General features: G+C 63.9%; 79 protein-coding genes, 1 tRNA gene and 1 pseudogene (2 of these 81 running past the window's edge). 38 read left to right on the top strand and 43 right to left on the bottom strand.

Features of this window, described 5'->3' with window-relative positions; genetic code table 11:
• From ACYOEI_RS21015 to ACYOEI_RS20985, 7 genes are all read left to right on the top strand, one after another.
• On the top strand, positions 1-761 hold the 3' portion of the coding sequence (locus ACYOEI_RS21015) for a DUF4340 domain-containing protein (RefSeq protein ID WP_462851526.1). The gene continues 1585 nt to the left of window position 1, outside the view; the window shows 761 of its 2346 coding nt (coding positions 1586-2346); its start codon lies beyond the left edge, outside the window; it ends in the stop codon at positions 759-761.
• A 181-nt stretch (positions 762-942) separates the two neighbouring features.
• A complete protein-coding gene (gene def, locus ACYOEI_RS21010; protein WP_462851525.1) occupies positions 943-1512 on the top strand; it encodes a peptide deformylase in 570 nt (189 codons plus the stop codon).
• A gap of 15 nt (positions 1513-1527) precedes the next feature.
• Positions 1528-2490: a methionyl-tRNA formyltransferase gene (gene fmt, locus ACYOEI_RS21005; RefSeq protein ID WP_462851524.1), complete on the top strand. Its 963-nt coding sequence runs from the start codon at positions 1528-1530 to the stop codon at positions 2488-2490.
• Positions 2491-2787: 297 nt separating this feature from the next.
• Positions 2788-4218, top strand: a complete 1431-nt coding sequence (gene miaB / locus ACYOEI_RS21000) for a tRNA (N6-isopentenyl adenosine(37)-C2)-methylthiotransferase MiaB (protein ID WP_462851523.1) — start codon at positions 2788-2790, stop codon at positions 4216-4218.
• A 12-nt stretch (positions 4219-4230) separates the two neighbouring features.
• Positions 4231-4962: an SMI1/KNR4 family protein gene (locus ACYOEI_RS20995; RefSeq protein ID WP_462851522.1), complete on the top strand. Its 732-nt coding sequence runs from the start codon at positions 4231-4233 to the stop codon at positions 4960-4962.
• Positions 4963-4988: 26 nt separating this feature from the next.
• Complete coding sequence (gene glnE, locus ACYOEI_RS20990) at positions 4989-8177, top strand: bifunctional [glutamate--ammonia ligase]-adenylyl-L-tyrosine phosphorylase/[glutamate--ammonia-ligase] adenylyltransferase (RefSeq protein WP_462851521.1); 3189 nt, start codon at positions 4989-4991, stop codon at positions 8175-8177.
• Between the two features lie 464 nt (positions 8178-8641).
• Positions 8642-9430, top strand: a complete 789-nt coding sequence (locus ACYOEI_RS20985; RefSeq protein WP_462851520.1) for a hypothetical protein — start codon at positions 8642-8644, stop codon at positions 9428-9430.
• Positions 9431-9679: 249 nt separating this feature from the next.
• Here ACYOEI_RS20985 and ACYOEI_RS20980 read toward each other — a convergent pair whose 3' ends face one another.
• Positions 9680-10468 (bottom strand): helix-turn-helix transcriptional regulator, encoded by a 789-nt coding sequence (locus ACYOEI_RS20980; RefSeq protein WP_462851519.1) that lies wholly within the window; start codon positions 10466-10468, stop codon positions 9680-9682.
• A 333-nt stretch (positions 10469-10801) separates the two neighbouring features.
• Here ACYOEI_RS20980 and ACYOEI_RS20975 point away from each other — a divergent pair, with 333 nt between their 5' ends.
• Together ACYOEI_RS20975 and ACYOEI_RS20970 are read left to right on the top strand one after the other, a co-directional pair.
• Positions 10802-15295 carry a WD40 repeat domain-containing serine/threonine protein kinase gene (locus tag ACYOEI_RS20975; RefSeq protein ID WP_462851518.1) on the top strand — a complete coding sequence of 1498 codons (4494 nt, stop codon included), beginning with the start codon at positions 10802-10804 and terminating at the stop codon, positions 15293-15295.
• Between the two features lie 166 nt (positions 15296-15461).
• On the top strand, positions 15462-18626 hold the full coding sequence (locus tag ACYOEI_RS20970; protein ID WP_462851517.1) for a hypothetical protein: 3165 nt from the start codon (positions 15462-15464) through the stop codon (positions 18624-18626).
• A 228-nt stretch (positions 18627-18854) separates the two neighbouring features.
• Here ACYOEI_RS20970 and ACYOEI_RS20965 read toward each other — a convergent pair whose 3' ends face one another.
• The 16 genes from ACYOEI_RS20965 to ACYOEI_RS20890 all read right to left on the bottom strand — a co-directional run bounded on the left by ACYOEI_RS20965 (position 18855) and on the right by ACYOEI_RS20890 (position 37834).
• Entirely contained in the window at positions 18855-19967 is a 1113-nt protein-coding gene (locus ACYOEI_RS20965) for a DUF1559 family PulG-like putative transporter (RefSeq protein ID WP_462851516.1), read from the bottom strand.
• Positions 19968-20034: 67 nt separating this feature from the next.
• Positions 20035-20493: a hypothetical protein gene (locus ACYOEI_RS20960; protein WP_462851515.1), complete on the bottom strand. Its 459-nt coding sequence runs from the start codon at positions 20491-20493 to the stop codon at positions 20035-20037.
• Positions 20494-21055: 562 nt separating this feature from the next.
• Complete coding sequence (locus ACYOEI_RS20955) at positions 21056-21397, bottom strand: YciI family protein (RefSeq protein ID WP_462851514.1); 342 nt, start codon at positions 21395-21397, stop codon at positions 21056-21058.
• 137 nt (positions 21398-21534) lie between these two features.
• A complete protein-coding gene (locus ACYOEI_RS20950; protein WP_462851513.1) occupies positions 21535-22080 on the bottom strand; it encodes a hypothetical protein in 546 nt (181 codons plus the stop codon).
• Between the two features lie 383 nt (positions 22081-22463).
• Entirely contained in the window at positions 22464-23306 is an 843-nt protein-coding gene (locus ACYOEI_RS20945; RefSeq protein ID WP_462851512.1) for a class I SAM-dependent methyltransferase, read from the bottom strand.
• A gap of 204 nt (positions 23307-23510) precedes the next feature.
• A complete protein-coding gene (locus tag ACYOEI_RS20940; RefSeq protein ID WP_462851511.1) occupies positions 23511-24029 on the bottom strand; it encodes a hypothetical protein in 519 nt (172 codons plus the stop codon).
• Positions 24030-25228: 1199 nt separating this feature from the next.
• Positions 25229-26641, bottom strand: coding sequence for a sialidase family protein (locus ACYOEI_RS20935; protein ID WP_462851510.1), 1413 nt, complete (start codon positions 26639-26641; stop codon positions 25229-25231).
• Between the two features lie 148 nt (positions 26642-26789).
• On the bottom strand, positions 26790-28619 hold the full coding sequence (gene ggt / locus ACYOEI_RS20930) for a gamma-glutamyltransferase (protein ID WP_462851509.1): 1830 nt from the start codon (positions 28617-28619) through the stop codon (positions 26790-26792).
• Between the two features lie 215 nt (positions 28620-28834).
• Positions 28835-29680, bottom strand: coding sequence for an amidohydrolase family protein (locus ACYOEI_RS20925; protein ID WP_462851508.1), 846 nt, complete (start codon positions 29678-29680; stop codon positions 28835-28837).
• 6 nt (positions 29681-29686) lie between these two features.
• Positions 29687-30133, bottom strand: coding sequence for an RbsD/FucU family protein (locus tag ACYOEI_RS20920; protein WP_462851506.1), 447 nt, complete (start codon positions 30131-30133; stop codon positions 29687-29689).
• A gap of 32 nt (positions 30134-30165) precedes the next feature.
• Positions 30166-30999, bottom strand: coding sequence for a TIM barrel protein (locus tag ACYOEI_RS20915; RefSeq protein WP_462851505.1), 834 nt, complete (start codon positions 30997-30999; stop codon positions 30166-30168).
• Positions 31000-31030: 31 nt separating this feature from the next.
• Positions 31031-31813 (bottom strand): SDR family NAD(P)-dependent oxidoreductase, encoded by a 783-nt coding sequence (locus ACYOEI_RS20910; RefSeq protein ID WP_462851504.1) that lies wholly within the window; start codon positions 31811-31813, stop codon positions 31031-31033.
• 50 nt (positions 31814-31863) lie between these two features.
• Positions 31864-33162 (bottom strand): tagaturonate epimerase family protein, encoded by a 1299-nt coding sequence (locus ACYOEI_RS20905; RefSeq protein ID WP_462851503.1) that lies wholly within the window; start codon positions 33160-33162, stop codon positions 31864-31866.
• 194 nt (positions 33163-33356) lie between these two features.
• Complete coding sequence (locus ACYOEI_RS20900; RefSeq protein ID WP_462851501.1) at positions 33357-34379, bottom strand: zinc-binding alcohol dehydrogenase family protein; 1023 nt, start codon at positions 34377-34379, stop codon at positions 33357-33359.
• A gap of 51 nt (positions 34380-34430) precedes the next feature.
• Positions 34431-35387: an aldo/keto reductase gene (locus ACYOEI_RS20895; protein ID WP_462851500.1), complete on the bottom strand. Its 957-nt coding sequence runs from the start codon at positions 35385-35387 to the stop codon at positions 34431-34433.
• A gap of 386 nt (positions 35388-35773) precedes the next feature.
• Positions 35774-37834, bottom strand: a complete 2061-nt coding sequence (locus ACYOEI_RS20890) for a response regulator (protein ID WP_462851499.1) — start codon at positions 37832-37834, stop codon at positions 35774-35776.
• Positions 37835-38526: 692 nt separating this feature from the next.
• Between ACYOEI_RS20890 and ACYOEI_RS20885 the strand changes: the two genes are divergently transcribed.
• The 3 genes from ACYOEI_RS20885 (at position 38527) to ACYOEI_RS20875 (ending at position 41315) form a co-directional block, all read left to right on the top strand.
• Positions 38527-39900 (top strand): ammonium transporter, encoded by a 1374-nt coding sequence (locus ACYOEI_RS20885; RefSeq protein WP_462851498.1) that lies wholly within the window; start codon positions 38527-38529, stop codon positions 39898-39900.
• A 677-nt stretch (positions 39901-40577) separates the two neighbouring features.
• Complete coding sequence (locus ACYOEI_RS20880; protein WP_462851497.1) at positions 40578-41009, top strand: response regulator; 432 nt, start codon at positions 40578-40580, stop codon at positions 41007-41009.
• Positions 41010-41117: 108 nt separating this feature from the next.
• Entirely contained in the window at positions 41118-41315 is a 198-nt protein-coding gene (locus ACYOEI_RS20875) for a hypothetical protein (protein ID WP_462851496.1), read from the top strand.
• Positions 41316-41737: 422 nt separating this feature from the next.
• On the opposite strand, the gene ACYOEI_RS20870 is transcribed toward ACYOEI_RS20875, so the two are convergent.
• From ACYOEI_RS20870 to cimA, 4 genes are all read right to left on the bottom strand, one after another.
• Positions 41738-41824: transfer RNA gene (locus tag ACYOEI_RS20870), tRNA-Ser, on the bottom strand.
• Between the two features lie 34 nt (positions 41825-41858).
• On the bottom strand, positions 41859-42242 hold the full coding sequence (locus ACYOEI_RS20865; protein WP_462851571.1) for a bifunctional nuclease family protein: 384 nt from the start codon (positions 42240-42242) through the stop codon (positions 41859-41861).
• A gap of 159 nt (positions 42243-42401) precedes the next feature.
• The gene (locus ACYOEI_RS20860) at positions 42402-45197 is read right to left on the bottom strand and encodes a valine--tRNA ligase (protein WP_462851495.1); all 2796 of its coding nucleotides are present in this window, start codon (positions 45195-45197) and stop codon (positions 42402-42404) included.
• A 56-nt stretch (positions 45198-45253) separates the two neighbouring features.
• Positions 45254-46849 carry a citramalate synthase gene (cimA, locus tag ACYOEI_RS20855; protein WP_462851494.1) on the bottom strand — a complete coding sequence of 532 codons (1596 nt, stop codon included), beginning with the start codon at positions 46847-46849 and terminating at the stop codon, positions 45254-45256.
• A 232-nt stretch (positions 46850-47081) separates the two neighbouring features.
• Here cimA and ACYOEI_RS20850 point away from each other — a divergent pair, with 232 nt between their 5' ends.
• The 7 genes from ACYOEI_RS20850 to ACYOEI_RS20820 all read left to right on the top strand — a co-directional run bounded on the left by ACYOEI_RS20850 (position 47082) and on the right by ACYOEI_RS20820 (position 52140).
• The gene (locus ACYOEI_RS20850; protein WP_462851492.1) at positions 47082-47768 is read left to right on the top strand and encodes a uracil-DNA glycosylase family protein; all 687 of its coding nucleotides are present in this window, start codon (positions 47082-47084) and stop codon (positions 47766-47768) included.
• A 190-nt stretch (positions 47769-47958) separates the two neighbouring features.
• A complete protein-coding gene (locus tag ACYOEI_RS20845) occupies positions 47959-48390 on the top strand; it encodes a BlaI/MecI/CopY family transcriptional regulator (RefSeq protein WP_462851491.1) in 432 nt (143 codons plus the stop codon).
• 195 nt (positions 48391-48585) lie between these two features.
• Positions 48586-50082, top strand: coding sequence for a M56 family metallopeptidase (locus ACYOEI_RS20840; protein WP_462851490.1), 1497 nt, complete (start codon positions 48586-48588; stop codon positions 50080-50082).
• 265 nt (positions 50083-50347) lie between these two features.
• Positions 50348-50788, top strand: a complete 441-nt coding sequence (locus ACYOEI_RS20835) for an Hsp20/alpha crystallin family protein (protein WP_462851489.1) — start codon at positions 50348-50350, stop codon at positions 50786-50788.
• Positions 50789-50831: 43 nt separating this feature from the next.
• The gene (locus ACYOEI_RS20830; protein WP_462851488.1) at positions 50832-51263 is read left to right on the top strand and encodes an Hsp20/alpha crystallin family protein; all 432 of its coding nucleotides are present in this window, start codon (positions 50832-50834) and stop codon (positions 51261-51263) included.
• 131 nt (positions 51264-51394) lie between these two features.
• On the top strand, positions 51395-51874 hold the full coding sequence (locus ACYOEI_RS20825) for an Hsp20/alpha crystallin family protein (protein WP_462851487.1): 480 nt from the start codon (positions 51395-51397) through the stop codon (positions 51872-51874).
• 80 nt (positions 51875-51954) lie between these two features.
• The gene (locus tag ACYOEI_RS20820) at positions 51955-52140 is read left to right on the top strand and encodes a hypothetical protein (protein ID WP_462851486.1); all 186 of its coding nucleotides are present in this window, start codon (positions 51955-51957) and stop codon (positions 52138-52140) included.
• 130 nt (positions 52141-52270) lie between these two features.
• Here ACYOEI_RS20820 and cobA read toward each other — a convergent pair whose 3' ends face one another.
• Both cobA and tatC read right to left on the bottom strand, forming a co-directional pair.
• The gene (gene cobA / locus ACYOEI_RS20815; protein ID WP_462851485.1) at positions 52271-53815 is read right to left on the bottom strand and encodes a uroporphyrinogen-III C-methyltransferase; all 1545 of its coding nucleotides are present in this window, start codon (positions 53813-53815) and stop codon (positions 52271-52273) included.
• A gap of 47 nt (positions 53816-53862) precedes the next feature.
• A complete protein-coding gene (tatC, locus tag ACYOEI_RS20810) occupies positions 53863-54882 on the bottom strand; it encodes a twin-arginine translocase subunit TatC (protein WP_462851484.1) in 1020 nt (339 codons plus the stop codon).
• Between the two features lie 327 nt (positions 54883-55209).
• Here tatC and ACYOEI_RS20805 point away from each other — a divergent pair, with 327 nt between their 5' ends.
• On the top strand, positions 55210-56196 hold the full coding sequence (locus ACYOEI_RS20805; RefSeq protein ID WP_462851483.1) for a type I phosphomannose isomerase catalytic subunit: 987 nt from the start codon (positions 55210-55212) through the stop codon (positions 56194-56196).
• Positions 56197-56223: 27 nt separating this feature from the next.
• Positions 56224-57405 carry a hypothetical protein gene (locus tag ACYOEI_RS20800; RefSeq protein ID WP_462851482.1) on the top strand — a complete coding sequence of 394 codons (1182 nt, stop codon included), beginning with the start codon at positions 56224-56226 and terminating at the stop codon, positions 57403-57405.
• 164 nt (positions 57406-57569) lie between these two features.
• Here ACYOEI_RS20800 and ACYOEI_RS20795 read toward each other — a convergent pair whose 3' ends face one another.
• The 9 genes from ACYOEI_RS20795 to ACYOEI_RS20755 all read right to left on the bottom strand — a co-directional run bounded on the left by ACYOEI_RS20795 (position 57570) and on the right by ACYOEI_RS20755 (position 70405).
• Entirely contained in the window at positions 57570-60122 is a 2553-nt protein-coding gene (locus ACYOEI_RS20795; RefSeq protein WP_462851481.1) for a bifunctional YncE family protein/alkaline phosphatase family protein, read from the bottom strand.
• A gap of 173 nt (positions 60123-60295) precedes the next feature.
• The gene (locus ACYOEI_RS20790; protein WP_462851480.1) at positions 60296-61558 is read right to left on the bottom strand and encodes an amidohydrolase family protein; all 1263 of its coding nucleotides are present in this window, start codon (positions 61556-61558) and stop codon (positions 60296-60298) included.
• Between the two features lie 44 nt (positions 61559-61602).
• Positions 61603-63789 (bottom strand): ABC transporter permease subunit/CPBP intramembrane protease, encoded by a 2187-nt coding sequence (locus tag ACYOEI_RS20785; RefSeq protein ID WP_462851479.1) that lies wholly within the window; start codon positions 63787-63789, stop codon positions 61603-61605.
• A 231-nt stretch (positions 63790-64020) separates the two neighbouring features.
• On the bottom strand, positions 64021-64806 hold the full coding sequence (locus tag ACYOEI_RS20780; RefSeq protein ID WP_462851478.1) for an ATP-binding cassette domain-containing protein: 786 nt from the start codon (positions 64804-64806) through the stop codon (positions 64021-64023).
• A gap of 149 nt (positions 64807-64955) precedes the next feature.
• Positions 64956-66065, bottom strand: a complete 1110-nt coding sequence (gene mqnC, locus ACYOEI_RS20775) for a cyclic dehypoxanthinyl futalosine synthase (RefSeq protein ID WP_462851476.1) — start codon at positions 66063-66065, stop codon at positions 64956-64958.
• Entirely contained in the window at positions 66025-66852 is an 828-nt protein-coding gene (locus ACYOEI_RS20770; protein WP_462851475.1) for a menaquinone biosynthetic enzyme MqnA/MqnD family protein, read from the bottom strand. Before ACYOEI_RS20770 ends, mqnC begins: the two co-directional genes overlap by 41 nt.
• 195 nt (positions 66853-67047) lie before the next feature.
• A complete protein-coding gene (locus tag ACYOEI_RS20765) occupies positions 67048-68781 on the bottom strand; it encodes a putative ABC transporter permease subunit (protein WP_462851474.1) in 1734 nt (577 codons plus the stop codon).
• Entirely contained in the window at positions 68778-69545 is a 768-nt protein-coding gene (locus tag ACYOEI_RS20760) for an ABC transporter ATP-binding protein (RefSeq protein WP_462851473.1), read from the bottom strand. The genes ACYOEI_RS20765 and ACYOEI_RS20760 overlap by 4 nt, the downstream gene beginning before the upstream one ends.
• Entirely contained in the window at positions 69542-70405 is an 864-nt protein-coding gene (locus ACYOEI_RS20755; protein WP_462851472.1) for a hypothetical protein, read from the bottom strand. The genes ACYOEI_RS20760 and ACYOEI_RS20755 overlap by 4 nt, the downstream gene beginning before the upstream one ends.
• 312 nt (positions 70406-70717) lie before the next feature.
• On the opposite strand from ACYOEI_RS20755, the gene ACYOEI_RS20750 reads away from it, so the two are divergent.
• Positions 70718-71524, top strand: coding sequence for a hypothetical protein (locus tag ACYOEI_RS20750; RefSeq protein WP_462851471.1), 807 nt, complete (start codon positions 70718-70720; stop codon positions 71522-71524).
• On the opposite strand, the gene ACYOEI_RS20745 is transcribed toward ACYOEI_RS20750, so the two are convergent.
• A complete protein-coding gene (locus ACYOEI_RS20745) occupies positions 71425-71745 on the bottom strand; it encodes a DNA polymerase ligase N-terminal domain-containing protein (protein ID WP_462851570.1) in 321 nt (106 codons plus the stop codon). The genes ACYOEI_RS20750 and ACYOEI_RS20745 overlap by 100 nt on opposite strands.
• 518 nt (positions 71746-72263) lie before the next feature.
• The gene (locus tag ACYOEI_RS20740) at positions 72264-72449 is read right to left on the bottom strand and encodes a hypothetical protein (protein ID WP_462851470.1); all 186 of its coding nucleotides are present in this window, start codon (positions 72447-72449) and stop codon (positions 72264-72266) included.
• Between the two features lie 614 nt (positions 72450-73063).
• Between ACYOEI_RS20740 and glnA the strand changes: the two genes are divergently transcribed.
• Complete coding sequence (gene glnA / locus ACYOEI_RS20735) at positions 73064-74476, top strand: type I glutamate--ammonia ligase (RefSeq protein ID WP_462851469.1); 1413 nt, start codon at positions 73064-73066, stop codon at positions 74474-74476.
• A gap of 87 nt (positions 74477-74563) precedes the next feature.
• On the opposite strand, the gene lspA is transcribed toward glnA, so the two are convergent.
• Together lspA and ACYOEI_RS20725 are read right to left on the bottom strand one after the other, a co-directional pair.
• A complete protein-coding gene (gene lspA / locus ACYOEI_RS20730) occupies positions 74564-75124 on the bottom strand; it encodes a signal peptidase II (RefSeq protein WP_462851468.1) in 561 nt (186 codons plus the stop codon).
• Positions 75121-75507, bottom strand: coding sequence for a TraR/DksA family transcriptional regulator (locus tag ACYOEI_RS20725; protein ID WP_462851467.1), 387 nt, complete (start codon positions 75505-75507; stop codon positions 75121-75123). Before ACYOEI_RS20725 ends, lspA begins: the two co-directional genes overlap by 4 nt.
• A gap of 333 nt (positions 75508-75840) precedes the next feature.
• Between ACYOEI_RS20725 and ACYOEI_RS20720 the strand changes: the two genes are divergently transcribed.
• The 3 genes from ACYOEI_RS20720 (at position 75841) to ACYOEI_RS20710 (ending at position 78711) form a co-directional block, all read left to right on the top strand.
• A complete protein-coding gene (locus ACYOEI_RS20720; protein ID WP_462851466.1) occupies positions 75841-76833 on the top strand; it encodes an NAD-dependent epimerase/dehydratase family protein in 993 nt (330 codons plus the stop codon).
• Between the two features lie 111 nt (positions 76834-76944).
• Positions 76945-77466 (top strand): type 1 glutamine amidotransferase domain-containing protein, encoded by a 522-nt coding sequence (locus tag ACYOEI_RS20715; protein WP_462851465.1) that lies wholly within the window; start codon positions 76945-76947, stop codon positions 77464-77466.
• Between the two features lie 390 nt (positions 77467-77856).
• A complete protein-coding gene (locus ACYOEI_RS20710) occupies positions 77857-78711 on the top strand; it encodes a hypothetical protein (RefSeq protein ID WP_462851464.1) in 855 nt (284 codons plus the stop codon).
• A gap of 513 nt (positions 78712-79224) precedes the next feature.
• Here the strand turns inward: ACYOEI_RS20710 and ACYOEI_RS20705 are convergent.
• On the bottom strand, positions 79225-79614 hold the full coding sequence (locus ACYOEI_RS20705; protein WP_462851463.1) for a hypothetical protein: 390 nt from the start codon (positions 79612-79614) through the stop codon (positions 79225-79227).
• Between the two features lie 751 nt (positions 79615-80365).
• Between ACYOEI_RS20705 and ACYOEI_RS20700 the strand changes: the two genes are divergently transcribed.
• The 4 genes from ACYOEI_RS20700 to ACYOEI_RS20685 all read left to right on the top strand — a co-directional run bounded on the left by ACYOEI_RS20700 (position 80366) and on the right by ACYOEI_RS20685 (position 87419).
• Positions 80366-81454 carry a DUF1559 domain-containing protein gene (locus tag ACYOEI_RS20700; RefSeq protein WP_462851462.1) on the top strand — a complete coding sequence of 363 codons (1089 nt, stop codon included), beginning with the start codon at positions 80366-80368 and terminating at the stop codon, positions 81452-81454.
• A 98-nt stretch (positions 81455-81552) separates the two neighbouring features.
• Positions 81553-81903 carry a hypothetical protein gene (locus ACYOEI_RS20695; protein ID WP_462851461.1) on the top strand — a complete coding sequence of 117 codons (351 nt, stop codon included), beginning with the start codon at positions 81553-81555 and terminating at the stop codon, positions 81901-81903.
• Positions 81904-81943: 40 nt separating this feature from the next.
• Complete coding sequence (locus tag ACYOEI_RS20690; RefSeq protein WP_462851460.1) at positions 81944-83464, top strand: heavy metal-binding domain-containing protein; 1521 nt, start codon at positions 81944-81946, stop codon at positions 83462-83464.
• Positions 83465-83519: 55 nt separating this feature from the next.
• Positions 83520-87419, top strand: a complete 3900-nt coding sequence (locus tag ACYOEI_RS20685) for an efflux RND transporter permease subunit (protein WP_462851459.1) — start codon at positions 83520-83522, stop codon at positions 87417-87419.
• A 192-nt stretch (positions 87420-87611) separates the two neighbouring features.
• Here the strand turns inward: ACYOEI_RS20685 and ACYOEI_RS20680 are convergent, their stop codons facing one another.
• The 3 genes and pseudogenes from ACYOEI_RS20680 to ACYOEI_RS20670 form a co-directional block, all read right to left on the bottom strand.
• Complete coding sequence (locus ACYOEI_RS20680) at positions 87612-89654, bottom strand: hypothetical protein (RefSeq protein WP_462851572.1); 2043 nt, start codon at positions 89652-89654, stop codon at positions 87612-87614.
• 141 nt (positions 89655-89795) lie between these two features.
• A pseudogene (locus tag ACYOEI_RS20675) lies at positions 89796-90575 on the bottom strand (M56 family metallopeptidase); the annotation flags it as partial.
• A gap of 68 nt (positions 90576-90643) precedes the next feature.
• A complete protein-coding gene (locus tag ACYOEI_RS20670) occupies positions 90644-91060 on the bottom strand; it encodes a BlaI/MecI/CopY family transcriptional regulator (protein WP_462851458.1) in 417 nt (138 codons plus the stop codon).
• A gap of 225 nt (positions 91061-91285) precedes the next feature.
• Between ACYOEI_RS20670 and ACYOEI_RS20665 the strand changes: the two genes are divergently transcribed.
• The 4 genes from ACYOEI_RS20665 (at position 91286) to ACYOEI_RS20650 (ending at position 97651) form a co-directional block, all read left to right on the top strand.
• Complete coding sequence (locus tag ACYOEI_RS20665) at positions 91286-92368, top strand: Gfo/Idh/MocA family protein (protein WP_462851456.1); 1083 nt, start codon at positions 91286-91288, stop codon at positions 92366-92368.
• Between the two features lie 665 nt (positions 92369-93033).
• Positions 93034-94701 carry a LamG-like jellyroll fold domain-containing protein gene (locus ACYOEI_RS20660; RefSeq protein ID WP_462851455.1) on the top strand — a complete coding sequence of 556 codons (1668 nt, stop codon included), beginning with the start codon at positions 93034-93036 and terminating at the stop codon, positions 94699-94701.
• Between the two features lie 51 nt (positions 94702-94752).
• Complete coding sequence (locus ACYOEI_RS20655; protein WP_462851454.1) at positions 94753-95202, top strand: nucleoside deaminase; 450 nt, start codon at positions 94753-94755, stop codon at positions 95200-95202.
• Between the two features lie 175 nt (positions 95203-95377).
• Entirely contained in the window at positions 95378-97651 is a 2274-nt protein-coding gene (locus tag ACYOEI_RS20650) for an alpha/beta hydrolase family protein (protein ID WP_462851453.1), read from the top strand.
• Positions 97652-98144: 493 nt separating this feature from the next.
• On the opposite strand, the gene ACYOEI_RS20645 is transcribed toward ACYOEI_RS20650, so the two are convergent.
• A complete protein-coding gene (locus ACYOEI_RS20645) occupies positions 98145-98528 on the bottom strand; it encodes a hypothetical protein (protein WP_462851452.1) in 384 nt (127 codons plus the stop codon).
• A 126-nt stretch (positions 98529-98654) separates the two neighbouring features.
• On the opposite strand from ACYOEI_RS20645, the gene ACYOEI_RS20640 reads away from it, so the two are divergent.
• The 4 genes from ACYOEI_RS20640 to ACYOEI_RS20625 all read left to right on the top strand — a co-directional run bounded on the left by ACYOEI_RS20640 (position 98655) and on the right by ACYOEI_RS20625 (position 112717).
• Positions 98655-102392: a HEAT repeat domain-containing protein gene (locus ACYOEI_RS20640; protein WP_462851451.1), complete on the top strand. Its 3738-nt coding sequence runs from the start codon at positions 98655-98657 to the stop codon at positions 102390-102392.
• A gap of 203 nt (positions 102393-102595) precedes the next feature.
• Entirely contained in the window at positions 102596-107473 is a 4878-nt protein-coding gene (locus ACYOEI_RS20635) for a PVC-type heme-binding CxxCH protein (RefSeq protein WP_462851450.1), read from the top strand.
• Between the two features lie 502 nt (positions 107474-107975).
• The gene (locus ACYOEI_RS20630) at positions 107976-111755 is read left to right on the top strand and encodes a PAS domain S-box protein (protein ID WP_462851449.1); all 3780 of its coding nucleotides are present in this window, start codon (positions 107976-107978) and stop codon (positions 111753-111755) included.
• Positions 111752-112717 carry a GGDEF domain-containing response regulator gene (locus tag ACYOEI_RS20625; protein ID WP_462851448.1) on the top strand — a complete coding sequence of 322 codons (966 nt, stop codon included), beginning with the start codon at positions 111752-111754 and terminating at the stop codon, positions 112715-112717. The genes ACYOEI_RS20630 and ACYOEI_RS20625 overlap by 4 nt, the downstream gene beginning before the upstream one ends.
• A gap of 90 nt (positions 112718-112807) precedes the next feature.
• On the opposite strand, the gene ACYOEI_RS20620 is transcribed toward ACYOEI_RS20625, so the two are convergent.
• Both ACYOEI_RS20620 and ACYOEI_RS20615 read right to left on the bottom strand, forming a co-directional pair.
• Positions 112808-114544 (bottom strand): tetratricopeptide repeat protein, encoded by a 1737-nt coding sequence (locus tag ACYOEI_RS20620; RefSeq protein ID WP_462851447.1) that lies wholly within the window; start codon positions 114542-114544, stop codon positions 112808-112810.
• A gap of 43 nt (positions 114545-114587) precedes the next feature.
• Positions 114588-115343 carry the 3' portion of an SgcJ/EcaC family oxidoreductase gene (locus tag ACYOEI_RS20615; protein WP_462851446.1) on the bottom strand. The gene runs 180 nt beyond the window's last position, so 756 of the gene's 936 nt are visible here — the last part of the coding sequence; the start codon falls outside the window, past its right edge; it ends in the stop codon at positions 114588-114590.

Raw genomic sequence — 115343 nt, 5'->3', positions numbered from 1 at the left:
AGGCCGTGACCAAGGCCCTCCTCATCCTGTCCCACCTGACGGCCGAACGGCTCGTCGCCGACAGCAAGACCGACGGAAAGCCTTATGGGTTCGATTCTCCCAACATGACGGTCTCGTGGGTGGTCCCCGACGACAAGGGTCAGTTCGTGACGAAGACGCTCGTCGTGGGGGCGAAGTTCCCCGGCAAAGAGTTCTGGTTCGCGAAGGCGACCGACGTCCCCTACATCTTTACCGTCCCTGATGGTGCCATCCTCCCCTTCCATGAAGAGTTCCGAAGTCGCCGGGTCCTCAGCTTCGCCCCGAAGCAGGTGAAGGGCCTGACCTTGCGTTGGGCCGACCGTACCCTGGCGTTTGCCCACAGCCCCACGCCTCGGGGAGGGCCGGGCGACTGGAGTCCGTTGTCCGGGACCGACGTTTCGGGGTTCGACGTCTCGCGCATCGATACACTCGCCTCCGACCTCTCGCGGTTCCAGACCCGAAAGTTCCTCCAGTACAAGGGGGCGATCCCCGAGTCTTCGGGCCTGAAGGCTCCTCGGTTGACCGTCGAGATCCAACCCGCGGCCCCCTCGGCGCCGATCGTCCTACGGATTGGGAACGCCTTCGGCGAGGGCGAGTTCCAGGCGACGACGGATACCGGGGCCGACGGCGCCGTCTTCCTGATCTCGGGGACTGGTTGGGCCGACCTGCTCAAGCCCGAAGCCTCTGCCTCGAAGTCGGAACTCCCCGACGACGTCTTCGCCCCCGCTCCCAAGGCACCCTAATCCCAACTGGCGGGGAGATCCGGGGACTTGGCTTGTAGCCGAGCCCCGGCGAGGGTTCGTCTAGTCGAGATCACGGTCGACCGTGGCGATGCTGGGCGGCCCTGAGTCGTCTTGGCGGGCTCGTGCCCTGCTCTTTACAATGAGGACGTGTCGTCAGTCCTCCTCGTCTCGGAGATGGCTCGTGCTTCGGATCGTCCCCTATCCCCATCCTGCGCTTCGGTATGAGTCTCGTCCGGTGACCCAGATCGACGACGACCTCCGATCCAAGATTCGCGAGATGTTCGAGTTGATGTACGAGGCACGGGGGATCGGGCTGGCCGCGAACCAGGTCGCCCTCCCCCTCCGTTTCTTCATCCTGAACTTGACCGCCGACCCCGATCAGCCCGATCAGGAACAGGTCTTCATCAACCCGGAGATCGTTAAGCGGCATTCCTCGAACGAGGATGAGGAGGGGTGCTTGAGCTTCCCGAACCTCTATGCCAAGGTCCCGAGGGCCAAGAAGATCAAGGTCCGGGCTTTCGATCTCGACGGGAACCTCGTCGAGCTCGAAGCCGAAGGTCTCCCGGCTCGGGCGATTCAGCATGAGACGGACCATGTGGCCGGGCGGTTGTTCATCGACCTGATGAACACTCCCCTCCGGACCTCGATCGCGGGTAAACTCCGCGAGTTCGAGACGAAGTTCCGGCAGGCCCAGGCGAATGGCGAATATCCCAGCGATGAAGAAATTCGCAAGCAGCTCGACGCCCTTTGAGGATGACTTGAAACTATGTCGTCGACGACCAGGATCGTCATGTTCGGGACGGGCGACTTTGCGCTGCCGACATTCTTAAGACTCTGCGAAACCGGCCATCGGGTCGTGGCGTTGGTCACGCAACCCGACCGTCCTCAGGGTCGAAAGCAGGAGATCATCCCCAGCGCGATCAAGGTCGCGGCCCTCGAACGCGCGATCCCCGTGGAGCAACCCGAGGACGTCAACGCTCCTGTGTCGCTCGACCAGATCCGCTCGTACTCACCCGATCTCTTCGTGACGGCGGCATACGGACAGATCCTCTCGGCGGCCTTGCTCGAGATCCCTCGACTCGGCGGGATCAATCTCCACGGGTCGATCCTGCCGAAATACCGAGGTGCCTCGCCGGTCGCTCGCGCGATCCAGAAGGGGGACGCCGAGACCGGCGTGACGGTGATCCGGATGACACCCAGGATCGACGCGGGGGGCATGATCGCGTTCGCCAGGACGGCGATCGAGCCCGACGAGACTGCGGGAGAACTCGAGGCGCGTTTGTCCGCCCTCGGAGCCCCACTGATCGTCAACTCGATTGCCTCGCTCGAGGCCGGTACCGCGGGGATTCTCCCCCAAACCTCGTCGAAGGTGACCCGGGCACCGAAGCTGACGAAGGACGACGGCCGGATCGACTGGACGAAGTCGGCGCAGACGGTTCATAACCTCGTCCGAGCGATGCAGCCCTGGCCGATCGCATCCACCACGTGGGGACGCCAGGGCGAAGTGGGCCGGGATCCGATCCGCGTCATCGTCCACCGCACCGAGCTTTGCGACGGCGAGGGCGCACCCGGGACGGTGATCGAGGCGGAAGGGGGCCGCCTCGTGGTCGCCTGCGGCCAGGGGGCGATCCGGCTGACAGTTGTCCAACTACCGGGGAAGAAAGCGGGCCCCGCCGCCGAATTCCTTCGTGGACACCGGGTCAACGCCGGTGATCGGATGGGGTCCTGATCGGGATGGTTTAAGCATGATCGAACTTCTTGTCCAGGAATGGGTTCAGGCGAACACCGGGCATCCCCGAACTGCGTTGAGTTTCGAGCCGATTTCTATCGGTCAAGTCGCTTGAAAGGCCCGATTCGAACGCGACCTGGGCGAGCGAACCGATTGACGGTCCCAAATGCCGAGTCCGCTGATCCCTCGGTAGCGCGATTCACATAACGACGTTCGGTCTGTTACAATCGCCCGTCGCTTCCCGATACCGTTCGCCGCGAACCTCGGCCGCCGAGGCGCGATCCCGAGGGCCCCGTGATGGCCGTGACCGAAGGCCCCCCGAAAAAGCTTTACATCGAGACGGTGGGTTGCCAGATGAACCTGCTCGACAGCGAGCTGGTCGTCGGGACGCTGCGCAGCGAGGGATATGTCCTCACGAACGACATCAGCCAGGCCGACACGATCCTCTACAACACGTGCTCCGTCCGACAGCACGCCGAGGACAAGATCTACAGCGCCCTCGGCCGGATCAAGCAGATCAAGGAGCAGAAGCCCGGGGTCTCGATCGGCGTCCTGGGGTGCATGGCCCAGAAGGACCAGGCGAAAATCCTCAAGAGAGCCCCCCACGTCGACGTGATCGTCGGGCCTGGGCAGCTCGGGAAGGTTTCGGAGCTCCTCCTCCTCGCCAAGGAAACGGCGACTCCCCAGATGGCCGTGAGCCTCCCCCGGACCGCGGGGTCGAAGGATACCGTCACGGCCAGCTTCGCCGAGTATGACCCGCTCCGCGAACCCTCGATGCGGCCAAGCCCGTTCCAGGCGTTCGTCCGGATCATGATGGGGTGCGACAAGTTCTGCACCTACTGCATCGTCCCCTCGGTGCGAGGCCCCGAGCAGAGCCGGCCCCCCGACGTGATCGTCAAGGAGGCGAGGCAGCTCGCCGGCGAAGGGGTCAAGGAGATCACGCTCCTCGGCCAAACGGTCAACAGCTACAAGTACACGACCCCCGACGGACGCACGTCGCGGCTCTCCGACCTCCTGGCAAGGCTCCACGACATCGAGGGCGTCGAGCGGATCAAGTTCATCACGAACTATCCCAACGACATGACGGATGACCTCCTCCAGGCCATCCGCGACCTGCCCAGGGTCTCGCGATACCTCCACATCCCGGCGCAGAGCGGTTGCGACGAGATGTTGAAGAAGATGAAGCGGAACTACACCGTCGCCTTCTACGATGAGATGCTCGCGAAAACCCGCGAGACGATCCCCGGCGTCGCGGTCTCGAGCGACTTCATCGTCGGCTTTTGCGGCGAGACCGAGGCCTCGTTCTTACGCACCATGCGGCTCGTCGAACGCTCGCGATTCAAGAATAGCTTCATCTTCAAATATAGCGCCCGGCAGGGGACGAAGGCCGACGTCCTCTTCAACGACGACATCTCGGAAGAGGTCAAGAAGCGGCGGAACAACGACCTCCTCGCTGTCCAGAACGCCATCTGCTTCGAGGACAATCGCCCCTTCGTGGATACGGTCGTCGAAGTCTTGGTCGAGGGTCCGAGCAAATCGGCCGCCAAGCGGGATGTGCCGGGAGAGCTCGGCCAGCTCACCGGGCGGACGACGTGCGACCGGATCGTCGTCTTCGACGGGCATGAGCGACTGGTCGGACGGATCGTGCCGGTACGGATCGAGGACGCGACTGCCGTCACGCTCTTCGGTCAAGTCGTCACCACGGAAATGGTCACGCCTCGGGCGTAAAGGGGGATGGGGATGGGAAGCCCGCTCAACGACCGAGTCGGTCGTTGGGTCGCGATGGTCGGTATCGACCCCGCGCTCGCCCCGACTCCCGAGGCCTTCGAGGCCCAGTTCCTCGACATGCCGGACCCGTGCCGGCCCGGGGCCGATCGGCGAGCCATCGACGATTGGGAGCACCGCTACGGCTTCGAGCTCCCCGCCAGCCTTCGCGCCTGGCTCGAGCTCTCCGACGGCTTCTACCTGAACGGTCCCATGATCCATCCGCTCTCGGGGATCGGGCCGATGGTCCCGTTCGCCCAGGTCCCGGACCTCCTCGTCCAGCCCGAGAGCTGGTTCGAGCTGGGCAATCCCAACGTCGAGACGGTCTGCATCGACCTCGGCTATCGCTGGCCTGGGGACGACTGCCCGATTTTCACCTCAGGCGACGACCTCGCCCAGAGCCGTCCTCGGGTCATCTCCTCGGGCTTCACGACCTGGTTCCTCGAACTGCTGCACCGGGGAGGGCGTGAATATTGGTTCGACCCCGGCTTCGAGGACCTGGGCGACCCCTGGGCGGAACACCGACGATTCACCCCGGCGCCCCCCCTGCCCGATCGCCTTCGACCCCTCGCGGCCCACGTCTTGCCTCTCATGCGCCCCGGTGCGGACGACCGCTCCATTGCGACCTCGCTCGGCATTAGCCGAGGCGACGTCGAGACGATCTTTCGACACCTCCAGCACGGCTCGCCCGATTTCGCCGGATCTTGACCGGTCGTTCCCGAGGGCGCATTGGCATGATCGAGGAACGCACGTCCTCCCCCCAACAACTGTTCCACGATCTCGACGACCTCGAGTGGTGCAAGCTCTGGCTCGCGGGGCTCGGCGTCCGCGACTCGGAACGCGGTTCACGAGACCTGCGTGACCTGGCCCGCCGCTGTCACGGGGTCGGTCTGATGGCGCAGCTTGCCGGACACCTGGACGCCCTGCTCCCGAAATGCCCTGATCCCGGGATGGCCCTCACGAACCTCGAGCTCTACGTCGCAGCGAGCCTGGACCCCGACGCCACCCTCCAGTTCCTGGCCGCGAACCCCCGGACGATGGAAATCCTCGTCCAGCTCTTCAGCACGAGTCAGCATTTTAGCGAGATGATGATTCGAGAGCCCGACCTCCTCGACTGGCTTCGAGGTGGCGCGGACCGTCGCGACCGGGACGCCTTGATCGCGGATCTTTGGGACGAACTTCGCGCGGCGACCGACGAAGCGTCCGAGCGGCTCGTGATTCGACGGTTCCGAAGGCGGGAGATGCTCCGCATCGGTTACAACGACATCGTGCGGGGGATCCCGCTCGAAGTCGTGACCGTCGACCTCTCCCACCTCGCCGACGCGTGCGTCGAGTCCGCCTGCCGGCTCGCTCGCCGACGCGCCGAGGAGAAGCACGGGGCCCCTTCCGGACGTGGTCGAGAGCCCGCGAGGTTCGTCGTTCTCGCGATGGGCAAGCTTGGGGGCGAGGAGCTTAACTACAGCTCCGACATCGATCTCATCTTCCTCTACGACGTCGAGGGGCAGACCGCCGGCCCTCGGGTCGTCTCGAACGCCGAATTCTTCGCCAAGATGGGGAGCGACGTCGTCCGGCTCCTCTCCGACCACACGTCGCTCGGGATGGCCTATCGAGTCGACATGCGACTCAGGCCCGAAGGGGACCAGGGCGCCCTCGCCCGTTCGCTTGAGGCGACCCTTGGCTACTACGAGACCAGCGGCCGGACCTGGGAACGTCAGGCCTTGATCAAATGCCGGCCGATTGCCGGCGAGCTCACCCTCGGACGGACCTTCCTCGACGCGATCATGCCGTTCGTCTACCGCCGCTATCTGAGTGGCGCGGAGATCAACGAGATCAAGACGATGAAGCGCCGGATCGAGCAGCGGACGCTCTCGGCCGGGACCTCCGAGGTTGAGGTCAAGACCGGGCACGGGGGGATCCGCGACGTCGAGTTCGTCGTCCAGTTCCTCCAACTCCTCCACGGCGGGACCTACCCCGAGGTCCGACTCCCGAACACGCTCCAGGCGATGTCGCAGCTCGAGCTCGTCGGTTGCCTGACCGGCGAGGAACGCGGGATTATGGAAAATACGTATCGATTTCTCCGACGTGTCGAGCACCGGCTCCAGACCATGTTCGACCGCCAGACCCACGAGATGCCGCGTAACCTCGATGAGCAGCGGATCCTCGCCATTCGAATGGGCTACCCTCTGGCAAGCATCTGGGAAGACCGAACCGGGCCGGCCCAGAGGTTCCTGGCCGATTATCGGTCGAAGACGGAGCTCAACCGCCGGATCCTCAACCACCTCCTCCACGACGCCTTCCGCGACGACGCCGGGGCGACCGCCGACCCGATCGTCGACCTCGTCCTCGACCCGGCCCCGAGTCAGGAGTTGATCGAGGAAGTCCTCGGCAAATATCCGTTCCACGATCGCCTCACCGCATACCAGAACCTCCTGGCCCTGGCCCGTGAGGATTTCCCCTTCCTATCCCAGGCCCGCTGCCGCCACTTCTTCGCCGCGATCGCCCCGCGATTGCTCCAGGCGGTCGGCGAGACGCCCGACCCCGACATGGCGCTCACCAACCTCGAGAAGGTCTCCGCATCGCTCGGGGCCAAGGCGATCCTCTGGGAACTCTTCAATTTCAACCCTCCCACGTTGCGCATGTATGTGCAATTGTGTGCGACGAGCCAGTTCCTCTCCGAGATCCTCATCAACAACCCGGGCATGATCGACGAGTTGATGGACTCGCTCGTTGCCGACCGCCCGCTCTCCGCCCAGGCGATCAAGGCCGAGCTTTCGGAGCTCTGCAAGGGGGCCGAAGACCTCGCCCCGATCCTGGTGAGCTTCCGCAACAAGGAGTGGGTCCGGATCGGGATCCGCGACATCCTCGGGCGTGAACCGATCCGCGACGTGACCCGCGAGCTCTCCGACGTCGCCGAGGCGATCGTCGGCCAGGTCGCCCGGGACCAGTGGGAACGCCGGGCCCTCCGCTACGGCACGCCCCGCTCCGGCGCCGACGGAAAGCGATCGCGCTGGGCGATCCTGGGCCTCGGCAAGCTCGGCGGGCGGGAGCTGAATTATCACAGCGACCTCGACCTGATCTTCCTCCGAGAGTCCGAGGGCGAGACGAGCGGTGGCCCCGAATCGATCAGCAACGACGAATTCGTGACCGAGGTCGTGAGGCGGACCCTCCGCTTCCTTGGCGGGGGTTCGAGTACGTCACCACTGTATTCGATCGACGCGAGGCTCCGGCCGTATGGGGCCTCGGGACCGCTCGTCGTCACCCTCGACGAATTCCGACGCTATTTCGAGTCTCAGGCCCAATCGTGGGAACGGCTCGCCTTGACCCGGTCCCGGGTCATCTTCGCCAACGGGATTTTCGGCCGCTCGGTCAGCGAGGCCATCCTCGACATCCTCGCCGTCTCCGTCGAGCCCGAGTCCCTGGCCCGCGAAGTCGTGGCGATGCGCCGAAGGCTCGAGGACACCGGGGCCCGGAACGACCTGAAGCGAGGCTGGGGAGGGATTGCGGATATCGAATTCGTCGTGCAATACCTCCAGCTCGTGCACGCCCTGAACCATCCCGAGGTGATCCGGTCGAACCTCTGGGAGACGCTCGACGCGCTTCGCCGGGCCGGCCTCCTCGCGCCTGAGGCCTGCACCGACCTCCGCGAAGCCTACGAATTCCTCCGGACCGTGGAGAGTCGTCTCCGACTCGTCCAGAACCGGAGCGTCTCCGACCTGCCCGAAAACCCGGCCGAGCTCACGCGCCTCGCCCGGCGTCTCAACTACGACCCGAGCCACCTCGACGCGTCGGCCCTGGCATTCTCCGCCGACGCCGATCGCCACGCCGTCCGCACACGAGCGATCTTCCAACAAGTGATCGGGGACGTCGCCGGGATCAACCTCAACGACGCACCGACGAACGGCGGGGAAAGCGGAAAGTCTTGAGCCTTCGATTCGCCTGCCTCTCGGGAACCAACAACGCCGAGGGATCGCCGGAAGGGCGCGAGGATCGTGGCCATTGGGCGGTCGAGTCGGCGCATCGCGTTACCCGGACGATTCGACGTCTCGAGGTCCGCGGGATCGCTGCACTCCGACCCCACCCCCTTTCTTGCTCCGTTTCCGCTCAACAGAACGCACGAACCGTGGAGCTCTGACAAAGCTGGAGAACGATGAATTGGCACAAACAGTTCTTATGCGTCGAGTCCCTTAGGATCATGATTCGGGGGTCGTTCGCCCAATAAATCTCCGGGAACGACGGTTGAAACGAGTTATCCTGGCCGTTCTGGGCCTGCCCTCGGGGGCGGCCCCATTGACGAACGATTGTGTGGTCGAGAGAAATTTATCGTCACACAAACAACGTCAAACCGTTCTGTTTGGTGCCGTTTTGTTTCACCAGATGGGAGACTCGCATGCCAGACATCGACCCCACGGAAATCACCGAACAGATGCGTACGTTCCATGCGGAGGACGTGGCCGAGCAGGATGCATGGAAGCTTCATAGCCAGATGTGGCGAACGATCGCGGCCCGCTTCTACAACCTGCACAGCATCGACCTGCGAAAGCATGTCAAGTCGATCGTGAAAGTGAACCCGACGATCAACGCCGGCTTCGACTTCGTGCCGGTCGACGCCGCGAAATGGTCCGATGCGCTCCTTCGCGGGGGATTTCAGCCGGATTCCCGCGAGCGGATCCTGGGCATTTTGCCTTCGGTTGGCAGTATCGCCGCGATGGCGACGCATGGTCAGGGCTATCGGGAGAACTCCGAGCCTAGCCTGCATTGCGCGGTCGCCTCGGACATCTGCAACGTCCACCTCGACAATATCGGGATCCGCCTGGGCAGCTACAATGCCAATGCGCCCGAGCACGTCGTGGACGAGCTCATCTGGCAGGACAAGATCTTACCGGGACTTCTGAAGATCGGCATTTCCACCCACCTCGTCGACCTCCTTCGTCGCGTCCACCCGGTCATACCCAACCTCCGACAGGTGACCGCGGTGACGAAGGAATGGCAACCACGCGTCGCGGTCGAGCTCGACATCGCCCGAGTGCGCAGCAAGGACGCATCGAAACAATTGCGGGTCTACATTGATTTTACGCATGCGTGCAGCGACTCGACGTGTAAGCTGCTCAACAACATGCAGGGGAAGACCTACAATGATGATCGAGTCATGTTCATGATCGATGTAAAAGGGCTATGAACGTTGCATTGTCGATGTAATATCGATCAAAATTATAAAGTGAGAGATTAGAGACTAGGTCGCGGTCGGGTCCGATCCGATCATACGTGGTCGTTCTCGGTGTGGCTGACCCGATTCGCCACACGTCAGAATTCGGCCAAGAGGAAAGATCGGGTCCGCCGATCCAATTCATCGTGTCCCCTTTTCTTGTCCTGCGATCTTCCGTACTCGGCATCGCAAGGAGGAGCCTCGGCCGAACCCGGAGGGGAATCAGGGGTTGCGCTCGGTCGGTCGTCGGCGGATGAACAGACTCAGGAGTTCGGCGCGGGTCGCGACGCCTAGGCGCCGATAGAGCTCGGTCACGTACTCATGGATCGTGGGTCGGCTCAGTCTGAGCCGGGATGCGATCTGCTTCTCGGTATCGCCCTCGAGCAGGAGCTCCAGAGTCTGGCGGAGGCGCGGTGAGAGCGTGGCGAGGGCGTTCCCCTCGGCCCGCGCCAGGGCTGTGCCGAGCAAGGGGCCCGACTCGGACTGGAACAAATTGACGAGGCGGCGGTCCCTCTCGCCGAAATCGGGTCGGCGATAGTTGCGATGGAGGATGATCGCCTCGAGCATCCCACGCCTTGCGTCCTCGGCGAATGAGAAGAGGTCGTGGCCCTGGTCCGCGTCGTGACAGAGCCCGTAGAAATCGGACTTTCGCCAGATTTTCTCGTCGATCAGGCTGACCCGGGGTTGAGTGGCAACCTCACCCTTCATCTTACGCATTGCCCCGATGATCAGGGGCTGGTTCGGCCCGAAGTGGCGCATAAACTCCTCGTAGAGCGCCAGTTGGGCGGTTGTGTAGCCGAAGTCGACGGGCAGGATCAGCCGGAATGATCCCTCGCGGCGAGGCCATTTCGCCTCGCCGCCATTGGCCGAATCGGCACCGATGAGTCGGCATAGGCCCTCCAGGGCGTGGATCCGCCATGCCAGTGGGTCGAGGCCGAGCTCGCGACATTCACCGACCAACCGGAACGCGGCGCGGATCTCGGGCAATCTCAGCCGCTGGGACTTCGCCATCGTGGCCGGACCCCTCTCTTTAGAGGGATGGAAATCGAAACGTACGCCGGCCATGATAAAAAACATCTTTGGATTGTCCACACAGGACCCTAATCCATGTCCGTTAGGCCCCGGTAATGATGGATTTCGGCACGATAAGACCCGTCAGCGGAGGAAAAGGAGCTGAGTGGGACGTGCTAAGCCAGGGCGGGCTCCCCGCTCGACGACGCTCGGCCTCACCCCACCCCAATCGCCGGATGCACCCGATGATCTCGGGGCGGGCTCGTCGAGCCCGAGTCGGCGTCTTCCCGTGACCGGGACATTCTCGACGGAACAGGACCCCCGCCTTTTCCCATGAGCCATGCACAGCCGAACAATCGAGCGGCCCTCGCCGCCGAGATCAACCGCTTCAAGGAGGCCTGGCGCCTGGGAAGGCGGCCGCGGATCGAAGACTTCGTGGCCTCCGCCCCCGAGCCTGTTCGCGTCGAACTGTCGCGATTTCTCCCGAAGGTCGAAGCCGAGCTCCGCGAGGAATACCGAGGACACAAGGGGACCCGCGAGTCGGGTAGGAGCCCTGTGAGCGGCGGTCGGGCCGCCGAAGAGTCACCGATCGACCCGGACTTGGTGTTGGGCCTGCCCGAGGCCCACCGCACGCCGGCCAGGGACGCCACGATGACGAAGGGACCGGCCGAGGCCGAGGCCGCGACCCATACTCCAACGCCCGAGAGCACCGTCTCGCGGGCGTCGGTCGGGGATGCCGCCGCGACGCCCTCTCCGGACCCGGGGATCACGGCGTTGCTAGCCCGATCACCGGAAGCCGACGGTTCCCACGTGCGAGATCCGGGGGCGACAGCCACGTCCCTGCCCCGCCAGTCGACGACGAAGAGCCAGGTCCCGGGAGCCAAGGCTTCGACCGGCAGTCCGCCCGGCGCGGCGACGTCGCGAGAGAAGGCCAAGGCCGAGACCATCGGGCGTTACGTGGTCGTCCGCACGATCGGCCGGGGAGCGTTCGGCGAGGTGCACCTCGCGTTCGACCCGCAATTGGAACGGTATGTCGCCATCAAGGTGCCGCGGCGGGATCGGGTCGTGTCCGAAGAGCGGATCCGAGAGTACCTGGACGAGGCCCGATCCCTGGCGAGGCTCGACCACCCGGGGATCGTCCGGGTCTACGACGCCGGGAGGACGGCCGATGGGGGATGCTATTGCGTCTCGCAGTACGTCGAGGGACCGGACCTCGAGGCCGTGGTGAAGCGGAGCCGACCCTCGGCGGCCGAGGCCGCGGCAATCATTGCACTCGCGGCCGAGGCGCTCCACCATGCCCATGAGCGCGGGCTCGTCCACCGCGACATCAAGCCGGCGAATATCCTGATCGAGGCCGACGGCAAGCCGCATGTGGCCGACTTCGGGCTGGCCCTCCGCGACGAGGACTTCGGCAAGGGGTCGGGCTTCGCCGGGACCCCGGCCTACATGAGCCCCGAGCAGGCGAGGGGTGAGGGACACCGAGTCGACCGCCGCTCCGACGTTTACAGCCTGGGCGCAGTGCTCTACGAGCTGCTTACCGGCGAAAGGCCCTTCCGCGGTAAGGACCTCAGAGTCCTGCTCGCAAGGATCGGAAGCGACGAGCCGACCCCGCCCGCGCAGGTCGAGCCGACCACCCCGGCCGAGCTTGAACGGATCTGCCTGAAGTCTATGGCTAAGCGTGCCTCCGACCGCTACGTGACGGCGAAGCAGCTCGCCGAGGACCTGCTCAACTGGGAGCGTTCGCGCACGGGAGCCGGGGCCGGGAGGGCCGGCTACGACTCGAGCGAGGGGGGCGAAACCCGCATCGTCCCGCCGGGCCTGCGGTCGTTCGGGGCCGACGACGCCGAGAGTTACCCGGAGTTGCTCCCGGGGCCTCGAGGCCGCGATGGCCTGCCAGACTCGCTCCGATTCTGGAAGGACCGTACCGAGGAGATCGACGCCGCGGAGACATTCCGCGTCGGCCTCCTGCTCGGGCCCTCGGGATGCGGCAAGTCCTCGCTCGTACGTGCGGGGCTGCTACCTCGCCTGGCGGCCCACGTCATCCCCATCTATGTCGAGGCCACTTTCGACGAGTCCGAGGCGGCGCTGGCAAAGGCGATCGCCAGGCGGTGTCCGAATTTGCCCGAGGCGGGCGACCCGGCCGGGATGATCGCCGACCTGAGGCGCGGACATGGCCCGCCCGCGGGCCGCAAGTTCCTGATCGTGATCGACCAGTTCGAGCAATGGCTCTTCGCCCACGGGCCCGAGCGCGACGCGCCGCTCGTGCGTGCGATTCGCCAGTGCGACGGGGGACGTGTCCAGTGCCTGCTCCTGGCGAGGGATGACTACGCCCTGGCCGCGACGGGCTTCATGGCGGACATCGAGGTCCCCCTCGTCCAAGGCCAGAACTTCGCCGCCCTGGGGCTGTTCGACCAGGCGCACGCGCTTGCGGTCCTCGCGCGGTTCGGGCGGGCTCTCGGCCGGCTCCCCGCGGACCCGAGCCGGGCGACCGACGCCCATCGCGAGTTCCTCGAGCAGGCCGTGGCGGCCCTCGCCCAGGGGGAGAAGGTCGTGCCCGTCCGGATCGCCCTGTTCGCCGAGATGGCCAAGGAGCGGGCCTGGGTGCCCGCGACGCTGAAAGCCATCGGCGGGGCGGAGGGGATCGGCGTGGCCTTCCTCGACGAGCAGCTCGGCACGAGCGCCGCGAACCCGGGCCACCGCACGCTCTCCGGCCCGGCCAGGCTCCTGCTGCAGTCACTGCTGCCCCGGTCCGCCTCGGACCTCCGCGGACATCGCCGGAGCCATCGCGAGCTGGCCGAGGCGGCCGGGCTCGTGGGGAAGCCCTCCGCCCTGGCGGACCTGATCAAGATCCTCGACGGCGAGCTCCGGTTGATCACCGCATCCCGCGCGGCCGAGTCGGAGGACGCGCCCTCGCCCGGTTCGGTCTATGACTTCGCGGCGGACGACCCCGGCACAGGTCGGGCGCGGGGGCGGCCCGACGACCTCTATCAACTCGCCCACGACCACTGGGTACCGATCATCCGCCAATGGCTCGGGAAGCTGAAGCGGGAAACCCCCGCCGGGCGTGCCGAGATCGTCCTCGCCGAGCGGTCGGCGCTCTGGTGGGACCGGCCCCAGGTCAGGCTCCTCCCTTCTTGGAGAGAGTGGGTCGAGATCCGTCGGCGGACCCGCAAGGCCGACTGGACCGACCACCAGCGTCGCATGATGCGGTCGGCCGACCGCTGGCATCTCGCCGGGTCGGCCTTCGGGCTGTTTCTTCTCGGCCTCACCGTCTCTGGTCTCTGGGGGTTCGTCCGCCTCAAGGCCGAGCGTCGGGAGGTGGAGCGGATTCGTAACAGCGCCGAGCTGCGGTCGAGGACCCTGGCCGCACGCGAATACGCTGCGAGGTTGGGAGATGCCCAGGAGGCCCAACGCGGCGGAGCGATCGACCTGGCCGCCATCCTGCTCGCCCGGTGCGATCCAAGTCTGCGAGGCTGGGAGTGGCGACACCTCGACGGACTCGTCCGCGCCGGCCTGGCCCGGAACGCCTCCAACTCCGGAGGCTACTACGACGTTTCGGCCCTCCTCGAAGCCCCAACCACGCTCGCCCACACCGCGGCCCCCGACGGTTCCATCGTCATCGCCTCGAAGGAGAATGACTCCGTCATTGTCCGAGCCGTCCGTGCGGGCCGACGGATCGAGACCCGAATCGACTCGTACGCGAGCCGGCCGGCTGTCGCAGCGATCTTCGCCCCCGAAGGTTCGCAGCTCGTCCTTGTCCGAGGCACTCCCGGGAACCCGAACCCGACCGGTCCCTACGAGCTCACGGTCTGGGACGTCGATTCCGGCCGGCAGCTCTGGACCGCACCCGCGAGCTACGACGACTCCAATCGCTGGTTCCGCTTCAGCCCCGATGGCCGCCTGGCCGTCGTGGGTCCGGAGCGATCGGTGCGCGACGTCTCGAACGGTCGTGTTGTCCGCCCCACGGCCGTCGACTCGGACCCGGATTTCAACCCGATGAGGGCACGCAAATTCCGGTTCGAGTCGGGGGGCCGAAACTACGCATACGGCCGTGAATCGTCCCTCGTCGTTGTCGATGACTTCTCGGGTCAGGCCCTCCGGACCATCCCTGGTTTCGCGGAGAACTCCCTGCCGCGAATGTTCCCCGCCCCCGCCCCCGGCTCGACGCGACTCCTGACTCGCGGCCGGCAGGGGGATGCCGTGGCGGGCGTCAACAGCCTGATCCCGACCGTGCGGTTCGTCCCGCGATCGATGGACGACGTCGGGGACGGCCTCGTCCCCATTGCGGTCTGGGACACCGACCGCGGGACCGTCCTGTGGTCCGACCGGAGGAGATATTCGCCGGACTTCTCGGTCGCGTTCAGCCCCTCCGCGAAGCTGTTCGCACTCTGGGGCGGCAATCCTCCACTCCTCATCCTCGAAACCGACACCGGGCGGCCCGTCGCCGAGCTTGGCACCCAGCCGCCCCACGAGGCGGCCATCGCCTTCAGCGGCGATGACCGCCTGGTGGCCATGGCAGAGTCAAAGGGGCTTGTCCGGATCTGGGAACTGCCAAAGGGTCGGCTGGTCCACGAGCTGGACGGACCCAGCGAAGCGATCACGTTCGATCCCGACGGCTCGAGGCTGGCCACGACCGGCAAGGGGCGATTCGCCACCTTCTGGGACATCGACACCGGCATCCGAGTCTTAACCCTCCCCGGCGACGGGGGCGATTCGATCCGCTTCGACCACGAGGGCCGTCGGCTGACCGCCGGCAAGGCCAGCCGGTTCGCGCCGAGACCGCGCCACAATGGCGGGCCCGCACCCCCCAGAGCCGGTACGCCTTGAGACCGGCCGAAGATCGTGGGAACTCGCGTAGAGACGGGACTGCCCGGATCGCCTTGGGGCACTCACGATCAATTTTATCAGTATGGATTCCTGGAACGAGCCGGGAATGGCCATGAGCCCTCGGACCGTCCCGATAGCCCGTAAGGTCGTACCGCCCGGAGAGAGTATGCCCCCCCTCGAACCTACCCAATCCGCCGGTGAGAGCTTGGCCACGCAATTCTCGCGTCTCTGGGATCGCGAGGGTACGCCGCCCGAGCCGCGCAGATTCCTGCGAGCCCATCCCGAAGCCAGCCTGCGCGATCGCGCGGAAGTGGTCCGGGTCGATCAGCGTCGCCGATGGGATCGGGGGACGCCCCGTCCCCTGTCGGAATATTTCCGCGACCATCCCGAGCTCGCCGCCCAGGCCGCGGTGAGGTTGGCCTTGGTTGTCGCCGAATACCGGACGGCCTGCCGGCACGGCCGAGCCCCGGATCGCGAGGCGTTTTTGGCGGAGTATCCGGACCTGCCGACGCTCCGCGACAAAGTGCCCGAGACCGCCAGACCCGCCGCCCCGAAGCCCGAAGCCCCTCCGGCGCTCAACGATCGTGGGGAGGCCGTGATCGCGCTTCCTACCGACACCGAGGTCTACTCTTTCGCCGCCTTCGAGGCCGACGACCTCCGCGTCGACCGGGCTGACGGCGACGGCCTGGCGGGCCACCTGCCTGACGCCGCCGACATCGACGCCGCGATTTCACCCGTGGCGAGGCCCGTCCACCCGCTCGCCGACCCGACCATCGACCCGCTCCCGAAGCCTCGGCAGCCGCCAAAGAACTGGGCGGGCCGTAAGCTTGCCGAGCGTGCCAAACGTTGGAACGAGTCTCCGAGTCTCGGATCCGCTCCGTGGTTCTGGGAGTCGGCGGCGATCCTCGCGACCACGCGCCGGGCCGACTGGACGAAGCGTCAGCGCAGCCTCATGACGGCCGCGGTGTGGATCCACGCGGCGGGCCTGGTCGCAGTCGTCGCCGCCTCGTTCGTCGTGATCAAGGCATGGGGCTTCGTTTCGTTCTATCGATCCCTCGGCGAATTCGGCCCGGAGATCGCCGTGAGCGATCCGGAGGCCGTTCGGCGCTACTCCGAAGAGTTGATGGCCGCCTCTTTGGTCGGCGGCGAAGCCCGGAGGACTCGCCTCGAGTCGACGGATCCCAAGCTCCGCGGCTGGGAGTGGAATCACCTGCGCGTCCCGCCGCCGCCGTCCCCGGTCGGGTTCGCGGACGCCGCCGAGATCACCGCGGTTGCCTTCGATCGGGGCGCCGAGAACGTCGCGATCGCCGCCAAGTTCTCCGTGCCACCGAAGGACCGCAACGAACCGACCGGGACACGCGGGGCGGTCCGGAGTTTGAGGCTTGTCGATGGCACCTTGAAGGAGGTCTTCTCGGCCGACGCGCCGGCGGGGCGACTGGCGTTCAGCCCCGACGGGAGCCGGATCGCGCTCGCCGGTCAGGACGGATCGGCGGCGGTCTGCGACCTCGCGAGGGGAGTCTCGTCCGTCCTGCCGGCCTCCCGCGACGGCAACTCCCAGGCCTTCCACGCGACCGACCTGGCTTTCGCCCCGCGTACCCGAGAGATCCTGCTCCTCACACGCGAGGGCCCGCTCCGCTCCTGGGATCCGACGAAGGGGGCGGACACCCGCATCCTGGCCCAGGCTTTTGAAGGGGCCGAACGACTCGCGACGAACCTCGACGGCTCGCGAGTCGCCGTGGCGGGGAAGGGCCAATTCGTCCTGCTGGACCCTGCGAAGGGGACCCCCGTGGCAACTTCGGGGCACAAGGATGACGCAATGCCCACCAACCTCGCCCTTTCGCCCGACGGATCCCTCGTCGCCGTATCTACCACCGAGGGGCTCGAGATCCGGAAGACGTCCGACGGGAGCGTCCTCCGTCGCCTGATCGTGACCGCGTCCGCCGGCGACCGATTAGCCTTCGACCCGGCGTCCGAGCATATTGCGATCGAGACCGCCGACGGGGTCCGCCTCTATGATGCGAAGAACGACAAGGAACCGAGGCTCCTCAAGGGAGGATCCTCCATCAACCAACCGTTCGCGAGGGTCAGCTTCCGGGCCGACGGGCTCCAGTTGGCGGCTCGCGGGATGGTCTGGGACCTGTCCGATGGGAAGTCGGCTCGCGACGATCGAGACAACTCGTCGGGCCTCTTCGCGCCTCGGGGGACCCGATTCATATCCCCGAGGGGAGGGACTATCCAGGTGACCGACCCGTTGCAAGCGGTCCGGGTCCGCACCCTGAACGTCGGGGGCGCGATGGCGCCGGACGGGCGACGGATCCTCACCGTGCTGCCCGGGAATCACGTCCTCGACGTCGATTCGGGCAAGTCCCTCTTCCACCTCGGCGATGTCGGATCGCGATATTTCGACGTGGCCGCCTACCGGCCGGACGGGAAGCAGTTCGCCTGCGCCGACCGCGAGGACGAGGTCCATCTCTGGGACGCGCGGAGCGTCACGTCGGGCCGGACGATCAAGCTCCGATCGGTCGTGGCGCTGTCCTATACCCTCGACTCGAAATACCTGATCGCGGTCGTCGGTCCCCGTCGCGGATTCCCCGAGAACGCGAGCCTCACGGTGCCGCGTTCGGTCGTCTATCTCGACTCGGGAACGGGCGAGATTGCCCGAGCCCTCACGGGGGGGTATTACCAGATCGGGGTGCGGGTGGCGCCGAGCCCCGACGGCCGGCTGCTCGCGGCCGGCAGCGTGCACAACACCGTGCGGGTGTTCGACACGCTGAACGGCTGGATGCGCCGGACGTTCGAGGGCCATACCGGGATGCCCGTGGACGTCGCGTTCAGCCCCAACGGGCGGTTGCTCGCCTCCTGCTGCGTCAGCGACCGCGACCACCCCCCGGCGTCCCCGAATGCACCCGACGGTGAGGTGAAGCTCTGGGACGTCGCCGCCGGTCGCGAGGCCCGTACGCTGCCCGGCGCGGCCTTCGGCGTCGCGTTCAGCCCGGACGGCCGCCGACTCGCCGCCGCCGGGCGGCAGGAAGTCGTCATCTGGGACGTCTCCACCGGAATCCGGCTCCTCTCCCTCCCGCTCGACGCGGCGAACCGGCCCACCAAGAGCCTTATGGAGTTTCAATCCCTCGAGAGGATGACAAGTTCCACGGGTGTCTGGGCCGTCCCCGTCTCCTTCACCAGGGACGGGGCGCGGCTCGTGCTTACGGGCAGGAAGTTCCACGAACGGGAATGGCAGCAAGGAGACGATCTGCCCGAACGTACAGTGATCTGGGACTCCGTCTCGACCCCCGATGCAGGGGCGGCCCCGGCTCTTGAGCCTGGCCGTTAGCCTTACAGGTCCGCACATCAACCGAGGACACAAAGGAACCGGCCACCTGCAAATTCTCGCAGGTGGCCGGCTCTTGCAGTGGTCGTGGAGTCGCGGAGACTTTCCTTCCTCAAGGTGTGGTTTTTCGAAGACGGCCAGTGTGCTCCATGACCCCGAGGAGATCGAATCGTGAGGGACCGATCCACCTCGAGGAGCGAGTGAGAGTTTGCGCCGTCTGAGAGAGCAAGGTCAGAAGGCGTCGGCGGAAATGACTTCGCCTCCCTTGGGGGTGACGAGGCCTCTGAGGACGACGAGGTTGGTCGAATCCTTGAGGAACTTGACGCTACCGTCGCCGAAGAGGATGTTCGCGCCGCCGGGGTGGAAGCTGAAGATCTCGTCGTTATTGGCGGCGTTGTTGTTGACCTTGTTGAGGCCGTCGGTGGGGTCGACGCCGGCCGCGGGGTACGAGGTTGAGTATCGGGCGAGGCTGATCCGGGACTTGTTGTTGTTGATCTGTCCGGAGACGCCGAAGGCACCATCGGCCTCGGCCCAGCGCCAGAATCGTCGGGGGAGTCCGGCGTCGAAATACTGGTCGCGGGCGGGGATCTTGATGGCGAACGAGCTGTTCCCGTTGGCGAACTGCGTATTAGCGATGTACCGCGAGTCGCGACCGGCGTCCTCGGCGACCGCGAACGTATTGCTCAGGCCGTCCGTGCACTCCGAGACGCGGGTCTGGCTGACCTTGAGCAGGCCGTCGGCGCGGTCCGGATTATTGCGGTAGGGGGTGATTGCCGTCGCGCCGACGCCGCCGGTGGTGCCGTTGGCGCTGATGTCGGTGTAACAAGGCGCACCGTAATCCTGCACGCCATAGCCAATCCGGAGGCTCGCCGGCAACGACGCCTCGGCCGGGTCGAGGCTGTCGATGCCACCGCTCGACTCGCGGGCCGAGGAGGGGCAGAGATAGACGTTGAGCGCGGTCCCGCAGGCCGTCTTGTTCGAACCCGACGTATGGGTATACGGCAGGCTGAAGTTGTAGGCGTTCGCGATGTTGCTTCCCTCCAGGTAAGGGAGCAAGCGGACGAACAGGCCAGGCTCGTCGAAGATCGTGGTCGGCGGGCTGTTGGCGAAGTTCGAGCCTTGGCCGGACGGCGGCAGGCTGCTGTTCGTGTTCTCGTAGTTGTGGATCGCCAGCCCGATTTGTTTCAGGTTGTTGGTGCACTGGGTGCGCCTGGCGGCCTCGCGAGCGGCCTGCACGGCGGGGAGGAGCAGTGCGATCAAGACGGCGATGATCGCGATCACGACGAGGAGTTCGATCAGCGTGAAGCCCGATCTTCGGGCGCGCAGGGGGGATGGCGAACTCATGGGGGGGAAGTTCTCCAAGGAAAACCAGGGGATTTCAGGCTCGAGTCAACGAGTCAAAACGCATGACTCACTTGAGCGTGAAGGTGAATTCGTTGGAACTTTTGGGCTCCACCGTTGCGGTCAACAGGGAGGTCGACTCCTTCAGGTACTTGGCCGGAAATGGCCGGCCTCGCTTCGACTGGAGGGCTCGTGCATCCCCCTCGGGGTCGAGCTCGATCCGGACCTTGAACGTACCGGCCGGCGCACCGGGAGAAATTCCATCGGTGTTGAGGCTAAACGTTCCATCTCCGGCAATCGGCCCGCTCGCCCGCGGTGCCTTCGGATCGCCCGAGACGAAGGTGACGATGCCACCAGGGAGCGGTGACCCATCACCACGAACAACCTTGCCCGCCACCGGATAGGTCTCCACACCGACCGAAGGAAGGACGGACTCTCCGCAACCACTCAGACAACTCAGCACGACCATCGCGCCCTTCAGCAACCCCGCGCGGGGGTGGCTTGCACGACGCGAACGAGCATGTTTCATGTTGCGAAACTCCTGGTAAGATCGGCCTCGTTCGATCATCCAAACCTGTCTGGCCGCATGATCGCTCGCCTTGTCACGAGGCTGCGGACGTAGCAAGGCCCGGCTGGCCGCCGAGCGTCCGGGTTCGATCGACGGTGGATGTCCCGTAGAAGGATTCGGTCCAACCGGAGAACCATGGGGCGGGTGGGAATGTTGCGGGAATCAATCTGTCCCTCTTGGAATACCAAGTGCCGTCTTTAGAACGAGTGGTCGTGCGTTGGAACTTGCCAAAGTCAGCTCCATAATCTCGAAGGGCCACACGTCTGGGTAACGTCGAATGCCTTGTTACCTTGTGTTCTTCTGCGCAAAGAACCCCGGGCCTTCGAGGACACTCACGGTAAATCGGGTTTGAGATCGTTGTAGGAAGGAATTGCTAATGTTTTATGAGCATCTCGATCCCTGGATCGAATTTTTCCGCGTGAGATCGAACGTTCGGTGAGAAGGGCGAGGCGGGGCTGGCAAGACTGGCGAACTTTTTCAGCAGTCCTTGACTCTACAATACGAGCGGACCAACATTCCGTCCTCACGACTCCGGATCAAACCCGAAGACTCGAAGCTCCTGGTCACAGCGACACGCATTCGCGATTCGTGCGGCCCATGCGATCGCCTCCTTCCTGGAAGGCAGCTCGAGTACGGTGAAGCCACCATTGAGCGGAGGCGCCCACGAGTAGCCTCCTTCAGCGACCGAGCCTTCGGCCGAAATGAGAACGGGCGGTACTGATTCATCAATACCACCGGCGAAAACGTAGACGCCCGCTTCCTTCGCCTCGCGTATCACAGCATGAACGTCTCGACCCACCGCTTCCAACTCGCTGTCGGGTACATTCATGGCAACACTGGGGAAGGAGATGAGATACTTTGCCATGATCTTCTTTCCTCGACTGGCATTACTGTCGATCCAATCGTCACGACGATCCGGCGACCTCGAAAACCAAACTTCGCGGGTCGACTTAATGCTGGCGTTCGGAGACGGAGACTAGGTCAACAAATGTGGCTCGCCAGTTACAACGGGGATCTTTCCGACTCGGCGAAGCTGACGTCGTCGAAGGGCTCGACGAAAGCATACTTGGGGAGCCAATCCGCGGTGACGCCGGAGACTATTAGGAATGCATCGCGATATTCAAGGACCTGCGTGAAGGCAATCCATGATCGCCTTGGCTGGATGAGGTGGTTCGTCGTTTCGATGTCGTTCGGTCCAAAGAGAACCGTGGTTTTCAAGTTAGGTAGTTGCGAGGCTTGGAAGGCTCGATTCGCGACATGGCGCCGGCCATACCATTTGTGGAAAAGGACAATTTTCGCAAACGTTGAGACGACAAGACTGGTCACGATGGCGATAGTTGGGATCGGTCCGTTCTTACCCTCCACCCCGGAGATCGCCATCGCGGTCACCAAGATTCCCGATGCCGGGAAGAGATGGCCGAAGATCAAGAGTCCCGCCCGATTGATCAAAGAGTCATAACTTAAAATCCGAAACATGCCCACACCCCGAGTGGAGGCTTGATAATCTTCCGACGACCAAGTGAAGGTCGCCGAGATTTGGCGATTCATAGGATTGTCGACTCCGAGAACTTCTTTCCTGAAACAGTGCCATCATACGTTCCGCGATCTCCTGTTGAAAGTTCTGAATTTAGGCTGCTTCGACAGACTAGCGATTGCACTCCGACGACGATCTCGAGACTTGCAGGATCGTCTCGTGGAGCCTCGGTATGTCGGGCGTGAGCCTTCTGACGTCTGATTGACGTGTCTTGCTATCTATTGAATTTGTTAAACGTGGGCAGTCATCGGCTTCTAAGGCAAGTGACGTGTGCTCCGCCAATAGGTTGCATTGTGCTACGCTCGTCTTCTCAGCAAAGACGCATCTCGCTCCGTCCTTTAAAGCCAGGAATTCAACGGATGATGTGGATGATCAAACGAGAAATCGGATCGGTCGCTTAGCCCGTGGAATAGATCACATGCGCTACCTTGGCCTTCGGGCCTAGCCGTTGCCTCTCCGCCCCTTGTTCGGCCTGGAGCCGGTTCCGGTAATCTTCGCTGATCTCCCGTAGTCGAGCCATGTCGCGGTCCCGTTTCTGGTCGTCCTCCGCATACTCACCGACCCGGGGGATGATTGGCTGGCCTAACACAAAGATGTGCGGGATCTGTGTTTTATGGAGCTCCAACCGATACCACCGATTCAGTGCCATCAGGGGCACGGCGAATCCGCCCCCCTCCAACGCCTGTTCCAACTGGTCTCGCCGCTCGCCCTGGATGTTCATGGTGTCGAAGTAGGCATACCTGCCTCCGCGGAGTGCCTCCGCATGAAAGCGAGCGATTCGCGCCATGTCTTCTACCGGGAACGCTTGGAACGATTTGACGTTGAGAATGAGGTCGAACGCCTCTCGTCGGAAAGCGTCGCGAAAGTCGTGCCGTTCCGCGGCGAACGATCCGGCGGGGTCTGGTGGGCCGATGTGCTCGATGAGGTGGGCGAATTCGCCTTGATGGCTCTGCTGAAACCGGACTGCGACCGACGACACATCGGTCGCGACGACCTGCAACCCGAGATGGGCGAGGAGACGGGCAAGCGGAGACAGCCCACAACCTGGCACCCAAACCGCCATCCATCCGCGCGACCTGAACCCTTCGGCGAACGAGGGCAACTCCTCAGCCCCGATTGAGCCGATTTCCTCGTCCCAAGGCGCGCGCTCAGCGAGTGCGAACCTCGACTCGTAGTGAGCATTCCAGCCCGCGTGGTCGTTCCAGGCTTCGGGCATCGGGACTTCGCGTTTCTTGCTCAAACAAAGTCTCCCGAGGCCGAAATAATGCACTCGATTCGATCGTCAAGATCATTGTACACGAGCGATCACGTGCATGATCGAGGCTGTGGCGACAAGCGAGGTTGAAATGCAGAGCAGTACGGCAGGAAACGGGGACTTGAGGAAGCGATTATGAAGGTCAATGCCTCTTTCGTCGCGACCAGTACAACGTTCGGCCGATCCATTTTAGTCGAACTTGAGGCTGTCGAGGCAGGCGCGAAACTCGGCCTCGCCCTGGGCAAATGCGTCGGGCGTCGTCGTGCAAGTGACGAGGACGACCCGTTCCTTCTCGATCACGGAGAGGGAGAGGAACCGAAGTTCTCGTCCGCCGTTGATCGAGCCCTGATAATCCAGGATGACGGCCTCATGCCCTGCAACTTTCAGCAATGTCTGACTATGAAGCTTCATCCCAAGTTGTTTGAACTGCCCGATGGATAAATCGACGAAATCCTTGACCTTGGTCGACGTGGCCTGGATGACGACGTTGACATTCGGGGCAAACTTATCCTGAACCGGACCGGCGGCCGTGAAGACCATCCCCGGAGTTTTCGGGCCTGCACCCGGAAAATTCGGCAGGTCGATCATGAATCCGTGAACGGTGTCCTTGTAGCTCGACCGTGTTTCGGCGCCTTTCTGAAAACCCCACGCCGAACCAGCGAAGAGGGCGGCGACGACCACCGAAACCTGCAAGAATGACCGATACATCGTGTTCTAGCCTCGTCACGAAGTCATGTGCAGGGAAAGGACCACGATTCGGTGAGTGTACGGCCGCAATCGTGGCCGAACAAGTACAAAGAGATCTGAAAACGTTATATGCCGTCATACCTTGGAACGATTCTCGTTACTAGTCCTGGATGATTCATTGATGTTACGTCATGTCCTAATCCTACCTTTCGGGTCGTACTAAAATTGTTCGGATGCTCAGGTTATTCGATTTTGGTGACATAGGCCCATGAATCCGGATCTTCATTCTCCAGCGGCATCAAGGTCATCTCTCCGCTGAAACTCCCCTCATCTGTCATCTGTCATCTGCCAGCTAGTCGAATGAAGTCCCCACCTCCCGTCGAAGTCTTTCATCAAGGCCTTCCCGAGACTTACATAGGGAGAACCATCCTCAATAATTCAATGACACTTATTCATGATCGGAGGATGTGCCCCGCCGGTTTGGATCGACTGGACGAACGACCCATCCTCGTTGAAGACGATGGTGATTTGAGCCTTATTGTTCTCGGCCCGGTGACTCCATCCTCCGAGGACATCGGAGGCCACATTCTTCCTGGATGCCGTCGGCGAATAGTGTGGACATCCTGTCGAGATCATCGCGCTGACGACGAACAGGGCAGACATCCGGTGTCTTCGCATACACCCGTCCTTCCGATGTTCAATGATCACACGCGCCGCGGAGCTCCGCATCCCGAGAAGCAGGATCCGAAGTCCTATCAAAAACTCATCGCCCATATTAACTTCGACGTGATGCCATGGAGTCCTCCGATGTCCGCTGACGAGACGAATTCCTGGGACGTTCGGCAAGAACTAAAAATCAAAGTTTCATAGACATGAAGATTATGAGGTTTCTCGATTAGGTCGGCCGGGAGGCTGTCCGATTGACTCGCTGAGTCGTCCATTTACGTTCGAGATCAAGTTCCACCGTAAGTTGCGGGTGGCTCCGTCTCGCTCGACGTTACTGCCGTCCACACAAGCTACGCCCTCCAGACGGGCTGCGAATCTCTCCTCCGATGCGTCACTGACGTCACCCTCAGGGAGATCGAGAAAATCGCCCATTATGCGACACTTGCGGGCGAACCCAGGGATTTGCTCGCCGCATCCCTCTTTCTGGCTTTCAACTCACCTTCCTTCAGGCTCTCGAAATCGAATTGCAGCGACTGGAGGGTGACAGACTTTGATCAGCGCGCGGGGCCGAACCATTCCTTGCCGATGGTCCGGCCCAGGAGGAAGAACTTGCGGTCGGGATACCAGAGCACGGCCTTGCCGTGGCGCACGGTCGAGCTGGCGTACAGAGCCAGATCGAGCCGGCCGGCCGTACCTGGCTTGCCGAGCGGGACGCCGTCGTGGTCCATGAAGAACCGAGGCTCGTCGAACCAGACAGGCTGGTCTCCGCCGGGATGGAACCGGCCGGGGGCGAGATAGATCGGCCGGCGATGAAAGCTGGTGTCGGTCGGACCGTAGTTCTTGTAATGCCCGTCGTGGTTGTGGAGAAACAGCGCGTACTTGCCGCTCCCGGCAGCCTCACCCTCGACGTCGTAAATCGGGCAAGGGGAAAGAGGGTGCAGCAGGGCGGCGCCACCGTCCTTCCGCAGCAGGATCCTGGGAGGGTCCCACCTCTCGCCGCCATCGCGGCTCTGGGACCAGTAGGGGCTTCCGGTCGCGGTCCGCATGACGACGAAGAGGCGGCCATCCGGAAGTTTGACGATCGAGGGTTCCTGGCATGCGCTTAACTCTGGATGGCCGGGGAACGGGACGGCCAGCGCCTTTTCATCGGAGGCGAACCACGAGATCTTGAGGTCGCGCGGCTCGGGCGAGTCGTCGACATTTTCGAACCGCATGAACTCCACCCGCGCGTCGGCCGCGCGCCAGTCGCTGATCTTGTGCGGGATGACCGCGTGGCTGGTCCAGCGGGTGAAGCCGGCGAGGTACTTTCCGCCCTCGCCCAGCCGCAGGGGTTTCTGCCAGCAAAGCATGTTGGGGGGCATCGTCGGGTCGGGATTGTCGTGGAGGCTCCTCGCGACGGGGACCACCTGCGGGGCCGACCACGTCTTGCCGACGTCGTCCGAGGCGATCCCTTGCAGCCATCCCGTGTGATGGAAGAACGTGTCGTACTTGCCGACGTGCTGACTGTATAACACGTAGAGTCGCCCCTTCTTCGAGACCAGGGGGTAGCCCCAACTCGACATCAGGCCGTCGCCCGGCCTTTTCGGCCCTGCGATGATCCGAGGCCGGGTCCAGGTCGTGCCCTCGTCGACGCTGCGGGCGATCGCGATGTGCTGGTCGGGCGGTAGCGCGGCGGAGGAATTCTCGACCGAGCTTTGGGTCCAGACGGCCATCAGCGAACCGTCGGGGCCGTCGAAGACGAGGAAGTGCTCGTTGCCCGTGTCGGCGACCTTGTCGCGCTCCACTGTGGGGACGAAGACGACGAAGTCGGGCTTCGTTGACCGGAGCGCCTTCGCGATCCGGCCCTGCAGGTCATCGACGTCCTTGATGAACCCCGGCGGCTTCGCGATCTCCTCCCAACCGAAAACCGAGGCCCCCCACGCCCCGACGATCAGGGCGACGACCGTTGCGTGACTTAATCCGCGCATGGTGAACCCCTATGGCTGCCCCGGCGTCCAAGCCTCCGCTCAATCCCGCCACGATAAGGCGAGGCGATGCAGGTATCGTGGCCTGCACGATGGATGTTATGTCCCTTACCCGTGGTCTTTTCTGCTTTCGTCCTCTTCGTCTTGGGAACTATTCCGCCCATGCGTATGCTTCGACGCGAGGGTCTGCGCCCGCGCTAAGGACGCCTGTACTTGGATCGATGGCGATGGCCGCGTTCGAACCCAACGACCATGGGTCCGCGGAATGCAGTTCGTGCCCCTTGGCCTGGAGCGCTTTCTGAACGGCATTTGGAATACGGGACTCGACCGTCAAGTCCCCGGGGTGACTCATGTTGTGCGGGAACACCGAGGACGCGAATCCGCGCGTCGACCACCGCGGAGCTTCGATCGCCTGCTGAACGTTCATGCCGAAGTCGATCATGTTCATGAGCGTCTGGACGGTTCGATGAATCTGATCGTCACCGCCGGGGCTGCCGGTGATCAACCAGGGTTGGCCGTCCTTGAGCACCAGCGTGCTCTGCAGAGTGCTCCGCGGGCGCTTGCCTGGTTCGAGTGAACGCGGTTCGCCCGGCGTGAGGGAATAGTAGTCGCCTCGGCAGTTGAAGATGAATCCCAGGTCGGCCATCACGACGCCCGTGCCGAACCCGCTGTGCAGGCTGGGTTCGAAACTCACCATGTTGTGATCCCTGTCGACCGCGGCGATATAGCTCGTGTCGCCTTCCGAATAATCGGCGTCGCCCAGGTGCGTGTGTCCGATGCGGGCAGGGGTCTCCGCCACTTTCATGAACTGCTCGGGATGGCCGGGCCGGATTTCGAGCGAAGCACGATTGGGATCGATGAGCTTGCGGCGCTCGGCCGCGTAGGCCTTGGAGAGCAGGCCCTCGTAAGGGATGCTCACGAAGTCGGTGTCGCCCAGCTTCTCGCGATCGGCAAAGGCGAGTTTCAACGCTTCCGCACTCGTGTGGACATACTCCGAGCTGTTGTGCCCCATGCTCTTGACGTCGTAGCCTTCCAGGATGTTGAGCAGGAAAAGCTCGGCGGGCCCTTGGGACGAGGACGGGTTCTTGTAGACGTCGTGGCCGCGATATTTCACCGACACCGGTGTTTCAACCTTGGCGGTATAGGCCGCGAAATCCTCGTACCGATATAGGCCACCGTTCTGTTCGGAGAACTCCCCCATGGTCCTGGCGATGTCTCCTTTATAGAAGCGGTCGCGCGCGGCGAGCAGCGCTTCGTGCCGACCTCGTCCCGCCGCGGCTTGCTCGGCTTCGACCAGCTTCCGGAGCATTCGGGCGGAATCGACGTTGCGGAAGATGTCCCCGGGGCGTGGGGCCTTGCCATTCGGGAAGTAAACCTTCATAGAAGTTGGATATTTCTGGATCTTTTTCGAGCCGGCGATCGAGTGTGCCAAACCATCGCCCATGGGGAAGCCGTTTTCGGCGATGTCGATGGCTTGCTCCAGCACTTGGGCAAACGACATGGTCCCCCAGCGATCGAGCAGGATATACCACGCATCGATCACGCCGGGCAGTGACGCGGACAGCAGTCCGTCACTGTCGGGAATCTTGCCGCCATTGTTCTTGTTGTACCAATCGATCGTCGCCAGCTTTGGTGCGGTCCCCTCGGCGTTGATCGAGTAGACCCGCTTTTCGCCTGCGTGGTAGACAAGGACGACCGCGTCGGCGCCCAGACCATTGGACTCGGGATTCACCAGCGCCAGCACGGCCTGCCCGGCCACAATGGCGTCGAACGCGTTGCCACCTGATTCCAGGATCCGCGCGGCGGCTCGGGTTGCCTCCTGTTTCATCGACGAGACAGCATACCGCGTGCCCCGCACCACCGGTCGAAACGTTCGGCTGTTCGACGTAAAGCCGTCGGTTTGTTCCTGAGCGTACAAGGATTCTGCGACCGACAGGATAAGCAGCAACGCCCCGAGCAGACAATTCGTCAACCGTCGCATGGCATGACTCCAGGTCGGTCAAGAAACGCCAGGTCCTATTGCAATCGCGGTCCATTCATCAAGCCATCCGGAGGGCTTCCCCGGCACGCGTCGGTCGCATCGTTCGAAGTGGCCACAGAAACCTGACCCGCTCGGGCCGGACGGATCAAACGCGGCCGAGGTTTGCTGCCTCGTGAGGTCACGCGTCCCGCGCAGACGTCACCGAAGACCGCCATTCACATCGAGAGGCGATAGAATCTCTCGGCCGTTCCGCCGTAGATTTGCGCCCGCTCCGTTGAGCTGACGGGGCCGAGGGCTTCGACGAAGGCCTCGTGCACGTCCTCGTAGGTCCCCGCTAATTCGCAGACCGGCCAGTCGGACCCGTACATGAGCCGCTCGGGGCCGAAGCTATCGAGTGCCGCGTGGACATAGGGCTTCAGGTCGTCGGCCTTCCATCCCTGCCAGTCGGCTTCCGTGATCATGCCGGAGAGTTTGCAGTACACGTTGGGGAAGGCCGAGGCCGCGCGGAGTTGCGGGAGCCAGTCGTCGGTGCGATGCTCCTTGATTCGGGGCTTCGCGAGGTGATCGATCACCATCGGTAGGCCGGGGAGCTGTCGCGCCAGGGTCGGAACGTGTTTCAAGTGTTTGAGATAAAAGAGCAGGTCGAACGGGACTTCATGCGTTTCGAGGACGTGGAGGCCGCGCATGACGTCGTCGCGGACGATGAAGTCGTCGTCGGGCTCGTCCTGGGTGATGTGTCGGACGCCGACGAATTTGGGGTGGTCGTTGAATTCGAGGAGTTGCGACTCGCAGTCCCGGCTGGCGAGGTCGATCCAGCCCACGACGCCGGCGAGGAACGGGTGCGCCTCGGCCAGGCCGAGGGCCCAGCGGTTCTCGGCGAGGTTGTGCTGGGTCTGGACGAAGATCGAGCGGTCGATCCCCGCCGCGCGGAGCTTCGGTTCGAGATCCTCGGGCAGGAAGTCGCGACGGATCGGCGCGTGCTGCGGGAGGTCGAGCCAGCGGTAGTCGAACGGGAGGTCGAGCTTCCAGAAATGCTGGTGCGCGTCGACTCTGGGGCGCATGGTCGGTCACTCCATTCGGACGCCGATCGAGAGAAGGATGTTCGCGAACCGCTGTTGGTCGCCGGTTTGGATTGTCAGGACATGGTCGGGGGTTGCGACCGCGTCGTAGAAGCTCCACTTCTCGATCGGTTGAAGGTCGAGGGCGAGCCCTGACGTCCGGATCACGTCTCGGTACTGGTCCCAGACCGGGGGATCTTCGGTCAATGCGTACGGACCGGTGGTCTCGTACATCATCGTGTTGATCTCTTCGATGGGGACCGCGGAGAGGACCGCCTCGAGCACCTGGGTGCAGGAAACCAGGCCGGGCATGAGGTTGAGCGAGACGACCTCGGAATTCGGCCCCTTCTTGGACCAGGCCGGATAGTTGCCGTCCGCGATCAGGATCCGCGAATGGTGGCCGGCGCGGCCGATGACTTCGTTGATTTTCGGGTGAATCAACCGATGCTTGAGCATCCCAGGCACTCTCCCCCTGTGATGGATTCGACTCAGGCCGAGCCTGAGCGGAAGTATTTGCGGAACGACGCGATCGTGCTCGAGGCGGCGGCGTCCTGATCGGGATAGGGGAACGCCTCGGCGGACGCATAGCCCTGGTAACCGATCTCTTCGAGCGCCCGGACGATCGGCGGATAGTCGAGGTGTCCATCGCCGGCCGGCCGACGATTCGAGTCCACGAAATGGACGTGTCCGATGTGGCCGGCGGCGCCCCGGATGGCCTCCGGGAGGTTGGCTTCCTCGATGTTCATGTGAAAGAGGTCGGCGAGGAGCACGACGTTCTGGGTCGAGAGCGAGCGGACCAGCTCGACCCCGCGATCCAGCGTGTTCGCCATATTCGTTTCGTATCGATTCAACGGCTCGTAAATCAGCGGAACGCCGTAGGGCTTGGCGTGTTCGCCGAGCTCCTCGAGGGCGTCGGCCAGATAACTCGTCGCGGTCGGGTGGTCCACTCCGTCGACCCCGCTGCGGCCTTGCATCGAGCCGATGATCGCCGGCGCCCCGAGGCGTCCGGCGAAGTCGATAATCGCGCGGATGAAGGCCCGGGCCTTGGCCCGGGCCAAGGCATCGGGGAGGACAAGGTGCAGCCGACTCTTGACCCACCCGGCGCCCGTGCCGACGGCCGCGAGGCCCAGGCCGTGGTCGTCGAGGAGCTGTCTCAGGGTCGTCGGGTCGACGGCGTCGGGGGACGGTGGGAAGATTTCGATCGCGTCGAAGCCGAGCTCCCTGGCCCGCAGGCAGGCGTGCGCGAGGTCGTCCCAGAAGATGAAGGGACCGCCTCGCGCTTCGGGGACGAGGCTGACGGTGACGCTCGATCGGATGGGCATGGACTCGCCTCGTCTCAACTCGTCGATGGGATCAGAATCTCATCCCGGTGAAGCCGCCGTCGACATAGTAGGTCGCGCCCGTGATGAAACTCCCCGCCTGGCGCGAGAGCATCAGGATCGTGGCGCCGACGAGCTCGTGGGGCTCGCCGAAACGGGCCATCGGCGTTCCTCGCATGATGTTCTCGGTGCGTGTGGCGTCGAGGATCTTGCGGTTCTGCTCGGCCGGGAAGAAACCCGGGCAGAGGGCGTTGACCCTCACGCCGACGGGGGCGAACTCGCGGGCCACGTTCTGCGTAAGGTTGACGACGGCCGCCTTCGCGGCCGAATATGCGAAGACCCGTGACAACGGCAGGTGCGCGGTGACGCTGGCGATGTTCAGGATCGAACCGCCGCCGTTCCCCCCCATGTGCCGGCCGAAGAGCTGGCAGCCCCAGTGGACCGCCTTGAGATTGCTGTCGAAGACGCGGTCCCAGTCCTCGTCCTTCACGTCGAGGTAGGGGCTGGCGCTGTTCACGCCCGCGCCGTTGATGAGCATATCAACCCGGCCCTGGGTCTCGAGCACCTGGCCGAGTAGCGCGTCGATCGACTCGCGCTTCGTCACGTCGACGGGCAGGAATGCCGCGCGGCCGCCGAGGGCCTCGATCTCGCGGACTCGTACGGCACCCTTCTCCGGGTCTCGACCGGCGACGACGACCGACGCCCCGGCTTGCGCCAAGCCTTCGGCCAGGGCGCCTCCCAGGACTCCCGTCCCGCCGACGACCACGGCCACCTGGCCGGATAGCCCGAAGAGTCGATCCAAGTAGCTCTCAGCCATCGCCGCAATTCCCTCGTGGAGAAACGGATCGAATCGTCGTTACCCTTGAATTACATCCCGGACCGCAACGCCTCGAGGTGCCGGGCGAAATGGTCCGCCAGCACTTCGGTGTAGGTGCCGGCGTGTTGTTCGAGGACCCCATTGACCGCGGGCCCGAGCTCTGGGTTCGTCAGGACCGACCCGAACGTGCAATGGAGGATCTGACGGCCGGGCTTCGTGAATCCTCGGCCTTCGGGGACGTCGGCCCAGTGTTCCAGGTACAGGCTCTCGAGCTCCGCGATGTCGGACACGTCCGACGCGGGTGGTGCGGACGCCAGGGTCGCCGAGACGTGATAGGTGGCCTTGTCGGTGTCGTAACGCCCTCGAGCAAAGTCGACGATCCGGCGGAACAGCGCCTCGTCGTGCCGGGCCACGACCCGCAGGGCCTCCAGGTAGCTCGTGCCAGCCGTTTTTACGTGGAAGCGGCCGTTCGTGGCCCGGGCGAGAGCCCCGTAGATCGAGAGCTTGTCGGAGCCCGAGTGCAGACTCAACTTGTAAGGGCCGAGGGACGATGCGATCGCCGCGTGGTCACGGAGCGAGGCCTCGAGCGCGGCGAGGTCCCCCTTGTAGTCGACCCCCTTCTCGAACTCGCCGATGTAACGCGGGGCCAGGCTCACGAGCTTCATCCCACGCCCGAGGCACTGGTCGGCGATGATGAAGTGCTCCGCCAGGGTGGTCGGCTGGTCGGTCTCGTCGACGCTCAGCTCGATCTCGTAGTCGCGCCCGGCCTTTTCGTTCACCTTCGCGATGTGGTCGGCGAGGGCGAGGGTGTGATTCAAGGCTTTGCCGTACTTCACGGCGGCCCGGAGGCATGAGAGCTCGTCCAGTTCCAGCACGGTCCCCGACGAGAGGCCGACCGTCTTGCCGCAATAGGTCCCGAGCCAGCTCACCTCCTCGGCGATGGCGGAGAACCGCTGGCGGAGCGTCGCCTCGTCGTAATCGTCGGCGCGGGCGTCGACGTAGGCGGACGGGTCGATGGTGAAGAACGTGAAGCCGACGGCGGCCGTCGCGTCGACATCCTCGGGCGTCTTCAAATGGTCCGCGTCCGCGCCGGTACGCCCGGGCCATCCGGCCTGTCGCATCCCGTTGATGGCGTCGTCCATCACCTCGCGGGGCGAACGACTCGTCCTCGCCATCTCCCGGATCGACTGCTGCGGGAAGATCGGCTCGATACCCTCCCCGGCCCGCCGCATGGCCTCGACATGCCCGGGCGTGGCGAGGCCGATCCGGTCGCCGAACCCGAAGCTGGGGCTCATTCCCAAGGTCACGCAGGACGTTCCACCATCGGGTTCGGTCGCGCGCCGCGTCATCGGTCGAAGGCTCCAGGGGCGAATAAGCAGTACCAGTCCAAACTCAGCCGGCTGTCGGGATCTATCCCGAAACCTGTTTTTTTCTTAAAAAACGGGTTTCTGTCCCCTCGACGCTGACAACCGCTTCTGGAAAGTCGTCGTTGATTCTCACAGAAACCTGTTTTTAAGAAAAAAGCAGGTTTCGGGACAGGCTCTCAGTCGAGTTCGACGACGGCCTTGATCACGCCGGTCTCGGGCTTCGTGTAGGACGGGAAGACCGACGGCAGGTCGTTGAAGGTCGTCCGGTGCGTGATCCACGGGGTCGTGTCGATGCGCCCGTCCTCGATCAACCCAATGATCCTCGTGAAGTCCTCGGGGAGGGCGTTACGCGAACAAAGGAGCGTCCCTTCGGGTTTGTGGAACGTCGGGTGTCGGAAACGGACCTCATCCGTCGTGATGCCGACGTAGACGAGGCGGCCTCCGCCGGGCGCGACCATCCCGAAGGCGTTCGACATCGAGAGGCTGCTGCCACTGGCGTCGATCACCACGTCGGGGAGGTGCCCGTCGGTCAGGTTGCGAAGGTCTTTGTCGACATCCTCGGAGAGCTTGACGGTGTGCTCGACACCCATGACCCGGCGACAGAACTCCAGCCGTTGTTCGTTGACGTCGAGAACGATCGTCTTGGCCCCGCTCAACTTGACGAACTCGAGGGTCGCCAGGCCGATCGGCCCGGCCCCGATGATGAGGCAGGACTCGTCGGGCCGGGGCGCTCCGCGATTCACCGCGTGGCAGCCGATCGCGAGCGTCTCGACCAGGGCCAGTTGGTCGAACGCAAGCTTGGTGGACGTGTGGAGCTTACGGGCCGGGAGGACGAACTCGGGCCGCATGCCGCCGTCGCGGTGGACGCCGAGGACCTCGAGCTTCTCGCAGCAGTTGGGATGCCCTCGGCGGCTCGCGTAGCTATTGGGGTCGTTGATGTAAGGCTCGACCGAACAGCGGTCGCCTGCCTTCACGTTGGTCACCCCCGCGCCGACCTGCAGGACCTCGACGCCGAGCTCGTGTCCCGGGATTCGCGGATAGCTGAAGAACGGCATCTTGCCGAGGTAGCCGCTGATGTCGGTCCCGCAGATCCCGATCCGATGGACGCGAACGAGGGCCTCGCCGGGGCCCGGGGGAGCGGGCGCGTCGATCTCGACCATCGAGAAGCTTTTGGGCGATTCGAGGAGCAAGGCTTTCACGAGAGGCGTCTCCTTCGGTGGTTGTCGGACCGCTCGACCGCGAGGGACGGTTCAGGACGCGAAACTCGCGGGCAACGGGTCGTTATTCTCCGGCCGCCCCTCGATGTAGAACCAGTCGTGGACCGGTCGTAGGATCGCCAGCACTTCCTCCAACAGCGTCTGGTCGATCGGTGCGTCTGCCCACTCCGCCCACTTGCGGACGTTATCCGGGTTCGCGGAACCGACGACGCAGGTCGCCATGTCTTCATGTGCGAGCGAGTACTGCAAGGCGAGCTGCGCGATGTCGACGCCCTTTGAGGCGCAGTGCTCGGCGGCTTTCCGGCAGGTCTCCCGGACCTCGGGGGTTGCCTTGTGCCAAGGTGGGAGCGGCGAGTTCGTCAGGAGCCGGGCCGAGAAGGGGGCCGCGTTCATGATGCCCACGCCCTTACCCTTGAGATAAGGGACCAGGTCGGCGAGCATCGTGTTCTGGAGCGTGTAGTGGTTGTAGGACAGGATGACGTCGAGATCGGTGCGGTCGAGTACGTATCGGAAGATGTTCATTGGATAGCCGCTGATCCCGACGAAGCGGACCTTGCCCTGCGCCTGGAGCCTCCGGAGCGCGGGGAGCGTTTCGTCGACGATCTGCGACATCTCCACGAACTCGACGTCGTGGCAGAGGATGATGTCGAGGTGGTCGACCCCCATCCGGTGGAGGCTGACGTCGACGCTCTCGACCACGCGTTTCGCGGCGAAATCGAAATGGTCGCGGTCGTAGCGGCCGAGCTTCGTCCCGAGGATGTAGCTGTCCCTGGGGATCCCTCGGAGGGCGACGCCCAGGAGGCACTCGCTCATCCCCTTGCCGTAAAACGGCGAGGTATCGATGAAGTTCATCCCCAGTTCGAGCGCGACTTGGACCGAGCGGATCGCCTCGTTGAGATCGACCTGGCGGAACTCCTGCCCGAGCGAGGATGCCCCGAAACTGAGCCAAGGTAGCTGCAAGCCCGTTTGTCCCAGAGTTCGGAATTTCATAACCGCGTCCCAGTGGGCTCCAAGCCAAAAAGTACCGGCGAATGCGAGGTCGTGCGCGTTTGCCCGAGACCGAGTTCGACGAATCGGCCACGAGGCGACTCGCTCAAACGTCTCGCGACGATTCGGTCGGATCGACCACGACGCCCGAGCCACGCCACTCCGAATTTCATCGGACCCTTGGCGATGGTCGCACTCCGCCTCGGCGAGTGCCGAGAACAATGGGATCGTATCGACCTCGCTTCCGTCGCGATAGCCCCTGCCGCTACACTTGTTGCGTCCCCCCGATGCCGAGCCGCACGCGCCCTCGTGATCGTTGAACTTGTCGTCTCGTGGCGTGATTGTTCGGATGGAGAAATCGTTCGTGAGGCCCCTCGCGGAAGGTGGGATCAGGGTCGGAGAGGGTCGGGCGGGGTCTGCTGCGTCACGCGACTCAAGGCTCGCTCGAGCTCCTCGGCGGTGACGGGTTTCCGCACGTAGTCTTGCATCCCCGCGGCGAGGAAGCGTTCGCGGTCCCCCTTCATCGCGTGCGCGGTGAGTGCGATGATGGGGATGGGGACGTCGACGTTGGGGAGGCGGTCACGCTCGCGGGCGCGGATCGCGGCGGTGGCCTCCAGGCCGTCCATGTCGGGCATCTGGACGTCCATGAGGATGATGTCGAAGGGTTCTGCTTCTGTGAGGTCAAGGACCTCGCGCCCGGAGAGGACGGTTCGGACCGAGTGTCCGAGCCGTTCGAGCATGAAGGTCAGGACCCGGGCGTTCATCGGGTGATCCTCGGCCAGCACAATCCGGAGAGGTCGCACCGAGACCGAAGTCGTTACCTTCTCAACTCGAGACGGCGGGGCGGGAATCGTCGAGAGCGACGGGATCGCCTGTCTTATGACTCGTCTGAGCTCTAAGGAGACGATCGGCTTCAGGAGGCACGCTTCGAAGCCGAACTTGCGCGCATCCTCGAGATCTTCGGGCCGATTGGTCGAGGAGAGGAGGATGCAGCGCGGGTGGGGGACGCTGGCGTCTTCCCGGATCTGCCGGGCGAGCCCGAAGCCGTCGGTCCCCGGCATCTGGAGGTCGATCAGGGCGATGGGGAACGACTCGCCGGCCTTCGCTCGTTCTCGGATCAAAGCCAGGGCCTCCGAGGCGCCAGGCGCGACCGCAGGGCGCATGCCCCAACGTAGCAACGACTCTTGAAGGATCCGCAGATTCGTGGCGTTGTCGTCGACCACGAGCACGGAGATCCCCACCAAAGAGGCCCCCTCCGCTTCGTCCGGGAGGGACTGGGCACGACCGAGGCCGACTCTCGCCGTGAAGGAGAAGACGCTCCCTTGACCGGGGACGCTGTCGACACCGATCGTCCCGTCCATCAGGTGGACGAGGCGATCGCAGATGGCGAGCCCGAGCCCCGTGCCCCCGTAGCGTCGCGCCCTCGTGGCGTCGACCTGCACGAAGGGCTCGAAGACGGAGGCCTGATACTCGGCCGGGATGCCGGGGCCGGTGTCGCGGACCTCGAATCGCAGCTCGACCGTGGCCTCTTCCGAGGGTTCGGCGGAGACCCGGATGTGGACTTCGCCCGACTCGGTGAACTTGATCGCGTTCGAGACCAGGTTCTCCAGGACCTGGCGGATCCGCTGCCAATCTCCGACGACATGGTGCGGGACTTCGGGGGCGACCTCGTAGGCAAGCTCCAAACCCCGGGAATGGGCACGGACGGCGAGGGCTCGGAGCGCCTGACCGAGCCGCTCCCGGATCCCGAATTCTTCGTAGGCCAACGAGTACTTACCGGCCTCGACCTTCGAGAAGTCGAGGATGTCTTCCAGGACCGCGAGGAGGTCCTCCCCCGAACTGCGGATGATCTGGACGAACTGGCGCTGAGAGTCGGAAAGGTCGGTCCCGAGAAGGATCTCGGCCATTCCCAGCACGCCGTTCATCGGTGTGCGGAGTTCGTGGCTCATGTTGGCGAGGAACGCGCTCTTGGTCCGGTTCGCGGCTTCGGCGGCGTCGCGGGCCTGACGCAGATCTTCCTCGATCCGCCGACCCTCGGTCGTCTCCTCGACGACCAGGTGTACCTCCTTGACGACGTCGCCGTCGATGGCGATCGGGTGGAGTCCAACCCTCCAGTTTCGCTGCGAGCCGTGTACGGAGCCTTCGCGAGTTACCTCCATCCCGAGGATCGGCTCCCCCTCGTCGAAGACCTGGCGGAACAGCGGTAAGAGTGCCTCCGCGAGTAGGGGGACGACTTCGCCAACCGGACGACCAATCAAACCGGAGCCTGACCGCCCCTGCTCTTCTCCCCTGGGAATCTCAACGACGCGGACGCAGTTCAGGTCGCGGTCGAAGCCGAAGAGCCGCAAGACCCCGGCCTGACGATGGATCTCGGGGGTGCGTGAGGGGCCATCGGCCCCGTTTGTCGCGGGCCCGGAGGTCAAGTCATCGTGACTGTGTTCACCCGACATACGAATCCTCGGTCGTTCTCGAAGCCTTCACGCCCACGACGGAGCCGTCTCGCATCCGGCGTGCTCGAGGACGTCCCACGACTGATTCTTATTAAACCGGACTTCTCCGGCCGGAACAGCGTTATTCCGCCACCGTCCCGGTTTATTGCAACCACCTCAAACGACGGCTGCCGGTATCCTCATGGCAAACCCTCGCCTATCCACACGCCCGCAGAACTCCCAGACCCGAGTCAACACATGGTGTCTCGGTTTACGAATGGTCGCCGGATCTAATCATTGCTTGGATGCATTATCTCTGCCTCGCGACCAACCTCAAGCCCCTACTTCTGAATCGCACGTTTGTTCATTTCGCCAGGTTCGCCCATCTCGGCAATGCGGTCAGGTCTTGGCAGCACGCGCTCGATCGATGCAAGACAACACTGTTGGCAAGACCGCCCACGCGTTCGTCTGACCTGCCAACTTCCGAGGCCGAGGATGGGAAATTCAGCGTTGAGGCACAATTCGTGCAATTGGGGGTAAGTCGCGGCTCGCTCACCATGACGGTGGGCCCGAGATTCCCCCCACACTGACACTCAAAGCCAGGTGAAATCACAGTTTAGAGTGTAAGGCGTCTCGCCTTCAACACCCCGTTTATCGACTCGCATGGGCGAGCCAGTTAGCCGTGGATGTCTTTTCTTTTTGCAGGAGTGCTCATGAAGCGTGCAACGCCTCTCCCGTTCATTTTGCTCCTCGTCTTCGCCGTTGCTGCCTTGCTTGTCCCCGCCTCGAAGTCGGAAGTCCCCGTGGGTGACGCGACGGTCAACTCCGGCGACGTGGCATGGATGCTGACCGCCGCTGCGTTGGTGCTCCTCATGACCCCGGGCCTTTCGTTCTTCTATGGCGGGATGGTCGGGTTCAAGAACGTCGTCTCGACGATGCTGCAGAGCGTGGTCGCCCTGGGCGTCATCAGCCTGGTTTGGGTGCTCGTCGGCTTCAGCCTTGCGTTCGGCGACAGCATCGGCAGCGTCATCGGCAACCCGTTGACCTTCCTGATGCTCGACAACGTGGGCGAGGCCACGTGGAAGATCTCGCCGACAATCCCGGTGATGGTCTTCGCGATGTTCCAGTTGAAGTTCGCCATCATCACGCCGGCGTTGATCACTGGGTCGTTCGCCGAGCGCGTTCGGTTCTCGTCGTACCTCCTGTTCATGGTCCTGTTCTGCCTGGTCATCTATTGCCCGCTCGCCCACTGGACCTGGCACCCGGGCGGCTTCCTGAACAAGTGGGGCGTCAAGGACTTCGCGGGCGGCACCGTAGTCCACATGTCCGCGGGCTTCGCGGCACTGGCCGGGGCGATGGTCCTGGGTCGCCGGAAGATCCACCTGGCCAACGAGTCGCACGTCCCCGCGAACGTCCCGTTCGTGATCCTCGGCACGGGCATGCTGTGGTTCGGGTGGTTCGGCTTCAACGCCGGCTCGGCCCTGGCCGCCAACGGCACCGCGGCCCTCGCGTTCGCCACGACCAACACGGCGTCGGCGTCGGCGATGCTCGGCTGGATGTTCTTCGACTGGATGCGTGGCAACAAGCCCTCGGCGCTCGGCGGTTGCATCGGGGCCGTCGTCGGCCTGGTCGCCATCACCCCGGCCGCGGGCTTCGTCACCGTCCGCGAGAGCGTGATCATCGGCCTCGTGGCCAGCGTGATCAGCAACCTGGCCGTCCACATGAAGACCAAGTCCACCCTGGACGACACGCTCGACGTCTTCCCCTGCCACGGCGTCGGCGGGATGGTCGGCATGATCGCGACCGGCATCTTCGCGAAAGACGTGGGCCTGACCTCGGGCAAGACCGAGACCTTCATGTACCACCTCATCGCGCTGGTGATCGTCGCCGCATACAGCTTCTTCGGCTCGCTGATCCTCTACAAGATCACCGACCTGATCATCCCCCTCCGCGTCACCCCCGAACAGGAAGAGTCCGGCCTCGACCTCAGCCAGCACGGAGAAACGGCCCTCGGTGCCGACCTCCTCGGTGGCAGCTACGCCAACGGCTCGCTCAAGCACGAAGTGGCCGTTCCCAGCGAAGTCTGACGTTCGGAGCGGTTCCCTACTTCACATTTCGGGTCGACTTCCATCACGGAGGCCAGCCGTCGCAGCGACGGCTGGCTTCCTTTTGCAGCGGTGGTCGCTATCCTTGCGTGGCGAACTCCGATCTGCCATCTCCCTTCCTTTGATCTCGATCCTTCTCGTTCCCACCGTCCTCCCTCGAATACCCCTCCGGTTCGACCGGGTTCTTACTGGTTCTTCCCCGTAGCCAGCGTCCATTCGGAGCCCCCCCTGGCCCGGATCAAACGCGCCGATTCTTGATTTCTTGGCGATCGGTCGGATCGACGTCAACTCGTTGCGTCCCATCGGAAGCCACGATTGAGACCAGATTGCGCTGATAATTAATAAAAATTTTATATATTTTGCATAAATGATAATTCTGATTATTTGTGGAGGAAGTTGGGTGCTGACGTGGTTTGACAGTAATGCAATAGTCCGGTAGACTTATCGAACGCGAGTTTCATCGATGCCGATGAAGCCGTGAATAGCACCCAACTGTTGTGGACGACTTTGAAGTCGATCGCAACCAAGGACGGGATTCGTCTCGTCCTCACCGCCCCAAGAATTCGGCTCCACGTTCGGCGATGAATGCCGTCCGGTCGCCGTTCCCTCCCCGTTTGAGTCGATTTCTGGCTGGGAATCGCACTCGATGGATCAATCTCATGGGTTCGCACGATCTGAATCCTGGCGAGAGAGTGCCCGGTGGTCGCGATGCCGGGCGATCGTCACCCGGCATCGCTTTGATCGTGGAGGATGACGAGGCGACTCGCGAACTCCTCAGGGCGAAGCTCAGCCGTGCCGGATGGGGAGGGATCGCTGTAGGGACCTGCTCGGAAGCCATCGAGGCCCTCGATCTGGCGCCGGATTGGCTGATCCTCGACCTCGTCCTCCCCGATGGCGATGGTGAGCAGATCCTCAACGAGGTCCGCATTCGGGGGCTCGCGACGAAGGTCGCCGTCGTTTCCGGGGCTATCGAACCGGCTCGGATCGATGCGGTTGTCCGCCTCGCCCCCGATCTCTTTTTCCGCAAACCCGTCGACTACGAAATCTTCCTCCTGGCGATCGGAGGAAAGGTGATCGATTTCGGTCGCTGAGTGGACCTCGAATGCGAGGAATCCCCCGCACTTAGATTCTCGGATCTTCCGAGGGCCCGCATCCTCTTATCAAAGTTTGAAATTTCGAAGGTGAACGGGAGGATTCCGATGGTGGACTACAAGAAGGGGGCGCGCGAGGCCGAGATCCTGCTTGCCCGCGCACCCGGGAAGGTGGAAGCCTCCCTCTCCCGTGCCAGAGAATCGCGGGCTCGGTGGAGTATCCGTCTTTTCAAGAAGGCCAAGAGACGGTTCCTCGACGGCTTTATTGCACGCCTCGAGGAGCATCAGCGAAAGGCCATATTCTGAGGAGGCGGTCTCGTCAGCGATCCCTCTTCCGCATCGATTTCGTCATCGGGCGGCCTCGCAGGTTCGCGGAGAGTCCCACTTCCTCTCTCGAGCGTCCCCGATGCCCTGGGCTTCGAACACGCCTTGAATCCCGGCCAGGGACTCGCAAGGCCTGAGGTATGCCCACCCGTCAGGGCTTCCCGCTGAATTGTGCGGACATGTTTATTTGCGACGGTCTTCGTCGTTGCTCGTCATCGGGCCGACGCGTATGATGCGGTCGCGGTACGTGGTTCGATACCTTCTGCCCTGGGCCTCGTCAATTCGTCGACACGAATCTGGGAAGGACGGCCGAGGGCCGGGTGTACTCGGGAGGCATGATTGCCCCTCAAGTTCGTTCGGTGGGTTCGATCGAAGCGATCTGGTGGAATTCGTCGGAGTTGAAGCGGAGGGGGTGGGATTCGAACCCACGGATGGCTTGCACCATCTACGGTTTTCAAGACCGTCCCAATCGGCCACTCTGGCACCCCTCCCGAAGACTTTTTGCGAAATCCGGCAGTCCGGCGGCTACTGACCGACCTCGTCGATGATATCCTCGGCGACGAAGATCGGGACGTCGACCGTCACGGCGACGGCGATCGCGTCGCTCGGCCTCGAGTCGACCTCGGTGAGCTCGCCGCTGTGTCGGATCCGGAGTTTCGCATAATAGGTGTGATCACGAAGCTCGCTGATGAAGATGTCTTGCAACTCACCGCCGAGGAGCTCGATGGTGTTGGCGAGCAGGTCGTGAGTCAGGGGCCGGGGCGCCGGGAGTCCCCTGACTCGTCGGTCGATGCTCGTCGCCTCGAAGATCCCGATCACGATCGGGAACATCCTCTCGCCATCGACTTCCTTGAGAAAGATGATCTGCTGTTCGTTGTTCTCGTTGATGATGATCCGCGTAAGTTCCATCTGCACGGGCACGTCGTTAATCTCCCCCTGGCGCCGAGAGGCTCGGTCTTTCGTGAATGACGTCGCACGGCGGCGGGCATGCGGATCAATCGCCGATAGCAATTTCCCTGGAAATCGATGATAAGGCCCGTGCCGCGACCCGTCAACGCGGCGCCCGGATCAGGTCGCCTTCCGGAGCGACTCCAGCAGGGCCGTGACCTCCGCGCGGCGAGCGTCGAGCTCGGCCTCTTTCGCCCGTTGCTGATCGACCACCGCCGCCGGCGCGCGACTCACGAATGACTCATTCCGGAGTTTGCTGCGCGTGGCGTCGAGCTGTTTATCGATGTCGGCGAGGTCTTTTCGCAGGCGAGCGGTCTCCGCCTCTCGGTCGATCACATCCTCGAGCGGGACGATCACGCGTCCTTCGGGGCGGACTGCCACCGCACTCCCGGGCGGCGGTTCGGCGGACTCGACCACCGAGACACTCGCCGCGTTCGTCAGGCTCCTCACGAAGGTTTCGCCACGTCGGATCGCCTCGGCGACATCGCCGGTCGCTTCGATGATCGGCGTGATCTTCGCGTCTCGGGGCACGTTGTGCTCGGCCTTGAGGTTGCGGATCGCCTTGATCACGTCCTGCCAGGACGACACGACTCGTGAGGCCTCGGCGTCGGCCCAGGCCTCCGGGAAGGTCGGCCAAGGGGCGATGCAGACGCTCTCCGCCGCGTCCGAGGGCTCGGGCAATCCCCGACGGGGTGCGACCTGGCCAAGGGCCTGCCACACCTGTTCGGTCACGAACGGCATGATCGGGTGCAGGAGGCGGCAAAGGCCGTCGAGCAGCGTCGCCAGGACCCGCTGGGCGACCGGCCTTGCGTCGGGATCTCGAAGCCGCGCCTTGACGAACTCGAGATACCAGTCGCAGAACTCGTCCCACGTGAAGTCGCGAAGTCCTCGGGTTGCCTCGGAGAAATGGAAACGCTCGAGATGCTCGGTCGTGGCCCGGGCCGTCTCCGCGAGCGAGCCCAGGATCCAACGATCTTCGACGGGAAGCCCTGCGAAGTCGACGGGCGCCGGCTCGTACCCTTCGAGGTTCATCAGGACCAGCCGCGCGGCATTCCAGAGCTTGTTCGGGAACGTCCGGCCCTGTTCGAAGCGTTCGGAGGTGTTGACCTCGCGGCCGTCGGGCAGGGTCGCCTTCTCGACGGGCATCCGAAGATCCTGGGTCTCGGTCGCCGAGGACGCCAGGGTGTATCGCAAGGCGTCTGCGCCATAGAGGTCGATGATGTCGACCGGGTCGATCCCATTGCCCAGGCTCTTCGACATCCGCCTCCCCTGTCCGTCCTGGATCACGGGATGGATGAAGACGTCGCGGAACGGGACCTCGTCGCGATTGAAGAGGCCGAAGATCACCATCCGGGCGACCCAGAGGGTGATGATGTCTCGGGCGGTCGAGAGGACGCTCGTCGGGTAGTACTTGGCGAGCTCGGCGGTCTCCTCGGGCCAGCCGAGGGTCGAGTGCGGCCAGAGCGCCGAGCTGAACCACGTATCGAGGACGTCGGGATCTTGAGTGAGCTCGACTCCGGGGCCGAGGGCGTCGGGGGAGAGGTCGGTCTCGGAGCAGATCAGCCAGCCCCCGGACTCGGCCGCGCGCCAACTCACGTCGGCACGGTCGCCGAAGGCGTTGCGGAGGTCCTCCTCGGTCGGCCCTTCGCAGTACCAGATCGGGATCCGGTGTCCCCACCAGAGCTGTCGGCTGATGCACCAATCGCGCTTCTCGCCCAGCCAGTCGAGATAACTCTTCGCATAGCGCTCGGGATGGATCTTCACCCGACCGGAGGTCACCGCGTCCATCGCCGACTGGGCGAGGTCGTCCATGCGGACGAACCACTGGTCCGAGAGGTAGGGCTCGATCGGAGTCTTGCTCCGGTCCGAGATCCCGACTCGGTTCGCGTAAGGTTCCACCTTCACGAGCGCCCCCTGGGCTTCCAGGTCGGCGACCACGCGTTTGCGCACCGCCTTTCCCGGGAGACCCGCGTAGGGGCCGGCGTTCTCGTTGTAGGTGCCGTCCGGATTCAGGAGGTTGATCATCGGCAAGCGATGGCGCTGGCCGGTCAGGTAGTCGTTCGGGTCGTGCGCCGGCGTTACCTTCACGCAGCCGGTGCCGAACTTCGGGTCGACCAGGATCGGGTCGGCGATGATCGGGATCTCTCGGCCGACGAGGGGCAAGGTCAAGGTCTTGCCGATCAGGTGTTGATAACGAGGGTCCTCGGGATGGACGGCGACGGCCGTGTCGCCGAGCATCGTCTCGGGCCGCGTCGTCGCCACGACGAGGGCCTCGCCGGAGCCGTCGGAGACGGGGTAGCGGATCGTCCAGAGATGCCCCTGGACGTCTTCGTACTCGATCTCATCGTCGGCGACGGCGGTTCGCAGGAACGTATCCCAGTTCACCAGTCGCTTGCCGCGATAAATCTTGTCGGCCTGGAAGAGTCGGAAGAACGTGGCGCGAACGGCCCTGGCACAGATCGGGTCGAGCGTGAATCGGGTGCGCTCCCAGTCGCAAGAGCACCCCATCAGCCGCAATTGGCCGAGAATTCGTTTCTCGTATTCGTCCTTCCACTCCCAGATCCGGTCCACGAGCGCCTCGCGACCGAGATCGTGCCGGGTCTTCTTCTCGGACTCGAGGAGGCGACGCTCCACAACGGCCTGGGTCGCGATCCCGGCGTGGTCGGTGCCGGGCATCCAGAGGGCATCGAACCCCTGCATCCTCTTCCAACGCGTGAGGATGTCCTGGATGGTGTTATTGAGCGCGTGGCCGAGGTGGAGGGCCCCCGTAACATTCGGGGGCGGGATGACGATCGTATAGGGCGGTTTCGGGCTCGCCGGGTCGGCGTGGAAATAGCCCTTTTCGAGCCAGAATTCGTACCAGCGGCGCTGGGCGTCGTGCGGGTCGTACTGCTTGGGGAGGTCAGCGATGCTCATACCGGATCCGTTGGGGAAGTCGAGTTCGTTTGTGCGGGCCGTTCGCGTCCGATCGATCAGGTATGGGCCAAGCTTGCCTCGGCCCGTGTTCGCCCGGCGTCTTTCGCCAGCTTGTGCTCGAACGAGTCGATGAGTGCGAGCCAACTCGCCTCGATCACGTTCTCGGAGACGCCGACGGTGCCCCAGAGCGAGTCTTCGTCCTGGCTCTCGATGACGACGCGGACTCGGGCGGCGGTACCTTCCCGACCGTTGATGACGCGGACCTTATAGTCGACCAGGCGCATTTGCTTGAGGCCCGGGTAGTGGGCTTCGAGGGCCTTGCGAAGGGCTCCGTCGAGCGCGTTCACGGGGCCGTCCCCTTCGCTCACGGTATGCTCGAGGTCGTCGCCGACTCGGAGTTTGACCGTGGCCTCGGTCACGGGGGTCCCGTCGATTCGTCCCGCGACTCCGACGTGGTAGCCGACCCGCTCGAACCACGACCCTTTGCGGCCGGCGAGCCGCTCGACCAGGAGGACGAACGACGCCTCGGCCGCCTCGAACTGGTAACCTTCGTTCTCGAGATCCTGGACTCGGTCGAGCACCTTCGTCAGGAGCGCCGAGTTCTGCTCGAGCCCATACTCGGCGAGCTTCTCGGCGATGTTCGACTTACCTGACAACTCGCTCACGAGGACCCGACGCTCGTTGCCGACGAGGGCCGGGTCGATGTGTTCATAGCTCGAGGCGTTCTTTCGGATCCCGTGGACGTGCATCCCCCCCTTGTGGGCGAAGGCGCTGGCCCCGACGAAGGGCTGCCCCGGGCGGAAGTTCATGTTGGCCGTTTCGTACACGTAGCGCGAGATCTCGGTCAGGTGCGCGAGCTTCTCGGTCGTCAGTACCTCATAACCCGGCCGCTTCAGGGCCAGGTTGGCGATCACGCTGCAGAGGTCGACATTCCCGCACCGTTCCCCGATCCCGTTGATCGTACCCTGGACCTGCGTTGCCCCTCGGGCGACCGCGGCCAGCGTGTTCGCCACTGCGAGTTCGCAGTCATTGTGCGTGTGGATTCCGATCGGCACCCGGATGTTCCTGGTGACCTCGGCGACCGCCTCCGCGACTTCGTCCGGCAAAGTCCCGCCGTTCGTGTCGCAGAGCACGACCCACGCCGCGCCCGCCGTCGCGGCGGCCTGGATCGCCTCCAGGGCATACTCCGGGTTGCGCTTGAAGCCGTCGAAGAAGTGCTCGGCGTCGTAGACCACCTCGGCTACATTCGCCGCGCAGAATGCGACCGAATCGGCGATCATTTTCAGGTTTTCTTCGAGCGAGACGCCCAGGATTTCGGTGACCTGGAAGTCCCAGCTCTTGCCCACGATCGTGACCGCCGGGGTCTCGGCGGCCACCAGGGCCTTCATGCCGATGTCGTCTTCGGCGGAGATGCCCTTGCGTCGGGTCATGCCGAAAGCGGAGACGCGCGTGTGCGACAGGTCGAGGTCGCGGATGGCTCGGAAGTAGGCAGCGTCTTTGGGGTTGGAGAGGGGATAGCCGCCTTCGACGTAGTCGATGCCGAGGGCATCGAGTCGCGCCGTGATCAGCAGCTTGTCCTGGAGGGAGAAGTTGATCCCTTCTCCCTGGCTCCCGTCGCGCAACGTCGTGTCGTAGATCGCTATCCGCGTCATGTCCCACCCACTTCGCCGCCGGGAGTCTCCCGGGGACCAATCGTGACCCAACACGGGTATGATTCTAGCAGAACCGATCGCCCCGGCGACACCCTGACACGTCGCCGACGGCCCGCGTTCGTGCCGGCACGGATGATTACGAGACCTGGGGTGATGTCAGGGCCGCGGCCTTCTGTCGAAGGCCTGGCCTGTTCGGACTGTCCCGTTGGCCGCTCTCCCGAGAATCTGCACCATGCGTACGATCGAACTACTGATCGACGACGTCCACCGCGAGGCGAATCGCGAGGAATTCCCGGTCGACACTCCCGTCTATGAGAAGACGGGCAAGGACCCGAGTCTCCCTGTCCTTTTCGCCGGTTCGCTCGACGCCGACGTTTGCATCTTCGGCAGGGATCTCGGCAAAGACGAAGTGGCCGAAGGCCAGCCACTCATCGGCGCCGGTGGGCGACTCGTCAGGGCTGGGGTCTTCGAAGCCTGGACAGGAAATCCCCCCCCCAAGACCGATCGGCGGCTCGAGTCGGTCCTCGAACATGTCCTGTTGACGAACACCGTCCCGTACAAGCCGCCGGGCAACAAGGCCTACAGTGTCGCCGTGAAGGAACGTTTCCGTCCGTACGTCCTCGAACTCCTCGGGATCCACTGGAAAGGGAACCGGCTCGTGACCTTGGGAACGGAAGCCTTTAAATGGTTTGAGTCTTATGCGGAGGTCGACGCATTCGATGCGTTCTGGGAGCGCGAGGATCGTTATGAGGCCGAGTTCCCGGTGATCCTCTCGGGGAGCGTCCACGGGCTGAATATTCATAAACCCTTAACACTCATGCCCCTACCCCACCCCTCACCTCTCAATGCTCGATGGTACAAGGCCTTCCCCGATCTCCTCGCGAAACGCCTGGCGGCCGTCCGACACGGGTCGGCCTGATCAAAAGCGAGATCCATTTCTGCCTAAGTAAAAAAGTAGCCCATGCGGCAACCCCTCCATCGATGCGTGGGATGCTGTCGAGGAAACCTGACTCGAAGTCTGAATTCCGAGTAGCTTAGGGTTGCTTAGGACCAATCCACGGGTTACGTTACGTAAATGATCATGCTCGTCTTATTAGGGGGATACCGCCGTGCGCAAGGTCCAGATGGTCACTGATCGCGAGTTGGAGATCCTGAAGATCCTGTGGGTCCATGGCAAGGCCAGCGTCCGGGAGGTTCAGGACGACCTGAACAAGACGGCCGGGCCGGTTGCCTATAGCACCGTGCAGACCCTCTTGAACATCATGGAAGACAAGAAGGGGCTGGTCCGTCACGTGGTGGAAGGACGCACCTTCATCTACATCCCGAAGAAGTCTTCGGACCGGACGATCCGGGAGCTGACCAAGCGGTTCGTCGATCGCGTCTTCGACGGGGCGCTCGACCGGGTGATGGTCGCGTTGCTCGACTCGAAGTCGCCGACCTCGGAAGAATTCGACCGGCTCCGCGCGATGATCGACGAAGCCGAGCGACAATCCGCAACTCGGGAAGACTCGACTGAGCCTGTCGCGTATGATGAGATGTAACGGCCGGGAGGGACGAGCGTCCCCCACGAGGACGTCGAGGGTGCGGCCCAGCCCCGCGCTCGTCCCAAGCTTGTTGCGAAGGCTGCGGACCGCGGACCGCCGACGATCCGCTCGCAGAATGCCGTTCGCCTCGCGCCCGGCCGCCCTGGGCAACGTTTGCCACTCTTGTTCTTCTGCTGCTCGAAAGGCCCCGCCATGGGCGTTTGGGTCGATCATCTCGGCGGGGTCTTTCTCGAAGTCACTCTGTCTGCAACCCTTCTGCTGAGCCTCGTTTCGCTCGCGATGCTTGGATGCCGCCAACCCGCTCGGCGGATCGTGCTCGCACGCGCCTCGATCCTCTGCGTCCTCCTCGTCTTGCCGATGGCGGCATTGATTCCTCGCCCTCGGATCCGGTTGGTAAGCATCCTCGAGCGGACGAGTCTGGCGTCACATCCGCTCTGGCATAATCCCTCAGTCACTGGCCACGACGCTGGTCGTTCGAGTGACTCGCTTCTCCCAACCTTCGCATCCCCGTCAACGGACATGGATCGGGTTTTCGGGAGATATGCCTCGCATGCGCGTGTGGCCATTGCCGGGTATTTGGTAACGGTTTCGCTCGCGCTGGCCTGGCTCCTCTTTGGTTATTGGGGGGTCGGTTGGCTGAGGCGCAAGTCGTGGGAGGCCTCGCCAGGGTCTCTCGACATCTATCGGACCCTCCCCTCCTTTGGTCATCGCGCCAGGCCGAGCCTCCGCGTCGCCAACCGGCTCCGCCGGCCCGTGCTCCTCGGTTTGTTTCGACAGACGATCCTGATCCCGGTCTCGCTCGATGCTCCCGGAGCCGAGCAGTCGCTCCGGCTCACTCTGCTTCATGAACTAGCCCACTCAGACCGTCGGGACCCGTGGTTCAGCCTGGCGAGCGGTCTCGCCCACTGCTTTTGGTTCATCCTGCCGCCGATGTGGTGGATCCGGGCGCAGATGCGGCTCGATCAGGAATTCCTGGCGGATCACGAAGCGTCCTCGGGATTCGGCCAGCCTCGCGCCTATGCGGCGTCACTGCTGAACATGGCCGCACCTTCGGTCCGACCTCGCGTCTCCAACGAAGCCGTGAGCGTTTCGACCGCCGGCGGACCCGTGCCCAGCTCCGCGCTGTTTCAGCGCGTCCTCATGTTGGTCCGTTGCCCGTTCCCCATCGAGACCCATCCTCCGCGATGGTGGGGACTCACGCTCATCACCTTGATCCTGTTCGGGTCCTTGGGATTGTCGTCGATCACCGTGCTCGGGTCTCGGGAAGAGCCCGTCCCGCGAAACGTTGGCCCGATGCCCCCGACTTCGGGCAAGACGTTCTATCTCTCGAAGCTCACGGTGAGCCCAACCAAGGCGCAGCCGGGCCACAAGGGCGAATTGTTCGAGTTCCCGTTTCAGTTACCGCCGCAGTTCCTGCTGGATCTCGACGTATGGGGTCATAGCGAGTCGCTCCGTCAGACTCGACTCGTGGGCATCAAACTTTCGCTCCCATCCCACCACCCCGCCTCCGGCCACCCGTTCGCCGCCTGGCATCATATTCGAATCCGAAAGGTCGACGCCAAGCTCACCCTGTGGATCGACGGACATCCTGTACCCGCCGATCCGAAGGACCGCACGACGTTTTGGTTGTCCGTCGAGTCTCCCCTCAATTGGACTGCCAGCTTCGAGAATCTAATCCTTCACTGGTAACCCACCTCTTCGGTCTGCCATTCCGGCAGACTGCCTCCCAAGTATCAGACCGTTTGTCTGGACCGCCAATTTGGCAGGAAAAGATCAAGCACATCCCCGTGTTTGAATTCTTTCGCCAAATCTTGGTTGTCTTAAATCCCTTAAATAGACTTATGTTGCGTCACGTCGGCCGAAATGGCACCGTTGAAATTTGATCGGCGGCACGATTCGTGCGTGTTTACATCGTCTGTTTTAGCCATATCAACCCTTCGGAGGAGAGGGGCCGATGAGCGGAATGAACTGGCAGCGTCGTTGGGACCCCTTCCGCGAGCTCCAGCGGGAGGTGGGCCGACTTTTTGAAACCCTCGAGCCGTTTCAGCCATGGCGGGTCGCCCGGCAGTTCCCCGCCATCAACGTCTATGACGGCGGTGATCGTTACGTCCTTTCGGCCCAACTACCGGGGATGGACCCGGAAAACCTCGACCTGTCGATCACGGGTGAAACGCTGACCATGAAGGGGGAGCGGAAGCGGCCCGAGGGAGTGACCGACGAGAGCTATCGCCGTCAAGAATGCCACTTCGGCCGATGGACGCGGACGATCTCTCTCCCCGACCGGGTCGACGGCTCGGCGGTCACGGCGTCGTTCGCCCAGGGGATTTTGACGGTCAGCCTGCCCAAGGCTGAAGGGGCCAAGCCTCGACATATCTCGGTGTCCGCGGCGGGTTGATCGTCGAACGAGCGACCCGGGCGAGTTGGAAGGAGCGTTGACGATGAGCCTCGAGAACCGTTTGATCCAGGTGGCGGTGGACCGGCCCTCGTCGGAAGGTGGAGATCCGTCGACCGCGTCGGGAGGCCGGCCCCAAGGTCAACCCACCGTCTTCATGACCCCCCTCATCGACATCCACGAAGGGCCCGAGGGCTTGATCCTCGAAGCCGACCTGCCGGGAGCGACCGAGGAGGGGCTCAAGGTCCAGTTGGAAGATAACGTCCTGAGCCTCCACGCCCGCGTGATTTCGCCGGTTCCCGAAGGAACCCGGACGCTGCACGAAGAGTTTCAGATCGGCGACTTTTCCCGGTCTTTCATCCTCAGCGACGAGGTTGAGCGGAGCCGGATCACGGCCGAGCTCAAGAACGGCGTCCTCAGGCTGACGCTTCCGAAGGCCGAGCGGGCCAAGACCCGTCGCATCGAAATCAAGTCGTGAGATCCCCGAAGTACTCTCGGACGATCCACGCGCAATCCGTCCGCCCGAGTCACCTCGAACCGGAGACGGAGCGGGCCCAACGCCCAGGATTGCTCGACGCCCCTCTAGCCCTGGCATTATGGAGAGTTTCCATGCCCCGACCGACCCCCTGGCGACGCGAGATCTCCGCACCCTTGCACGTCATCCAGAACGAGTTGAATCGGATCTTCGAGGAATACTGGAACCCCTCGAGGATCGGGGCGGGCCCGACATCTCCCGTCGACATCGAGCCGAGCGCGTGGAGCCCCGCGATCGACCTGTTCGACACGCCCGAGCAGATCGTCATGCTTGCGGAGCTTCCCGGTGTCGAGCCCTCTTCGATCGACCTCTCCTTGACGGGAAAAATCCTCACGCTCCGCGGCGTCAAGGCTTCCGATGATCCGACCGGCGGCGATGGGCCGATCCGCGAACGGAGGTTCGGTGCCTTCCACCGGCAGATCCACCTCTCAGACGACGTCGACTTCGACGCGGCCCAGGCCGAGTCCAAGAATGGGGTGCTCACCGTCCGCCTGCCGAAGCTCGAGGCCGCGAAGCCTCGGACGATCCCGGTTCAGAATCCGTCGGCAGGCTGAACGAAAGGGGCGCCGACTCCGGGGGGGAGTTTGTGGTAGATTGGAGCATCGAGGACGATTTCCCCGACTCCCGGAGCGCGATGATGGAGACTCAGAAGGTCCTGTGTTACACGGCCATGGCGATCGCGGGGATTGTCTGCCTGATCTTCCTCCTCGACGCGACCGTGAAGGTCCTCGGCGGTAACCTGGTCCTCGACATCCTGTTCATCCTCGGGGGCGCCTTCGTCCTCTGGCAGGGCTTCGAGACGTCCCGGGAACTCCGCTGAAGCGCACGCGTCCGTCTGTCGTCGAAAACAGGCATCTGGTGCCCATCGATCGAATCGGGCCGTCACACCGGCGCGTATGAATCGCGACCGGGGCGACGGCCTTCGTCTTTCTGCGTTTCGACGCCCTGACTTACATTGCTTCTCGGCGTTCCTCGGCCGCACGATCAACGATGGCCTGGACGAGTGCGTCCCAGGTCGAGGATTGGGCCTCCGCCGCGACGGGCCATCCCAGTCGGGCGGCTGTCTCCGACGTAACCGGGCTGAGGCTCGCTAGCCGGATCTCGTGACCGATGCGTTGGCGGGCAAGCTCGGGCAAGAGCCCGTGGAGTCGCTCCGTGATTGCCGAACTGGTGAGCGTGATCCAATCCACGCTCCCCCCCTCGATCCGTTCGAGGATCTCCTCAGGAATTGCCTCGACATCGGCGTTTCGGTAGACGGCCACCTGCTCGACGTGGGCAACCTTCGAGAGCTCGTCGAGCAGGATGGTGCGTCCGCGGTCCGCTCGCGCGAGCAGGATGCGTCGTCCAGTCACGCGCTCGAGGAGCGACTCGACGAGCCCCTCAGACCGGAAACTGGCGGGGACGACGTCGGGCTTGAGGTGGAGGCGCTCCAGCGCACTCGCCGTGACTGGACCGATCGCGGCAAGCTTCAAGTGCCCTAATGCCCGGAGGTCCAGTCCCAGGAACTCGAGGCGATCGACGAAATGCCGAACACCGTTTCCCGAGGTGAAGACGAGCCAGTCGAACTCTGACAGCCGGGCGATCGTGCGGTCGAGCTCGTGGAAGTCGTCGAGTGGCTTGATGACGACCGTGGGGGCAATCAACGTCTCGGCCCCCAGCGTTTCGAGCTCTGCGGCAGCACGGTCGGCCTCGTCGATCGGGCGAGTGACGACGATCCGCTGGCCGAAGAGCGGTCGATCCTCGAACCATCGCAAGGTCGTTCGGCGAGTGACGACATCCCCCACGACCAGCAAGGCCGGTGGCCCCAGGCCTGACTCCGCAACTTTGGTGGCGAGATCGTCGAGGGTGGCGGTCACCGTCCGTTGCCGGGCCGTCGTGCCCGACTGGATGAGCGCCGCGGGTGTTGTCGCGGGCCTGCCCAATCGAATGAGGGTCTGACAGAGGACTTCGAGCCTGGTCACGCCCATATAAATCACGAGCGTCCCTGGGAACCGGGCGAGTGCCTCCCAGTCGAGCCGTCCTCGTTCGCTCGACGACCCCGGCGCGTTGTGCCCGGTGACGAACGCGACGGCGGACGCGGAATCGCGATGCGTGATCGGGATACCCGCATAGGCGGTCACCCCCACGGCGGCCGTGACTCCGGGCACGATCCGGAAGGGGATCCCGGCATCTCGGAGGAACTCCGCCTCCTCCGCACCTCGACCGAAGACGAACGGGTCTCCCCCCTTGAGCCGGACGACCACCCGGCCTTCCCTGGCGTGTGCGACAAGGACCTCATTGATCTCCGACTGCGAGAGCGTGCAATGACCGATCGACTTCCCCGCGCAGATGCGGAGGGCCTGGCGAGGGGCCAAGTCGAGCAATCGGGGGCTTGCGAGGTGGTCGTAAACGACCACCTCGGCTTGCGCCAGGTGCTCGGCACCTCGTCGAGTGAGAAGTCCAGGATCCCCGGGGCCGGCCCCGACGAGGTAAACAATGCCGATATTCTCACCCATACTTGCCCCTAGCCGGGGACTCCACGCTCGTCGATGGTTCGCCGACCTCAGTCCGCGTAGCTCGCACGCTTGATCGCGGGGCTCCTGCTGACGAGGAGGATGCCCAGCTCGTAGAGGATGATCATCGGGACGGCCAGCAGACATTGGCTGAAAGGATCCTGCCCGGGCGTCAGTACCGCACCGGCGACCACGATGATCAGGATGGCCATCTTGCGCTTCGAGCGGAAATCTTCGACCGTGAAGATACCGATCAAGGCGAGGAACATCATGACGAGCGGCGTCTGGAAACAGACCCCGAAGACCAGCGGCAGGACCGTCGCGAAACTCATCCAGTCGGAGAGTCGCAAGGTGGGCTCGATCCCGAGCCAGACGTTGAATTCGAGGAGGAAGCTCAAGGTGATCGGCAGCACGCCGAAGAAGCAGAGGAACACGCCGGAGAGGAACAACCCGAGCGAGAACGGCAGGAACTTGGTGACGTAATGCCGTTCGTGTCGATACAGCCCGGCGGCGATGAAGGCCCAGAGGTGGTAGAAGACCCAGGGGCTCGCGATGACGAGGCCGGCGACGAGACAGACCATGAAATAGATGGTCATGGTCTCGAGCGGGGCGAGCGAGACCAGCGCCCGGACCGGACGGCTCCCGCTATCGACGAGACGGATGATCGAGGACTGGGCGTATTTGATCGGGAAGTTGATCGTCCGCCCTTTCAAGTCTGCCGTTTTCGGCAGGGCCAGACCAGGGGCCAGCTTCCTGAGCTCGGCGATGAAATCCTCGGCCGGCACCATGGCCTGGAATGTCGTGGAGACGGCTCTCTCCTTGTCGGCCTCGGCCGAGCGTTCTTTCGCTTGCTCCGTATAGAACGCGGTGAGGGCGGCGGTCGCCGGCTCCTCCATCTTGGTCATGATTCGCTTGCCGAGGTCCAATGGCGGGACGAACGTCACGATGACCCCGACGACGAGGCCGGTCAGCGCCAGGATGAGCCGAGAGCGGAGCTCTTCGATATGCTCTCCGAAGCTCATTGAAACCATCGACTGCTCTTCATCGAAGAGATTCTTTTCGGTAGGCATGGAACTAGACCACCCTGAATAGCCCAAAGGGGTGCGCCGAGCGAGCGGGCAGGAGGGGAGGAGACGCGGGTCGCGACGGCCGATCCCGAGGCCGGGACCCTTTTTGATGCGGCGCCGCCTTGGGCCTCTCGGGGACGGCCATTCGGGCGGGAGCGTTCCTGTTCTTCACGATAGCATACTCCCCGACCGTCGTTCTAGGGCGAACCGGTCCCGCCGAGGGCCTCGAGTTCGCCGACTCGGGTGGACATCGTCGCATCGCTCCCGTTACAACTAGGGGGCCGCGTTGAACTTTGGCTGACCGCGTTCGAAACCCTGGGAATCCCTTCGATGGTGGCGGAACCCCTCTATCCCCTCCGCTTCGAGCCGATCATCAAAGAGCTGATCTGGGGAGGGCGACGACTGGCGACCGTCCTTAACAAGACGATTGGCGCCGGCGATCGTTATGCGGAGAGCTGGGAAATCTCGGACCATCGGGATGACGTGAGCCGCGTCATCGAAGGCCCGCTCTCGGGCTCAACGCTCCGCGACCTGATCCGGACCCGAGGCAAGGAACTGCTCGGCGAGGGCCTCGGGCCTCGGCAGCAGTTCCCGCTCCTGGTCAAGTACATCGACGCCCATCAGGACCTCTCGGTCCAGGTCCATCCCGACGACGATCTCGGCCGTCGGCTCGCCGACGACAACGGCAAGACCGAGACTTGGGTGATCCTGCATACCGAGCCCGGCAGCCTGATTTACGCCGGACTTCGCGCGGGGGTTACGCGCGAGTCCTTCGCCGAGGCCCTCGAGAAGGGCGAGGTCGAACCCCTGCTCCATCGCTTCGAAGCGAAGCCGGGGGACTGCATCCTGATCCCGGCCGGGACGGTGCACGCGATCGGCGCGGGGGTGGTGCTCGCCGAGATCCAGCAGATGTCCGACGCGACGTTCCGCGTCCACGACTGGGGACGGGTCGGGCCCGACGGCAAGCCTCGGCAACTCCATCTCTCCGAGGCGCTCGAATCGATCGACTTCAGCGCCGGTCCCGTCGAGCCGCTGAAGGTCACACCGACCCCCTGCGAAGGGGGTACGCGCGAGACGCTCGCACGCTCCACCTATTTCGCTCTGGAACGGCTCCGGCTCAACGGCACCGCTCGCGTCGGAGATCCCCAACGATTCACGATCGTGCTCGGGTTGGAAGGGATCTCGAATGTGGTTTACCAGGGGACCTCGACGACTCTCCGCTACGGCGAATCTCTCCTCTTGCCCGCATCGATCGGGCCTTGCGAGATCAAGCCGGAGGGTGTGTCCTCGGAAATTCTGACCTGTCTGGTCCCCTGACCGTCTCATGGAGGAGGAATCGACAACATGGTTTCCGGACCGTCGGACGCACGGGAAGTTTCCCTGGGCCGACTCTTCCCCTGGACCCGATTGTTCCGGGCCGTCGGGATCGCGACCGATCCGAAGAAGCTCATCCTCGCCGTGCTCGGCCTGGTCGTGCTCAACCTGGGTTGGGATGCGCTGAACCGGGTCTTCCCCGGATCGAACACGATCACGCCGTCGGTTTGGCGACCGGCCCGGCCCGTTGACCCGATCCTACCGAAACAACCCGTCCCCGACCTCGCCTCGGCCCCCTGGCTGCTGACCGAGCCCGTTCGATTCGTGGTCGGACCGTTCATCGAAGTCTTCTCCACCGAGAACGACGGGTGGTCCTTCCTCCATGCGATCCTCGCGGCGTGCTGGGCGGCGGCAGTCTGGGGGATCATCGGCGGGGCTATCTGCCGGATCGCGATGCTCCAGGTCGGGCCGGGGACGCGGACGAGCCTCGGCGATGCGCTCCGGTTTTCGTCGAGGAAGCTGATCCCCTTGGTCGTCGCCCCTTTGAGCCCGCTCCTGGGCGTGGCGATCTTCGCCGCCTTCGCCGCGGTCTTCAGCCTCTTATATCTCATCCCCACCCGGCTCGGACCCGTCCTGGCGGGGCTCTTCCTGTTCCTCCCCCTGTTCGCCGGCCTGATGATGACCCTGATCCTGGTCGGCCTGGCCGCCGGATGGCCGCTGATGCACGCGAGCGTCGCGGCCGAGGCCGAAGACGGCTTCGACGCCTTGAGCCGGTCTTATGCTTATGTCCATCAGCGTCCGGGGCGATACCTCGCGTATCTCTCGATCTGCTGGTTGATGGGAATCCTCGGGCTCGTCTTCGTCAAAGTCTTCGCGATGCTCGTCGTCCACTTGACCGAGTGGAGCCTGACCTTCTCCTCCGCGTCTCGACCGCTAGTCGGGACGCTCTTCGGCACCGTCTCCGGCCCCGTCGACCCGACCGCCGCATCATTCCATGCCTGGTGGCTCTTCCTCGTCCAATTGCTCATCCAGGGCTGGGCCTTCAGCTATTTCTGGTCGTCGTCCTCCCTCATCTACCTCCTCTTGCGCAAGGACGTTGATGGGACGGCCTGTCATGAGGTCGCACTGAACGCCGACGGGGCGCCGACGCCGGTCGCCGCCAAAACTCCGATCACGGGGCCATCGGACGACGCGATCGCGACTTCGGAATAGTCCGGCGCCTTCGCGATACCAAACTTAATATGGGATCCCCTGCCCTCGACGACGAAGCCCGGCGTCTGGACGCCGGGCTTCGTCGTCGAGGCGTTATGGTTTGCCGGGCATCGACGGCGAGGTCGAGTCACGGGCACGTCGCCTTACACGTCGCTTGTTCTCCATCAGTTCTGGGGGCTGATCCGATAGGCGATGGCCCGACGAACGGCCGGAGGCATCGGGGCGTCCTTGCCTTTCACGGCGTGCCAGAGGATCTCGTTGAGCTCGAAGTCATCGATCTTGTCATATTCACTGAAGTCCATCCTGCTCGAACGGTCGGCCCCGTAGGCGAGGGTGGTGTTCTTGGCGTTGAGGTCGATCCGAGCGGGCTCGGGGCTATAGGGCGTGGTATCGGCCTTGTCGGTGAAGCTGCGGAACATGGGCGTGGCCGCGGCGTCGTACTGGCTGAGCGGCGAGAGGCCGAGGATCAGCTCCATTGTCCGGATCATGCTCACCGTGCCGTACTGGGTGCTGTCGAGCGTGCCTCGCTTGGTGTAAGGGCTGACGACCAGGCCGACGGTGCGGTGGGCGTCGACGTGGTCGGGCCCGTTCTGGGCATCGTCCTCGATCACGAAGATGGCCGTCTCGGGCCAGAGTTTGCTCCGGCTGACCCCCTCGACGATCCGACCGAGCGCCAGGTCGTTGCTCGCGACGCACGCCTGAGGGGTGAAGGCGCCCGGGGTCGTGCCGCTCGTGTGATCTTCGCCGAGGCTCATCACGATGAATCGGGGCATGGTCCCCGCCTTCTCGAACTCGCGATACTCCTTCAGAAACACCTCGGCATCCCCCGTGTCGCGGGGTTCGAGACCGTAGTCGGGACTGAAGTGCCCGACGAGGCCGGGGACGCGCCCTTCCATCTTCGTGATCCCCTCGCCCGTGCTCACGCGTTTGCCGTACTCGCCGTAGCTGCGGTACGAGAGCCCGGCGCGGGCGCAGGCATCCCAGAGGTAGCCCGAGGGGGCCTTGGCGAGGTCGTCATCGTCGTCGTCGTCGACCCCGGCCCGCCTCGAGTAGGTCAACGCCCAGTTCCTGGCGACGTAGTCGGTGTTGTAGGCCATCGTCGACCAGGGGTGGCCGTCGGCCGAGACGTGGCCGTTGCAGTAGAGGTTGTCGAGGAGCACGAATTCACGCGCCAGCTTGTGATGGTTTGGCGTGACCTGTTCACCGAATAGGGTCAGGGCGGGGTCGCCGTTGCCCCTGGGCATGTCACCAAAGACCTGATCATACGTCCGATTCTCCTTGATGATGTAAATGACGTACTTGATCGGCGAGGGGTCGCCCACCTTCGTCGGGATCGCCGTCTTCAACTCGCTCGGCGCATGGGAGAGGAGCTTGTCGGAGTACGGGCAGTTCTTGTAGACGGCCGCCGTGTAGTCGGAGAGCCGGTCGTCGTCGGGGATCGGCACGATCGAGAGCGAGCCGGTGAGGGTGGTCCCGATGTAGGGGAACTTCATCAGCTCCTTCTTGACGTCCGCGGGCAGCTCGATTTTCTCCTTGAGCAAGGTCGACTCCACCCGCTTCCGGTAGGCCTCGCTCGGCGGATTCGGCTGGCTCTGGTTCCCCTTGCCGACCCCGACAAGCAGGTTCTTGCCGTCGGGTGTGACCGCCACCGACGTGGGGTACCAGCCGGTCGGGATGAATCCCTTGACCTGGCTCTTGGCGGGGACGCCGACGTCGACGACGGCCACGCAATTGTTGTCGGCGTTCGCGACATACAGCGTCGAGCCGTCGGGGGCCAATGCCAATGCGTCGGGGGTGCTCCCCTCCGGGGCCTGAGGGAAGAGGGCCGTCATGATCGTCTCGATGACGATCCCGCGCCTCGAGTCGATGACCGAGACGCTGTTGCTTGAGGCGTTCGCGACAAAGATCCGGTCGTCCTTGGGGTGGATTGCAATCTGGTTGGGGTGTTCGCCCACGGGGATCTTCGCCACGACCCGGAGCTCGTCCGCGTTGAGGACCAGGACGAGGCGGCTCGCCCAGTCCGAGACGAAGAGCTGACGGCCGTCTCGACTCACGGCGACGTCGTAAGGTCGGACTCCGGCCTGTGCGGTCTTTGGGGCGGGCTGCGCCTGACCCTCGGCCGACTGCGCGGTAATCGTCCCTGCGTTGATATCGAGGGTGTAGAGGGTTTTCTTGGACCGGTCGAGGGCGAGGCCGCTGCGGAAATGCTTCGGTTCGGCACGATCCGCCTTGGGTCGTGCCTTCCCCTTGACGGGCTCGGCCTCGGGTACGCTCGTCTTCGAAAGGGTCGTCCCTCTGAGGTCGAAGGTGTGGATCTGATCCGCACCACCGCCCGACCACCAGACCTTGCTCGAGGATTCGTCGAGCGCGAGTCCGAACCAACTCTGACGGGCACCCTCTTCGCCGACGATGGATTTGGATTTCAGGTCGACGAGCGAGAGTTTATGGGGATTGAACCCGCTCGTGGCGACCAACGCATGCTGGCTGTCGGCGAGCGGGACGATGTTCAGGGGCAGGTCCGTCAAGGCGACCTGGTCGCCGGCCGGCGTGAGGGTCCAGCCATTCGGCAGTAGGAAACCCTTGTCGGATGGGCCCGCATAACGAGCACGCTCGGCGGCGTTTTCCTTACCCTCGTCCTCGGCTCGGCTGTCGAGCAGGAAGGGCAATGTCAGGAGCGACAGCAGTGCGGCGGTCGCTGCCAGGAGACGTCGAAACATGATGGCGGCCTCTCGTGTCGACGGATTCGGGGCGTCCAAGGTTGAAGGCCCTATCGTGCCACCGGCCCGGGGGACTCGCTACCATGTTTCTATGAGGTTTTTTTGAAGAATCCGGGGAGGCCGGCTCGCTCGGGCAGGTGCTCGTGTTTGCGGCGCCGAGGTGGTCGAGCGACTCAAACCTTCCAGGGGCCGTGGACGAAGTCCCCTTCGAATAGGGTCGCCACAACGGGGAGGTTGGATTCGAGGATCAGGCGGTGGGGATCGCGGTCGTCTCGGTCCGGGAGCCCGATGATGGCGAAGTCAGCCGATTTGCCGACCTTGAGGCTGCCGGTCGTGTTCTCGGCGCGGAGGGCCCAGGCGCCGAAGAGCGTGGCCATCGTCAGGAGGAGGGCTCCGGCGAGCGAATCATCCCGGTGGTGGAGGAAGCGGATCTCGTCGAGCACACTGAGCGTGGGGGTGGAGGCCAGGCTGTCGGTCCCGAGGCAGACCACGACGCCCCGCTCGAGCATGGCCCGATAAGGGTGGGGGGTGTGCCCGAATCGCGCGTGGGTCCTCGGACAATACGCGACCGCGACCCTGTGGCCGTTCGGGGCGGCTTCGGGCCTCAGTTGCCAGAACTCCGATGGTTCGAAGTAGGTCCCGTGGGCGATCAGCCAGTCGGCGTTGCGAAGCTCACCCCGGCGCACGTAGTCTGCGGGTCTTGGGCCGATCGGCTCCCACTCGTCATCCCACGCGCCCAAGTCTTCGAGGAACCGACGGAGCGGCCCGCTCCGGTTCTCGAGCAGCTCGAGCTCTTCGGGCATTTCGGCGAGGTGGGTCGACAGCGGCAATTGGCTCGCGGCGGCCTTGTGATAGAGCCGCCCCGACGTGCTGTACGGGGCGTGCGGGCTGAGTCCCGGGCGGGCATTCGCGACGACCTGAGCTTCGGGTCGGATCGTGTTCATCCAGTCCCAGGCCGCCTCGCTCGTCTCGAGCGCCCGCATCGACCTGAGCCCGATCATCTCGGCGAACACGACGGCTCGCAACGGGGCTTTCGCCACCTGGTCCCAGCTCAGGCCGGCGGTCGTCGTGTCGGCCAGGGTCGTGGTCCCGGCTTGGACGGCTTCGACGAGGTTCCGGCCGACGGCTGCGTCCAGCGATCCTTCGGGCCCGTTCCGCCTTTGGTCGATCACTCGTCGGAGCCAGGCGATCTCGTCCTCGACCACGATCTCCGACGTCGACGAGCCCTCCAGGGCCGAGAGCTCGAGGTGGGTGTGGGTGTTGATGAACCCTGGCGTAACCGCCACGTTACCGAGGTCGAGGTCGGCCCTCCGGTCGGTCGAGGGCCCGAACCACGCGATCCGACCGCCTTCGATCGTGAGGCAGCCATCCGCGATCGGCGGACCTTCGACGGGGAAGAGGTAACGGGCGGCCAGGGTCAGTGAGTTCGATCTCATCCGTGTCGCCGGTCCCAATGGGACGAGGGGCAGGGTACGCGGGTCTAGCGCACTGCTTCGAACGTCTCGAATTGATTGTCGGTAACCTTGGACTTCGAAGCCGGCTTGAGTCTCCGGTCGCGGACCAGGATCCCGAGTAATACGACGGAGGCCACTGCACCGATTACGACGACCGGGCCATGATAAAGGCCGCGAGTGGGATCCCGATAGATCCATGAGGCGAAAGTCCGGCCCCAGGGTTGATTGACCCAGTAGCCGGTGGAAACTGCCATGCCATTGTTGATCAGGTGGAAGACGATCCCGGGGAGAATGCTTCCGCTCCGGACGGCGATCAACCCCAGGACGAGCCCGAGGAGGGTCCCGTTGAAAAGTTGCTGGAAGAGGCTCAAGAGGACGTGGAGGAACCCGAAGAGGAACGCGGAAAGCACGATCGAGACGCGGTCGTCGTAACGCGATTGGAGGCCGCTGAGGATGAACCCTCGGAACGCGAACTCCTCGCAGACGGCGGGGATCAGAGCGAACGTCACGAGGGCCATCCCGAGATTCGGCACCGCACCCAACATCTTCGAGAGCGCGTCCTTGACGACTTGAGAGACAGGGAACAACTGCTCGACGATCGGGGACATCTCCGTAATCAGCGGATTCATCGTGAAGGCCAGCGCCGCGGCGATCGCCAGGTAACGCGGGCTGGGCCAGTTGAGGCGGAGGGTGCGCCGGGGCGATGACGTCAAGAAGATTGCGAGCACGACCGGGGGTAGCAAGATAAAGGCGATTTGGCTGATGGCCATGCTCGTGATCGTCTTCTCCGGGTCGCCCGAGACGAGGAGGCTCGTCAGGAACCAGGCCGACGTGAGCATAAGTGCGAAGCAGAACAGGGACTGGCCGCCGCTCGGGATCGGTTGCTTGTCGCGCATCAGGTGGCGAAGCCAGAACCGGAGGTCGAAACGCTCCGACTCGCGGAACAGCACGTCTTCACGGCGGAACTGGTCAATGGCCCACTGGAGCGCCACGATCCCGTAGACGATGGTCGGGATCAGGACCGGGAGGAAATACTTCAGGGCGATCCCGTAGTCTCCCATGATCAACGCCCGCAAGAGCAGGGAGACGCCGGTGATCGGGACGAGGCAATAGAACAGATTCAGCTCGATCCCGGGCATCATCGTCAGAAAGATGAGCGGGATCGACACAAGATAAAGCGGCGTCATGTAGTACTGGCCCTCTTTCATGCTCTTGGCCAGGACCGCGAGGGCCAGGCAGAGTGCACTGAAGAAGGCCGCGAGGGGGATGAGCAAGAGCAACATCCAGAAGGCGGCCGAGGGGGACGGCGGCGCGATCACGGATGCCATCCTCTCGTGATTTCCCCCGGTCATCCCGCTCAACTGGCCGGCGAGTTGGAAGCCCGTCAGGCCCATGCTCACGAGATTCAGCAGGGCCGTCATCACGCTGGCGAGGAGGACGGTGAAGAACTTGCCGAGGACGATCTCGGCGCGAGAGGCGGGACTAATGAGTAGAGTCTCCATCGTCCCCCGCTCCTTCTCCCCCGCGCAGAGGTCGATGGCCGGGTAGAAGGCACCCGTCAGCGACATGATCACGAGCAGGAACGGGAAGAGCCGCGACCAGACACTCCCGCCGATCTCCGCCTTCGTCGCGATGTCGGCCGAAACGATCTGGATCGGTGCGGTATAGGCCGACGGCTTGTTGTCCTGCTTCAAACGGGCGGAGACGATCCGTTCCTTCCAACGCGAGACCACCTCCTTGACCCGGAGGTAGGTTATCTGGCTCCGTTCGTCGGTGCTGTCGTATTGGATAGGTGTCGACGCGGACTCGATCTTGTCGAGTTGAGATCGGAGGTCGGAGGGTACCGGGAGGACGGCATCGGCCCGCCCTTCGCGTATTTCCGCCTCGCGAACCTCCTTCTTGAGCCAGTCCCCTTCGGCCTTCTCGGTGGTAACTTTAAGTCTCGCTGCCTCGCCGGGAGAGTCGAAGAGCTTGGGGTCGAAGCCGTCTTTGTTGGCGTTGAGGAGTGGAGGAGACTCGGGCAAGGCCTCCGAGCCGACGACGAGCACCGTCCTCGGCTTTTCCTCAAAGGCGGCCGTGAACTGCAAGATCCCGATGACGAGCATCGGGTAGAGCAGCAGCGGCATGACGAAAATCATGAAGAGGGTGCGGCGGTCGCGCACCTGGTCCCGGACCTCGCTGCGGAAGATCACGTAGATGTTCGACCAACGCATGGGCCTTAAGTCTCGTCGAAGTCCGGGTGTTGTGCGTCGCAGGCCGGGCACTCGGGGGCCTCTGTCCTCGGCGACTGACGCTCAAGTCGCTCGTCGTTTAAGAAACAAGCCCGAAGCGCAAGCGAGTGAATGTCCTTTGATTTCCGTGACATCGATTCACTCGCTTGCGCTTCGGGCTTGTAAAGGCTCGATCGGGGTCGCTTGATCGGTGTTGACCGAGGGAAATCCGCTCTATTGATCCCAGGAGTCCGAAGGTTCGGCGGAGGTCGAGGGGACGGGTGCCTTCGCGTTCTCGACGAGGTGGAAGAAGAGTTCTTCGAGGTCGGGCTGATTGAACCTCTCGAGCATCTCTCGCGGCTCGCCCTCGGCCTGGACCTTCCCCTTGTAAATGATCGCGACTCGAGAGCAGAGCTTCTCGACCTCGTGCATGGCGTGGGTCGAGAAGAGGATCGTCTTCCCCTGGTCGCGAAGCTCGGCGATCTTCTGGAGGACGTTGCGAGCCACGAGGACGTCGAGGCCCGATGTCGGCTCGTCGAAGATCAGGACCGGGGGGTCGTGGACGATCGTCCGCGCGATGGAGACCTTCTGGCGCATCCCCGTCGACATCTTCGCGCCGAGGACGTTGCGGAAGTCGTTCATCTGGAGCCAGTCGAAGATCGTTTCCATCCGCCCGCGGAGGTAGTCGGGGGCGAGCCCGTAGAGCCTGCCGAAGTATTCGACGAGCTCCCAGGCGGTCATCCGGTCGTAGATCCCGGTACTCGCCGACATATAACCGATCCGGGCCCGGACGGCCTCGGGTTCGAGCAACACGTCGTGCCCGGCGACTACGGCACGCCCGCCCGTCGGCCGAAGTACGGTGCTCAGGATTCGCAAGGTCGTCGTCTTCCCCGCACCGTTCGGGCCGAGGAGCCCGAAGACCTCGCCGGGGTGGCACTCGAAGCTGACGCCGTCGACGGCCGGAATCCAGCCGGACTGGTAGTCGAGGAAGGACTTCTGGAGGTTCTCGACCTGGATCACGCGAACGCTCGAGGCAACGGGGTGAGGCGACGATCGGTCGCCGAGAGATGAGGGGGATCCTCCCGGATCCCTCCCCCAGGCCTCCATCATCGAGGGCGTCGACCGGCGACGCAACCCCATCCCGCAGCGATCACACCGGCGCGAGGTGGCTAGACCACGGCGAGCGCTGCGGACGCATCGGACAGATCGGTGTCGATGTATTCGTAGAACACGTTCCGTTGCCGGGGGATGTACCCGGAGGACCGAATCGCCCGCTTGATTTCTTCGAGCGTGAGGTGATACACCGTCCCCGCCGACGCGACGACGTTCTCCTCGATCATGAGGCTGCCCATGTCGTTGGCGCCGAAGTAGAGGGCGAGCTGCCCGATCTTCGGCCCCTGGGTCACCCAGGAAGACTGGATATTCGGGACATTGTCGAGATAGAGCCGGGAGAGTGCCTGGGTCCGGAGATACTCGAAGGCTCCCGAGGCGGGCACGTCGGCCATCTCGGTGTGCTCGGGTTGGAACGTCCAGGAGATGAACGCCGTCAGGCCCCCGGTCTCGTCCTGGAGCTGCCGGACACGCTCGAGATGCTCGACTCGTTCCTCCAGGGTCTCGATGTGCCCGAACATCATCGTCGCCGTCGACCGGCCGCCGAGCTCGTGCCAGACCCGGTGGACGTTCAACCAATCGTCGGTCATCACCTTGCCGCGCGTCATCGCCTTGCGGACGCGGTCGACGAGGATCTCGCCGCCGCCGCCGGGGAGGCTTCCCAGCCCCGCGGCCTTCAGCCGCTCGAGCACGGTGCGCAAGGGGAGCTTCGCCACCTTTGTGAAGTGGTGGATCTCCGGCGGGCTGAAGCCGTGGATGTTGACCTGGGGGTAGTTCGAGCGGATGTCCTGGAGCAGCTCCTCATACCACTCGAGCTTGAAATGAGGGTGGAGCCCGCCTTGCATCAGGATCTGGTCGCCGCCGAGCGCGACGGTCTCGCGGATCTTCTCCAGGAGGACGTCGCGGTCGAGCACGTACGCATCCGAGTCGCCGACCTTGCGGTAGAAGGCGCAGAAGTCGCAAACCGCGGTGCAAACGTTCGTATAATTGATGTTGCGGTCGATGTTATACGTGCGGTAGGGCTCGGGATGGAGCCGCTTGCAGACCGCGTCCGCGGCCTTGCCCAGCGAGAGGAGGTCCGCGGAACGAAGCAACTCGACCGCGTCATCGAAACTCAGGCGGTGGCCTTCAACGACGCGCTGCAACGTCGCGGCGTGGGTGGAAGACAAGGTCAACTCCTTCCGGGGCGAGGTCAAGCTTGGCGGCCATATCGGCGAAGCGGCGCAGGCCGGCGATTTCCGGCTCACCGAGGTCATAGGACAAGACACGCGTCAGGTAATCGTAGCAGGTCGAGACGTCGAGGCCGAGTCTTGGTCCATGAGCCGACGCGATCTCGTCGGCGTGGGCCAGGCCCTCCGCCCTGCTCCGCTCGAGCGATTCGGGGAGATCCCCGAGGTCGACACCAGGCCGAACGACCCAGAGTGCGAACACGAACGGCAGGCCGGTCAATGCCTTCCAGGCTTCGGCCAGGTCGACCACCTCATGGAAATCCTCGTCGGGGACGGTCATCGCGCGGTCGCCGATCACGAGCACTGCGTCGGCGAGGCTCTCCTGCGCGGGGACGCCCACGGGCAAGGGCTCGATCCGGGACGGCCGGACCCCGTGTCGGGCGTCGAGCCAGACCCGGACCAGCGCCTGGCTCGTCCTCGAGCCGGCGTCGAGCGCCAGCCGATCGATCTGGTCGAGCGGGACCCGGCTGAAGAGCTTCACGCTCCGCACCGCCCCCCGGGCCGCGATGGCGAACCCCGGGAGAATCTCGTAGCCGAGCGCGGCCCCTCGGAAATACTCGACCGAAGGGATCAGCGCGACGTCCAACTCCCCTCGTGTCAGGCGATCGGCCAGCCTGCTGGGGAAGTCCATCAAGAGCTCGACTCGAGGCGAGATGTCTTCCAGGCGGTAATAAAGGGGCTTCGCGTTCAGGTAGTTGACCGCGCCGACGCGGATGGGAGCGTCCATCTCCGTCCCTCTCGTCCGGTCTCGAAGGCGGTCTGAGCCCTAGGCCCGCCGCCTACTGAGGCGTTCCGGCACACTCTCGGTCGGAATTTCAGAACCTATTGAAATTATAGGCGGGAGAGGGAATCTCGCAACCCCGTTCGACCGAGCCGGCCTCGTGCGCAGCCTCCTGGCAGCCAAGGTGTGCCGGTCGGGGGGTCAGAATTCCATCTTCTGAAACGCCTTGATCCCGATTCGAAGCGGCACGATGGTCCCGATGGCGCCGAGGACCAGGCTGACGAGGATGGCGATCGTCATCCAGAACCGGAATCGCTCGAGCGAGAAGACCGCGGTGCGGAATTCCGAGTCCTCCTGGCCGGCGAAGTAGAGGTGGCAGGGGACGGCGAGGGCCGTCACGATCGAGAAGATGAAGACGAGACTGACGAGAAGGTTCAAGGTCCCCCCGAAGCCGGCGGCGATCTTCGAGGGGTCGGTTTCTTTGAGGTTGGGGAGCCGGGCCCCGAGCCCGACGCTGATGCCCGACAGGCCGAGGCAGAGCACGGCGACCATCCCCATATGAAGCGCGATCATCGCGGGCCCCATCCGGAGCATCAGGTCGCTCAGGATCACCAGGGCCTCCGAAGCGACCAGGGAGATTCCCGAGGCGAACGCGAACTTGCCCCAAAGGATCGCTTCGCGTTCGAGGGGGAGCAGCCCGAGGACCCAGAAGTTCCGCCCCTCAAGCGACAGGAGCGGGAAGATGAAACGACTCGTGAACGTCGAGAGGATCAGCGCGGTCACGGACAGGTTCAGGAAGCTGACGAGGTTCCTCCAATAGGGGCTTTGGAGGTCGTAACTGAGGCGGCGGATGTTGAGGAAATAGAAGGCGAGGAGCCCGAAGAAGATCAGGAACTGGGACCATTGCGTCGGGTCGCGGCGGAACGTCCGGAGGTCCTTGAGGATGAGGAGCCGGATCGTCCTCGGGAGGAAGAAGAAGAGGCGGTGGAAGGTCTCGTCGATCCAGTAACGTCCGGTCCTCCGGCGTGCCGAGCGCCCCCCCTGCACTCTCCCATATCCCTGGCGATAGAGGTCTCGAGCCAGGACGGCCGCGACGAGGTAGGCGAGACCCGCGTGCCCTGCCAGGACCATGAGGTAGAAGAGGCTGACCGACCAATCCCCTCGGGCGGCCGCCACCAGCCCGGCCGACATCCAACGGCTCGGCAGGAGGGGATTCTGGCTGAAGGCCAGTTGTCCGAGGAGCCCACCAAGCCAGTCATTCGACAGGGTCTCTCCCGGCGTCCTCATCACGCGGAAGCCGACGAAGATCACGATCGCGGCGATCGTCCCCAGCACGACCGCGAGCACGGTCTTCTGCCGTCTCGGGAAGTAGTTGGCCACGAGGATCGCCGCGACCGCCCCAAGGCTCCCCGGGATCGCCACGAAGGCAATCAGGTAGAGGAAGAAGATCCCATAATAAGACCCCGAGGCCGGCACGGTGATCCCGTACGCGACCATCATCGGGCTCACGAGCAGGAAGAAACCCCAACTCGAGAATCCGATCGCCTCGAGGAACTTGTACGCGAAGATGCGGTCAGCCGACGCCGGGGTCGTCAGCAAAAACGCCGCCTCCCTCGACCGAAACAGCCCCGCATAGACGATGATCGCCGTCGAGAAGAACAGCATCATCAGGAGCGAGAGGAAGAACATGCTAAAAATATATTCAATAATCGTGTTCTTGAGGTCGAGCGAGAGGCCGACGAACCGGAAGCCCTCGAAGAAGATCCCGAAGAGGACCGACCAGAAGATCGCGCTGCAGATGAGGATCATCAGGATCCGAAGACGCGAGCCGGAGAGGAGCACGCGGATCGTATTCCTGAGGAGCCGACCCCGGTGTACCCGGAATGCGTGGGCGACCTGGCTCTCGGAGGCGAGGTTGGGGCGAGCCGGATTCATGCGACCGGCCCCCCCTGCGGGACCATCGGGCGGCCATTGGCGAGCGGCCGCATGCCCCCGGTCAACTGGAGGAAGAGGTCCTCGAGCGGGCCGTGCGAGTGGAGCTCATGGCGGAGGTCGGCGAGCGTTCCTCTCGCGAGCATCCGGCCATGGTCGACAATTCCGATCGTGTCGGCGAGTTCCTCGGCGATCGACAGCAAGTGCGTCGACATCAGCACGGCGACCCCCGAGCGTGCCTGTGCGATGAAGATATCCTTGACGATCCGGGCACTCCTGGGATCGAGCCCGACCAGCGGCTCGTCCACGATCAGGACTTTGGGGTCGTGGACGAGTGCCGAGGCGAATACGACCCGCTGCTTCATCCCCTGCGAATAATTCTCGCAGAGCTCGTCGACGAACTCCGACATCTCGAACGTTTCGATCAACTCGGCGATCCGAGTGTTGGCGAGCTTGCGGTCGATCCCGTACATCTCGACGACGAACCGGAGGAATTCGCGGCCAGTCAGCTTTTCATAGAGAAAAGGCTGGTCCGGGACGTACGCGAGTAGCTGTCGCGCCTCGCGGTTCCCGGAGGGGAAACCGCCGACCCGGACCATGCCGGAGTTGGGCGAGAGGAGCCCGCAGACCATCTTGATCGTCGTGGTCTTCCCTGCACCGTTCGGGCCGAGGAACGCGAACAACTCGCCCGCACGCACTTCGAGGTCGAGGTTATCGACCGCCTTCTTCGGGCCGAACATCTTCGTGACCCCGCGCAACTCAATCATCGTCCTGTGACCTCGGCATTGATGTCGGAATTGGCGGCCCGATCCGGGAGACGTTCCAGCACGAGCTTCACAAACGGAAACGGCACCTCCTGCCGGAGGACCAGGCCATCGGCGCGGACCCAGGTCTTCGCCGAGAGTGGCACTACGTGGTGGACGACCTCGAACGCATTGACCGGGCTCTTGTCCCAATGGATCACGTGGCGACGGGACACCTCGACGCTGACGGTGTCGACCGTGCCGGTGAACGGGCTGACCATCCGGGTCTCCCAACGTTGGCCGACCTGGAGTCCGGGCAGTCGGTCGAAGGGGCCCAGGGCATTCTGGACGAGACTCCGGGGCTGATATGGCAGTGTCCGGGTCTGGTTCAGGATCGGCAGCCGGCCCTTCGAGACGATCTCGATCGCCCCCCCCTTGAGTCGTCCCTCGACTTCGAGCCAGACCTCGTTATCCGAGGCCGACCGGACCTTCGCCTGGAACGTTTGCAAATTTCCCGACGGATCGATCCGGTAGGTGCTCTTGACCTCCAGAAGCTCCTGGGAATTGTTCCGGAATGGGGTACCTTTGAGGAGGCCGGCGGGGTTGAACTCCACCCGGCTGGTCATGAGCATCCAGCCATCGGACCCTCGCTTCGCCTCGGTGATGGCCGATCCGACGGAGCGTCGCGTCTCGGGGGCGAGGGGGTTGTCGATCACGTCGACCGACCACCGGGCCGGCTCGGCGTTCTCCTCGGCCCTGGCGATCGTCCTCAAGTCCGGCGGGCGGACGAAGCCGAGCTCGGGAAGGATGTCGCGGCGGATGAGGCTCGACGCCGAAACCACCCAGAAGAGAAGGATGGCCAGAGAGACCAGGCGAGGAGGCATGGCGAGACGTTTCCTCCTGACGAGTGTCCTTGTTCATTCTACTATAGGAGCCATCGGGGCTCCCGAACAATAGGGCGAGACCCATCGTGATGATGGTAGGGGTTCGAGGGAACTCCTCCGGAGAGATCGACCGGTTCGGCTCGGGGGTTCGACACTCCGCGCGCTTCGGGTTGACGCCCGTGGTGCGGCATCGTATGCTTCGCGACGATCCCGTTCTCCGGCCCCGAATCCTCTCGACCCGCGCACCGTCCACCCGGCCGGCAAACCCTCGTCTCCGACCTCTCCCCCCTTTGATTGGAAGAAGGTCGCCCCATGCGCAGCAAGACGGGCAAGCGAGCGCTCATCCTCGGTTCTGTCCTGGCCGTGATCGTCGGGGTACCGTTCGGATTTTGGGGCCTTTTGACGCACGAGCCCGCTTTTTATCGCTCCATGATCAAGGTCTCTCGCGAACAGCGTGAAGAGAAGGCCAAGCGGTTCATGGCGTCGAGCTTGCAGCTCCGCAACGACATCGACAACGAGCCCCGCTGGGAGGCGATCTTCTCCGACGAGGAGGTCAACGCCTGGCTGGCGCAGGACCTCGTGACCGAGTTCGCCGACCAGCTGCCGCCCGAGGTCCACGAGCCCCGAATCGCCTTCGAGCTCGACCAGATGACCCTGGCCTTCGAGCTCGACCAGGGGCCGATCCGGTCGGTGATTTGGGTCGTGGCCCGCCCGAACGTCCCCGAGCCGAACGTGCTCGAGTTCACCCTCGAGAAGATCCGAGCGGGGGTCCTCCCCGTCCCGGCCGACAAGGTCATCGATCGGATCGTCGCTATGGGGCGTGCGAACGGGTTGGACGTCTACCGCAAGGAAGTCGACGACCTCCCGGTGGTCGGGATCCGCTACGCGAGCAAAACCGGGCCAGACAGCGTTCTTTTGGAACAGCTCCAGATCGGCGACGGCGAGATGCGACTCGCGGGGACGTCGAGCCGATCCAAGGGGATCGTCGAGCCCCCTACTCTCCCCACTCGCAAGGTCCTTCAGTCCAAATTCCCGAGGCGGAAGATCCAGGCTTCGGCGCCCTCGGACGAACCGGCCTCGACCTCGAGCCTGCGGACCTCAGCCGGCCCCGCGAGCTGATCGCCGTCCAACTGGATCCGTAATCGATCCGTGCACTCGAAGAGCGTCGTATACGTCCCCTGGGCGACTCGCCGGACGTCGCCCCTCCCCCCCGAAATCTCACCTTCGTAGTCGAGATAAACCCGGCGATGAGCCGGCAAGCTCCTGGCGGGCAGATCGACGCCCGGCACGATCGGGCTGTCGATCGCCCACGTGCGGAGCGTCTCACCGTCCTCCAGCATCAGGTCCCAATGAACCCCAGACCATCGATGTTCGAGGACCACAAATCGGGCCACCTTCCGGGCCTCCCCACCGCGCCAGCGAAACTGCCGCGACCAGTCTAACTCAATGACTGGCCATCACCACAACGTTGTAGGTATGGTATCCACCATACGAACGAATCTCAGTGATGAGACGAACGTCCGTCGGGTGAGGAATCCCCTCACGTCGTGGTCGTGCGGACGTTCGGCGAAGTGTAAATGAAGGGAAGGAGAAAAGTGCCGAGTCGTTCAGGGGGATTGGTACCGTTGGGCTCTCACTGTCGAGCGCGCTGCGAACAGAGATTCTGCTCGTGTCCGCGGGCCGGAGGATGCTGAGGTTGTTGAATCCGGCAGAGGGCGACCGCAGGGAGGGTCCAGATAGCGGATTCGAGTGGAACGATTTTTGAAATATTCTGATATGATTGCAAGTTCGCCATTAAGCGGGTCGGCCCGAGCAGTAAGGCACTGGTAGGCCATGAAAGTTGCCCGGCCAGCCCCGTTCAGTCGTCGATCAATAGCGGATCGATGAACTTCCTCCGGAACTCTCTTTGATATCCCGAAGATGGAATGGGGACCACGGGTGGGTCGGCCGAAACGAGTTGCCATGGTCTTTGAGCCGCCAACTCGTACTTTTCCTGCATCGCCTGGTGGTACATCATCGCATCGTGAATCGTCTCGATCGCCATGACCCACGTTCCAAGGGCGTGCTAGGAATCCCTTGTGGTGGAGTGAGGACGAGATAGATATCGAGATCTTTCAGAAGAATATTCTTCAGTGCTAACTCATGGGTCTTGGCTACATTAAGGAAATGTACGGGGCGAGCAAACACGATCGCGATCGCTGCGATCGTCAGCATCGACCGCATCAAGGACATACGTGGCATTCGCATGCGGGATTCCCTTTTGCTAATTTAGCAAGGAGCCTCGGTCAAGGACGGGGCGATTCTCTTCGAGGCCCGGCCATACGCCAAGGATTTGCCACCCCGAGAGCGGACACATTCGGTTCGTGAGGTATGTTAAGTCGTCACGAGGCCGGGAGGCCTCTTTCCGGACGGTCTTTCTCGAAAGGGCGGGTCGGGGCTCGGGCTTGCTCTCTCTTCATTCTCCGGTTTTGGTGGTAAGCTCAAGAAGATCAGACAAATCGACCTGGAAGCCTCGTCCTCTTTCGGCCACGGCCCGGTTCGGGTGGCGATTGAGGATGGGGGTGTCTCTGGGCGGTGGATTGGGCTCGGTGGGATGGCCGGAGCTGGGTGCCTGGGGAGCCTCGTCGACGTCGAGGCTTGGGAAAGGAACGAACCGCGGTGACACCGAAAGAGGTCTTGGCGCAGATCCGGCAGCGTGAGGTGACGACGGTCGACCTTCGATTCATGGACTTCCCGGGCGTTTGGCAGCACTTCTCGATCCCCGCGGACGCCTTGACCGAGGAGAAATTCGAGGAAGGTTTCAGCTTCGACGGCTCGAGCGTCGTCGGCTGGAGGGCGATCAACGAGGCCGACCTCCTCATCGTCCCGCAGCCGGAGACGGTCCTGATTGACCCGTTCACCGCGCAGCCGACGCTGACGATGGTCTGCAACATCCACGACCCGATCACCCAGCAGGACTATACTCGGGACCCGCGAAACATCGCCCGTAAGGCCGTGAGCTACATGAGGAGCACTGGTCTGGCCGACATGTGTCGGCTCGCCCCGGAGCTCGAGTTCTTCGTGTTCGACCACGCCCGCTTCGAGCAGCGCGGGCACGAGGCGTTCTACCACCTCGACTCGGTTGAAGGGACCTGGAACCGGGGGAGGGACGAGCGGCCGAACCTCGGTTACAAGGCCGGTTCGGGCCTCGGCTACTTCCCCTGCCCTCCGACGGACACGCTTGCCGACCTCCGGGCCGAGATGGCGCAGCGGATGGCCGAGTGCGGCATCACCCCCGCCGCCCATTACCATGAGGTTGCCACCGGCGGGCAGTGCGAGATCGACCTCACGCCGAATTCCCTGGTTGAGAGCGCCGACCAGGTCATGCTCGCCAGGTACATCATCCGGAACGTCGCCAGGCGCAACGGCAAGACGGCCACGTTCATGCCGAAGCCCCTCTACGGCGACAACGGCTCGGGCATGCACACGCACTTCACCCTCTGGAAGGGGGAGACGCCCGTGCTTGCCGGCAATAGCTACGCCGGCCTCAGCGATCTCGGGATGTACGCCATCGGCGGAATCCTCAAGCACGCCGCCGCCCTCTGTGCGTTCGCCAACCCGACGACGAACAGCTACAAGCGGCTCGTCGAGGGCTTCGAAGCCCCGACGAAGATCTCGTACAGTCGGCGCAACCGGTCGGCGGTCATCCGGATCCCGATCCACAGCCCGAGCCCGAAGAGCCGTCGGATCGAATACCGTGGCCCCGACAGCGCGGCGAACCCCTACCTGCTGTTCTCGGCGATGCTGATGGCGGCCCTCGACGGGATCCAGAACAAGACTCGGCCCGGCGATCCCCTCGATAAGGACATCTACGACCTCCAGCCGGAGGAACTCGCCAACGTCCCGACCGTCCCAAAGTCGCTCGAGGATTCGCTCAAGGCGTTGCGGAGCGACCACGACTTCCTCCTCAGGGGAGACGTGTTCACACCCGACATCATCGACACCTGGATCTGGTACAAGCAAACCCACGAGGTCGAGGCGCTCAGGGTCCGGCCCCACCCCTACGAGTTCGCTCTCTACTACGACGTGTGAAACGCCGCGATCGCCGACGCATTGGCGTCGGCGATCGCGATGGAGAGAGATCCCTTGCTTGATGGGCTCCGAAACTCGCCCGACGGCTCAGGACGGCGAGTGGGACGCCGAAGAGATCGAGGTCTCGAGGCCCGACGAACTTGTCGAAGCGGGCTCGGGGCGGAGGGCCAGGAGCATCAGGGTCACGGCCCCGGCGACCAGCATGTTGTCGGCGAAGTTGAAGATCGCGCAGTCGAAGCCGATCGGGTCGACGTGGAAATGGACGAAGTCTCGGACGTGCTCCAGGACGAGGCGGTCGTAGCAGTTGCCGAGGGCGCCGGCCATGATCAGGGCGAGCGCCACGGTGAGGCGGGCGTCGGAGGCGGCCCCCTTCACGAAGAGGTAGTAGCAGATCACGATCGCGGCCACGACCGACAGCGCGGCGAAGATGTACGGGCTGTAGGGCATGTTCCGGGCCATGCCCCAGAGGGCACCCCGGTTGTAGCTCGTCTGGAGTTCGAGGACGTTGGTGATGAGGCTCACGGGGGGAGACGGGGGAGGACCGACTCGCGCGAAGATGATCGACTTGGTCCCGAGGTCGAACGCCGCGCCTCCCAGCGCGATCGTCCAGAACAGGACCCAACGCCTCCAGCCGACCGTTGAAATCATCCGCGGCTCTCCAGCTCCCGGGCACATTGGATACAATGCCTCGTGTAAGGTAAGGCCTGGAGCCGGGGCTTCGAGATCGGCTCGTCGCATTCCTGGCAACGGCCAAAGGTCCCGGAGTCGATCCGGATCAGGGCCTCGTAGACCTGTTCCAGGGTGCCCTGCTCGTTCTCGATCAATCCGAGGGTGAATTCCTGGTCGTAATTCTCGGTGCCGACGTCGGCCATGTGGAGGGGGACGTTCGACAGGTTGCCTGACGAGTCGGGCTGATGACGTCTCAACGCTTCATCGGTCATCTGGTCGAGGTCGCCACGAAGTCGGGCCCGCAGGTCCTGAAGCACCTGGCGGAAAGTCTCCAACTCCTCGCTCTTCAGCACGCTCGCCATGAAACCACCACCCCGTTTTTGCGGCTACGGTTGGTGCGGAAGGGCCGGATAGACTAGTCCCGGCCCTCGACCCTGTCAATCCAAACGCTTGAGGGCCACACGCACCCGACCCTGTCTATTCTGAAGAATTCCAGCGTACACCGGCCGATACCCCGAAAGCCACCCCGAAAATACCGGCCGCCCCCGCGGAGTTGTGTAAGACTTGGGGAAAGCGTCGACCTCCACGGGTGTCCGACCGGCGATGGCTCCCTGCGACGCCTTGGGACTCGCGTCGAGTTCGAGGCCGCGGACGAGCCATTCTCGGGGCCTTCCGAAGCGAGATTGGGAATAGCGATGACCGCAACCGGCTCCAAGACGATCTTCCTGACGGGTGCCACCGGGCTGGTCGGCAGCCACGTGGCGGAGGAGGCCCTCCGGCGAGGTCACCGCGTCCTCGCGCTCGTCCGGGCCTCCAGCGACACGCGGTGGTTGGATAGCCTCGGGGTGGAGAAGGTCCTCGGAGACCTCGCCGACTCGGACGCCTTGCGTCGAGGCGTGGCCTCGGCCGACTGGGTTTTCAACTGCGCCGCGAAGGTCGGTGATTGGGGGACGCTGGAGGAATTCCGCGCGCTCAACGTCGACGCGTTCCGCCTCCTCCTCGACGCCGCCGCTGATCAGGGCGTCGAGCGATTCGTCCACGTCAGCTCCCTCGGCGTCTACGAGGCCCGCGACCACTTCGGGACCGACGAGACCGTCCCGACCGCCACCCAGTCGCTCGACGCCTATACCCGTTCCAAAAACGAAGCCGAGGAGCTCGCGCTCAGCTTCGCGAAGAGTCGAAAGCTCCCCCTTTCCATCGTTCGGCCCGGGTTCATCTACGGACCAAGGGACAGGACAGTCTTGCCCAAGCTGATCAACGCCTTGAAGGCTGGCCGGTTCTTCTATTTCGGCTCGGGCAACCAGGTGTTGAACTGCGTGTACGTGAAGAACCTCGTCGCCGCGATCTTCCTCGCCGCCGAGGTCCCTGAAGCGATCGGCGAGGTCTTCAACATCACCGACGGCCAACCGGTCACCAAGCGGCAGTTCGTCGGACGGGTCGCCGAGCTCTCGGGGCTCCGCCCCCCCCGACGCAAGATCCCGCTCTGGCTCGCGTGGACCCTCGCGGTCCTCATGGAACGGCGGGCCAAGCGCCTCAAGTCGCTGGAACCCCCGCTGGTGAACAAAGCCCGTTATAAGTTTCTCGGGTTGAACCTCGACTATTCGATTGAGAAGGCGCGCCGTGTGCTCGGGTACGTGCCCCCTTATAGTACGGAGGAAGGCCTTTCCGAAGCCCTCGCCAACGCCTGAGTCCTACGGCGAGTCGTCTGGGTCGTCGGCGTCGCTCCTCGAGCCTGTTGGCGTGAGTCGCACCCGGGCCTTCGGACGGTTTCCTCTCGAGATATACCCGAGGAGTTCGCCATGGAATCGTTGAAAGGGAAGCACGCCGCCGTCCTCGTCGAGAAACTCTACGAGGACCTGGAGCTTTGGTATCCCGTCTACCGCCTCCGCGAGGCCGGCTGCGACGTCAAAATCGTCGGACCCAAGGCCGGCGAGACCTACAAGTCCAAGCACGAATACCCTACCAAAGCCGACGTCGCCGCGGCCGACGTCAAGGCGAGCGACTTCGATATCGTCATCGTGCCGGGGGGCTATTCGCCCGACCACATGAGGCGGCACAAGGCCATGGTCGACCTCGTCACCGAAGCCGCCCGCCTCGGCAAGGTCGTCGCGGCGATCTGCCACGGGCCCTGGATGCTCTGCTCCGCGAAATGTCTGAAAGGGCGTAAAGTCACCGGCTTCTATGCGATCCGGGACGACGTCGAGAATGCGGGGGGCGTCTGGGAAGATGCCGCCGTCGTCCGAGATGGCAACCTCGTGACGAGCCGAACTCCGGACGACCTCCCCGACTTCATGCGAGGGATCTTCGAAGCCCTCCAGTAAATCTCGGGGTCGGTCGTACTCGGGTTCGCGCCCGCACTTTCATCAGGTGGATCCAGATCAGGCCCTCGACCATGTCGAGGGCCTCGATTTTGCGCGTCACGAGGGCTGAGGTTCAATAAAATGGATGGTCTGTGCGCTTTTTGTGGGTTGTTAGGTGTCTTCGTTGTGTCGGCGATCTAGAACGTCTCTGGAAAGTCTGGTGTTTTGGGGATTTTTGGGTCGATAGGAAAATGCTCTCCAGCATGATTCGATCGTCGGCTCGATCCGCGAGATCGGATGATGTTCTCCCGCAGTCTCGATCGCCAACCGTCCGGCCCCGCGTCGGAAGAAAACAGGGATGTCCGGCCCCGGGGCGGAGTGGGGTAAACCTATAATTGAGGAGATTTGGAGATGTCGATCAGTGCTCTGCTCGTGCTAGGATGGCTGAGCGCGTCCCCGACGGCTTCGGAGGCCCCGCAGCCGCTGCCCGCCCGGGCGATTGCGGCAGCCGCGCCTGCCGCGCCTGCCGCGGACAGCCCGAAGGAGAAGCCGAAGTTCGAGTTTACGCTCGGGGGCAAGAGCGAGTCGGTCGTCCCTTACACGCACGGGGACGCGAAGGTTGAGGAAGGGAAGATCGAGATCACTCCCGAGGACAACACGCTCAAGGCCGTCCTGACCGGGGGCGCCGGGGCCAACGTGTTCCTGGGCGTGGAGTCGAGCGCGAGCCAGTCGATCCAGGTCGTCCAGGAGTTCGAGATCACCTGCTCCGACCCGGCGATCAAGGAAGTCGTGCTGACGCTCGAGAGCAACCTCGCGGGCTTCATCCGGAGCAAGCACAAGGCGTCGGCGTGCGTCCGATTGGCCAGCGCCACGGTCGCCCCGGTCGGCGCGGCGACGACTCCGCTCGCGGTCAGCTACCCGGCCTATTGCGTCTCGGGTGCGCAGGGTTACAAATACACCGATCCGCAGCAACCCGCCAATGGACCGGCCATGCCCCTGGGCCGTTACGTCCTCCAGGCGAATTTCGTGATCGAGGCGACCGCCGCCGGGCTCCTTGACGCCCACTCGACCGCGATCTTCGTCCCCGAGAGCGAAGCCCTCGACGGCTGGGAACGCGAACACGACCCGTTCAACGGCGACGCCCACGACGATTTCGGCTTCTCGGTCACGCTGAACGCCGACTCGCCTCCGGGCTTCCCCTCCGTCTCGAAGAAGGACCCCGTGAAGCGCACCGCCTCCCGCCCGGTCAAGCGCGCCCGCCGCTGAGAGTTCCGTCAGATCTGGGTGGCGCCCTTTCTCGGGCGCCGCCTGCCTTCTCGTTCCCAAGAATGGCTTTCGCTTCCGGGGAGTCGGTTCTCTCCTCCCCTCGTCGGGACCGCGACGATGGGAGAGGACGACGCTCGACGCGAAGGAGGCCACTCTTGCCAACGAGTCTGGTTCGTTGCACCGCTCCTGGCTGCCAGAACGAGGCCGCCTACAAGATCGCCGCACCCTGGAGTGACGGGCGCTTCTCCGAGCTGAAGACCTACGGGCTTTCCTGCCTCGACCACTTCGTTCCCGTCTTCCTCGAGGCCCAACGTCACCGGGCCCGATACGTCCCGGCGCCTCACGAGATCGTCGGCGAGGTCGGGATCTACCGATGCTCGACGACCGATCCGTCCGCCCCGACGGCACGTCTCCAACGTTTGGAGCATGTCCTAGCGATCGCTGGACGCTCCTCGAGCGATCGGCCGTCGGAATTCGGGCGCATGACTCGCAGCCTTTCCCGGTCTCGAAGATTTAGTCGCGGTTTGACGCCCCTCCCGTGGGACGATCAGGGTCGGCGGTGGCCTCGTCGTCCATCTTGTGCTCCCAGTGGAGCATCCGGTCGAAATCCTCCTGGAGGAAGACCCAGAGAGGTTCGCGGCCGATCACGAGGTAGCGAGTCATGACCGTCTCCCTCGGTTCGTCGAGGGTGAGCCGCACGGCGAACGGTCGAGCTTTCTCGCTCGACATCAACGCGCCGACGATTTCGTAGTCGACCAGTCGACGTTCAGGGCGGGTCGAATCGACCACGCCGATCGGCGGCTTGCCGCCGATCACGATGCCCGACCTGCGATCGTTGGACTTCCAGGCCTCCAAGGACGCGATCAGTGCGGCCTTCGCCGAAGCGGGGCTTGGGATCGTCAACTCAGTCGGGGAACTCGCCGAACGACCGCAACCAAGGCATGCCGCCATGGCGAGGCCTAGAACGGCTAACGTGCGGCTGGCACAGGGCACGACGTGTCGCTTGACCCGAGAGCGGAGGCGGAAACGGGGACCGGCACCGCAACGAAACGCAAGTGCCAGTACCCGTTTCCGCCGCAGCGGACGGCGACGGCCCGGAAAATGGGGACAGGAACCCGGCCTCGGAGTTGATCCGTGAGCGGCCCAGCCTGAGCCGGCCGGGAGCCAGTCCCCGTTTTCCTCCGACGTGCGCAACGCGTGCGTGAACCGCTCTAGGAACCACCGAAGTAAAACGTTGGACATGGTAGACGGGCCGCCTCTGCGCAATTGGGCTGCAAGAATGCTTCAGCCATTTGATCCCGAGCATGGTTCGAGCCGTTCCTGACGTCGGCGATTATAAAGTCAACTGAGGAAGAAGATCGCTCGGGTTCGTTGCCCCCGCCGTAAGAAAACGGGCGTGGGATCCTTCGCCTCGCCACGGAGTCGGTCTCTGCTGGCGCCCTTCAGATCTTATGTGCGCGATGCGTTCGCGGGCGAGACGAGGCCTCGTTCTGATCGAACTCTGAAATGACCTCCCTTGGCGACCGGGTTTCGCGGCCAGGAACGGTCGATTCGACCCTTGAGGATCATGGAAAGGAACGGCTCGACCTCGAACCGGTCTTGTGCGAAAATGACTAATTATTCCATGGCTCAGGATCATCCCGGAGATTATCCGATGCGACGCTTCCGACGGGGATTCACCCTCATCGAGTTGTTGGTGGTGATCGCGATCATCGCCATCTTGATCGGCCTCCTTTTGCCCGCCGTGCAATCGGCCCGCGAGGCGGCCCGGAGGACGCAGTGCACCAACAACCTCAAGCAAATGGGCATCTCGATCCATAACTACGTGACGGCATTTCAGGTCCTCCCGTTCGGCAAGGGCCTCTGCTACGGGGCGGGGACGGGTTGCACCAACACCTATCCCGGGGCGGCGGCGTATGCACGATGGTCGGTCCATAGCCAGCTCTTGATTTATATCGAACAGGGAAATTTGTACAACAGTATCAATTTCAACATCCCGCCCGAGACCCCCGGCATGGCGGGGGACGTGGCGTTCATGCCTGCCTATCAAAACACCCACCGCGAAAACGCCACCGCGAGCCTCTCTCAGGTCGGCACGTTCCTCTGCCCTTCCGACGGCGGCTCGGGACTCTTGGGCCAGTGGCCGGGGGGGAATAACTACCTGGGGAATCTCCAGTCGTGGGCCTGCGACCTCAGCGAGAGCTTCGCTTCGACCGTCGCCCCGAACGACCAACCGCAAGGCATCTTCTACTATCGGAGCTCCGTCACGCTCGCGAGCATCACCGACGGGACGAGCAACACGGCCTTCTTCAGCGAGAAGATCCGCGGCACCGACAAGAATGATAACGACGCCCGATCCGACTCTTTGGTGATGTCGGGGACGATCACCCCGGTCCCGACCGGCATGGATGCGACGTATGCGTCATGTCAGGCGTTGAATCCCGGGACGTCGCTCCGGCTCACACGTCGCCAGGGGATGAGCTGGGTGATGGGTGAGATGTGCTGCACCGCGTACAACCACGTCGCGCCGCCGAACGGTAAGACGTGCGCGGGGACGGGGTTCCCGGGGACGATGGCGAATATGCCGATGCAAGTCCCGCCGTCGAGCCTCCACCCCGGTGGCGTGAACGCGCTCATGGGCGACGGTACCGTCCGATTCGTCAAGAGCACGGTCGCGCTGGCGACCTGGCGGGCGATCGGGACGAGGGCCGGCGGTGAGGTCATCAGCGCCGATTCCTTCTGATTGAATGAGGGGCCCCGTCGTTGTTCAAGACTCCACGATGCTGTCTCGTCGCTGCATTCGCCCTCGGACTCCTCGGCCCTTCGTGCAGCGGGCCGAGCATGAATCCCCAAGGCGACGCGGCCCGTTCCGCACTCGAGCGGACTCTCGAAGCCTGGAAGGCCGGTAAGCGGCCCGACGCCCTTGCTCGAGACACCCCGCCGGTTCAGGTCGGCGACAATGAATGGGCCGGAGGACGAAAGCTTGGCTCGTTCGAGATCCTCGGCGAGCTCCCCTCGGAAGCCGACAAACGCTTCAAGGTGAAGCTCACGTACGACGGCAAGGCCAAGGACGCCGAGGTCGTCTTCATCGTGCTCGGCGCCGGCGCCTCGGCCGTCTTCCGCGAGGAGGATTATGCTCGGATGTTGAACATGGACAATAACCCTCCTGTCCCGTCGAAGCGACGCCGGTAACCTCCGACGACAACCGGCCCGCCGGAGCGGATCCATTGGCATGAACAACTCCACGTCCGATGCGACCAACGAGGACGTTTTTGGCGTCGTGGAAAGCTCTCCGGCCACCCGTTTTTCTCGCGCGGTGCTGGCCCTCCGCGCGATCCAGGTGCGGATGCGCTTCCTCGTGATCCTGGCGGTTTCATTCGCGGTCGCCGGTCAGTGGGAGACCGTGAAGAACCACGGCGATAGATTCCGGCGAGGGCTTTTCGGGCCGGATGCACACGCCCCTTCGATCTCCACGGATACGGAGTATTTTTGCCCGATGGACCCGGGCGTCGTCTCTGCCTGGCCGAGCAAGTGTGGCATCTGCAACATGGCACTGGTCCGTCGGAAGATGGGCGAAGCCACGCCACTCCCGTCGGGCGTCCTCGCCCGGATGCAACTGTCCCCGTATCGGATTCAACTCGCCGGGATTCGCACCGCCGCCGCGACCTATCAACCCCTGGTACGCGAGCGTTCCGAGGTCGTCGCAGTGCGTGCTCTGGTCGCGCCGAGGACCCTCGAGGTCGAGCGACTCGAGCGGGATCCCTCACGACTGGAGGCCGGGCAAGCCGTGGTGGTTACCCTCCAGGGTGAAGAGGGACCGTCCTCGCTCGCCGGCCGAATCGACACGGCTTCGCCTTTGCCTTCGGCTCCGGCCCAACGCCCACACCTCAACCTGATTCTCAAGGGCGGCACGGTTCCGGCGGACCTCCGCCCCGGCTCGAAGGCCAAACTGACCGTACGCACGCCGGTGGCCGAACTCGAACCATTCCGGTCGATGCCGGTCGATGCCCCTGCGATTCGAGAGAAGGAACCGAGGGCCGTCTACCTCTGCCCCGAGCATTCTGAGGTCCTCGCCGATCGAAAGGGGAAATGCCCCGTCGACGGTCGGAATGAACTCGAACGCCACGGCCTCTTGAAGAACCAACGCCTTGCGTGGTGGTGCCCGATGCATCCGTCGGTCGTGGCCGATCACCCTGGACCGGAGTGCCGGGAGTGCGGCGGGATGAAACTCGTCCCTCGCGTCGTCACCTATCGTCCCCCCGGACAGGTCCTCGCCGTGCCGGAGTCGGCCGTGGTCGACACCGGCTCAAAGACCGTGGTCTATGTCGAGCGGATGCCCGGGATGTTCGACGGGGTCGAGGTGGTCCTCGGTCCCAGGGTCGGCGACGCTTACCCTGTGATTAAAGGCCTGGATCCCGGCCAGGCTGTGGCGATCGCGGGGGCGTTTCTGGTCGATGCCGAGACACGACTGAACCCCAGCCTCGCCGCGAGCTATTTCGGTTCAGGGTCGGGGCGGAACTCCCATACGGCCGAGACGCACAAGGCCGCGGAGGATCCGAGATCAGGTCTCTCGCCCGAGGACCAGGCGATCGTGTCGCGTCAGAAGATCTGTCCGGTGACGGGCAAGCCGCTCGGTTCGATGGGCACGCCGGTGAAGGTCACGGTGACGGGCAAGGACGTTATGATCTGCTGCGAAGGGTGCGAGTCTCGGCTGAAGAAGGATCCGAAGGCGTACCTCTCCAAGATTCCTTGAGATGTTCGCCCGTTGGCGAGCTTCCTCTAGAAAACGAGCGACCCGAAGCCCGCCGATGATCGAGCGACTGATCGCATTCTCCATCCGCAACCGGGGCGTGGTGGTCCTCGGGGGCCTGGTGTTCGCCGTCTGGGGCGTCTACGCCGCGTTTCAGACCCCGATGGATGCGGTGCCGGACCTCTCCGAAAATCAGGTGATCGTCTTCACCGAGTGGACCGGGCATAGCCCCAAAGAGATTGAGGATCAGGTCACCTACCCCCTCTCCGTCCACCTGCAAGGGATCCGAGGTGTTCGAGTCGTTCGCTCGTCGAGCGACTTTCACCTGTCGATGATCAACGTCATCTTCGACGACGACGTCGACTTCCCCGACGCCCGCCGCCGTGTCCTGGAGCGGCTCGCCCAGGCGAAGGACCTGCTCCCGAACGGGGTTGTTCCGAAGCCACCTCCGGACGCGATCGCCACGGGCCAGATCTTCTGGTACACGATCGAAGGGGGCGGCCTCGACCTGGGCAGGCTTCGCGCCCTCCAGGATTGGTACGTCGGTCCCCAGTTGAGCTCCGTCCCAGGCGTGGCCGAGGTCGCCGGAGTTGGTGGGTTTCCCGTCGAGTACCAGATCAGCGTCGTCCCCGACCGGCTTCTCGCCCAGGGCGTGACCCTCGCAGACGTCGTCCGGGCTGTCGGCGAGTCGAACGCGACGACCGGCGGCCCCGTGATCCAGAAAGGGAATGCCGAGTACATCGTCCGCAGCCTCGGCTGGCTCGGGACGAGGCCCGGGCGCGTCGACGACGAGTTCGACCCGACCCGGGCCGTCCGCGACCTGGAGGACGCCGTGCTGTCGACCTCGGCCGACGGCTCGGTCCTGCGCGTCGGCGACGTCGCCAGCGTCGCCGCCGGCCCCGGCCCTCGCCGAGGTGTGCTCGAGAAGGACGGGAACGAGGTCGTCGGCGGCGTGGTCCTGATCGGCTACCGTGAGAACCCCCTCGAGCTCACCCGACGGATCAAGGCGAAGCTGCGCGAGGTCCAGGCCGGGCTCCCGAAAGGGGTGAAGGTCGTGCCTTTCTACGACCGAACTCCGCTCATCCGCGGGGCGGTCTGGACCGTCGCGAGCACCATCACCGAGGCGATCGTCACCGCGACGGTTTGCGTGCTCCTGATCCTCCTGCACGTCCGTGCTTCCTTCGTCATCGCGCTGACGCTACCCTTGGCCGCGCTCGGGTCGTTCGCCCTGATGTGGCTCTTGCGTGCGATCGGGATTGCCGACGTGCAGACCAACATCATGTCGCTCGCGGGTGTCGCCATCTCGGTCGGCGTGCTGGTCGACTCGTCGGTCGTGATGGTTGAGAACGCGATGCATCGGCTCCGCGAGCACTTCGGCGACCAACCCGTCACCGGAGACATCCGCGCGATCGTGTTACCGGCCTGCCAGACGGTTGGCCGGCCGATGTTCTTCTCGGTCGTGATCATGCTCCTGTCGTTCCTCCCCGTCTTTGCCCTCGGGGGGATCGAAGGGAAGATGTTCCGACCGTTGGCGGTGACGAAGTCGCTCTGCCTGGTGACCGTCGCGGTGCTCGCCGTGACCCTCGTCCCGGCCCTGTGCACGATCTTCCTTCGGGGTCGGATGCGGGGTGAGCGCGAGAGTTGGATCGTCCGAGGGGTGATCGACGTTTATCGACCGATCCTCTCCTCTCTCCTCGACCGACCGACGCCGCTGGTCTGGATCCTGGGAATGACCTTCCTCGTCGGCCTGGCTCCGGTCGGGAGCCCCCTGCTCTTCAAACTCACGCTTGGACTGGCGCTATTTGCCGGAGGATTGGCAACGCCTCGCTGGAGAGGCCGGGTGGTCGGTTGGTCGATGCTCGTCCTGGTTGCCCTGATCGCCGATCGGGTGATCACGCCCCTCGGCCGGGAGTTCATGACGCCGCTCGACGAAGGGATGGTCATGGACATGCCGATCAGCGTGCCGAGGGCCTCCGTCACCGAGTCGACCGACGACCTCAAGGCACGCGACATGGTCCTCTGCCGGTTCCCCGAGGTCGACATGGTCGTCGGCAAGGCCGGCCGGGCCGACTCCCCGACCGACCCGGCCCCCATGGACATGATCGAGACCATGGTGAATTTCCGCCCTCGCGAGCTCTGGCCCAAGCGGAAACTCCTCCCTTCGGACGCGGAGAGGCAGACCGCTCAGGTCCTCGATGCCCTCGTCCGCGAGGGTCTTCTTCACAAGCCCGAAGATCGTCGAACTCTCATCAAAGCCGCGGTCGATGCGGCCCTGCCGGTCTGCGACTCGCTCCTTCGAGAATATGCTTATCAGCGAAATCGCGAGTACGAACGATCCCCGGGCGTCAACGCGAGCGACCCGGACGATCCGCAATACGCCCTCCAAATCTCGAATTGGCGTGAACACGTCAATCAGGTGAACGCTGAGTTGATCGACCGAGCCGCCGAGACCTACACGCGACTGGCCCTGGAAGAACTACTGAGCCTCACTTCTCCGGTCGACCCGAAAGTGGCCGCCGTCATCCTCGAGATCCGGCGACTCCGAGAACAACCCCCGACGATCCGGACGAGCGTCGACGACCACCATCACGCCTCGACCGTGGCCTTGCCGAGCACGATCGAGCCTCTCCCCTCGCTCGATGCCCTCCAGGAGGAACTGACTCCTCCGTTCGCATCCCGGCTCCTCCTCTGGCAGAAGGATCGCTCCGAGATCGCCGGCTTCGGGGCGGATCTCGATCGGGCCGTGCAGATGCCGGGGTGGACGAACGTCTGGACGATGCCGATCCAGAATCGCGTCGACATGCTCGCGACCGGCATCAACACGTCCGTCGGTGTCCGCGTGCTCGGACGGAAGCTGGACGACGTCGTCCACACCTCCGAGGCGATTGCCGAAGTCCTCAAACGCCTCCCCGATGCCGCGGACGTCATCGCCGACCCGGTGCGCGGCAAGGGCTACGTCGAGATCCAAGTCGATCGCGAACGGGCAGCCGTCGAGGGCGTCAGCATCCTCGCCGCCAACGAGGCGATCGAGACAGCGCTTGGAGGGAAGGTCGTCACAACCAGCGTCGAAGGACGCGAGCGACACCCGGTGCGCGTTCGTTATGCCCGCGACCACCGAGGGGACGAAGACGCCATCCGCAACGTCCTCGTCCCCTCGATCCTCAAGGACGTCGAGGGCCGTCCGAAGGCCGTCACGCTCGGTCGCATCGCCGAGATCCGCGTCACGGAAGGGCCGGCGACAATCAAGAGCGAGAACGGCCTCCTGCGTAACTACGTCCGCCTCAATGTGCGGGACCGCGACGCCTCCGACTTCGTCGAGTCGGCGCGTCGCGTCGTCACGAGCCAGGTGAAGCTCCCCGAAGGGGTGTTCCTTGAATGGACCGGCCAGTTCGAGCAAGAAGCTCGGGCCCGGAGGGTCCTAACCTTCGTCTTGCCCGTGGTGCTTGGCCTCATCTTCCTGGTCCTCTACTGGACCTACCACGACCTCGCCGACGCCGCGTTGATGATGCTCGCCATCCCGGGCGCGATCGCGGGGGCGGTCTTTTTCCAGTGGTTATTCGACTTCAAATTCTCGGTCACGGTCTGGATCGGCTACATCGCTTGCTTCGGCATGGCAACCTCAACCGGCATCATCATGCTCGTCTACTTGCGCGAGGCCCTGGACCGGGCCGGCCCGTTCGTCGAGCTCGAGCTCGCGCAGATCCGGCGAGCCGTCCTCGACGGTGCCGTCCATCGGCTCCGCCCGAAGCTCTTGACCGAAGGGACGATGGTCATCGGCCTCGCCCCGATGCTCTGGGCCTCGGGGGTCGGGGCCGAGGTCATCAAGCCGATGGCCGCACCGGTCCTGGGCGGGATCCTGATCGCCGACGAGGTCATCGACCTGCTCTTACCGGTGGCCTTCTACCACGTCAGGTGCTGGCGACTCGCCCGCCTCCGAGGCCGAGACGCTTCTGGCTGACTTTCTTCGAACTCTCAATGGAGAGAAGAGAGCTTCACCACAAAGGCACGAAAGACACAAAGAATGATCAATGCAGTCAAGAAGAGGACGATTCCTGAACATCTTACTCTTTGTGTCGTGGTGCCTTTGTGGTTGGATCCTCATGCGATGGGCGTCAGCGGAGTTTTCAATGGTTGCATAATCCTTGGTGGTTTATTTGAAGGTTGAATCTTCCTTCATTCGGCTCACTGTCTGTTCGATCATCGAGAGTCGGTCTTCGGGCGACTCGAGACTTGCGGCGACATTCAAAGCTTTGGCGAACTCACCTCGGTCGATCAGAACCTTGGTGAGAGTCGCCAACGCGCTCTGATGGTTCTCCGGCTTCTGGGTGCGAACGGCCTGTATTGCCTGATCGAGCTCACCTAGCTTGGCAAGGAAGTGTACACGTTTCAACGCGATGTGGGCGGCGAGGAAATCCAGGTTCCAATTCATCTCCAGAGGGATGGACGTCCTCACCGAGGGGTATCGCGGTGTGCGAGGCTCGCTCGAAGGTTTAGATTCTTCCCCAAGCCTCTGGCTCTGTTCGATAACCAGGAGTGCCTCTCGGAAGCATTCGTTGGCCTTCGCAATACCACCAGAGGTTTCGTGCCAGTTCCCGAGACTTTCCAGGGCGTTGAGCTTCTCGATGGGACGCTCGGCTGGAATGGCCTCGGCGGTTTGCGCAGCCGACTTTGCGTCGGCGAGTGAAAGTTGAAGGTCGATAATCAGCGAAAGACATCGCGATCGGCTCGGTTCGGGACGGGTCTTTGCGGCTATGATCAAGTTGGAGATTCGGGCCGTATCCTGCAGGGGAACTCCCGCCTCGATCTGATTCTTTGTGACGGCGATTTCGGCAAGAATCTTCTCGTCGGGGTGGGAGTTGACCCGGGCCAGTACGAGGGCGCGACGGAATTGATCGATGGCCGTGCCGGTTTGCCCCGACCGAGCCTGGAGGCGTGCGACGACGGCAAGGGTCACTGGTCTGAGGGCATGATAGTAGGCATCTCGACGCTCGGAAACCACTTTCGGCTCTAAAGACGGGATCTCCATCGCTGTGGCCGAAGCACCCTCGAAGTCGCCAAGCTTGGCCTGGAGATGGGCAACGGTCGCGAGCAATTGGACCGAATCCGGCACGTAGCCTCTCGTCGTCAGCGCTATGGCGATCCTGGGTAGGTCGCGTCGAGCCATCTCAGGGTTCTCGGCCGACAAGTTCTCTGCCCCCGTAATGACTTGGAAACGCGTCGGCTGGAAATCATGATCTTGTGTCTCCTTGGTGTAGGCCTCAATCAACTTCTGGGCCGCTCTGGATTTCCGCTTCGTGACGAGCGATTCTGTAAGCTTTAGGGCACCCTGTAGGTCATCGATCTTGGCGAGGCCCTCCACCACGGATGTCATTGCCAGCTCCCGGGCTTCGCCCGTCATTTCGCCGAGTGCGATTGTTCGTGAGCGTTCGACTAACTCGCGGGCTCCGGCCTTATCACCCCTTTTGAACAGGATCTCCGCCGCATGCCCGTAGAATGACGCTTTCAACGCACCAGCGTCGGCCCATTTGTTCTGTTCATCGGCGAGCCTCGCCATCATAAATCCGTGGTAGCCGTCCATCACCGCGAGCGCCCGCGTTTCGTCCGCGATCGACCCGGCCTGATCGCCGAGCAACCGTCGCTCCTCACTGATCCTGAAGAGGAACTCCGAAACGAAGAGTGGCGCGAGGGATGCCCCAAGAAAATCAAACGATTCGGTTCCGTTCTTTGAGTTCTTCTCCACAGCCTTCTTCACCGCGGCCGGATCAATACGGATCGTTCGGATGACATCCGCGATTTGATCGAGAGAATGCCGGGCTGCGTCCATGTCGCCGGCTTTGCGCTGGAGCCCGACGAATTCGAGACGCATCGCCAGAATCTCCCAATCGTCGGTCTCCTTTAGCTCAGGACGAGGTGCAAACGAATCGACAGCCCGCTGTAGGGTCGCGAGTCCGGCTTGCCGATCGCCGAGCTTGAGTTGGGTCTCGGCGACTGTTTGAAGGACCACGGCATGAACGGCCCCTTGGTAGGGATCGCCCTTGGTCGCGGTCACCTCGTCGATCGCCCTTTGGAGCATCGACCGAACCTGTTCTTTCGGTGGAATGGGCTTCGGGTCCGCGTAGGCCGCGACCATCAGCGTGCTTCCCAGTACCACCGCACCGAGCAGGCCGAGTCCTTCCGGCATGGTCAATGTCATCGTACGATCCTCGAGGTTCAAGAGGCGTCGAACACGGGTCATGACCTGTCCCTCGGCCATGGCGATCCCGACGCCACGGCCTCCGCGACGCGACCCGGCGAGCGTCACGAGCATCTCGGCGTAGGCCAGGGGCGATTCCGTCCGTTCGACGACGAGTCGGTCGCAACACGACTCGCGTTCCAGGCGGACCCAGGCCGATAGCCACCAGACCAACGGGTGGAAAAAGAGCAACGCTTCCACGAGCCGTTGTGCAAGGTTTACGAGGTTGTCCCAGCGTCGGAGATGGGCCAACTCGTGGAGCAAGGCCATCTCGAGCTGCTCGACGCTCCAACCGCCGAGCGCCACGGGGGGGAGCAGGATCAGTGGGCGGACGACGCCCACGAGTAGCGGGGCGGCGATCCGGTCGCACACGGCCACGCCGACGCGTCGCGCGACACCCAGAGACTCCGCGAGGGCACGGCATCGGCGTTCGACCTCCTCCCCGACCACGCCCCGGCTCGACCGTCGGAGCCGCTCGACGCCGACGAAGCCGGTCGTCAGCAACAACAGCGTCGTCGCCGATCCGGCCAGCCAGACCCAGGGGAGGATCGCGACAAAGGGCTCGAACAGATGATGCCTCGGCGTATCATCAGGCCCTGCCTGGAAGGCCAAACGCACCTCGAGCTGACGTGCACCTGGGTCCGGAGTTGCGACGGCCTTCCCTTTCGGAGTGGATATGGCCAGATCCTTCGCAGGGAGTCGGGCCCTCGGTGGCTCCGGCAAGATCGAGGACGTCGGTTCATAGACCCATGCGAAGATCGGCAGGGGCAGCAGTGCGAAGAGGGCCAGGAAACCGAGGGCGAAGGCGTAGCGAGTCTCTGGCCGAGACGAACGCAGGCCGCGTCGACCCAAGACTGCCAGGAATCCGACCGGCGCACCCATCCAGGCGAGGTGGAGCATCGTCCACCCGGCTGCCGTCCAGACGTGCGTGATCGTCCAAAGGGGGGTGTTCATCGGTTCCGTCCTTTCTTGGGATCCTTCTCGCCGGCTTCGGCGCGGGATCTCAGGAGCTTGAGGATCTCTTCACGCTCTTCGTCGTCGATTTGTCCCTGGTCGATCATGTGCGCGACGAGTCGGCGAGCCGAGCCGTCGAAGACGAGGTTCAGGAGCTTGCCGACCAGGCCGGAGACGGCCTTTTGCCGGCTCACGCTCGCCGACCAGAGGTAGCCGCGAGGGCCGTCCTCGCGCCGTACCAGATCCTTGGCGAGCATCATCTTGAGCATCGTGGCGACGGTGGTGATGGCCACCCCTCGCCGTTCCTGGAGCATCGCATGGACCTGGCCTAGCCCGGCCGGCCCGGTCTCCCAAAGGATCTTGAGGAGCTCCAACTCGCCGTCCGTCGGCTGCGTACTCGGGGGTCGTGCCATCGTGGCTGGGTCTCCTTGTGGCGAGGTGTCCGTCTCTCGATGTGTGATTTCTATAGAAATAGAATCGCCGCGTCAACGTCAGTCGGATCGGTGAGTCGAGCGATCCGAGCCTACGAGATGATCCACCGCAGTCCGACCCGGATTTCGCTTGTCACGCCCGGTCTCGTCTGTGACCTTGGGACTCTTGGATCTTCAACCAGACCGTTGCGAGGGGGCGGGGCGTCCATGGAGACGGTACGCGTCGGTTTGATCGGGTCGGGGTTCATCTCGGCGATCCACTACGAGGCGTTCCGCTTCGTCCCGGGTGCGGAGGTCATCGCGGTGGCGTCGCCGACGGAGGGCCGCTCGGCGCGTTTCGCGGCGGAACGCGGGATCCCGCACGCCTTCCGAGACGTGAGGGAACTCCTCGACCTGAAGGCGGTCGATCTCGTCGTGCTCGGCCTCCCCAATGACCGACATTGCGAAGTCGTCGTTCAGGCGGCCGAAGCGGGGAAGCATGTGGTCGTCGAGAAGCCGATGGCCCCGAGCTTGGCCGAGTGTGACCGCATGATCGCCGCTTGCGAGGCGGCGGGCGTCATCCTGGGATATGCCGAAGAGCTCTGCTTCGCCCCGAAATATGTCCGCCTCAAGCAACTCGTCGACGAAGGGGCCCTGGGGAAGATCCACCTGGTGAAGCAGTCGGAGAAGCACGACGGACCCCACACCCCCTGGTTCTTCGACACGTCCAGGAGCGGCGGGGGCGTGACCTTCGACATGGGCTGCCACGCGGTCGAGTTTTTCCGTTGGATCCTTGGGAAAGAAAAGCGTATCGAGAGCGTCTATGCCCACATGGGGACGTACGTCCACGCGGACAAGACGAATGGCGACGACGAGGCGATCCTGATCCTGAACTTCGAAGGAGGCGCGGTCGGGCTCGCCGAGGAGAGCTGGACGAAGCCAGGAGGGATGGACGACCGGGCCGAGGTCTTCGGGAGCTCTGGCCAGGCCTATGCCGACATCCTCTTTGGGAATGCCCTGCGAGCCTACTCGCGCGACGGCTACGGATACGCCGTCGAGAAAGCCGGCGACACCAAAGGCTGGACGTTCCCCGTCTTCGAGGAGGTCTGGAACTACGGCTTCCCGCAGGAGATGGAGCACTTCGTCGACTGCGTGCGGAACGGGAAGACCCCACGCGAGAACGGCCACGACGGACGTGCGGTCGTCGAAGCCATCTGTGCCCTGTATGCCTCGGCAGGCCGAGGGGCTCGGGTCGACCTCCCGTTCACGACGGACGTCGCACGACCGATCGAGCTATGGTGGCCGTCGTGAGCCGCGAGCTCGGCGTTGGGACCTCATGGATGATCCTCGGTCCCTCGGTTCATCCTCTCTTTGAGGTTGATGGGTCGGGGACCGAATCGCCTCTCCCGGTCTTCCGGCGGCCGCCTCGTCCGCGAGGTTCTACTAATCTTCGATCGGTGAAGAATGACGTCCTGGCCGAAGAAGTACGTCGAAGTTGCGGCAAACGGACACCTCGTGGTCAATTGGCCGGACGCAGGCCGATCGTTTTATATCCTACTTTGCGGCTGGCTAAGGCTCAGGCACAGTCTTCGTCCGAGCGGGCAGACTCTGTACTCGCTTGATGTCATCATCATGCCGGATCTCGTCGGAGTAGGCTTTCGCCTGAGATCGGGCTGGGACATCTGGAGTGGCTACTATCTGCTCTCGGAGGACCATCCCGGGGATCTTTTCCTCAGACAGGCATTTGCTCAGGATGCCTGACACGACTCGAATGCATGAAGTCCCGAGAAGTAGAACGAATAATAGCTTTCTATTGTAATTAAGATTAAATATTTCTTCAGTAAAGATAGTGGGGCGTTTCTCGTTATTTTCGGCTCGCCGGTAGTTTTAATGCCGTCTTGCCGGCCCAGACCGAGGAATCGATCATCGGGCGAGACACGCCGGTCGAATCTCAATTAAGACAAAGGGAGATCTTCATGATGTGGATGGTTTGTCTCTCGCTATTACTCTGCGACGCGCCCTCTCGGGCGGAAGCCCCCGGCCCGATCGGGCACTGGAGATTCTCGGGCGACGTGAACGACGCTTCCAGCCGAGGAAATCACGGTCGGTCCTTCGCGGTCGATCTGACGGTCCCCGGTCCGGACGGTTCACCTCGTGGTGCGGCGAGGTTTGATGGCAAATCCTCCTTTGTCGAAGTCGCGTCGACGCCCTCGCTCGAGCTTGGCAAGAGCGACTTTACCTTCGCCGTCTGGGTCAAGACCGAGGGAGCTTCCGACGACTCCCCGGGGGACCTGGTCAGCAAGTTCGTCCCCGCAACGCGTCGGGGTCTGAACTGGTCGATCAAGAGTGGCGCCGGGATGACGAACAGTCAGGCGAATGACCGCCACATCCACTTCGGCATAGACTCGGAGACCGAACCCGCCTGGTCGGACCGAGGGCGGCCGGGCAACGCTGTCTATGTGATGGCAATGGCGGTGCACGATGGTGGGTTGTTTGTGGGCACCTGCGAGGGGGGACCGGGCGAGACGGGGCACGTCTTCCGGTACGACGGCAATGACCGATGGGTGGACTGCGGAAGTCCTGACCGCTGCAACGCCGTGACCTCATTGGCCGCGTTCGGCGGCAAGCTTTACGCGGGCACGGGCAAGTATCGGCTCGCTGGTTCGTCCTTGACGGAGTCGCCGAACACCAACTTCGGCGGCAAAGTCTTCCGCTACGACGGAGATGGCCGATGGGTCGACTGCGGTCGACTGCCCGACACGGAAGCGGTCGGTGGGATGGTCGTGTTTCGGGATGAGCTCTACGCCTCGTCCCTCTACAAGCCCGCCGGCTTCTTCCGATATCGAGGCGGGGACAACTGGCAACGCTGCCCTTTGCCTCCCGACGGCCGCCGGGTCGTTTCGCTCGGGGTTTTCAATGGCCATCTGTACGCGGGGTCGTATGACTCCTGCTCGGTCGCGCGATTCGACGGTGAATCCTGGGAGACGTTTCCCGCCCTCGAGACGGCGGGGCAGACGTATTCGTTCGAAACTTACGCGGGTGAGCTGTTCGTCGGGACGTGGCCGAACGGTCAGGTTTTCCGGTTCGACCGAAGTGAGCGTTGGGTGACTGCCGGCCGACTGGGCGAGGAGAAGGAGTCGATGGGGATGGCCGTGCATAACGGCAAGCTCTACTGCGGGACGCTCCCCCTCGCGGAAATCTACCGCTACGACGAGGGGACGCGTTGGACTAAAACCGGGCGGGTCGACCTGACTCCCGACGTCAAGTACCGTCGTGCGTGGTCGATGGCCGTCTACAATGGTCGCCTCTTCTGCGGGACCCTTCCCTCGGGTCGTGTTCATGCGTTGGAGACCGGCCAGAGCGTGACCTTCGACCGGGCGCTGGAGTCGGGATGGAAACATCTCGCGGCCGTGCGCGAAGGAGGCAAGCTCTCGCTCTTCGTCGACGGGGCACGCGTGGCGACCTCGACTTCGACGGCGAACACGTCGACCCTGGACGTCAATAACCAAGCTCCGCTGCGAATCGGTTTTGGAACACACGACTACTTCCGGGGCAGCCTCAGTGACCTCCGACTCTACGACCGGGCCCTCCCGGAGACCGAGATCGCCCCACTGGCCAAGAGAGGTCAGGCCGCAAAGCCTTGAGAGGTGACGTCGGAGGTTTCCACTCGGACGCACCCGATCGGGATGCTCGCGATGAAGTCATCGAACGACCACGAACGCTGGATGTGGCGATGCTTGGAACTGGCCGCCATCGCCCGCGATCAAGGGAATACCCCGGTCGGGAGCGTCGTCGTGCTCGATGACGCGGTCATTGGGGAAGGGGTTGAGAGCTTACCTCTAGGATCCTCCCTCACGGGCCATGCCGAAATCCTCGCCTGCCAGGCTGCACTCGATGCGGTCGGTCGGAAAGAACTCGCAGGGGCGGTTCTTTATGCCACCGCCGAGCCGTGCTTCATGTGCTCGTATGCGATCCGTGAACTTCGCATCGGGCTCGTCGTCTACGGGATTGAGACGCCTGTGATCGGTGGTGTCACCTCGATCCATCCGATTCTGTCGGATTCGGCGCTCGACTCATGGCGGCCTGCCCCGTCGGTGATCGGCGGAGTGTTGCGCCACGCGTGCTTGTCGCTCAAGACCAGGTGAGGGACGAGAACCCGCGATCCCGAATCGAGTCGATCGTAGATCCGAGCTCAGCCGGGGACTCCCTTGGGAGCCGGTGGCGACCCCGTTACACTGGCCCGGCGTGTCGGAACGCAACCAGTCCGACCCCCCGACCATGCGCCGTGTCCGACATCCCACCTCAAAGGAGCCATCACCTATGCCGCGACGCGTCCTGCCGGCCTTGATCGCGACCCTTCTCGGACTCCATGCGTGGACAGTCCAGGCGCAGACGTTGCCCGGGACGCGGCCCTGGGAGGATCGTGGCGACCCGGCGAAAGCCATGGTCGACGGCATCCACACGTTCGCCGACCGCGAGCTCGCCGCGAGCGTCGCCCGACGACAGGCCCGCTGGTCGCGTGACTCTTCGTCGCCCGAGGCCTACGCAAAGTCGATCGACTCCCACCGCGAGACGCTTGCACAGATCATCGGTGCGATCGGGACGCGGGCCGCACCGGTCGAGCTCTCATACGTGTCTTCGCCCGAGTCGCCGGCCAAGGTGGCCGACACCGCCAAGTTCGCGGTTTATGCGGTGCGCTGGTCGGTGTATTCCGGGGTGGATGCCGACGGACTTTGGCTGGAGCCGAAAGGAGAAATCCGGGCGAATGTGGTGGCGATGGCCGACTGCGACGTCACTCCCGAGCAATTCGCCGGGCTCGCCGATGGCTTGAGGCCCGAGGAGCAGGTCGCCCGCAAGCTGGCGGAAACCGGTTGTCGCGTCCTGGTGCCGACCCTCATCAATCGCTCGGACGAGTTCTCGGGGAACGCGCTGGTCCGGTCGACGAACCTGACGCACCGGGAGTGGATTTACCGCCAGGCTTATGAGACGGGTCGACATATCATCGGCTACGAAGTCGACAAGGTACGCGCCGCGGTCGATTGGTTTTCGAGGCCCGGCGAGCCGAAGTTGCCGATCGGCGTCGTCGGTTATGGCGAGGGTGGTTTGATCGCGCTGTACACGGCCGCGATCGACACCAGGATTGGCGAGGCCCTGGTCGGCAACTACTTCGGGCCACGCGAGGCGGTCTGGGACGAACCGATCTACCGGAACGTCTGGGGACTGCTCACCGAGTTTGGCGACGCCGAGATCGCCGCCATGGTGGCGCCCCGTCCCTTGATCATCGTCTCGGGCGACGGGACGAATACCGCCTCCCCGCTCAACCCCGAAGTCGTCGGCCCGCCCCCCGTTCGTGACGGCCGCTCGGGCGCGGCCTCTGGTCGGATTCGGCCGGTCACTGCGGCGACGGCCGGATCAGAGCTCCAACGCCTCGAGGGTCTCCTCAAGCCCCTGGGAGAGTCCCGGCCGGCGACGTTCCTCGAATCTCTCCGCGACCCGAAGTCGGGCTCGACCGGTGCGTCACTGGTCGACGCACGGAAGGGGTTCGATCCGAAAGTGCGGATGAAGCGCCAACTCGATCAACTTGCGGAATACACTCAGGCCCTCATCCGGACGTCCGAGCTTCGGAGATATGCCTACTGGAAAAAAGCGGATCTTTCCAACGTCTCGGCGTATGAACGGACGACCGAAGCACTCCGAGACACCTTCCACGAGGAGCTCATCGGCAAGCTCCCCTCGGCGACCGATCCCCTCGAGGCGAAAAGTGTGCGGATCTACGACGAGCCTAAGTGGACCGGCTACGCGATCCAACTGCCGGTCTGGCCCGACGTCGTCGCTTCGGGCATCCTCCTCTTGCCTAAGGACCTCAAGGCCGATGAACGTCGGCCAGTCGTGGTTTGCCAGCATGGCCTGGAGGGGCGGCCTGAGGACGTTGCCGACCCGCGCAAGAAGACGGTGTACAACGCCTACGCGGCCCGCTTGGCCGACCTCGGATACATCGTCTATGCCCCCCAGAATCCGTACATCGGCGAGGATCACTTCCGCAAACTCCAGCGCAAGCTCAACCCGCTCAAGGCTTCGCTCTTCTCGGTGATCATTCGCCAGCACGAGCGGACCCTCGAATGGCTCGCGGCCCTCCCCCAGGTCGACGCCAAGCGCATCGCGTTCTACGGCCTCTCGTACGGGGGCAAGACGGCGATGCGCGTCCCCGCCGTCCTCAAGGGATATTGCCTCTCGATCTGCTCGGCCGACTTCAACGAGTGGGTCGTCAAGACCACGAACCTCGTCCGTCCGACGAGCTACATGTTCACGATCGAGTACGACATGTACGAGTTCGGCCTGGCCGAGCGCTTCAACTACGCCGAAATGGCCGCGCTGATCGCCCCGAGGCCATTCCAGGTGGAGCGGGGCCACCAGGACGGCGTGGGATATGACGAGTGGATCGGCTACGAGTACCTGAAAGTCAAGCGACTCTTCGACACCCTCGGCCTGGCCGATCGCGTCGACCTCGCGATCTTCAACGGCGGGCACCAGATCGATGCGAAGGGGACCTTCCCGTTCCTCGCCAAGCACCTGAATTGGCCGCGAGGAAACTGACCGAAAGTCCTCGGCTCGGCCTGTTCCAACCAGATCGGGCTCGCCTTCCTTGGTACGCTTTCGGGCTGAAAGGAATCGCAGATAGGACTCGGAAACGGAAAGACGGATTCATCCGCAGATGACGCAGATTGGCACAGATAAAACACAAGAATTTCTAATTACATCTGTGTCTATCTGTGTCATCTCCGGATCGTCTTTCGGCCCTTTTCCCTAGATCGGATCACGATCGGATTGCATCCACCTGGTGTTTCCCTGGTGATGACTTTTACAAGCCCGAAGCGCCAGCGAGTGAATCCCATCGCAAGAAATCGAAGAGGATTCACTCGCTTGCGCTTCGGGCTTGTATCAATGAGGTGCTACCCGGATGTTAACCGCTGTAGCCCGATGTCGGATCGCTGAAAAAAAGCGGGCGACCGTAACCCTCGACTCGGCGTTGATCACCGAATGAGATGCGTTCGCCCTATGAAATGGAGATTGCGGTGTATCGGCCGGGTCAGACGGTGGGCTGGGTTTCCCAGCGCTTGAAGACGCGGTCGAGGGCGGCCACGGCTTCTTCGAGGCGGTGCTTGTCTTCTTCGTAGAGGCCGCCGGTTTCTTGGGGGAGGCGGCGGACGGCCTCGGCGACCTGGTCGCGGGCGCCGAGCATCTGCGAGTAGAGCCGCTCGAAGACGGGGCGATTCGGCCCGGCGGCGATGACGGCCAGCTTCTGCCTGGCCGTGGCGATCCGCTGCTCGCAAGTACGGAGGACGGACTCCCAGTGCGGGCGTTCGTTGAGGTGGGTCCGCTGCGGGTAGGAGGGGTTCTTCAGCGGGCTCTGGGCGTTCGCTTCGACCGGCGAATGGGCTTCGCCATGGGACACCTGCGGCAACTTCGACACGGCGAGACTCCCCAACGTTGAGACGAGTCAGGACTTTCGCTACAATTCTGCCGGAAATCCCCGCCGGACTCCAGACCATCCGCGAATTCTGGCCTCATCCTCGCCCCGAAGAAGGTTCGTCCCACCATGCGACCACTCCTTGCTCGAGGGATCGTCCTGGCTCTTTGGGCCGTCGCGTCGTCGGCGGTCGCCGCCGAGAAAATCCCCCTGCCCGTGGTCGCCGAAGGATGGAAGGCGGAGCTGATCCTCCAGGCCCCCGAGATCCAGTACCCCTCGGCCATCGTGGCCGCCCCCGACGGCACGCTCTACCTCGGCCAAGACCCGATGAACATGCCGGGCCCGCCGACCCAGCCGATCGACTCGATCGTCACCTGGAAGAACGGGAAGCTCACGGTCTTCGCCGAGAAACTCTGGAGCGTGATGGGACTCGAGTGGATCGACGGTACCCTCTACGTCGTCCACGCCCCGTTCCTCTCGGCCTTCCGCGACACTGACGGCGACGGAAAGGCCGACTCCCGCGTCGACCTCATGACCGGACTAGGCCCCAAGCTCCCCGGTTTCAGCGGGATCAACGACCACGTGCCCTCGGGACTTCGGCTCGGGTTGGATGGCTACCTCTATATCGCGGTCGGCGACAAGGGGATCCCGAAAGGGGTCGGCAAGGACGGTGCGACGATCCAGCTCTTCGGCGGCGGGGTGATCCGGATCCGCCCCGACGGTACCGGGCTCGAGGTCGTCTCCACGGGCGAGCGGAACCCGCTCTCGGTCGCGCTCGATACCACCGATGAGATCTTCACTTACGGCAACGACGACGATAGCAAGAAGTGGCCCAACAGCCTGACCCACCACACCATGGGGGCCCATTTCGGCTACCCCTACCAGTTCCTCGCCGCTCCCTGGAGGAATCTCCCGATCGTCGCCGGTCAGCTCGGCGGCTCCGGGACGCAGGGGATCTGCTACAACGAAGATGGTCTCCCTCCCTCGTATCGCGGGAACTTCTTTTTCACGGATTGGGGCCTTTCCACGGTCTTCCGCTACGAGGTCGAACGCGCCGGAGGGACTTTCGCGCTAAAGAAGAAGACCCCATTCGTCACCAAGGGGACGCTCGACGACTTCCGCCCGTTCTCGTTGGCCGTCTCGGGCGACGGCGCGAGTCTCTGGTTGGTCGACTGGGCCTTCAACGGTTGGCTCTCCCAAGGTCCGAAGACGGGTCGGCTCTACCTCCTGACCTATTCGGGCCCGGACCGCGTCACTCCCACCCCCAGGCCGACCGGAAATGACCTCGCGACCAGGATCGCCGCACTCGACCATCCGGCGCTGACCGTCCGGCTCGAGTCCCAGCGGGTCCTCACACGACTTGGGGCTGCGGCGATCCCCACCTTGGTCGCCCGACTTAAGGCTGAGAGCCCGCTGACCGGCCGCGTGCATGCCCTCTGGACGCTCGATGCAATCGGGACGGCGGAGGCGCGTCGCCCGATCCTCGAGGCCTTGACCGATGCGTCCCCGGACGTCCGGACCCAGGCTGCTCGCAGCGCGGGGATTCGACGCGACAAGTCTGCCCTCGCCGGCCTCTCGTCGTTGTTACGCGACCGCGACGCGTTCGTGCGTCGTGAGGCCGCGATCGCCCTGGGAAGGCTCGGTGACCCGGGCGCGGTCCCGACCCTCATGGCCGCGCTAGGCGACCCCGACACATTCGTTTCATGGTCGGTGAGGCAGTCCATCCGCTCGCTCAACGCCTGGGATGAAGATTTGCTCGTTCACGCCCTACTCGACGAGAAAACCCGCGAAGATGCCCTGAGATTGGCCGATGAGTCGTGGTCGATCCCCGTGATCGACGCCTTGGGGAAGGCCCTGAGTAAGCTCGAGGCGCCCGGCGAGCGGGTCCGCGTGGTCCAGACCTTGGCCGGCCTCTATCGCCAGTACCCCGGCTGGTCCGGAAACTGGTTCGGGACCAATCCACTGGCCGGTGACTTCCCCAAGAAGACTCGCGATTGGAACCCGGAAGGGATGTCGCGGGTTGTGCGAGGGCTGGAATTGGCCCTCTCCGACCCGGACCCCGAGGTGCGACTCCAGGCGGTCGGCGGACTTCGAATGGTTGGTGCGTCCTCCGCCCCTGCCCTGCGTGCGAGGCTCGTCAAGGAGACCGACGACCGGACCCTCTCCGTGCTGGCCTCGGCGCTGGGCGCGTCTAAGGACGTGGCCTCCACGCCGGTCTTCGCGACTCTTGCCCAGGACGGAAAACGGTCGGAGAGCGTCCGCGCCTCGGCCCTGGATGCCCTCGCGAACTTCGCGACGCCGAGCGCCCTACGGACGCGATTCGCCCTCGTCTACGACCCGAAGACCCCGGCGACTCTCGTCGCCCGAGCCCTGCCTGCACTCGGTCGTGAAGGGACGCTCCCCTCGAACGACCTCGCGGGCTTCTTCCTTAACGCCTCGCCGGCGATCCGAACTGCGGCGCTGTTGGGCCTGAACCCGAAGAAGCCGATCCCGGATGACGTCAAGCTGGCCGTCATCGATCGCCTCGAGGACAAGGCCCCCGAGGTCCGACGCGCGGCGATCGAGATGGTCGCCCAACTCGGGCTCCGAGCCTCGGTCACAAAGCTGATCGCCCTGGCCAACGAACCCGACTTCCGCACCGAGGCAACCCTTGCCTTGACCGCCCTCCCCGACCCGCAGGCCTTGCCGGTCTACCTCGCGGCGATCCAGGACCGCAGTCCCGAACTCCGACGCCGAGGCGAGGCTGCCCTGCTCGCGATCCGCGATTCCGTCCTGCCGGACCTCGAGAAGCTCGCCAACGCGGGGACGTTGGAAGGACCGGCCGCCCTGGCCGTCGATCGTGTGCGGACTCGGTTCCTCCCGCTGGTCGATTGGAGAGTGATCGGCCCGTTCGCCAGGACGACGCCACGGGTCTTCGTCGGCGAACGTTCGATCGACTTCTCCCTGCCGCATAGTGGCGTGGAAGGGCGCAGGATCGTCTGGACGCCGAGGAAGGGGGATCCCTCCTCGGGCCGTGTTGTCCTGAACGACTTCAAGGAAGGGGCTGGGGACCGCGGAGGGTTCGGCTACGACACGAACGGCTCGCCGGACATGTGCGCCTTCGGGTACACCGAGCTCGAATCCGACACTGACCGCCAGGCCCTCCTCCTGGTCGGCTCTAGTGGCTCGATCACCGTGACGATCAATGAAGAGACGGTCCATAACCACCGCAATTTCGCCGGCCGACCGTATACCCCCGACTCGGATCTCCTCCGAGTCCAGCTCAAGAAGGGGCGGAATCGGATCCTCGTGAGCAGCCGGCAGGGAATCGGCGCCTGGTCGTTCAGCCTCCAGTTCTCAGACCCGAAGTCGACGCTCCTCGTGGTCCGCCCCAGGGCGAACCCGGTCGAGTCCCTACGGGCCTTCGCCCTGTCCCACGACGGCGATCCGCGCAAGGGCGAGACGATCTTCTTCGACCCCAAAGGAATCGGTTGTGTGAAGTGCCATGCCGCCGGTGGACGCGGGACGGCGAATATCGGCCCCGACTTGACCGGCCTGGCGCTCAAGTATGACAAGGCCGAGATCATCCGTTCGATCCTCGAGCCTTCGAACCGGATCGCCACCGGCTATCAGCCGGTCGTCCTTGCCCTGGAGGACGGCAAGGTCCTGGGCGGCCTGGTCCGATCAGAGACCGAGGATATTGTCGAGCTCGTGGATGCAGATGCGAAAATGACCCGAATCCCCAAGAACACCATCGACGAGCGACGGGTGGGCGATGTCTCGCTCATGCCCGCCGGAATGGCCGACACGCTTTCGGTCGTCGACTTCGCCGACCTCATCGCCTATCTCCAGGGCCTCAAGGCGGCTTCGGCCGCACCCGAGCATTGATGGACTTCGGTGGCGAAGGCATGGAATTCGACGCGTCGGTGAAAGCCACCGGCGTTTCAATCCTAGACTTGCCATAGCAGAGGCGCGGGAAGAGTCGTCCGCGGGTCTGTTACGCGGCGGATCCCGCCCTCGACTCCCGGAAATGAGCCGACCATGCCACCATCCGCGAGGATGGTTTCAAAGACTCGTGTGGTTATGACGCTATGAATTGGCCACCCCTCGCTCCGTTCGTCGCCTTCGCCATTCTCTTCATCGCTTCGGCGACTTCCAAGGAGTCTCGAGGGCAGTCGTCCGGCCGACCTTCTCCCGAGGGAAACTCGTCATCGACCTCTTCGAAGACCTCCGCGGACACGGCCATTACGCCCGGTTCAGGCTCAGCTGAAGCCGTCGTCAAGACGCCAGGCGGTCCTCTGGCGGACTATGGGTTCAAAGCGTATTCACCCGACGACGATGCCATCCTGTTCACGCCCCCCGGCTTCGCCACGATCGGTGTGCCGGCCGTCGCCTCGGGCGCCGAGGTCGCGACGATCCGACTCGTCGTAACCGACGGGGACTCGGAGAAGCCGACGCCTTGTCGGGTGAATGTCGTCGGGCCCGACGGTCGGTTTTACGAGCCCGCCGAGAACCCCTTGTCGCGGTATAGCCTGACGGGGCAATGGCCGACCAAGGGGTGGGGCAACCGCGTCGACAAGGCGCCGATGCGCTACTTCGGCCGGTTCTTCTACTCGAGGGGCGAGTCCGAGATCTCGGTCCCCGTCGGCTCGGTCCGGCTCGAGGTCTGGAAAGGTTTCGAATACCGGCCGGAGTTCCGCGTCGTCGAAGTGCGCAAGGGAGAAACCCGACGAGTCGAGATCGCCCTCGAGCACGCGGTCGCGATGCCGAAGCTTGGATATCTCTCGGGCGACCCCCACGTCCACATCCCTCGGGCGACCGACGACGACGACCGGACGGTCTTCGACCTGCTCGAGGCCGAGGACATCCATCACGCGACACTCCTCGCCTATAACGAACCGGCCGGCCCATATACCGCCGACATGGCCAAGCTCGCCTCGCCGCAGTCGCGAGGGCTCGGCAAGGTCTCGATCCGGACGCGCGGCGGTTACGAGCTGATCTCCGGCCAGGAATACCGGAGCTCAACGTATGGGCACATGAACGTTTTTTTGCTCGATGGCCTGGTCCTTCCCGGACAGTCGACCAACGCCGACAACTGGCCCCTCTACGGCGACCTCGTGAGAAAGGCCCGAGAGACCGGGGGCGTCGCCTTCTACGCGCACGGCGGGTATGCCCAGTCGATCTATGCCGACGTGGTCCAGGGAAACATCGACGGCGTCGAGCTCCTCCAGTTCGGCGTCTATCGGGGTATCGGGCTGACCGACTGGTATCGGATGCTCAACAGCGGTTTTCGCATCCCCGCCGTCGGGGCCTGCGACTACCCGGCGTGCCGGAAACTCGGGGACTGCATCACCTACGTCCAATCCGACGCCCGGGCGGGAATTGAAGGTTGGCTCAAGGGCGCCGCGGCCGGCCGAGGGTTTGTCACCACCGGCCCGCTCCTGCTCCTCGAGGTCGATGGGAAGACGCCCGGCGAGACGATCGAGGCTGCCGGACCCGGGTCGAGACGGGTCGTTGCCAAGGTCCGCGTGCGCTCGGAAGTCGCCCCGGTCACGAACCTCGAGCTCATCGTCAATGGCCGGGTCGTCGCCGAACGGTCGGTGAATGTCGGGACGGGCCTCGACCGCTGGATCGAGCTCGAGCGCACAATCGAGCTCGACCGCTCGTCATGGGTCGCCGCTCGGGCCTACTCGAACTCCCGGGTCGGGTCGCCCGACGCGGAATCGCACACCAATCCGATCTATGTGACCCTCGATGGCAAGGCTCCGTTCGATCGCCCCTCGCTCGACGAGTTGATCCGGCGCCTCGATGGCCAGATCGCGGCGCACAAGGCCCGGGCCTTCCCCGAGAAGGCTCGCGTCCTGGCCTACTTCGATAAGTCGCGCGATATCCTCCTCAAGATCCGCGAGGCCGGAGGACGCCCCGCTTCATTGGCCCCGTCCGAGCTTTCGAAGGACCGCTCGGATCTCGATGACCCCGGCCAGCGTACGCACACCGAGGAAGAGCTCCGCGCCTTCCTCAAGCCGATCCCCCCCAAGCCTGTCGAGGAGGCGTTGCGGGGCTTTGAAACGATCCCCGGCCTGCACATGGAGCTCGTCGCCAGCGAACCCCTCGTCGTCAGCCCCACCGCCGCCGGCTTTGACGAGAATGGGCGACTCTACGTCGCCGAGATGGTCGACTATCCGTACATGCCAAAGCCAGGCAAGCCACCCCTCGGCGGCATCAAGCTCCTGGAAGACGAGGATGGCGACGGCCGCTTCGATCGAAGCTACCCATTCGCCGATCAGTTGCTCTGGGCCGCCGGGATCGCGCCTTGGAAGGGGGGCGTGTTCGTCTCCTCTCCGCCCGACATCTGGTATTTCAAGGATACCGACGGCGATCGCAGGGCCGACGTCCGCGAGAAGGTCTACACGGGTTTCGGGCTGAAGAATCAGCAGGCGATGCTCAACAACCTCCAGTGGGGGCTCGACCACCGCATCTACGGCTCGACGGCCGGCAACGGCGGCTCGATCACTCGGCCCTCGGATCCGAAGTCTCAGGCGGTCGAGGTCGATGGGCGTGACTTCCGCTTCGACCCCTCGGGTTTCAAATTCGAGGCGACTACGGGAACGATCCAGTTCGGCAACACGTTCGACGACTGGGGTAATCGGTTCCTGTGCAGTGAGTCCCAGCCCCTCCTGCACGTCGTCCTGCCGCTCCATTACCTCGCACGCAACCCATACTTGACGCCGCCGAACCCGATCGACAACCTCGCCCCGCCCCCGGTCCCGATTTTCCGGATCAGTCCGGTCGAGCGATGGCGACAGATCCGCTCGAGTCGCCGGATCGCCCACAACAACCGCTCCGCAACCTCCGCGGGGGCGAGTCACCACGTCGTCGACGCCGCGGCCGGGGTCACCGTGTATCGCGGTGGGGCTTACCCCGGGCGTTTCTCGGGAAACATCTTCGTGGGCGATGCGCAGAACAACCTGATCCACCGCAGGACGCTCGAGCCGCTGGGGGCGACGTTCCACTCGAACCGGGCGGACAAGGAGACGGAGGTCGTCCGCTCGCCCGACAATTGGTTCCGCCCGGTCAACTTCGTGAACGCACCCGACGGGACGCTCTACGTGCTCGACATGAGCCGGGAGTACCTCGAGTCGATCCACATCCCCAGCGACGTCGTCAAGTACCTCGACCTCACGAGCGGTCGGGACCACGGCCGCATCTATCGCCTCGCCCCCGACGGTTTCCGATATCCCGGTGCCCCGCACCTCGGTCGCGCCAGCACCGGCGAACTGGTCGCCGCACTCGAGAGCCCACATGGCTGGTGGCGAGACACGGCACATCGGCTCCTCTACGAACGCCGGGACCCTGATGCCACGCCCCTGCTCCGTCAGCAACTCGCTTCGAGTCGGAAGCCGGAAACCCGACTCCTCGCTCTATGGTCGCTCCAGGGGCTCGGAGTCCTGGCCGACCACGACCTCACGCGAGCCCTCGCCGATGCGTCGCCCCATGTTCGACGGCACGCGCTCGCCCTCTCCGAAGCGAGGCTCGCGTTTTCTCCCGCGATCCTGGACAGGGTCCTCGCGACCCCGGAAGAGGAGACCAGCGTCCGCTTCCAGCGTGCCTTCACGCTCGGTCAAACCCGCGATCCCCGGGCGATCGAGTCGCTCGCGAGGATCGCTCGAACCTCCGAAGGCGACCCGTGGATCCGCACCGCCGTGCTCAGCTCGGTCGGTGAAACTTCGTCGGTCCTGCTCGACGTCCTCTCGGGCGACTCGCGATTCCTCGGCAGGGCCTGGGGTGGCGATTTCGTCGCCGAGTTGGCGTCCATCGTGGGGGCCCGAGGTCAAGGCCAGGAGCTGGGCCGATTGTTCGAGACGCTCGCGACGAGCCCCGCGTTCACACAGCGTCCCACGCTCCGCGCCCGACTCGCTCTGGCCGCTGCCGAATCCTTGCGCCGAGGCGGAGGATGGCTCGACCTCGTGGTCACCCAACCGGACTCCGCCCGCACGTTCGTCGCGACGCTCGAGGCCGAGGCGTTACGGGACGCCCGGGACCCCTCTGCTAGTGTCGCCCGCCGCCAGGCGGCGATTCGTCTCCTCTCTTGTGAGTCGTTCTCTAAGGTCCGTGAGGTCTTCACCAGCCTCCTCGACGTCCGAGAACCTGTCGAAATCCAGTCCTCAGTCATCAAGGCGCTCGGCGGCTACCACGAACCCGAGGTGGCCGAGATCGTGCTCTCGCATTGGAAGACGTCGACGCCGGACCTCCGATCTCAGGCGCTCGACACACTCCTGAACCGCGAAGACCGGACCGCGACGTTCCTCCACGCCGTCGAGGACGGTCGCGTTGCGGCGGCTCAAATTGACGCAGCCTGGCGCATGCGACTACTCGCACACCGAAACGAGGCGATCCGCAAGGAGGCCCAACGGCTCCTCGGCGGGCAAGTCGCTGCCCGTAGGCAGCAAGTCGTCGACGGATTTCGCCCTGCACTGAAACTCGCCGGTATCGCCGACCGAGGGAAGTCGGTCTTCACGCGAGAATGCTCGGCCTGCCACCGGATTGGCGAGACGGGTCAGGCGGTCGGGCCGGACCTCACGTCGTCGTCGGCCCGCGACCCGGAGACACTGCTGGTCCACATCCTCGACCCGAATCGCGACGTGTTGCCGAACTTCGTGCAGTATCAACTCGCCGACGTCGACGGTCGGATCTACTCAGGGCTTATTGCCTCGCAATCGGCTTCTTCCGTTACGTTGAAGACCGAGGGAGGCAAGACCGAAACGATCCCCCGCGGCCGCGTCGACCAAATGACCAGCTCGGGGATCTCGCTGATGCCCGAAGGGTTCGAACTCAAGATCGATCGGCAGGAGATGGCGGACCTGCTTGCCTTTCTCCAGGATGCGCAGCCAGGGTCGCGTGCGACCGAGCCCCCCCTCGAGATCGGGACCGAGCCAGGACTGGCCGAACCCGACCCCCCTCCCCGATAACCTTGATCGTGACGACCTCTCGATTCGAGTGCCGATGACGTTCTGGGAACCGAGCCAGGGCGAGCCAAGGTGTCGGATGTTGCATTCAATCTCACTGGGTTCGGATCGATTGCCGAGGACGTCGGAATTCGATAGCCTGTTAATGTTGACCGACGTGTTCATCGACGACGCCGTCAGACGTTCGAGGACTGTCGTCCGGCTCCGAAGTGGTCGTGGTTCGTGGCCATTCCCCTCCGCTCCGGCCGCCCACGCTCTCGCGACCCGCGGTCGTTCGACGAGTTCACAGACCGAGGATCAGCAAAGGTCGATGGGTCCCAACGACCGAAGCTGGTCGCATTGTCGCCGCAGACGTTACGTTTTCGACAACCGTTTGAGCCTCCATCGAAGCGATTGGTGCCCGGGCGCGTGCTTCCTCCGTTAAGGTAAAATAAATCAGTAAACATCATGCTTGTGTGGAATCAATTATGGGATCATCGACGATCGATGTCATGAAGGGGGATTCATGAGACGTGTCCTCGACCGGAGGATTGCCTCATGGTTCGCCTTCGCGACGACGATTACCATCATCGTCGCCCTGAGCCTCTTCATCACCCTCCTGCGCACCGCGGAGGACTGGCGAAGGATCGAGCTGACTCACGAGATGGATGGGGTGCTCGAAGACCTCGGCACCCAGATGAACGTGGCCGTAAACTCGGGGCGGAGTTACACGCTCCGGGGCGACGCAGAGCAACTTCGTCGCCATCGTACGGCGATGTCCAAGCTCAACACCAACCGGCGGATCGCGGCCCGACTCGTTCTCGACGATCCCATCCGCCAGATGAAGATAAGACAGCTCGACGCACGGATCGGTGAACGACTCGCGATCCTGACGAACCTGGTCGATCAGCGGGTGAACACCGGTCCTCTGAGAGGTCCCATTTACCTCCGGCTGATCGAAACCGCCGAGAATCTCACTCTGCGGATCCGGGAAGACATCGTCAAGCTGAGAGAAGAAGAGACCGCTCTGGGCAAGAAGTTGACGCTCTCCGCGACATCGACGGCGCAGCGGACGATCGTCCTCGTCTTCCTCGGCACCATCGCGAACTTGATGATCTGCGGGATCTTCCTCAGCCTCGTCATGCGCGAAAACGCCATGAGGCGGCAGGCGGACGAGACCTTGCGGCAGAGTGAGGAGCGGTTCCGTGGGGCGTTCGAGGCCGCGGGCGTGGGCATGGCACTCGCCTCGCCCGACGGCCGCCTGCTCCGAGTGAACCGTTCGCTGTGCGAGATCCTCGGATATTCCGAAGACGAGATGCTGACGAAGACGCTCATTTCTCTCGGCCTCCCCGATGGTCTCGAAGAAGAGGAGCGGCAGGTCCGGCGGATCCTCGATGGAGAGATCAGCAGCTATCAGCTTGAGAAGCGTTATCGCCACCAGAGTGGATCGATGATCTGGGGCAACCTGAGCGTCTCGCTCGTCCGCAACGCCGAAGGTGCCCCGGTCCACCTCGCCATCGTGCTCGAGGACGTCACGAAACGGAAGCAATCGGAAGAGGCCGTGAGGGAGAGCGACCGCCGGTTCCGTGCGATCTTCGAGCAGACCTACCAGTTCACGGGCTTGCTCGCCCCCGACGGCACGACGCTCGAGTCGAACCAGACCTCGCTCGAGTTCTTCGGGATCGAACGCGACGATGTCATCGGCAAGCCGTTCTGGGAGACCGGCTGGTGGCGGCATTCTCCGGACTCCCGTGGTCGCCTACGGTCGGCCTTCGAACAAGCGGTCGATGGCCGTTTCGTCCGAGACGAGCTCGATGTCTGGGACGCTCGGGGCCGGCTCAGGACCATCGACTTCTCGTTGAAGCCGGTGTTCGACGAGTCGGGACGTGTCGTCCTACTCATCCCCGAAGGGCGAGACATCACCGCACGCAAGGTCGCCGAGGAATCGATCCGCGAAAGCGAGGAGCGATTCCGCCTCGTCGCCGACCAGGCTCCCGTGATGATCTGGATGAAGGATGCGGCGGAAGGTGATTGGAACTTCCTCAACCGCACGGGTGTCGAATTCTTCGGCAAACCCCTCGAAGAACTGCTCGGTCCGGGTCTGGTCGAGCTCATTCACTCGGACGATCGCGCCCGACGCGATGAAGCCTATCGTGCGGGCTTCTCGGCGTTCGGCCCATTCGAGCTCGAGTATCGGATGAAACGGGCGGACGGGGTCGATCGTTGGGTGGCCGACCATGCGGTCCCCCGCCTCTTCCCCGATGGCTCGTTCGCCGGCTACATCGGGTCGATGACCGACGTGACCGAGCGGAAGCAGGCTTCGGAAGCGTTGGCCAGGGCCAAGGAGGCCGCCGAGTCGACCACGCGCGCCAAGACGGCGATCCTGGCCAACATCAGTCATGAGATCCGCACCCCGATGAACGGCATCCTGGGGATGGCGGAACTCCTCCTCGACACGACGCTCGGCGGCATCCAGCGCGACTACGCGGTGACCATCCGCAATAGCGCCGAGGCCTTGCTTACGATCATCAATGACATCCTCGACCTCTCGAAGATCGAGGCGGGCAAGGTCACGATCGAGGAGGTCGAGTTCAACCTCCGGACGGTCATGGAGGAGATCGCGGATCTCCTCTCCCCCAGGGCCCACCAAAAGGGCCTCCAGGTCAGTTGCCACGTCCCTTCCGACTTCCCCGAGCAACTCCTCGGAGACCTCGTCCACCTGAGGCAGATCCTCACGAATCTGATGGGAAATGCCGTCAAGTTCACCGAGTCCGGCGAGGTCGCGATCGAGGCGACGACCCACGGCGAGGTCGGCGGAAAGGTCGCGCTGCGGATCGCGATTCGAGACACCGGGATCGGAATCCCCGAAAGCCAACACGAGGCCGTGTTCGAAAGCTTTACCCAGGCGGACCCCGGGACCGGGCGTCGATTCGGCGGCACCGGCCTGGGCCTCGCCATCTCGCGACAATTGGCCCGGCTCATGGGGGGCGAGATCGGCCTCCAGAGCGAGCCCGGCGTGGGGAGCACGTTCTGGTTCGAGGTCGCGCTCGCGAGGAAGCAGGCCGAGCCTGCCCCGCTGGACCGCAGTCGAGGGGGGCTGGAGGGATTCCGCGTCCTAATCATCGACGAGAATGCCACCAACCGCCGGATCCTCCGCGAACACTTCCAGTCCTGGGGCTGCCGAGTGGGGGACGAAAGCTCTTCGACCGAGGCTCTCAGGCAACTGAGGACCGCTGCTCGAGATCAACTCCCGGGTTTGATCCTGCTTGACGAGCGACTCGCGAAGATTGACGGCGATTCGCTGGCCGAGATCATTCGCAATGTACCCACCCTGAGCGAGATCCCCAGAATCCTGATCCGCTCCCTCGGCCGAAAGGAGGACGAGGTTGCAGACGCGTCACTTTTCCAGGCCACCCTCACGAAGCCCGTCCGACGCTCTCAACTCCTCAACACGGTCATCGACCTCGTCGATCAGGACTCGGGCGAGAGCACGCCACGCCGGTCGTCCTCGACGAACGGCGCACGCTCGGCCCGGATAGGCCTCCGGGTGCTCGTCGCCGACGACCACGAGGTCAACCGCAAGGTGGCACTCTGGATGCTTGGACAGTTGGGGTGTCAGGCCAAGGCCGTCGCGAACGGCCGCGAGGCGATCGAAACCCTGGAGAGCCAGCCGTTCGACATCGTGCTGATGGATGTGCAGATGCCGCTGATGGACGGACTCGAGGCGACGCAGGAGATCAGGAATCGCGAGACGCTCGGCGATCGCCCACGCATCCCGATCCTGGCACTGACCGCACATGCCATGGAAGGTGACCGGCAGCGCTGCCTGGCCGCGGGGATGGACGGGTATGTCTCCAAGCCCGTGACTCAACGCGAGCTCTACGAAATCCTGATGGACTGGTCGTCGAGGATCCGGGACGAGGCCGCATGCAGCAGGGTGCTCGTGCCCCTCGAGGAGGGATCGGCCTGGAGGCACGAGGACTTGCTCCAGAGCTGCGGCGACAACGAAGAGATCGTGAGAGATGTGGTCGAAACGTTTCTGGTAACGACTCCGGGATTTCTCGGCCGAATGCAGCAGGCCTTCAGGGAAAGGGACCTCCGGACGGTCGCCCAGGAAGCCCACGGCTTGAGGGGCAACTCGCTCTGCATCGGTGCGAACGCGCTGGCCGCGACGAGCGTAGAGATCGAAGAGCGTTGCCGAAGGATCGACGGTGCGGGGGTCGAAGAATCCATCGCCGTGGCACAATCGGCCTGGGAGGAGCTGAGAGAGGTCCTGGCACGCCTGTCGCAGCCGAAGGTTCCATGAAAATACTCATTGTTGAAGACCAAGCCACGTCGGCATTGTTCCTCCACCGCACGCTCGAACGCCTGGGCCACGAGCCGATCGTCGCGTCCGACGGGGTCGAGGCGTGGAGGATCGTCCGGGATGAGCCCATCCCGGTCGTGATCACCGACTGGGTGATGCCCGGCCTCGACGGCCCCGAACTCTGCCGGCTCATCCGCGCCCGCGAAGGGGGTCGCTACACTTACGTCATCCTCCTGACCTCGAAGGACCGTCGCCAGGATCGCCTGGAAGGGCTCCGCGCCGGGGCGGACGACTATCTCGTGAAGCCCCCCGATGTCGAGGAGCTACGGATCCGCCTCGGCATCGCGGCGCGGTTTCTCGCCTTGCAAGAAGAGCTCGAGGAAAAGAATCGTCTCCTCTCCGAGCTGGCGATGTCGGACGGGCTGACCGGCCTGAAGAATCGGCGGCACCTCGAGGAAGCGATCGAAGCGGCCTTATCCTTCGCGACCCGATACAGCCACCCGCTGTCGTTCATCCTCCTCGATGTCGACCACTTCAAACAGTACAACGACGCCTTCGGCCATCCTGCGGGAGACGAGGTGCTCCGCAACGTCGCCTGGACCCTTCGCTCGAGCGTTCGCGAGCACGACACCGTCGCTCGCTATGGCGGCGAGGAGTTCGCGATCCTCCTCCCTGCGACGAATGCCGACGAGGCCCTCCTGTTGGCCGAGCGACTCCGCTGTACCATCGAGAAAGTCGCCTGGGATTCCCGCCAAGTCACCGCGAGCTTCGGCGTCTCGACGTTCGACGGGAAGCAAGCGTCCTCCCCTGATTCGCTCCTCGAGCTCGCCGACCAGGCGCTCTATTACTCGAAGCGGACCGGGCGAAACCGAGTCACCCACGGCCGGGAGCTTCCCCCAACAAATCCGGAAGAGGCATCGACGCCGACTCCGGATACGAGCCAGGCCCCACGATCCTCCTGAGGTCGCTCGGGTCCCGGCCCGATTGTGTTCGAAAAAAAGACCGGCGTGAGAACGAGTCTCACGCCGGTCTCTACCGCTACGAGCGATCTCTCAACGGGTGAAGGTCAGTCCGGGGTCGTCCGGTCCGTCCCCGACGACCTTGAAAGTGAACTGGTCGTTCCCCTTCATGAACACCCTTCCGACCATGGCCGGTCCGGAGTTCTGGGCCAGGGTCAGGATATTCTCCCCGAGCGTCGACTCTCCGTTGAACTGGCGATTCTGGCCCTTCTCGGTCACCTTCCATTCGAAGGACTTGTCCGCCTTGAACGTCAGGGTGATGGTCGTGCCTTCCGCGGGGCGGGCGGTCCAGGTTCCCTTGAGGCTGCCCGCATCCACGGCCGGGCCGACCTCGGCGGGCTTCGGCGTCTCGGCCACGGGCTCGGTCGTCTCCGGTTTCGAGAACTGACGGATGAGCTTCGGCGAGAGCGTGTCGCGAGGCTGGAGCGCCGCAACCTTCTTGAGCTGGCCGATCGCCTGATCGGTGAAGCCTTCGCTCAAGTACTGATACGCGAGTACGAAGTGGGCGGGGGCCGACGTCGGCTGCGACTGGACGAACGACTCGAGGGACCGGAGCTGCTGGGTGTAGACGTCGACCGACGGATAGAGGCCGACGAGCGTCGTCCAGTCCCAGCCTGGCCCGGCCGACAGGACGGCGTAGAGCGAGGCTGCGGCCTGGTCATACTTGCCGATCGCGAAGAGGACGAGGGCGCGGAACTCGTGGAGGACGGGGTCGTTGGGCAGCTTCGCCAGGGCCTGATCCGTCAACCGAAGGGCCTGCTGGTAGTCTCCCGACTTGAAGACGCCCCGGGCCGAGTCGAAGGTCGAGACCGCGTCGTCGGTCACCGACTGCTCGGGGGGAGCCGACTGGGTGTCGATCGGCTGGGCGTAGTTGTAAGGTGCGTCGGCGATGACCACCGGCTGGTCGACGACGACGGGCTGCTGCACGACGACGGCCGGGGCTGCGTAGTAGTAGGGGTTGTAATAGCTGGAGTAGCCCCAACTGTAGAGCGCCGAGCCAAGTCCCCAGCTCGCAACCCCCGCGCCCAGGCCGATACCCAGACCCAGGCCGAAACCGCCGTAGCCATAGCCATAGCCGCCCCAGCCTCGATAGCCGTAGCCGCCCCAGCCGCCGTAATGCCCGCCCCAATATCCGTTCACCCAGCCACTATGGTAGCCGGCGTAGGCCGAGTGTCCTCCCCAACCGGCGCCGTTATAGCCTCCGAAGCGGTTGACGTTGGTGAAGTTGTTGACCCGATTGACATTGACGTTGTTGACGTTGACGCGATTTCCGATGTTGACGTTGTTGTTGCCAATCTGAGTTCGGTTGCCGACGGCGACATTATTCCGGTTGGCGTACCCGCCCTGGGCGCCCCAACCGGCGCGGGCCACGCCAGGCGTCCCGCCGGCGAAGCCGCCGTAGCTGCCCCGATATCCCTCATAGCCCCCGGCTCGGAAGCCCTCGGCCCCGCCGACGCGGCCGGCCTCGACGCCCCCGGCGCGAAAGCCTTCGGCGCCACCGACACGTCCCGCCTCGACTCCGCCGGCGCGAAAACCCTCGGCCCCACCCGCGCGGAAGCCTTCGGCGCCGCCGGCGCGGTAGCCGCCGTAACTCCCCCCCCGATAACCACCGACGCTCCCTCCCCGGTAGCCGCCGAAACTCCCGCCGCGGAATCCGCCCCCCCCGCCGCCGCGGAATCCGCCGCCGCCAAATCCTCGCCCGAACGTGGGGCCGGTCGTGAGGAAGGCCAGGGACAGTACCAAGCTGATCCCGCCAATGGTGCGTGTCATGGAGACCTCTTGATTCTTGTGAGCGTGTCGGATGCTGGAGGTTTCACTTCGGCTGGGGGGGACGCTTCACCAGCGTCATCTCGTCGATGTCGGGCAACGACTCGCCGCCGATCGTCCGGTCGACGAGCTTGCACCGGGCCGTGTTCTTGTCGACCGCGGTGAGGATGAGCGTCGAGGTCTCCCGGCGACCATCGGGGCTCGTACCCGTCGACTTGACGACCCAATCCTTGTCGCTCCGGGTCCAGGCTCCTTCGCCGAAGCCGCCGTCGGAGTCGAACCTCCATGAGCGAAACTGATCGTGGGCCGCGTCCCAGCCGATCCGCTGGTTGCCCGTCATTTGCGGTTTGCCATCAACCTGAATGGTGAACTCGCGGAGGAGATAGTTCTTGTCCTCCGACCAGCGGCACTTGGTGAAGATGACCGCGAATCGGCTCTCCTCGACCCACTCACCCACCATCCATTCCAGTTCCTTGAGACGGTCATGATGGCTGATCGTGGGATCGGGATCTTCCCGGACGTACGACTGGAGCCAGTGCCCGTCCTGCTTGACGAGGATCGCCGTGAACCTGCCGAGATCGGGCTGGCCCCCCTTCGCCGGGCTGAGGGTCGATTCGCCCGACTCGATGGCGACGTCCGGGCCGAGGAACCTGAGCGAGTCGACCTTGATCTCGAGCTTGTTGCCCGGGCCTTCCTCGAAGATCGAGGTGAATAGTTCGGCGATCCCCTTGCGCCCTCGAATCGTCTGGCCATCGTGGGCGACTACCTCGGCGTCTTCGGTGAAGAGGCCGGCGATCGTTTC

Source organism: Singulisphaera rosea (assembly GCF_054877945.1).
Note: the sequence above shows the minus strand (reverse complement) of the source record. Positions and strands in the feature narration are given on the sequence as shown.

Coding starts and splice junctions, on each gene's coding strand:
- fmt (WP_462851524.1), top strand. CDS start 1,528: ATGTCGTCGACGACCAGGATCGTCATGTTCGGGACGGGCGACTTTGCG.
- miaB (WP_462851523.1), top strand. CDS start 2,788: ATGGCCGTGACCGAAGGCCCCCCGAAAAAGCTTTACATCGAGACGGTG.
- ACYOEI_RS20995 (WP_462851522.1), top strand. CDS start 4,231: ATGGGAAGCCCGCTCAACGACCGAGTCGGTCGTTGGGTCGCGATGGTC.
- glnE (WP_462851521.1), top strand. CDS start 4,989: ATGATCGAGGAACGCACGTCCTCCCCCCAACAACTGTTCCACGATCTC.
- ACYOEI_RS20985 (WP_462851520.1), top strand. CDS start 8,642: ATGCCAGACATCGACCCCACGGAAATCACCGAACAGATGCGTACGTTC.
- ACYOEI_RS20980 (WP_462851519.1), bottom strand. CDS start 10,468: ATGGCGAAGTCCCAGCGGCTGAGATTGCCCGAGATCCGCGCCGCGTTC.
- ACYOEI_RS20975 (WP_462851518.1), top strand. CDS start 10,802: ATGAGCCATGCACAGCCGAACAATCGAGCGGCCCTCGCCGCCGAGATC.
- ACYOEI_RS20970 (WP_462851517.1), top strand. CDS start 15,462: ATGCCCCCCCTCGAACCTACCCAATCCGCCGGTGAGAGCTTGGCCACG.
- ACYOEI_RS20965 (WP_462851516.1), bottom strand. CDS start 19,967: ATGAGTTCGCCATCCCCCCTGCGCGCCCGAAGATCGGGCTTCACGCTG.
- ACYOEI_RS20960 (WP_462851515.1), bottom strand. CDS start 20,493: ATGAAACATGCTCGTTCGCGTCGTGCAAGCCACCCCCGCGCGGGGTTG.
- ACYOEI_RS20955 (WP_462851514.1), bottom strand. CDS start 21,397: ATGGCAAAGTATCTCATCTCCTTCCCCAGTGTTGCCATGAATGTACCC.
- ACYOEI_RS20950 (WP_462851513.1), bottom strand. CDS start 22,080: ATGAATCGCCAAATCTCGGCGACCTTCACTTGGTCGTCGGAAGATTAT.
- ACYOEI_RS20940 (WP_462851511.1), bottom strand. CDS start 24,029: ATGTATCGGTCATTCTTGCAGGTTTCGGTGGTCGTCGCCGCCCTCTTC.
- ACYOEI_RS20935 (WP_462851510.1), bottom strand. CDS start 26,641: ATGCGCGGATTAAGTCACGCAACGGTCGTCGCCCTGATCGTCGGGGCG.
- ggt (WP_462851509.1), bottom strand. CDS start 28,619: ATGCGACGGTTGACGAATTGTCTGCTCGGGGCGTTGCTGCTTATCCTG.
- ACYOEI_RS20925 (WP_462851508.1), bottom strand. CDS start 29,680: ATGCGCCCCAGAGTCGACGCGCACCAGCATTTCTGGAAGCTCGACCTC.
- ACYOEI_RS20920 (WP_462851506.1), bottom strand. CDS start 30,133: ATGCTCAAGCATCGGTTGATTCACCCGAAAATCAACGAAGTCATCGGC.
- ACYOEI_RS20915 (WP_462851505.1), bottom strand. CDS start 30,999: ATGCCCATCCGATCGAGCGTCACCGTCAGCCTCGTCCCCGAAGCGCGA.
- ACYOEI_RS20910 (WP_462851504.1), bottom strand. CDS start 31,813: ATGGCTGAGAGCTACTTGGATCGACTCTTCGGGCTATCCGGCCAGGTG.
- ACYOEI_RS20905 (WP_462851503.1), bottom strand. CDS start 33,162: ATGACGCGGCGCGCGACCGAACCCGATGGTGGAACGTCCTGCGTGACC.
- ACYOEI_RS20895 (WP_462851500.1), bottom strand. CDS start 35,387: ATGAAATTCCGAACTCTGGGACAAACGGGCTTGCAGCTACCTTGGCTC.
- ACYOEI_RS20890 (WP_462851499.1), bottom strand. CDS start 37,834: ATGTCGGGTGAACACAGTCACGATGACTTGACCTCCGGGCCCGCGACA.
- ACYOEI_RS20885 (WP_462851498.1), top strand. CDS start 38,527: ATGAAGCGTGCAACGCCTCTCCCGTTCATTTTGCTCCTCGTCTTCGCC.
- ACYOEI_RS20880 (WP_462851497.1), top strand. CDS start 40,578: ATGGGTTCGCACGATCTGAATCCTGGCGAGAGAGTGCCCGGTGGTCGC.
- ACYOEI_RS20875 (WP_462851496.1), top strand. CDS start 41,118: ATGGTGGACTACAAGAAGGGGGCGCGCGAGGCCGAGATCCTGCTTGCC.
- ACYOEI_RS20865 (WP_462851571.1), bottom strand. CDS start 42,242: ATGGAACTTACGCGGATCATCATCAACGAGAACAACGAACAGCAGATC.
- ACYOEI_RS20860 (WP_462851495.1), bottom strand. CDS start 45,197: ATGAGCATCGCTGACCTCCCCAAGCAGTACGACCCGCACGACGCCCAG.
- cimA (WP_462851494.1), bottom strand. CDS start 46,849: ATGACGCGGATAGCGATCTACGACACGACGTTGCGCGACGGGAGCCAG.
- ACYOEI_RS20850 (WP_462851492.1), top strand. CDS start 47,082: ATGCGTACGATCGAACTACTGATCGACGACGTCCACCGCGAGGCGAAT.
- ACYOEI_RS20840 (WP_462851490.1), top strand. CDS start 48,586: ATGGGCGTTTGGGTCGATCATCTCGGCGGGGTCTTTCTCGAAGTCACT.
- ACYOEI_RS20835 (WP_462851489.1), top strand. CDS start 50,348: ATGAGCGGAATGAACTGGCAGCGTCGTTGGGACCCCTTCCGCGAGCTC.
- ACYOEI_RS20830 (WP_462851488.1), top strand. CDS start 50,832: ATGAGCCTCGAGAACCGTTTGATCCAGGTGGCGGTGGACCGGCCCTCG.
- ACYOEI_RS20825 (WP_462851487.1), top strand. CDS start 51,395: ATGCCCCGACCGACCCCCTGGCGACGCGAGATCTCCGCACCCTTGCAC.
- ACYOEI_RS20820 (WP_462851486.1), top strand. CDS start 51,955: ATGATGGAGACTCAGAAGGTCCTGTGTTACACGGCCATGGCGATCGCG.
- cobA (WP_462851485.1), bottom strand. CDS start 53,815: ATGGGTGAGAATATCGGCATTGTTTACCTCGTCGGGGCCGGCCCCGGG.
- tatC (WP_462851484.1), bottom strand. CDS start 54,882: ATGCCTACCGAAAAGAATCTCTTCGATGAAGAGCAGTCGATGGTTTCA.
- ACYOEI_RS20805 (WP_462851483.1), top strand. CDS start 55,210: ATGGTGGCGGAACCCCTCTATCCCCTCCGCTTCGAGCCGATCATCAAA.
- ACYOEI_RS20800 (WP_462851482.1), top strand. CDS start 56,224: ATGGTTTCCGGACCGTCGGACGCACGGGAAGTTTCCCTGGGCCGACTC.
- ACYOEI_RS20795 (WP_462851481.1), bottom strand. CDS start 60,122: ATGTTTCGACGTCTCCTGGCAGCGACCGCCGCACTGCTGTCGCTCCTG.
- ACYOEI_RS20790 (WP_462851480.1), bottom strand. CDS start 61,558: ATGAGATCGAACTCACTGACCCTGGCCGCCCGTTACCTCTTCCCCGTC.
- ACYOEI_RS20785 (WP_462851479.1), bottom strand. CDS start 63,789: ATGCGTTGGTCGAACATCTACGTGATCTTCCGCAGCGAGGTCCGGGAC.
- ACYOEI_RS20770 (WP_462851475.1), bottom strand. CDS start 66,852: ATGGACGCTCCCATCCGCGTCGGCGCGGTCAACTACCTGAACGCGAAG.
- ACYOEI_RS20765 (WP_462851474.1), bottom strand. CDS start 68,781: ATGAATCCGGCTCGCCCCAACCTCGCCTCCGAGAGCCAGGTCGCCCAC.
- ACYOEI_RS20760 (WP_462851473.1), bottom strand. CDS start 69,545: ATGATTGAGTTGCGCGGGGTCACGAAGATGTTCGGCCCGAAGAAGGCG.
- ACYOEI_RS20755 (WP_462851472.1), bottom strand. CDS start 70,405: ATGCCTCCTCGCCTGGTCTCTCTGGCCATCCTTCTCTTCTGGGTGGTT.
- ACYOEI_RS20750 (WP_462851471.1), top strand. CDS start 70,718: ATGCGCAGCAAGACGGGCAAGCGAGCGCTCATCCTCGGTTCTGTCCTG.
- ACYOEI_RS20745 (WP_462851570.1), bottom strand. CDS start 71,745: ATGCTGGAGGACGGTGAGACGCTCCGCACGTGGGCGATCGACAGCCCG.
- ACYOEI_RS20740 (WP_462851470.1), bottom strand. CDS start 72,449: ATGGCGATCGAGACGATTCACGATGCGATGATGTACCACCAGGCGATG.
- lspA (WP_462851468.1), bottom strand. CDS start 75,124: ATGATTTCAACGGTCGGCTGGAGGCGTTGGGTCCTGTTCTGGACGATC.
- ACYOEI_RS20725 (WP_462851467.1), bottom strand. CDS start 75,507: ATGGCGAGCGTGCTGAAGAGCGAGGAGTTGGAGACTTTCCGCCAGGTG.
- ACYOEI_RS20720 (WP_462851466.1), top strand. CDS start 75,841: ATGACCGCAACCGGCTCCAAGACGATCTTCCTGACGGGTGCCACCGGG.
- ACYOEI_RS20715 (WP_462851465.1), top strand. CDS start 76,945: ATGGAATCGTTGAAAGGGAAGCACGCCGCCGTCCTCGTCGAGAAACTC.
- ACYOEI_RS20710 (WP_462851464.1), top strand. CDS start 77,857: ATGTCGATCAGTGCTCTGCTCGTGCTAGGATGGCTGAGCGCGTCCCCG.
- ACYOEI_RS20700 (WP_462851462.1), top strand. CDS start 80,366: ATGCGACGCTTCCGACGGGGATTCACCCTCATCGAGTTGTTGGTGGTG.
- ACYOEI_RS20695 (WP_462851461.1), top strand. CDS start 81,553: ATGAATCCCCAAGGCGACGCGGCCCGTTCCGCACTCGAGCGGACTCTC.
- ACYOEI_RS20690 (WP_462851460.1), top strand. CDS start 81,944: ATGAACAACTCCACGTCCGATGCGACCAACGAGGACGTTTTTGGCGTC.
- ACYOEI_RS20685 (WP_462851459.1), top strand. CDS start 83,520: ATGATCGAGCGACTGATCGCATTCTCCATCCGCAACCGGGGCGTGGTG.
- ACYOEI_RS20680 (WP_462851572.1), bottom strand. CDS start 89,654: ATGACATTGACCATGCCGGAAGGACTCGGCCTGCTCGGTGCGGTGGTA.
- ACYOEI_RS20670 (WP_462851458.1), bottom strand. CDS start 91,060: ATGGCACGACCCCCGAGTACGCAGCCGACGGACGGCGAGTTGGAGCTC.
- ACYOEI_RS20665 (WP_462851456.1), top strand. CDS start 91,286: ATGGAGACGGTACGCGTCGGTTTGATCGGGTCGGGGTTCATCTCGGCG.
- ACYOEI_RS20660 (WP_462851455.1), top strand. CDS start 93,034: ATGATGTGGATGGTTTGTCTCTCGCTATTACTCTGCGACGCGCCCTCT.
- ACYOEI_RS20655 (WP_462851454.1), top strand. CDS start 94,753: ATGAAGTCATCGAACGACCACGAACGCTGGATGTGGCGATGCTTGGAA.
- ACYOEI_RS20650 (WP_462851453.1), top strand. CDS start 95,378: ATGCCGCGACGCGTCCTGCCGGCCTTGATCGCGACCCTTCTCGGACTC.
- ACYOEI_RS20640 (WP_462851451.1), top strand. CDS start 98,655: ATGCGACCACTCCTTGCTCGAGGGATCGTCCTGGCTCTTTGGGCCGTC.
- ACYOEI_RS20635 (WP_462851450.1), top strand. CDS start 102,596: ATGAATTGGCCACCCCTCGCTCCGTTCGTCGCCTTCGCCATTCTCTTC.
- ACYOEI_RS20630 (WP_462851449.1), top strand. CDS start 107,976: ATGAGACGTGTCCTCGACCGGAGGATTGCCTCATGGTTCGCCTTCGCG.
- ACYOEI_RS20625 (WP_462851448.1), top strand. CDS start 111,752: ATGAAAATACTCATTGTTGAAGACCAAGCCACGTCGGCATTGTTCCTC.
- ACYOEI_RS20620 (WP_462851447.1), bottom strand. CDS start 114,544: ATGACACGCACCATTGGCGGGATCAGCTTGGTACTGTCCCTGGCCTTC.